This is a genomic window from Streptomyces sp. NPDC029169 (assembly GCF_055563935.1).
On sequence record NZ_JBVHXA010000015.1, the window covers coordinates 116,947 to 222,822 of the forward strand.

General features: G+C 71.3%; 96 protein-coding genes, 1 tRNA gene, 4 pseudogenes and 1 riboswitch. Of the genes and pseudogenes, 46 read left to right on the forward strand and 55 right to left on the reverse strand.

Going from position 1 to position 105,876, the window contains the following annotated elements:
- Positions 1-130: 130 nt before the first annotated feature.
- From ACZ4VI_RS25660 to ACZ4VI_RS25670, 3 genes are read right to left on the reverse strand one after another with little or no spacing between them, the layout of a single operon-like run.
- Positions 131-1,039 carry a polysaccharide deacetylase family protein gene (locus ACZ4VI_RS25660; RefSeq protein WP_468002803.1) on the reverse strand — a complete coding sequence of 303 codons (909 nt, stop codon included), beginning with the start codon at positions 1,037-1,039 and terminating at the stop codon, positions 131-133.
- Positions 1,036-2,202, reverse strand: a complete 1,167-nt coding sequence (locus ACZ4VI_RS25665) for a maleate cis-trans isomerase family protein (protein WP_468002805.1) — start codon at positions 2,200-2,202, stop codon at positions 1,036-1,038. Before ACZ4VI_RS25665 ends, ACZ4VI_RS25660 begins: the two co-directional genes overlap by 4 nt.
- Positions 2,199-3,524, reverse strand: a complete 1,326-nt coding sequence (locus ACZ4VI_RS25670) for an MFS transporter (protein WP_468002807.1) — start codon at positions 3,522-3,524, stop codon at positions 2,199-2,201. The genes ACZ4VI_RS25665 and ACZ4VI_RS25670 overlap by 4 nt, the downstream gene beginning before the upstream one ends.
- A 145-nt stretch (positions 3,525-3,669) precedes the next feature.
- On the opposite strand from ACZ4VI_RS25670, the gene ACZ4VI_RS25675 reads away from it, so the two are divergent.
- Positions 3,670-4,344, forward strand: coding sequence for a GntR family transcriptional regulator (locus tag ACZ4VI_RS25675; RefSeq protein ID WP_468002809.1), 675 nt, complete (start codon positions 3,670-3,672; stop codon positions 4,342-4,344).
- Here ACZ4VI_RS25675 and ACZ4VI_RS25680 read toward each other — a convergent pair whose 3' ends face one another.
- From ACZ4VI_RS25680 to ACZ4VI_RS25690, 3 genes are all read right to left on the reverse strand, one after another.
- Positions 4,345-5,061: a flavodoxin family protein gene (locus ACZ4VI_RS25680; protein ID WP_468002811.1), complete on the reverse strand. Its 717-nt coding sequence runs from the start codon at positions 5,059-5,061 to the stop codon at positions 4,345-4,347.
- Positions 5,062-5,182: 121 nt separating this feature from the next.
- Positions 5,183-6,094: an endonuclease/exonuclease/phosphatase family protein gene (locus ACZ4VI_RS25685; protein WP_468002812.1), complete on the reverse strand. Its 912-nt coding sequence runs from the start codon at positions 6,092-6,094 to the stop codon at positions 5,183-5,185.
- A 192-nt stretch (positions 6,095-6,286) separates the two neighbouring features.
- Positions 6,287-6,910, reverse strand: coding sequence for an ankyrin repeat domain-containing protein (locus ACZ4VI_RS25690; RefSeq protein ID WP_468002814.1), 624 nt, complete (start codon positions 6,908-6,910; stop codon positions 6,287-6,289).
- 288 nt (positions 6,911-7,198) lie between these two features.
- Between ACZ4VI_RS25690 and ACZ4VI_RS25695 the strand changes: the two genes are divergently transcribed.
- The 4 genes from ACZ4VI_RS25695 (at position 7,199) to ACZ4VI_RS25710 (ending at position 11,866) form a co-directional block, all read left to right on the forward strand.
- On the forward strand, positions 7,199-8,419 hold the full coding sequence (locus tag ACZ4VI_RS25695) for an RNA ligase (RefSeq protein ID WP_468002816.1): 1,221 nt from the start codon (positions 7,199-7,201) through the stop codon (positions 8,417-8,419).
- Positions 8,420-8,422: 3 nt separating this feature from the next.
- Entirely contained in the window at positions 8,423-9,340 is a 918-nt protein-coding gene (locus ACZ4VI_RS25700; RefSeq protein ID WP_468002818.1) for a phosphatase domain-containing protein, read from the forward strand.
- Positions 9,341-9,417: 77 nt separating this feature from the next.
- The gene (locus tag ACZ4VI_RS25705) at positions 9,418-10,530 is read left to right on the forward strand and encodes a CapA family protein (protein ID WP_468002820.1); all 1,113 of its coding nucleotides are present in this window, start codon (positions 9,418-9,420) and stop codon (positions 10,528-10,530) included.
- A gap of 58 nt (positions 10,531-10,588) precedes the next feature.
- On the forward strand, positions 10,589-11,866 hold the full coding sequence (locus tag ACZ4VI_RS25710; protein WP_468002822.1) for a phosphoribosyltransferase family protein: 1,278 nt from the start codon (positions 10,589-10,591) through the stop codon (positions 11,864-11,866).
- Positions 11,867-11,889: 23 nt separating this feature from the next.
- Here the strand turns inward: ACZ4VI_RS25710 and ACZ4VI_RS25715 are convergent, their stop codons facing one another.
- The 4 genes from ACZ4VI_RS25715 to ACZ4VI_RS25730 form a co-directional block, all read right to left on the reverse strand.
- Positions 11,890-12,753, reverse strand: a complete 864-nt coding sequence (locus tag ACZ4VI_RS25715) for a transglycosylase SLT domain-containing protein (protein WP_468002824.1) — start codon at positions 12,751-12,753, stop codon at positions 11,890-11,892.
- A gap of 2 nt (positions 12,754-12,755) precedes the next feature.
- A riboswitch (cyclic di-AMP (ydaO/yuaA leader) is annotated at positions 12,756-12,915 on the reverse strand.
- A gap of 313 nt (positions 12,916-13,228) precedes the next feature.
- Positions 13,229-15,265 carry a phosphocholine-specific phospholipase C gene (locus tag ACZ4VI_RS25720; protein WP_468002826.1) on the reverse strand — a complete coding sequence of 679 codons (2,037 nt, stop codon included), beginning with the start codon at positions 15,263-15,265 and terminating at the stop codon, positions 13,229-13,231.
- 183 nt (positions 15,266-15,448) lie between these two features.
- Complete coding sequence (locus tag ACZ4VI_RS25725; protein WP_468002828.1) at positions 15,449-17,095, reverse strand: SpoIIE family protein phosphatase; 1,647 nt, start codon at positions 17,093-17,095, stop codon at positions 15,449-15,451.
- 11 nt (positions 17,096-17,106) lie between these two features.
- Complete coding sequence (locus ACZ4VI_RS25730) at positions 17,107-17,367, reverse strand: LapA family protein (RefSeq protein WP_468002830.1); 261 nt, start codon at positions 17,365-17,367, stop codon at positions 17,107-17,109.
- Positions 17,368-17,546: 179 nt separating this feature from the next.
- On the opposite strand from ACZ4VI_RS25730, the gene ACZ4VI_RS25735 reads away from it, so the two are divergent.
- Positions 17,547-19,790: a PAS domain-containing protein gene (locus ACZ4VI_RS25735; protein ID WP_468002832.1), complete on the forward strand. Its 2,244-nt coding sequence runs from the start codon at positions 17,547-17,549 to the stop codon at positions 19,788-19,790.
- Between the two features lie 15 nt (positions 19,791-19,805).
- Here the strand turns inward: ACZ4VI_RS25735 and ACZ4VI_RS25740 are convergent, their stop codons facing one another.
- The 8 genes from ACZ4VI_RS25740 to ACZ4VI_RS25775 form a co-directional block, all read right to left on the reverse strand.
- Positions 19,806-20,537 carry a GntR family transcriptional regulator gene (locus ACZ4VI_RS25740; RefSeq protein WP_468002834.1) on the reverse strand — a complete coding sequence of 244 codons (732 nt, stop codon included), beginning with the start codon at positions 20,535-20,537 and terminating at the stop codon, positions 19,806-19,808.
- A 316-nt stretch (positions 20,538-20,853) separates the two neighbouring features.
- Positions 20,854-22,281, reverse strand: a complete 1,428-nt coding sequence (locus ACZ4VI_RS25745; RefSeq protein ID WP_468002836.1) for an FAD-dependent oxidoreductase — start codon at positions 22,279-22,281, stop codon at positions 20,854-20,856.
- 125 nt (positions 22,282-22,406) lie between these two features.
- Complete coding sequence (locus ACZ4VI_RS25750) at positions 22,407-23,534, reverse strand: PP2C family protein-serine/threonine phosphatase (protein ID WP_468002838.1); 1,128 nt, start codon at positions 23,532-23,534, stop codon at positions 22,407-22,409.
- A gap of 148 nt (positions 23,535-23,682) precedes the next feature.
- Positions 23,683-24,582, reverse strand: coding sequence for an NAD-dependent epimerase/dehydratase family protein (locus tag ACZ4VI_RS25755; RefSeq protein ID WP_468002840.1), 900 nt, complete (start codon positions 24,580-24,582; stop codon positions 23,683-23,685).
- Positions 24,579-25,754 (reverse strand): cytochrome P450, encoded by a 1,176-nt coding sequence (locus ACZ4VI_RS25760; RefSeq protein WP_468002842.1) that lies wholly within the window; start codon positions 25,752-25,754, stop codon positions 24,579-24,581. The genes ACZ4VI_RS25755 and ACZ4VI_RS25760 overlap by 4 nt, the downstream gene beginning before the upstream one ends.
- 194 nt (positions 25,755-25,948) lie before the next feature.
- On the reverse strand, positions 25,949-27,430 hold the full coding sequence (locus ACZ4VI_RS25765) for a class I adenylate-forming enzyme family protein (protein WP_468002844.1): 1,482 nt from the start codon (positions 27,428-27,430) through the stop codon (positions 25,949-25,951).
- The gene (locus ACZ4VI_RS25770) at positions 27,430-28,173 is read right to left on the reverse strand and encodes a glycosyltransferase (protein WP_468002846.1); all 744 of its coding nucleotides are present in this window, start codon (positions 28,171-28,173) and stop codon (positions 27,430-27,432) included. The genes ACZ4VI_RS25765 and ACZ4VI_RS25770 overlap by 1 nt, the downstream gene beginning before the upstream one ends.
- Complete coding sequence (locus ACZ4VI_RS25775) at positions 28,170-29,198, reverse strand: 3-oxoacyl-ACP synthase III family protein (protein WP_468002848.1); 1,029 nt, start codon at positions 29,196-29,198, stop codon at positions 28,170-28,172. The genes ACZ4VI_RS25770 and ACZ4VI_RS25775 overlap by 4 nt, the downstream gene beginning before the upstream one ends.
- A gap of 232 nt (positions 29,199-29,430) precedes the next feature.
- Between ACZ4VI_RS25775 and ACZ4VI_RS25780 the strand changes: the two genes are divergently transcribed.
- The 4 genes from ACZ4VI_RS25780 (at position 29,431) to ACZ4VI_RS25795 (ending at position 36,184) form a co-directional block, all read left to right on the forward strand.
- Positions 29,431-30,483: an enoyl-CoA hydratase/isomerase family protein gene (locus tag ACZ4VI_RS25780; RefSeq protein ID WP_468002982.1), complete on the forward strand. Its 1,053-nt coding sequence runs from the start codon at positions 29,431-29,433 to the stop codon at positions 30,481-30,483.
- Between the two features lie 333 nt (positions 30,484-30,816).
- Complete coding sequence (gene fusA, locus ACZ4VI_RS25785) at positions 30,817-32,889, forward strand: elongation factor G (RefSeq protein WP_468002850.1); 2,073 nt, start codon at positions 30,817-30,819, stop codon at positions 32,887-32,889.
- A gap of 124 nt (positions 32,890-33,013) precedes the next feature.
- Positions 33,014-33,943 carry a glutaminase gene (locus ACZ4VI_RS25790; RefSeq protein WP_468002984.1) on the forward strand — a complete coding sequence of 310 codons (930 nt, stop codon included), beginning with the start codon at positions 33,014-33,016 and terminating at the stop codon, positions 33,941-33,943.
- A gap of 159 nt (positions 33,944-34,102) precedes the next feature.
- Positions 34,103-36,184: a SpoIIE family protein phosphatase gene (locus tag ACZ4VI_RS25795; RefSeq protein ID WP_468002986.1), complete on the forward strand. Its 2,082-nt coding sequence runs from the start codon at positions 34,103-34,105 to the stop codon at positions 36,182-36,184.
- Here ACZ4VI_RS25795 and ACZ4VI_RS25800 read toward each other — a convergent pair.
- Entirely contained in the window at positions 36,169-37,278 is a 1,110-nt protein-coding gene (locus tag ACZ4VI_RS25800; RefSeq protein ID WP_468002852.1) for a baeRF2 domain-containing protein, read from the reverse strand. The two genes, ACZ4VI_RS25795 and ACZ4VI_RS25800, sit on opposite strands and share 16 nt — an antisense overlap.
- A 197-nt stretch (positions 37,279-37,475) precedes the next feature.
- Here ACZ4VI_RS25800 and ACZ4VI_RS25805 point away from each other — a divergent pair, with 197 nt between their 5' ends.
- Genes ACZ4VI_RS25805 through ACZ4VI_RS25820 form a run of 4 tightly spaced genes read left to right on the forward strand, consistent with a single transcriptional unit; the run spans position 37,476 to position 41,184 of the window.
- Positions 37,476-38,462, forward strand: a complete 987-nt coding sequence (locus tag ACZ4VI_RS25805) for a branched-chain amino acid ABC transporter permease (protein ID WP_468002854.1) — start codon at positions 37,476-37,478, stop codon at positions 38,460-38,462.
- A gap of 13 nt (positions 38,463-38,475) precedes the next feature.
- Positions 38,476-39,468, forward strand: a complete 993-nt coding sequence (locus ACZ4VI_RS25810) for a branched-chain amino acid ABC transporter permease (RefSeq protein ID WP_468002856.1) — start codon at positions 38,476-38,478, stop codon at positions 39,466-39,468.
- Positions 39,458-40,426, forward strand: a complete 969-nt coding sequence (locus tag ACZ4VI_RS25815; RefSeq protein WP_468002858.1) for an ABC transporter ATP-binding protein — start codon at positions 39,458-39,460, stop codon at positions 40,424-40,426. Before ACZ4VI_RS25810 ends, ACZ4VI_RS25815 begins: the two co-directional genes overlap by 11 nt.
- Positions 40,423-41,184, forward strand: coding sequence for an ABC transporter ATP-binding protein (locus ACZ4VI_RS25820; protein WP_468002860.1), 762 nt, complete (start codon positions 40,423-40,425; stop codon positions 41,182-41,184). Before ACZ4VI_RS25815 ends, ACZ4VI_RS25820 begins: the two co-directional genes overlap by 4 nt.
- 103 nt (positions 41,185-41,287) lie before the next feature.
- On the opposite strand, the gene ACZ4VI_RS25825 is transcribed toward ACZ4VI_RS25820, so the two are convergent.
- The 4 genes and pseudogenes from ACZ4VI_RS25825 to ACZ4VI_RS25840 all read right to left on the reverse strand — a co-directional run.
- Entirely contained in the window at positions 41,288-42,547 is a 1,260-nt protein-coding gene (locus ACZ4VI_RS25825; RefSeq protein ID WP_468002862.1) for an ABC transporter substrate-binding protein, read from the reverse strand.
- 109 nt (positions 42,548-42,656) lie between these two features.
- Positions 42,657-42,842, reverse strand: a complete 186-nt coding sequence (locus tag ACZ4VI_RS25830; protein ID WP_468002864.1) for a DUF1272 domain-containing protein — start codon at positions 42,840-42,842, stop codon at positions 42,657-42,659.
- 112 nt (positions 42,843-42,954) lie between these two features.
- Positions 42,955-43,698 (reverse strand): transporter substrate-binding domain-containing protein, encoded by a 744-nt coding sequence (locus tag ACZ4VI_RS25835; protein WP_468002866.1) that lies wholly within the window; start codon positions 43,696-43,698, stop codon positions 42,955-42,957.
- 161 nt (positions 43,699-43,859) lie between these two features.
- A pseudogene (locus ACZ4VI_RS25840) lies at positions 43,860-44,142 on the reverse strand (MarR family winged helix-turn-helix transcriptional regulator); the annotation flags it as partial.
- 74 nt (positions 44,143-44,216) lie between these two features.
- Here ACZ4VI_RS25840 and ACZ4VI_RS25845 point away from each other — a divergent pair.
- Both ACZ4VI_RS25845 and ACZ4VI_RS25850 read left to right on the forward strand, forming a co-directional pair.
- Complete coding sequence (locus ACZ4VI_RS25845) at positions 44,217-44,360, forward strand: hypothetical protein (RefSeq protein WP_468002868.1); 144 nt, start codon at positions 44,217-44,219, stop codon at positions 44,358-44,360.
- 152 nt (positions 44,361-44,512) lie between these two features.
- Positions 44,513-45,280: an NPP1 family protein gene (locus ACZ4VI_RS25850; protein WP_468002870.1), complete on the forward strand. Its 768-nt coding sequence runs from the start codon at positions 44,513-44,515 to the stop codon at positions 45,278-45,280.
- A 19-nt stretch (positions 45,281-45,299) separates the two neighbouring features.
- On the opposite strand, the gene ACZ4VI_RS25855 is transcribed toward ACZ4VI_RS25850, so the two are convergent.
- Together ACZ4VI_RS25855 and ACZ4VI_RS25860 are read right to left on the reverse strand one after the other, a co-directional pair.
- On the reverse strand, positions 45,300-45,518 hold the full coding sequence (locus ACZ4VI_RS25855; protein WP_468002872.1) for a DUF6296 family protein: 219 nt from the start codon (positions 45,516-45,518) through the stop codon (positions 45,300-45,302).
- 8 nt (positions 45,519-45,526) lie between these two features.
- Positions 45,527-46,456, reverse strand: a complete 930-nt coding sequence (locus ACZ4VI_RS25860) for an oxidoreductase (RefSeq protein ID WP_468002874.1) — start codon at positions 46,454-46,456, stop codon at positions 45,527-45,529.
- Positions 46,457-46,517: 61 nt separating this feature from the next.
- On the opposite strand from ACZ4VI_RS25860, the gene ACZ4VI_RS25865 reads away from it, so the two are divergent.
- The gene (locus ACZ4VI_RS25865; RefSeq protein WP_468002876.1) at positions 46,518-47,183 is read left to right on the forward strand and encodes a TetR family transcriptional regulator; all 666 of its coding nucleotides are present in this window, start codon (positions 46,518-46,520) and stop codon (positions 47,181-47,183) included.
- Here ACZ4VI_RS25865 and ACZ4VI_RS25870 read toward each other — a convergent pair.
- Positions 47,147-47,752, reverse strand: coding sequence for a TetR/AcrR family transcriptional regulator (locus tag ACZ4VI_RS25870; protein WP_468002878.1), 606 nt, complete (start codon positions 47,750-47,752; stop codon positions 47,147-47,149). The two genes, ACZ4VI_RS25865 and ACZ4VI_RS25870, sit on opposite strands and share 37 nt — an antisense overlap.
- A gap of 93 nt (positions 47,753-47,845) precedes the next feature.
- Positions 47,846-49,924: a galactose-binding domain-containing protein gene (locus ACZ4VI_RS25875; protein ID WP_468002880.1), complete on the reverse strand. Its 2,079-nt coding sequence runs from the start codon at positions 49,922-49,924 to the stop codon at positions 47,846-47,848.
- A 235-nt stretch (positions 49,925-50,159) separates the two neighbouring features.
- Here ACZ4VI_RS25875 and ACZ4VI_RS25880 point away from each other — a divergent pair, with 235 nt between their 5' ends.
- Complete coding sequence (locus ACZ4VI_RS25880) at positions 50,160-51,383, forward strand: cytochrome P450 family protein (protein ID WP_468002882.1); 1,224 nt, start codon at positions 50,160-50,162, stop codon at positions 51,381-51,383.
- Positions 51,384-51,470: 87 nt separating this feature from the next.
- A complete protein-coding gene (locus ACZ4VI_RS25885) occupies positions 51,471-52,526 on the forward strand; it encodes an NAD-dependent epimerase/dehydratase family protein (protein WP_468002884.1) in 1,056 nt (351 codons plus the stop codon).
- Here ACZ4VI_RS25885 and ACZ4VI_RS25890 read toward each other — a convergent pair.
- Complete coding sequence (locus ACZ4VI_RS25890) at positions 52,501-53,613, reverse strand: sensor histidine kinase (RefSeq protein ID WP_468002886.1); 1,113 nt, start codon at positions 53,611-53,613, stop codon at positions 52,501-52,503. The genes ACZ4VI_RS25885 and ACZ4VI_RS25890 overlap by 26 nt on opposite strands.
- Before the next feature lie 3 nt (positions 53,614-53,616).
- Complete coding sequence (locus tag ACZ4VI_RS25895; RefSeq protein WP_468002888.1) at positions 53,617-54,381, reverse strand: response regulator transcription factor; 765 nt, start codon at positions 54,379-54,381, stop codon at positions 53,617-53,619.
- 115 nt (positions 54,382-54,496) lie between these two features.
- On the opposite strand from ACZ4VI_RS25895, the gene ACZ4VI_RS25900 reads away from it, so the two are divergent.
- The 3 genes from ACZ4VI_RS25900 to ACZ4VI_RS25910 are packed head-to-tail and all read left to right on the forward strand — an operon-like array spanning position 54,497 to position 56,744.
- Positions 54,497-55,234 (forward strand): glycosyltransferase family 2 protein, encoded by a 738-nt coding sequence (locus ACZ4VI_RS25900; protein ID WP_468002890.1) that lies wholly within the window; start codon positions 54,497-54,499, stop codon positions 55,232-55,234.
- On the forward strand, positions 55,231-55,866 hold the full coding sequence (locus tag ACZ4VI_RS25905; RefSeq protein ID WP_468002892.1) for a TIGR04282 family arsenosugar biosynthesis glycosyltransferase: 636 nt from the start codon (positions 55,231-55,233) through the stop codon (positions 55,864-55,866). The genes ACZ4VI_RS25900 and ACZ4VI_RS25905 overlap by 4 nt, the downstream gene beginning before the upstream one ends.
- Positions 55,863-56,744: a class I SAM-dependent methyltransferase gene (locus tag ACZ4VI_RS25910; protein ID WP_468002894.1), complete on the forward strand. Its 882-nt coding sequence runs from the start codon at positions 55,863-55,865 to the stop codon at positions 56,742-56,744. The genes ACZ4VI_RS25905 and ACZ4VI_RS25910 overlap by 4 nt, the downstream gene beginning before the upstream one ends.
- Here ACZ4VI_RS25910 and ACZ4VI_RS25915 read toward each other — a convergent pair.
- A complete protein-coding gene (locus tag ACZ4VI_RS25915) occupies positions 56,723-57,118 on the reverse strand; it encodes a hypothetical protein (protein ID WP_468002896.1) in 396 nt (131 codons plus the stop codon). The genes ACZ4VI_RS25910 and ACZ4VI_RS25915 overlap by 22 nt on opposite strands.
- Positions 57,118-58,269, reverse strand: a complete 1,152-nt coding sequence (locus ACZ4VI_RS25920; protein ID WP_468002897.1) for a molybdopterin-dependent oxidoreductase — start codon at positions 58,267-58,269, stop codon at positions 57,118-57,120. The genes ACZ4VI_RS25915 and ACZ4VI_RS25920 overlap by 1 nt, the downstream gene beginning before the upstream one ends.
- A gap of 105 nt (positions 58,270-58,374) precedes the next feature.
- Here ACZ4VI_RS25920 and ACZ4VI_RS25925 point away from each other — a divergent pair, with 105 nt between their 5' ends.
- Positions 58,375-59,829, forward strand: a complete 1,455-nt coding sequence (locus ACZ4VI_RS25925) for a glycosyltransferase family 87 protein (RefSeq protein ID WP_468002899.1) — start codon at positions 58,375-58,377, stop codon at positions 59,827-59,829.
- On the opposite strand, the gene ACZ4VI_RS25930 is transcribed toward ACZ4VI_RS25925, so the two are convergent.
- Positions 59,766-60,209, reverse strand: a complete 444-nt coding sequence (locus ACZ4VI_RS25930) for an SRPBCC family protein (protein ID WP_468002901.1) — start codon at positions 60,207-60,209, stop codon at positions 59,766-59,768. The genes ACZ4VI_RS25925 and ACZ4VI_RS25930 overlap by 64 nt on opposite strands.
- Positions 60,210-60,272: 63 nt before the next feature.
- Between ACZ4VI_RS25930 and ACZ4VI_RS25935 the strand changes: the two genes are divergently transcribed.
- The 3 genes from ACZ4VI_RS25935 to ACZ4VI_RS25945 all read left to right on the forward strand — a co-directional run bounded on the left by ACZ4VI_RS25935 (position 60,273) and on the right by ACZ4VI_RS25945 (position 61,663).
- Positions 60,273-60,695, forward strand: coding sequence for an SRPBCC family protein (locus ACZ4VI_RS25935; RefSeq protein WP_468002903.1), 423 nt, complete (start codon positions 60,273-60,275; stop codon positions 60,693-60,695).
- A 115-nt stretch (positions 60,696-60,810) separates the two neighbouring features.
- A complete protein-coding gene (locus ACZ4VI_RS25940; protein ID WP_468002905.1) occupies positions 60,811-61,197 on the forward strand; it encodes an SRPBCC family protein in 387 nt (128 codons plus the stop codon).
- Between the two features lie 136 nt (positions 61,198-61,333).
- Positions 61,334-61,663 (forward strand): TfoX/Sxy family protein, encoded by a 330-nt coding sequence (locus tag ACZ4VI_RS25945; protein ID WP_468002907.1) that lies wholly within the window; start codon positions 61,334-61,336, stop codon positions 61,661-61,663.
- Between the two features lie 80 nt (positions 61,664-61,743).
- Here the strand turns inward: ACZ4VI_RS25945 and ACZ4VI_RS25950 are convergent, their stop codons facing one another.
- Both ACZ4VI_RS25950 and ACZ4VI_RS25955 read right to left on the reverse strand, forming a co-directional pair.
- Complete coding sequence (locus ACZ4VI_RS25950) at positions 61,744-62,337, reverse strand: formylglycine-generating enzyme family protein (RefSeq protein WP_468002909.1); 594 nt, start codon at positions 62,335-62,337, stop codon at positions 61,744-61,746.
- Positions 62,334-62,606 (reverse strand): hypothetical protein, encoded by a 273-nt coding sequence (locus ACZ4VI_RS25955; RefSeq protein ID WP_468002911.1) that lies wholly within the window; start codon positions 62,604-62,606, stop codon positions 62,334-62,336. The genes ACZ4VI_RS25950 and ACZ4VI_RS25955 overlap by 4 nt, the downstream gene beginning before the upstream one ends.
- A gap of 169 nt (positions 62,607-62,775) precedes the next feature.
- Here ACZ4VI_RS25955 and ACZ4VI_RS25960 point away from each other — a divergent pair, with 169 nt between their 5' ends.
- Together ACZ4VI_RS25960 and ACZ4VI_RS25965 are read left to right on the forward strand one after the other, a co-directional pair.
- Positions 62,776-63,495 carry a DUF6333 family protein gene (locus tag ACZ4VI_RS25960; RefSeq protein WP_468002913.1) on the forward strand — a complete coding sequence of 240 codons (720 nt, stop codon included), beginning with the start codon at positions 62,776-62,778 and terminating at the stop codon, positions 63,493-63,495.
- Between the two features lie 205 nt (positions 63,496-63,700).
- Complete coding sequence (locus ACZ4VI_RS25965; RefSeq protein WP_468002915.1) at positions 63,701-66,112, forward strand: hypothetical protein; 2,412 nt, start codon at positions 63,701-63,703, stop codon at positions 66,110-66,112.
- A gap of 116 nt (positions 66,113-66,228) precedes the next feature.
- Here ACZ4VI_RS25965 and ACZ4VI_RS25970 read toward each other — a convergent pair whose 3' ends face one another.
- Positions 66,229-66,654 carry a DUF6223 family protein gene (locus ACZ4VI_RS25970; protein WP_468002917.1) on the reverse strand — a complete coding sequence of 142 codons (426 nt, stop codon included), beginning with the start codon at positions 66,652-66,654 and terminating at the stop codon, positions 66,229-66,231.
- Between the two features lie 283 nt (positions 66,655-66,937).
- Between ACZ4VI_RS25970 and ACZ4VI_RS25975 the strand changes: the two genes are divergently transcribed.
- A complete protein-coding gene (locus tag ACZ4VI_RS25975) occupies positions 66,938-68,065 on the forward strand; it encodes a sensor histidine kinase (protein ID WP_468002919.1) in 1,128 nt (375 codons plus the stop codon).
- Positions 68,062-68,748: a response regulator gene (locus tag ACZ4VI_RS25980; RefSeq protein WP_468002921.1), complete on the forward strand. Its 687-nt coding sequence runs from the start codon at positions 68,062-68,064 to the stop codon at positions 68,746-68,748. Before ACZ4VI_RS25975 ends, ACZ4VI_RS25980 begins: the two co-directional genes overlap by 4 nt.
- 11 nt (positions 68,749-68,759) lie before the next feature.
- Here ACZ4VI_RS25980 and ACZ4VI_RS25985 read toward each other — a convergent pair whose 3' ends face one another.
- From ACZ4VI_RS25985 to ACZ4VI_RS25995, 3 genes are all read right to left on the reverse strand, one after another.
- Entirely contained in the window at positions 68,760-69,380 is a 621-nt protein-coding gene (locus ACZ4VI_RS25985) for a phosphatase PAP2 family protein (protein ID WP_468002923.1), read from the reverse strand.
- Positions 69,377-70,774: a diacylglycerol/lipid kinase family protein gene (locus ACZ4VI_RS25990; RefSeq protein ID WP_468002925.1), complete on the reverse strand. Its 1,398-nt coding sequence runs from the start codon at positions 70,772-70,774 to the stop codon at positions 69,377-69,379. Before ACZ4VI_RS25990 ends, ACZ4VI_RS25985 begins: the two co-directional genes overlap by 4 nt.
- Before the next feature lie 235 nt (positions 70,775-71,009).
- Complete coding sequence (locus ACZ4VI_RS25995; RefSeq protein WP_468002926.1) at positions 71,010-72,476, reverse strand: glycerophosphodiester phosphodiesterase family protein; 1,467 nt, start codon at positions 72,474-72,476, stop codon at positions 71,010-71,012.
- A 123-nt stretch (positions 72,477-72,599) separates the two neighbouring features.
- Between ACZ4VI_RS25995 and ACZ4VI_RS26000 the strand changes: the two genes are divergently transcribed.
- On the forward strand, positions 72,600-73,055 hold the full coding sequence (locus tag ACZ4VI_RS26000) for a hypothetical protein (RefSeq protein WP_468002928.1): 456 nt from the start codon (positions 72,600-72,602) through the stop codon (positions 73,053-73,055).
- 21 nt (positions 73,056-73,076) lie between these two features.
- Here the strand turns inward: ACZ4VI_RS26000 and ACZ4VI_RS26005 are convergent, their stop codons facing one another.
- A complete protein-coding gene (locus ACZ4VI_RS26005) occupies positions 73,077-74,081 on the reverse strand; it encodes an alpha/beta hydrolase (protein ID WP_468002930.1) in 1,005 nt (334 codons plus the stop codon).
- A gap of 180 nt (positions 74,082-74,261) precedes the next feature.
- Between ACZ4VI_RS26005 and ACZ4VI_RS26010 the strand changes: the two genes are divergently transcribed.
- Positions 74,262-74,921 carry a DUF5701 family protein gene (locus tag ACZ4VI_RS26010; RefSeq protein ID WP_468002932.1) on the forward strand — a complete coding sequence of 220 codons (660 nt, stop codon included), beginning with the start codon at positions 74,262-74,264 and terminating at the stop codon, positions 74,919-74,921.
- A gap of 46 nt (positions 74,922-74,967) precedes the next feature.
- Here the strand turns inward: ACZ4VI_RS26010 and ACZ4VI_RS26015 are convergent, their stop codons facing one another.
- The 3 genes from ACZ4VI_RS26015 to thpR all read right to left on the reverse strand — a co-directional run bounded on the left by ACZ4VI_RS26015 (position 74,968) and on the right by thpR (position 77,472).
- Positions 74,968-75,516: a GNAT family N-acetyltransferase gene (locus tag ACZ4VI_RS26015; RefSeq protein WP_468002934.1), complete on the reverse strand. Its 549-nt coding sequence runs from the start codon at positions 75,514-75,516 to the stop codon at positions 74,968-74,970.
- 57 nt (positions 75,517-75,573) lie between these two features.
- Complete coding sequence (locus ACZ4VI_RS26020; RefSeq protein ID WP_468002936.1) at positions 75,574-76,662, reverse strand: nitric oxide synthase oxygenase; 1,089 nt, start codon at positions 76,660-76,662, stop codon at positions 75,574-75,576.
- A gap of 228 nt (positions 76,663-76,890) precedes the next feature.
- Entirely contained in the window at positions 76,891-77,472 is a 582-nt protein-coding gene (gene thpR, locus ACZ4VI_RS26025; RefSeq protein ID WP_468002938.1) for an RNA 2',3'-cyclic phosphodiesterase, read from the reverse strand.
- A 141-nt stretch (positions 77,473-77,613) separates the two neighbouring features.
- Between thpR and ACZ4VI_RS26030 the strand changes: the two genes are divergently transcribed.
- From ACZ4VI_RS26030 to cpt, 5 genes are all read left to right on the forward strand, one after another.
- Complete coding sequence (locus ACZ4VI_RS26030) at positions 77,614-77,781, forward strand: NAD-dependent epimerase/dehydratase family protein (protein ID WP_468002939.1); 168 nt, start codon at positions 77,614-77,616, stop codon at positions 77,779-77,781.
- Positions 77,782-78,168: 387 nt separating this feature from the next.
- Entirely contained in the window at positions 78,169-78,792 is a 624-nt protein-coding gene (locus tag ACZ4VI_RS26035; protein ID WP_468002941.1) for a LysE family translocator, read from the forward strand.
- 307 nt (positions 78,793-79,099) lie between these two features.
- A tRNA-Met gene (locus ACZ4VI_RS26040) sits at positions 79,100-79,173 on the forward strand.
- Positions 79,174-79,535: 362 nt separating this feature from the next.
- Positions 79,536-79,922 carry a VOC family protein gene (locus ACZ4VI_RS26045; RefSeq protein WP_468002943.1) on the forward strand — a complete coding sequence of 129 codons (387 nt, stop codon included), beginning with the start codon at positions 79,536-79,538 and terminating at the stop codon, positions 79,920-79,922.
- A 218-nt stretch (positions 79,923-80,140) separates the two neighbouring features.
- On the forward strand, positions 80,141-80,674 hold the full coding sequence (gene cpt / locus ACZ4VI_RS26050; RefSeq protein ID WP_468002945.1) for a chloramphenicol phosphotransferase CPT: 534 nt from the start codon (positions 80,141-80,143) through the stop codon (positions 80,672-80,674).
- Positions 80,675-81,494: 820 nt separating this feature from the next.
- Here cpt and ACZ4VI_RS26055 read toward each other — a convergent pair.
- Positions 81,495-82,196, reverse strand: coding sequence for a 2-phosphosulfolactate phosphatase (locus tag ACZ4VI_RS26055; protein WP_468002947.1), 702 nt, complete (start codon positions 82,194-82,196; stop codon positions 81,495-81,497).
- 943 nt (positions 82,197-83,139) lie between these two features.
- Between ACZ4VI_RS26055 and ACZ4VI_RS26060 the strand changes: the two genes are divergently transcribed.
- Positions 83,140-83,631 (forward strand): MaoC family dehydratase, encoded by a 492-nt coding sequence (locus ACZ4VI_RS26060; protein ID WP_468002949.1) that lies wholly within the window; start codon positions 83,140-83,142, stop codon positions 83,629-83,631.
- A gap of 138 nt (positions 83,632-83,769) precedes the next feature.
- Here ACZ4VI_RS26060 and ACZ4VI_RS26065 read toward each other — a convergent pair whose 3' ends face one another.
- Together ACZ4VI_RS26065 and ACZ4VI_RS26070 are read right to left on the reverse strand one after the other, a co-directional pair.
- On the reverse strand, positions 83,770-83,964 hold the full coding sequence (locus ACZ4VI_RS26065; RefSeq protein WP_468002951.1) for a hypothetical protein: 195 nt from the start codon (positions 83,962-83,964) through the stop codon (positions 83,770-83,772).
- 646 nt (positions 83,965-84,610) lie between these two features.
- The gene (locus tag ACZ4VI_RS26070; protein WP_468002953.1) at positions 84,611-84,832 is read right to left on the reverse strand and encodes an EF-hand domain-containing protein; all 222 of its coding nucleotides are present in this window, start codon (positions 84,830-84,832) and stop codon (positions 84,611-84,613) included.
- A gap of 493 nt (positions 84,833-85,325) precedes the next feature.
- Here ACZ4VI_RS26070 and ACZ4VI_RS26075 point away from each other — a divergent pair, with 493 nt between their 5' ends.
- Positions 85,326-85,925: a hypothetical protein gene (locus ACZ4VI_RS26075; RefSeq protein ID WP_468002955.1), complete on the forward strand. Its 600-nt coding sequence runs from the start codon at positions 85,326-85,328 to the stop codon at positions 85,923-85,925.
- 764 nt (positions 85,926-86,689) lie between these two features.
- Positions 86,690-88,033, forward strand: a complete 1,344-nt coding sequence (locus ACZ4VI_RS26080) for an outer membrane protein assembly factor BamB family protein (protein ID WP_468002956.1) — start codon at positions 86,690-86,692, stop codon at positions 88,031-88,033.
- 304 nt (positions 88,034-88,337) lie between these two features.
- Here ACZ4VI_RS26080 and ACZ4VI_RS26085 read toward each other — a convergent pair whose 3' ends face one another.
- Positions 88,338-88,574, reverse strand: a complete 237-nt coding sequence (locus ACZ4VI_RS26085; protein WP_468002958.1) for a hypothetical protein — start codon at positions 88,572-88,574, stop codon at positions 88,338-88,340.
- Positions 88,575-89,472: 898 nt separating this feature from the next.
- Between ACZ4VI_RS26085 and ACZ4VI_RS26090 the strand changes: the two genes are divergently transcribed.
- Entirely contained in the window at positions 89,473-89,769 is a 297-nt protein-coding gene (locus ACZ4VI_RS26090; protein ID WP_468002960.1) for a hypothetical protein, read from the forward strand.
- A 50-nt stretch (positions 89,770-89,819) separates the two neighbouring features.
- Here the strand turns inward: ACZ4VI_RS26090 and ACZ4VI_RS26095 are convergent, their stop codons facing one another.
- A complete protein-coding gene (locus tag ACZ4VI_RS26095; RefSeq protein ID WP_468002961.1) occupies positions 89,820-90,071 on the reverse strand; it encodes a hypothetical protein in 252 nt (83 codons plus the stop codon).
- A gap of 813 nt (positions 90,072-90,884) precedes the next feature.
- On the opposite strand from ACZ4VI_RS26095, the gene ACZ4VI_RS26100 reads away from it, so the two are divergent.
- A complete protein-coding gene (locus ACZ4VI_RS26100) occupies positions 90,885-91,259 on the forward strand; it encodes a hypothetical protein (RefSeq protein WP_468002963.1) in 375 nt (124 codons plus the stop codon).
- A gap of 936 nt (positions 91,260-92,195) precedes the next feature.
- Here ACZ4VI_RS26100 and ACZ4VI_RS26105 read toward each other — a convergent pair.
- Positions 92,196-93,002: pseudogene (locus tag ACZ4VI_RS26105) on the reverse strand (IS5 family transposase).
- A 68-nt stretch (positions 93,003-93,070) separates the two neighbouring features.
- On the reverse strand, positions 93,071-93,655 hold the full coding sequence (locus ACZ4VI_RS26110) for a DinB family protein (protein ID WP_468002965.1): 585 nt from the start codon (positions 93,653-93,655) through the stop codon (positions 93,071-93,073).
- A 5-nt stretch (positions 93,656-93,660) separates the two neighbouring features.
- Between ACZ4VI_RS26110 and ACZ4VI_RS26115 the strand changes: the two genes are divergently transcribed.
- From ACZ4VI_RS26115 to ACZ4VI_RS26125, 3 genes are all read left to right on the forward strand, one after another.
- Entirely contained in the window at positions 93,661-93,789 is a 129-nt protein-coding gene (locus tag ACZ4VI_RS26115; protein ID WP_468002967.1) for a hypothetical protein, read from the forward strand.
- Positions 93,790-93,981: 192 nt separating this feature from the next.
- Positions 93,982-94,179 (forward strand): hypothetical protein, encoded by a 198-nt coding sequence (locus ACZ4VI_RS26120; RefSeq protein WP_468002969.1) that lies wholly within the window; start codon positions 93,982-93,984, stop codon positions 94,177-94,179.
- Complete coding sequence (locus ACZ4VI_RS26125; protein WP_468002971.1) at positions 94,164-95,477, forward strand: DUF4158 domain-containing protein; 1,314 nt, start codon at positions 94,164-94,166, stop codon at positions 95,475-95,477. Before ACZ4VI_RS26120 ends, ACZ4VI_RS26125 begins: the two co-directional genes overlap by 16 nt.
- Before the next feature lie 99 nt (positions 95,478-95,576).
- Here ACZ4VI_RS26125 and ACZ4VI_RS26130 read toward each other — a convergent pair whose 3' ends face one another.
- From ACZ4VI_RS26130 to ACZ4VI_RS26155, 6 genes and pseudogenes are all read right to left on the reverse strand, one after another.
- Complete coding sequence (locus ACZ4VI_RS26130; RefSeq protein WP_468002973.1) at positions 95,577-98,150, reverse strand: terpene synthase family protein; 2,574 nt, start codon at positions 98,148-98,150, stop codon at positions 95,577-95,579.
- Between the two features lie 298 nt (positions 98,151-98,448).
- Positions 98,449-99,615, reverse strand: coding sequence for a DNA gyrase subunit B (locus tag ACZ4VI_RS26135; RefSeq protein ID WP_468002974.1), 1,167 nt, complete (start codon positions 99,613-99,615; stop codon positions 98,449-98,451).
- Between the two features lie 474 nt (positions 99,616-100,089).
- A pseudogene (locus tag ACZ4VI_RS26140) lies at positions 100,090-100,955 on the reverse strand (IS5 family transposase).
- Between the two features lie 41 nt (positions 100,956-100,996).
- The gene (locus tag ACZ4VI_RS26145; RefSeq protein WP_468002976.1) at positions 100,997-101,320 is read right to left on the reverse strand and encodes a RacP protein; all 324 of its coding nucleotides are present in this window, start codon (positions 101,318-101,320) and stop codon (positions 100,997-100,999) included.
- Positions 101,227-102,200 (reverse strand): annotated as a pseudogene (locus tag ACZ4VI_RS26150) (DUF6192 family protein). The gene ACZ4VI_RS26145 and the pseudogene ACZ4VI_RS26150 overlap by 94 nt, the downstream one beginning before the upstream one ends.
- Positions 102,201-102,906: 706 nt before the next feature.
- The gene (locus ACZ4VI_RS26155; RefSeq protein WP_468002988.1) at positions 102,907-104,139 is read right to left on the reverse strand and encodes an IS701 family transposase; all 1,233 of its coding nucleotides are present in this window, start codon (positions 104,137-104,139) and stop codon (positions 102,907-102,909) included.
- A 167-nt stretch (positions 104,140-104,306) separates the two neighbouring features.
- On the opposite strand from ACZ4VI_RS26155, the gene ACZ4VI_RS26160 reads away from it, so the two are divergent.
- Complete coding sequence (locus ACZ4VI_RS26160; protein ID WP_095753169.1) at positions 104,307-104,711, forward strand: type II toxin-antitoxin system PemK/MazF family toxin; 405 nt, start codon at positions 104,307-104,309, stop codon at positions 104,709-104,711.
- Positions 104,712-105,876 lie beyond the last annotated feature (1,165 nt).

Consider the following 105,876-nt stretch of genomic DNA (forward strand, 5'->3'; position numbering starts at 1 on the left):
GCAGGTTGCCGGTGCAACTTTTTTTTTTTTGGTAGGGGGGGGGCGGCGGGGGGACCACCCCCCCCCCCCCCCCCCCCCCCCCCCCCCCCCCCCCGGGGGGGGCCCCCCCCCCCCCGCCACGCCGCAGCCGTCAGCGCATGTCCGCGGGGCGTTCGGCGCCCTCGAAGGGGAAGCGGCGCCGGAAGTCGTCGGCCGCGTCCTCCAGGGTGCAGAAGCTGACGCCCTCGTGGCCCGACACGTACTCGATGAAGCGCTCCAGCATCAGCAGCACCTGCGGGCGCCCGCTCACGTCCGGGTGCAGCGTGACCGGCACGACCGCGTAGTCCAGCTCGCGGTGCACCCAGTCGAACTGGTCGCGCCAGTCCTGCTCCAGGGCGCGGGGGCTGACGTACCCGTGGCTGTTGTGCGCGTGCTTGTTGAACATCATCGGCGGCAGGTCGTCGACGTACCAGTTGCCGCAGAACTCGACCAGGTCCACTTCGTGGCCGTGGACCAGCGGCTTCATCCAGTCCTTGGCCTCCTTCGTGTAGTCGATCTTCGTCCAGCTGTCGCCGACCCGGGCGTAGAAGGGGGTGAAGTCCCGGTAGTTCTGGCTGTGGTCGTACGAGAAGCCGTACTTGTGCAGCAGGGCCGCGGTGTGCGGCGACATCTCCCACCAGGGCGCCACATAGCCGCGCGGCCTGCGACCGGTGTACTCCTCGATGAGCTCGACCGAGCGGGCGAGGACGTCCTCCTCCTGCTGGGGGCTCATCGCGATGGGGTTCTCGTGCGAGTAGCCGTGCGCGCCGACCTCGTGACCCGCCTCCACGACCATGCGGGTCTGCTCGGGGAAGGTCTCGATCGAGTGGCCGGGGATGAACCAGCTGGTGCGTATCCCGTACCGCTCGAAGAGCTTCAGGAGCCGCGGGGTGCCGATCTCGCCGGCGAAGACACCGCGCTGGATGTCGTTGGGCGAGTCCTCGCCGCCGTAGCTGCCGAGCCAGCCGGCGACGGCGTCCACGTCGACGCCGAGCGCGATCCTGATGTCCTTGGTGGTCATGCGACGGGGGCCTTTCCGTACGTGTCGAGAAGGTGGTGCAAGCGGTCGATCGCCGTCGCCATGACGGCCTGGTCGGCGGCGCTCCAGTCCCGCTCGTTGAGGCTGTGGGCGGAGATCCAGCCGGTCATCTCCGTGTCGCGGACGACCGGCGAGAGGAGCTGGGCGTGGACTCCGTAGACGTCGATCAGCGCCTGCGGCGGGCGCGGGTCGGCGCCGAAGCGGGGCTGGACGAGCGGGACCCGGTGGCGCTCCAGCCACTCGACGGTGTTCAGCCGGCGCTGGTCCAGCGAGGCGTCGCGGCGGATCGACCGCACGCCCGTGCCCAGTGCCTCGGCCGCGGTGAGATCCACGTGCAGGCAGTGCCCGGGCAGGTCCAGCCGGAGCGTCGTCCGGTCCGCGCCGACGGCCTCCCGCAACTCGCCGAGGACCCGCTGGAAGCGGGCGCGCAAGCTCCCGGAGCGCAGCAGTTCGCCGTGTCCGCCGAGGACCGGGTGGGCCCCGGCGAGGTCGAGCGCCTTCCAGAGGGTGGCGGCGACGCTGTCGAAGACCGGGACGCCGAGGGCCTCTTCGAGCCCGGCCGCCGCCCCCGCCCCGTACACGTTCGTGCAGACCACGGCGACCGCGTGGACGGAGCCGGCGGCGGCCTCCTCGATCTGACGGGCGACCTCGGCTTCCGGGATCCGCGCGAACGCCTCGTTGTCGCTGACGCCGAACGGCTCGGCGAGCACGCACTCCAGGCCCTCGGCGGCGTACGTCGTGACGATCCGCTCGGCGACGTCCGCCGTGTAGGGGACGGCGAGACCGAGCCGGGTCACGCCGTAGGCGGCGCAGGCGTCGAGCAGGGCGAGGGTGGAGGTGGTGGCGGGGATCCCGGTCGCCTCGGTGAGCGCGGCGCAGAGCGCGCGGTCGCGCTCGACGCCGAGCCACGAGCCGGACGTGCCGTTCCACACCAGGACGTCCACCCGCGCGTCGGCGAGCTGCCGGGCGGCGGCGACCATCGGCCCCGGGTCGAACTGGGCGTCGGAGCCCCCGTCGAGGGCGATCCGGGTGACGGGCACGCGGGCGAAGTGCGCGCTGACATCCCGTACGTCCGTCAGGAGGCGGTAGGTCACCGGCTCCAGGCAGGTGTTGGAGGACGGGGTGAGCATGCCGATACGGGTCATCGGACGGAGAGCCTTCTGCTGTAGTCGAGGACGAGGGAGGAGAGCGTGAACAGCACGCCGGCGCCGACGAAGTAGAGCAGCGCCCAGGTGTACGAACCGGTGCCGCCGACGATGTAGCCGACCGCGATCGGGGTGACGATCCCGGCGATGTTGCCCGACAGGTTCATCGCGCCGCCGACGACTCCGGCGTTGGCCCGGCCGGCCAGGATGGAGGGCAGCGACCAGTAGAGCCCGGCCCAGCGCAGGAAGAACATGACGACGGAGAGCAGGGTGACGGCGGTCGCCGGGTCCGGGACGAGGACCACACCGAGGAGCCCGGCGACGACGGCCGTGCCGGCGACGCCCATCATCGAGCGCATCACCTTGTTCGCCCCGGCGCCCGCCGCCTTCCAGCGGTCGGAGACCCAGCCGCCGGTGAGCTCGCCGACGAAGCCCGCGCCGAAGATGACGAGCGTCGACCAGCCGATCGTCTTGATGTCGAAGCCCTTGGTCTCGGAGAGATAGAGCGGGCCCCAGGTGAGCAGACCGTAGAAGACGCCGTTGAAGCCCATCCAGCCCAGGCACATGGCCCAGAAGGAGCGGTGCCGCAGGTACGGGCGCAGTCCGGTGCGCTCGTCGGCCGGACCGGCCGCGTCCTCCTCGGCGTGCGCCCGCTCGATGTACGCGGCCTCCGCCTCGTTGACCCCGGGGTGCTCGCGCGGGGTGTCGCGGATGTACCAGGCGGCGTACAGACCGACGGCGACGGTGAGGATGCCGGCGATGACGAAGCTGAGCCGCCAGCTGCCCGTCCAGGCGATCAGCGCGGAGATGATGACACCGCCGAGCGCCGCGCCGAGCGGGGCTCCGCCGTCGAGCAGCACGGCCCCGCGACCGCGCTCCTTCGCGGGCAGCCACTGGGCGTTGAGCTTTCCGCCGGCCGGCATGACCGGGGCCTCGACGGCGCCGAGCAGGAGGCGGTAGCCGAGCAGCGAGCCCGCGCCGGTCGCGGCGGCGGTGACGGACTGGGCGACGCCCCAGCCGATGCACGCGCCCGAGACCATCTTCCGGGGGCCGAAGCGGTCGGCCAGCCAGCCGCTCGGGATCTGCATCAGCGCGTACGTCCAGAAGAACGCGCTCAGGACGAAGCCGGTCGTCTCCTTGGAGAGCCCGAGGTCCTCGGTGATCAGCGGCAGGGCGACGGAGACGGAGCCGCGGTCGATGTAGTTGAGGGCGACGACGCCGAGGAGCAGGACGAACATCTTCCAGCGGACCCGGCTGGGGCGTCTTCCGTGGGTGGCGGCGGCGGTTGCCTCGGCGGTCTCGCCGACCGATGGGGTACTCATGGGCAAACCCTCGATTCACGCATCGGACAGGGTGAAACACGGAGGAACCATCGCCTCCGCGTTTTGGTATACCAAAGAATGGGGGCACCTCCGGGCGTCGTCAAGCGTTTGGTATACCGTGATGACTTCGATACGGGGAGGACACATGACCGGGACCCAGGCGGCCGCCGAGACCACACCGACCGCAGGCGGCGGATGGCTCCGCGACCAGGTCTGCGAAGGGCTGCGGGACCGCATCATCACCGGTCGCCTCAAGCCCGGCGACCGGCTGGTCGAGCGCGATGTCGCCGAGGAGTTCGGCGTCTCCCGCGTACCGGTGCGTGAAGCCATCCGGATCCTGATGGGGGAGGGGTTCCTCCAGGCGCTCTCGCCGCGCCGGATCGTCGTCAAGGAGCTGTCACGGCAGGACGTCGAGAACCTCTTCGACATGCGCGAGGCCCTGGAGGTCCTCGCCGTCCGCCGCGCCGCCGAACGCCGCACGGACGCTCAACTCGACGAACTGCGCGAGCTGTTGGAGGAAGCGCGGAAGGCGACGCTGTCGGGCAGGGCGGAACGCATCTCGCGCGCCAACACGGCCTTCCACCACCACATCGTGGAACTCTCGCGCAACGACCTGCTCGCCACGACCCTGGAATCGCTGGAGGGCCGGCTGCGCTGGCTCTTCCAGCAGATCGACGACCCGGGCCCCCTGTGGGACGAACACCGGATCCTGTACGAGGCGATCGCCGCGGCCGACGCCGACGCGGCGGCGGAGTGCTCGCTCCACCACATCCGCCACTACCGGGACGTGGCGCTCCGCCTCCTCTTCGAGCAGAACTAGCTACCGGTGTTCCGGGTTCGGGAAGTCGGCGCGGCAGCCGGCGTCCCAGGCCGAGCGCTGGTTGCCGTGGGCCGGGACGCCGCCCGCCCGCTTGAGCATCGCCGCCAGGTGCATCAGGTTCCAGGCCATGAACGACGTGTTGCGGTTGGTGAAGTCGTTGTCCGGACCGCCCGAGCCCGGGTCCAGATACGAGGGCCCGGGCCCGGCCTCGCCGATCCAGCCCGCGTCCGCCTGGGGCGGGATCACATAGCCCAGGTGCTGGAGGCTGTAGAGCACGTTCATCGCGCAGTGCTTGACCCCGTCCTCGTTCCCGGTGATCAGACAGCCGCCCACCCGGCCGTAGTACGCGTACTGGCCCTCGCTGTTGAGCAGACTGGAGCACGCGTACAGCCGCTCGATCACCTGCTTCATCACCGAGCTGTTGTCACCGAGCCAGATCGGCCCGCACAGCACGAGGATGTCCGCCCCCATGACCTGCTCGTACAGCCCGGGCCAGGCGTCCGACTCCCAGCCGTGCTCGGTCATGTCCGGCCACACCCCGGTCGCGATGTCGTGGTCGACCGCCCGCAGCACCGAGGTCCCCACGCCCTGCCGCTCCATCACGGCCCTGCTGCGGTCGATGAGCCCCTCGGTGTTGCTGACCTCGGGGGAGCGCTTGAGCGTGCAGTTGACGTACAGGGCGCTCAGATCGTCGTAGCGGTACGCGGTCGCCGACATCGGCCGTCTCCTCGCGGGGCTCGGGTCACGGGCGTGCCGCGGTACGGAAGCCACGCCACGCCGCCAGCCTCTTCGGCTCCGGGCGCACGGGCCAACCGGGAGGGACCGACCGGATGACGGCTCAGAACCGTACCCGCGCGGCCACCGGCAGATGGTCGCTGCCCGTGTCCGGCAGCGTCCACGTCGCGCCCACCTCGGCCTCGCCGCCCGCCAGTACGTGGTCGATACGGGCCAGCGGCAGGCTCGCCGGCCAGCTGAAGGCGAAGTCGTCGCGGTTGCCGCGCACCTGGGACAGCACGGGGGCAAGGCCCCGGTCGTCGACGGTGCCGTTGAGGTCGCCGAGGACCAGCACCGCCGCGGACCGGTCGGCCGCGAGCGCGCGCCCGAGCCGGGCGGCGCTCTCGTCGCGCCACCCCGTCGCGTACCCCTGCGTCGCCCGCACCCGGACCGACGGCAGATGCGCCACATACGTCGCCACCGGCCCGCGCGGACTGCGGACGACGGCCCGCAGCCCCCGCTCCCAGCCGGCCTCCACCTCCGCGGGCTTGAGGTCGACGCGCCCGATGTCCGTCAGCGGGTACTTCGACCACAGCCCGACCGTCCCCACGGTCGCGTGGTACGGATGCGTCCGGCCGAGAGCGATGCCGTAGGCGGGCAGGCTCGACGCCGTCAGCTCCTGAAGCGCGACGACATCGGGGTCCGGGCCGAGAAGGATCCGCGCGACACGGGACGGGCTGGCGTTCTCGTCGCTCACGTTGTGCTGCACGACCGTCAGCTCGTACGGCCCCGAGGCGTCCGCCGACGCGAGGACCCCCCGGAACACCCCCAGCCACACGGCACCGACGACCACACAGGCGACGGCCGCGACGACCGAGCGGCGCACGGCGGCGATGATCAGGCCGACGGGCACGGCGAGCGCGAGCCACGGCAGGAAGGTCTCGACCAGACTGATCGGGTTCCCCGGCAGCCGGGGAAGCCGGGAATGGACCAGCAGCAGCAAGCCGACGACCGCCATGACGACAGCCGTGAGCACCCCCCGCCTCCTTCGTGTCCCCTCCACATGACCCCCTTCGGGGGAGGGGACGCCGTCCCGCGAGATCCAGTTCCCTACAGCACGGCCACCCCGAGCGGCCGTTCACCCGCGGCCGGCCGCCTCAGTGGCCACCCAGGCGCGCCCCCGTCACCGCGGCGGCCGGTGTCAGCACGTGTGCGATCCTCGCTTGCCTCATCGGGAGGTCTTCCGCCCGCGGCGCGCCGACGCGGCCTCGAGCAGGCCCGCGATTCCGGCGAAGCCGCGGCGCCGCGCGTGTTCCAGCGGCGTCGTCCCGTCGTGGTCCGCGAGCAGCGGATCCGCCCCGGCGGTGATCAGCAGCTCGACGATCTCCTCGTGCGCGCGGCCGCCGTCGCCGAGGATGACCGCCTCGAGCAGAGCGGTCCAGCCCAGCCGGTTGACGTGGTCGACGTCCATGCCGGTCTCGCGCAGGACGGCCCGTACGTACGCGACGTGGCCGCGCTCCGCGGCCGGGATGAGCGAGGTCCCGCCGAAGCGGTTGGTGAGCGTCAGGTCGGGACCGGCGGAGAGCAGCAGGCGCATCATCCGCACGCTGCCCGTCACCCCGGTGACCAGCCACGGCGTGTCCGCCCGTGCGTCGCGCGCATCGGGATCGGCACCGGCCTCGACCAGCAGCGCTGCTGCATCCACCTGGTCCGCCAGCGCGGCCAGCAGCAACGGCGTACGGCGCTCCTCGTCCCGGCACTCGACGTGCGCTCCCGCGCCCAGCGCGGCGGCGACCCCGGCGGTGTCCCCGTGGTGGGCGGCCGCGAGCAGCAGCCGGTCGTTCGGATCCATGGACGTTCTCCTTCTCGCGGCGGCCAGGAGCTTCCCGGTGGGTGTCGGTCCGCTCTCCTCACCATCGTGCGTGCGCCGACGCCCACCGCCGGTCGGTCCACCGGATCGCCGCCGAGCACCGTCCGGTGGACCGCCGGGTCATCCGATCGGACGACCCGGCGATGCCGTGAGAGTTCCGACCACGGGGGACCCTCCCGCCCCGCGACGCCAGGCCCGACCAGCAGGAAAACCATTGTCGGTACGGGGCCTCCGCAGGTGACAATGAGTCACCACCGACCAGGAGGAACCATGAGCCAGGCGCACCTGACTCTCCAGGAGCTGCTGCCCGCACAGGAGTTGGCCGCGGCCATCGACGCCGGGCACGTCACCCGCAAGGCACACCCCGAACTGCCGCTGTCGATCTACACGTACACGCGGGTGTGCCAGTACGAGCGGATCTGGAACCAGGTGACCACGCGCTGCCGTGGGCTCGTCGCCGACGACGCCACCGGCGCGATCGTCGCGCTGCCGCTGCCGAAGTTCTTCAACGTCGGTGAGCACGAGACCGGTCGGCCCTACGCGCCCGCGCTGCCCGACGAGCCGTTCGAGGTCTACGACAAGGTCGACGGCAGCCTCGCGGTGGTCTTCCACTACGCGGGCCGGTGGCAGGTCGCCTCCAAGGGGTCCTTCATCAGCGCGCAGGCGACCTGGGCGCAGCGCCGGCTCGACGGCCGGGACACCGGGGCGCTGACCCCGGGTGTCACGTACCTCGCCGAGATCCTGTACCCGCAGAATCGCATCGTCGTGGACTACGGAGACCGGCGCGACCTCGTGCTGCTCGCCGCGTTCGGCCCGGACGGCGCCGAGATCCCGCTCGCCGAGGCGGCCGCCGACTGGACGGAGATCGGCTCCGTCGTACGGACCTGGCCCGCCATGCCGCTCGACGAACTGCTCGCCCTCACCGAGTCGAACACCCTGCCCGGCGGACACGCCGCCACCGGCACGGACGCCGAGGGATTCGTGCTGCGCTACGCCTCCGGCGTGCGCGCCAAGGCCAAGCTGAGCGAGTACGTACGCCTCCACAAGGTGCTCACCGGGGTCACCGAGCGGGACATCTGGCGCAGCCACGGCATCCAGCGTTTCGCCGGCACGTCCGTGAAGCGCCTCGCGCAGGGCCTCGGATGCTCGGTCGCCGAGCTCGGCGGCGTCACATCGGCGGGCGGCCGGCCGCTGGACGCCCTCCTGGAGCAGGTGCCCGACGAGTTCGACGCCTGGGTGCGCGGGGTCATCGACCGCCTGGAGGACGAGGCCGCGGCCCGGGAACGCGCCATCGACGAGGCCTACAAGTCAGTCGCTCACCTCGCCGCCGACCGGGGTGCCTTCGCCCGGGCCGTCAAGGCGCTGCCGGTCGACCCCGACATCCGGTCGGCCCTGTTCCTGCGCCTCGACGGGCGTCCGACCGACCTCTTCGTCTGGCGCACCGTCAGGCCCGAGGCGTCCGATCCTTTCACGACCGATGTGGAGAACTGAGCCGTGCCCGACGTACACGTCATGACGGGGCTTCCCGCCTCGGGGAAGACCACGGCCGCCCGCCGGCTCCAGGCGGAGTCCGAGGGCCGGATGCGCCGCGTCAACCTCGACGACCTGCGCACCATGCTGGACGTCCCTGCCCCCGAGCGCGGCCGCTCGCACGCGCACGAGCGGACCGTCCTCGACATCCAGGACGCGGCGGTCCGCTCCGCCGTCGAGGGCGGCTTCGACGTGGTCGTCGACAACACGCATCTGACCCCGCACATCCCCAAGCGGCTGAAGGCGGCGGTCATCGGCCTCGACGCCCGCTTCGTGGTGCACGACTTCACCGGCGTACCGGTCGAGGAGTGCGTACGCCGCGACGCGGCGCGCGAGCGGTCCGTCGGCGAGGAGATCATCCGCATCCTCGCCGACAAGCACGCCAAGGCCACCCGGGGCGGCTGGCGCCTGACCGCCGAGTGGCTCGGCGACCGGCCGGCCGCCGCACCGTACGTCCCCGATCCGGCGCTCCCCTCGGCCGTGCTGTGCGACATCGACGGCACGCTCGCGCTGCGCGGCGACCGCGGCCCGTACGACTTCACCCGCTGCGACCTCGACGTGCTCAACGTCTCCGTGGCCCGCGCGCTGCGCGCCTTCCGCAGCGCCGAGAACGACACGATCGTGCTGCTGTCCGGGCGCAGCGAGGACCACCGCGCCCTCACCGAGGCATGGCTCGCCCGTCATGGCGTGCCGTACGACGAGCTGTGGATGCGAGCCTCGGACGACGGCCGGGGCGACGACATCGTCAAGGCCGAGCTCTTCGACGCGCACATCCGGCACCGGTACGCGGTACGCGTCTCGCTCGACGACCGCGACCGTGTCGTCGCCCTCTGGCGCCGCATGGGGCTGCCGACCTGGCAGGTCAACTACGGCAACTTCTGAGCCACCGGCACGCTGCCGACCCCACCCCGGCCTGATCGCCACCGGCCCGTCGGGCCCGCTGCGTCTACCCTGGGTGTATGGGCAGTGACCAGGTCGGACTGTTCCTCTGCGGCGACGTGATGCTCGGCCGCGGAGTCGACCAGATCCTTCCCCATCCCGGCGACCCGGCCCTGCGCGAGCGGTACATGCAGGATGCACGGTCCTATGTGGCGCTCGCCGAGTCGGTCAACGGCCCCATTCCCCACCGCGTGGACTTCGCCTACCCCTGGGGCGTCGCCCTCGACGCCCTGGACGCGGCCGCGCCCGACATCCGCGTCACCAATCTGGAGACGGCCGTCACCACGAGCGACGAGTTCGCGCCCGGCAAGGCGGTCCACTACCGGATGCACCCGGACAACCTGCCCAGCCTGACCGCCGCCCGCCCCGACGTCTGCGTCCTGGCCAACAACCACGTCCTGGACCACGGCCGCCAGGGACTCGACGACACCCTCGACGCCCTGGCGAAGCACGGACTGCGCACGGTGGGAGCGGGCAGGGACGCCGAGGAGGCGGCGCGACCGGCGGTCGTCGACCTCCCCGGCGGCGGACGGTTCGTCGCGTACGCCCTCGGCATGGCCTCCAGCGGCATCCCGCGCGACTGGGCAGCCACCGCCCGGCGCGGCGGCGTCCACTTCGCCGCCGGGCCCAGCGACCCCGCCGCCGGCCGTCTCGTCACCCGGATCCGGGACACGAGGCGCCCCGGCGACATCGTCATGGTGTCGCTGCACTGGGGCCCGAACTGGGGGTACGCGCTCTCCCGCGCCGACGTCGACTACGCGCACGCACTGATCGACGCCGGCGCCGACGTGGTGCACGGCCACTCCTCGCACCACCCCCGGCCCGTGGAGGTCTACCGGGGCAGGCTCGTGCTCCACGGCTGCGGCGACCTGATCAACGACTACGAGGGCATCACCGGCTACGAGCAGTACCGCGACGACCTGCGGCTGCTCCACCTCGTCTCGGTGAGGCCCGAGGACGGCGGACTCCAGGAGGTACGCATGATTCCTCTGCGGGCCCGGCGCATGCGGCTGGAACACGCCCCCGGCCGTGACGCGCGCTGGCTCCACGACGTACTCGGCCGGACGAGCCGGCCCTACGGCGCACGGGTCGACCTCGACGAGGACGGAACCCTCGTCGCACGCCCCGCCTGACAGGCGACGGCGCGCATCCGCCCGCGCGCACGCTCCGGACCAGGGAGACGAGCGGGACATGTACTTCACCGATCGCACGGACGCCGGACGGCAACTCGCCGCATGCCTGACCCATCTCAAGGGCCATGACGTCGTGGTCCTGGGACTTCCCCGCGGCGGCGTGCCGGTCGCCGAACAGGTCGCCGACGCGCTGGGGGCTCCGCTGGACGTCTGTCTCGTACGCAAACTGGGGGTGCCCTTCCAGCCGGAGCTGGCCATGGGAGCCATCGGCGAGGGGGACGTGCGCGTCCTCAACGACCACGTCCTGGCCGACACCCGGGTCTCCGACCGCGACCTCGCCGTCGTCGAGGCACGCGAGCGCGTCGTGCTCGGGCAGCGGGCCCAGCGCTACCGCGGCGACCGGCCCGCCGCCCGGCTCGACGGCCGGACCGCCGTGGTCGTGGACGACGGCCTGGCGACGGGCGCCACGGCGGTCGCCGCCTGCCGGGTCGTCCGGGCCCAGGGGGCCGCCCGTATCGTCCTCGCGGTGCCCGTCGCGCCGCACGACTGGCGGGAGCGGATCGGCCGGGAGGCCGACGAGGCCGTCAGCGTCCACGAGCCGGAGTTCTTCTACGCGATCGGCCAGTTCTACCAGGACTTCTCACAGACCTCGGACGAGGAGGTCGTCGCCTGCCTGGAGCGCCACCACGCCGGTCAGGGCTCGGGCGCCGAGGACCCGGAGGTGCGCATCCCGGCCGGGGAGGTGCAGGTCGCGGGCCGCCTCGTGGTGCCCGACGACGCCCCGGGTGTCGTGCTGTTCGCCCACGGCAGCGGCAGCAGCCGGCACAGCCCCCGCAACCGGGCCGTCGCCGAGAGCCTGAACCGCGCCGGTCTCGGGACGCTCCTGTTCGACCTGCTCACCGAGGACGAGGCGGCCGACCGCGCCAATGTCTTCGACACGGAGCTACTGGCCGACCGGCTGGCCCGGGCCACGCACTGGCTGGGCCGGCAGCCCGGCCTCGACGGGCTGCGCACCGGCTACTTCGGAGCCAGCACCGGCGCCGCGGCAGCGCTGTGGGCCGCGGGCGACCCGCTGTCCGAGGTGGCCGCCGTGGTCTCCCGCGGCGGCCGCCCGGACCTCGCCGGACCCCGCCTCGCCCAGGTACGCGCCCCCACACTGCTGATCGTGGGGGGCCACGACCCGCTCGTACGCGACCTGAACGAGGAGGCCCAGCGTCAACTCCGCTGCGAGAACCGGCTCGTCGTCGTTCCGGGCGCCGGCCACCTCTTCGAGGAGCCGGGCACGCTGGAACAGGTCGGCGAACTCGCCGCCGGCTGGTTCGCCGACCACTTCTAGAGCCGGTGCCTCAGGAGCGGCTGTCAGTACGGCCCGTTGACGTTGTCGATCGAGCCGTAGCGGTCCGCCGCATAGTTGCAGGCCGCGGTGATGTTGGCGACCGGGTCGAAGAGGTCCATCGAGGTGCCCGGCACGTGGTAGGCCAGGAACGTCGGCTCGATGACCTGGAGGAGACCCTTGGACGGGGTGCCCTTGACGGCGTTGGAGTCCCAGAGGTTGATGGCCTGCGGGTTGCCGGAGGACTCGCGCATGATGTTGCGGTGGATCCCCTCGTACGAACCGGGGATGCCGTACTGCGCCATGACGTCCAGCGACTCGCGGATCCAGCCGTCCAGGTCGTTGGTGTAGCTCTTGGCCGCGGGCTTGGCGGCGGGGGCTGCCTTGGCAGCCGGGGCGGCCTTGGCGGGGGCGGCGGCCCGCTGCGAGCGGTCGGCCCGGTCCGTACTCGACTTACGGGCCGAGGACTTCGGCTGCGACGCCGGCTTCTTCGGAGCACTCACGGACTTCCCGCGAAGGGTGAGTTCGAGCCCGGGGTGAATAAGTGACGGGTTGTCACCGACAGCTTCGCGATTCGCCCGGTACAGGGCCTTCCAGCCGCCTCGAACATTCTGTTCGTCCGCGATCACGGAAAGGGAGTCGCCGCGGACGACGGTATAGGTCTTGGGGGCGGAATTCTGCGCGGTGGGAATCGATTCCGCGATCTTCGCGGGCGCGCTGAAGACGGTCTTCTCGACGGGTGCCGTCTTGGGGGCCGCGCTGGGCGCCGCGTGCGCGGTGGCCGTGGCGACGAGGGGGAGGGCCAGTGCGGCGCCACCCGTGCTCGCGAGGGCGATACCGCGGGTGAGGGGACGTCGCTTGGGGCGCCGGTGCTTACCGTGAGCGGGCATGAAGGATTCCTCTCCGGCGCCTGCGGGGTGAGCTGTCGGGTTAGGGCTGGAGCTGCCCGGCCGCACGCGTGCGGCTTCACCCCTAGCCGCTCCGGGAATCCGGACCGGCGAAAAAACTGGGTCCCCCGCTCCTGCCGACGGGTAAATGGGGGGTTTATCGGACGGTGGCAGGATTCGGCGTTCCGTCCGGGTCGAGGTGACCGTAGGCGAGAAATGTCGACCGGAACAAGACTCGGCACGGGTGGGCAATGTGTACAGAATTCATCGCCGCGTTTCTCGCGGCCCCGACCGCGCCGAACTTCCTTGCGGTACAAGGGAAGGGGGGTGCCCCGAGGGCCGCAGGCAGCCCCACGTGATTCATGTCACCCGGGAAGCCAAAACGGTCATTCCAGGAAATTCAGCTGGGTCGAGAAAAGGGACACAAGGGCGTGTAAATACCCTTGTGTCCCTTTTGGCTGGAACTGTGGGAATACGTTCAGCCCGTGATGCTCGGGGCCCCCGTCTCGATGTGACCGGTGTAGCGGCGCGACCAGGTGCCGTCGATGTCGGCGAGGATCGTGAAGTCGTACCAGCCGTTGCTGTACGCGACGGCGTTGAAGAAGTCCTCGCGGGAGGAGCTCGCCGGGACCGTGTACGTCCAGGGCCCGTCCGTGCGATAGGCGTCCGAGCGGATCGTGAAGGTCACCGGCCCGGCGGAGGTGTTGGTCATCTTGAACCAGATCGCCGTCTTCCCGGTGCCGGGCTCGGTCGCGAACCGCGCCGCCACCTCGATCGCCTTGCCCGCCTTCGAGGCGTCGCCGATGAAGCGCCGCAGGAAGCGGTTGGGGCCCATCATCGAGATGTCGTACTTGCCCGAGCCGGAGCCGAGCCCGATGTTGAAGTAGTCCGTCGACGTGGCACCCGGGTCGACCGTGTACTGCCAGGCCGCCGTGTCCCGGTGCTGGTGCGGGTGGATCGTGAAGTGCGCGGCCCGCTTCGCCTGCGCGCCCTGGTTCGTCATCGAGAACCAGGCGAGGATCTTGCCCGCCGCACCGAACTCGAACCGGTCGAGGTTTCCGTTGACCTGGTACGGCACGGCGCGCGCCGGGCGGCTGCCGGACTCCTGCGCGGGCAGGGCATTGTCCTGCGGCACCGGGTTGGGCAGCGGGCCGCAGGTGGACTGCCCGATGACCCTGGCGGTGGACGGGAGGCCCGAGGGGACGCCGTACACCGGATGCGCGAAGTCGAAGACACCCGTCAGGTCGCCGGTCACCTTCCGCCGCCAGGCGCTGATGTTCGGGCAGGTGGCGGGGGTGCCGAGGGCGGCCGTCCAGGTCTCCATGAAGCGCAGCACGGACGTGTGGTCGAAGACCTCGGAGCTGACCCAGCCGCCGCGCGTCCAGGGCGACATGACGATCATCGGGACGCGGAAGCCCAGGCCGATCGGCACGCCGTCGATGTACTCGCCGGGGGTGCCGGGCGGGGCGACCGGCGGCGGCACGTGGTCGAAGAACCCGTCGTTCTCGTCGTAGTTGAGGAACAGTACCGTCGAGTCGAAGACCTCGGGGTTCGCGGCCAGTGCGCGGTAGACGAGGTCCACGAAGTGCGCGCCGTCACCGGGCGGGGCGTAGGGGTGCTCGGAGAACGCCTCGCTCGCCACCACCCAGGAGACCTGCGGAAGGGTCCCGGCGACGACGTCGGCGCGGATCGCGGCGGCGATGTCGTCCGGAGTGGAGCCGGTGACCTTCGGCACCGAACCCATCCCGCGGTCGTACAGCGGGTCGCCGGGCCGCGCGTCGGTGAACTTCTTGAAGTATGCGAGGCCGTTGTCGCCGTAGTTGTCCTGGGCGTTCTGGTAGACCTTCCAGCTCACGCCGGCCCGCTGGAGCGCCTCGGCGTACGTCTCCCAGGTCAGCCCGGACTCCTCGCCGCCGTCCTTGCTGGCGGCGTCGATCTTGCCGCTCCACAGGAAGGTGCGGTTGGGCCCTGTGGCGCTGAGCGCCGAGCAGAAGTACGCGTCGCAGACGGTGTAGTTGTCGGCGAGGGCGTAGTGGAAGGGGATGTCGCCGCGGTCGAGATAGCCGAGGGTGCGGGTGTTGCCGACGCCCGTGACCCAGTTGTCCATCCGGCCCTTGTTCCACGCCGCGTGCTGGGAGGTCCAGCTGTGCGGGAGGTCGCCGTTGCACTGGGCCAGGGTCTCGCCGTCGACGCCGCCCGCCGGTGGGGTGGCGCTCAGCTTCCACGGGTACTGCCGGCCGCCCCAGTTGGGCTGGTTGAAGGTGCCCCAGCCGCCTGGGGTGTTGCCCGCGGCCCGGTCGCCGAAGCCGCGGACGCCGCGCAGCCTGCCGAAGTAGTGGTCGAAGCTGCGGTTCTCCTGCATGAGGATCACGACGTGCTTGACGTCGGTGATGGTGCCGGTCGCGGCGGCTGCGGCGGCCGACGCCGTGCCCGTGGGCAGCGCCGCGCCGGCCGTGAGGCCTGCCCCGATCCCTGCCCCGATCCCGACGAATCCCCTGCGGCTGATGGAAGTCAATGCCCCGCCTCTCGTGTCACCCGGTGCCCTGATGGCACACGGTGGACAGAATGAGGGAGGGGGGCTTAAAGGTATACGACCGTGCGGTAAGTCTTGGGTGAACTTACGAGGGGCGGCAGTTGGTGGTATCTGATTGGTTCCCAAATGAACCAATGCGGGGCGGGCGCGTACGGTACTCCCCGGCTACGACGCCGGTCCGGCGCCGTCCCGGCGCAGCATCAGCAGTGCCGCGTCGTCCTCCGCGTGCGGGCCGCCGGTGAGCGAGTCGAGGAGGTGGTCGGCCAGCTCCTCCAGTCCGGGCGGGCCGTCGGCGAAGGCGGCGGCCAGGCGCGCGAGCCCGAGATCGAAGTCCTCGCCCGGCTTCTCGACCAGCCCGTCCGAGTAGAGCAGCAGCGTCTCGCCCGGCGCCAGACGGGTCGTCGTGTACGGATAGGGGGCGAGCCCCCACTCGGCGGGAAGGCCCAGCGGCGGGCCGCCCGCCAGCCGGACCCGCTCGACCGTGCCGTCGGCGTGGCGCAGCAGCGGCGGCGGGTGGCCCGCGTTCGCCGCGTGGACCTCTCCCGTGGCGAGCGCCACCCGCAGGTACTGGCAGGTCGCGAACCGGTCGGCGTCCAGGTCGGCGAGGAACGCCGACGCCTTCCCCAGCACGCTGCCGCACCCGTGCCCTTCCGACGCGTACGCGGTCATGGCGACACGCACCTGCCCCATCAGCGCCGCGGCCTCGGTGTCGTGCCCCTGCACGTCGCCGATCGCGAGACCGAGAGCGCCGTCGGGCAGTACCACCGCGTCGTACCAGTCACCGCCGACCCGCACCCCCTGCCGGGCCGTCCGGTACCGCACCGCGATCCGGCCCCCGGGCGTCGCCGGGATACGACGCGGCAGCATGGCGCTCTGCAGACCGGCGGCGATCTCCCGCGACCGGTCGAGCGGCAGCACCCGGTGCACCGCCCGGGCCACCGCCTTCGCCCAGGCGGCCATGAGCGTGTGGTCCGCGAGGCAGAACACGGACCGGTCGTCGTAGAACACGCCCAGGGCGCCGAGCGGCTGCCCCTCGTCGAACAGCGGCAGGAACGCGGCGGCCGAGGCGGAGAAGCCGTGCCGGAAGGGCGTCAGCCTCGGGTAGCGGTCCAGGAAGGCGTGGACGGAGGTGAAGAAGAGCGGGCTCCGCGTACGGGCGACGTCGTTCAGCGGCCACGAGTCCGCCAGCCGCGACCTGCGCGGGAACTCCGCGGCGCCGGGCGCGAGCACGGTACGGATCATCTGGAGCCGCCCCTGCTCGAGCACGCCGAGCGACATCGCCTTCGCGCCGAGCGGGCGCAGGCTCACGTCATCGCCGAGGACCGCCGCGACCTCGCGGACGCTCATGGCGCGGGACAGCGCGAGCGCACCCTCGCCCAGGGCGCGCAGCGGGTCCTGGGCCTCCTCGCCCGGCAGCCGCAACGCGGAGTGCGCCAGGTCCAGGGAGGCGTCCCGGACCACCCCCACCACCCTGATCGCCCCACCCGGCCGCTCGCGCACCACACTGCCCCGGGCGTGTGTCCAGCGGGTGCGCCCGTCGTGCAGCACGACCCGGAAATAGGCGCTGTACGCATCCCGCCGGCCGGCCAGGAGATCCGCCGAGAGCCCGGACAGCAGCGCCCAGTCCGCGTCCCGCACCCGGGGCCGCAGATCGCCGGCGAGGCCCGTGAACTCCGCCGGGAGCAGGCCGAACACCGACCGGCCCACGGAGTCCAGGGCCAGCCGGCCGGTCGCCGGATCCCACGCGAAGCAGCCCACGCCGGTCGCCGTCAGCGCCTCGCCCGGCTCCAGCCGTGGACCCCTGCCGCCCATGCGCGTGCCGGTCAGCGCCGGGCGCGCCGGCGGGCGACGAACAGGCCGAGGAGGATACCCACGAGAAGGGTGACCGTGAGGACGCTCCAGAGCGGCAGCGTGACCTCGGGAATCCACAGCCTGATCGTGACCGACTCCGTGTTCGCGGCGATGAACCAGATCGCGGCAGCCGCGAGCACGACGAATCCGATCGTACGCAGCCGCAGATCCCGGCCCTTGACGGTCACGGTCGAGGGAGGGTGCGGCGGTGATGCCTTCGCCTTACCGGCCATGGGGCCCATTATCGGACGTTCCGGGCGAGAGCGCTGGCCACGGTCGGCGGGCCCGAGGGGGCGTGGGCGGTCGGGACCCCAGGCCGCAACCCGAGGCGGCCCGGGATGCCGGGACTCCCGCGCGGAACTAGGCTGCTTCGACAACGGCAGATGTCCGCCGACGCCGAGTGCGAGGCAGGATGGCAGAACGTGAGGCAGGCGCGGGGCCGGAAGCCCGCGAAGGGCGTGGAGCCGGCGCCGATTTCGAAGGCCGTGGACCCATCGCCGTCTTCGACGAGCGCGGTGTGGTCCTGGCCTGGAGCCCGGCGGCCGAGCGGCTCCTCGGTGTGGACCGCACCCGCGTCCTGGGCCGACCCGTCACCGATCTGCTCACTCAGGTCGACGCCGAGGGGCTGTCGGAGGGCGTGACGGTCGGCCCCATAGGGAACGGGGGCCACCCCGGGCACTGGGGCCTGTGGCCCTCCGGCCCGCTCCCCGGAGGCATCCGCTCCGGAGTCCTGGAAGCCGTCTTCACCCAGTCGCCGGTCGGCCTGCACGTCCTCGACACCGAACTGCGGGTGCTCCGGATCAACTCGGCGGCCATCGGCATGCGCGGGGTCCCCGAAGAGGAGATCGTCGGCCGGCCGTTCACGGAGGTCTACGCCCGCTACGACCCCGAACGGATCGAGGGCAATCTCCGCCAGGTCCTGGCCACGGGCGTACCCGTGTTCGATGAGCGGGTCACGGGCTACCCGAGGGCGGACCCCACCCGCGAACACATCTTCTCCGTCTCCGTGTTCCGGCTGGAAGACGACACCGGCCGCCCCCTCGGAGTCGTCGCCTCCGCCGTCGACGTCACCGCCCGGGAGCGCGCCCGCGACCGCCTGGCCGTCCTGCACCGCGTCCACGAGCGGATGGGCCTCAGCCTGGACCCCATGCGGTGCGCGCGGGAGCTCGCCCGCGCCGTCGTGCCCACCCTGGCCGACGTGGCCACCGTCGCCCTCGCCGCCCCGCCGCTCCACGGCCCGGACGTGGACGTCCGCTCGGCGGGGGACACAGCCGGGGACAGGGCGCTGCGCTGCGCGGCCGTGTGGCCGGCCGACGCCGACGAGGCGCCGGAGGTGGGCTCCGTCCTGGACCCGGCCGACGGCGACCCGAGCCGGCTCGCTCCGTACGTCGAGCGGTCCGAGACGGCCGGGCCCACCCTCGTCGTACCCCTCGCCCTGCGCGGCATCCCGCTCGGCGTCGCCCGGTTCTCCCGGCCGCGCCGGCCGGACCCCTTCGAGGACGACGATCTGCGCCTCGCGGCCGACCTCGCCACCCACACCGCCATCTGCCTCGACAACGCCCGGCGCCACGAGCACGACCACGCGGTGGCGCTCGCCCTCCAGGGAAACCTCGTCCTGCCCGGCGGCACCGGCCGCAGTGCGATGGAGACCGCGCACCGCTACCTCCCCACCGGACTCGGCACGGGCGCCTGGTTCGACGTCATCCCGCTGTCCGGCAGCCGTGTCGCCCTGACGGTCGGTCATATCGCGGGCGTCGGCCCGGACGCGACTGCCGCCATGGTCCAACTCCGATCGGCCGTCCAGGCGTTGTCCGCGCTCGACCTCGACCCGCACGACCTGCTTGCGCGCCTTGACGACACCACCCGCCAGCTCGACGAGGAACGCGCGGCCGCCGGTACGGAGGGACACCTGACGGCCCAGTGCGTGTACGCCGTGCACGACCCCGTGACGGAGACCTGCTCGATCGCCCGCGCGGGCCGCCAGACCCTCCTCGTCGGCCACCCCGACGGAAGCTGGCGGACCCGGCCCCTGGAGGAGACCACCGCGCTGGGCGAGGACGGACCGCCGTTCGCCGCCGACGAGATTCAGGCGCCGCCCGACAGCATCCTCGTCCTGCTGTCCGGCCGGGCGACGCCCGACGACCCGGCCCTGGCCGGACTGCGCGCCCACCTGACCGGCCAGGCCCCGCCCCGTACGCTCAGCGACACCGACCTCGACGGCCTTCCCCTCGACCAGGCGGCCGTCCTCGTCGCCCGCACCCGAGCGCTCGACGCGGACGACATCGCCTCCTGGGGGGTCACCCCCGAACTGGCCTCCGTCTCCGACGCCCGCCGCCGGGCGGTCCGCCGAGTCGAGGAATGGGGCCTGGGGGAGACGGCCTTCGCCGTCGAACTCATCGTCAGCGAACTCGTCACGAACGCGATCCGCTACGGCACCCCGCCCATCCGGCTCCGTCTCATCCGCAACCCCGCAGACTCCACCGTGACCTGCGAGATCACCGACGCCGGAACAGCCGCCCCGCATCTGCGCCGGGCGCGGGCCGCCGACGAGGGAGGACGCGGACTCTTCATCTCCGGGGAACTGTCGGACCGCTGGGGAGTCCGCTGGTCGGAGCAGGGCAAGACGGTCTGGACCGAGACCTCGTACGCACCCTGAGCCCCTGGCCCGGGATCAGCCGCCGCCGCGCGGCCCGCCGACGGTCACGGCGGCCGACGGCCGCGCGCCGGCGTCGTCCCGCTCGCCGTCCCGCGCCCACAGCGAGCGCACATGGCTGAGATGGCGGACCATGCAGGCCTCCGCGCCCCTCGCGTCACCCGCCAGCATGAGGTCGAGCAGCTCCAGATGCTCCTCGGCGGACGGCAGCAGTTCACCCCGCTCGTCCAGCGCCGTCAGCCCGTACAACCGGGACCGCTTGCGCAGATCGCCGACCGTCTCCACCAGGCGCTCGTTGCCGGAGAGACCGAGCAGTGTCAGATGGAAACGCCGGTCCGACTCCAGATAGCCGATGAGGTCATGGGCGCGGGCCGCCGCCACGATCTCCTCGGCGATCGGGCGCAGCGCCCGCAACTCCTCGCGGTCCGCCGTCAACGCCACCCGGCCGACGGTCGGCACCTCGATCAGCAGACGGATGTCCGTGTACTGGTCGAGGTCGCGCTCGTCGACCTCGGTGACCCGGAACCCCTTGTTGCGGACCGGCTCGACCAGGCCCTCACGGGCGAGGTCGAGCATGGCCTCGCGTACCGGCGTCGCGGAGATGCCGAAGTCCTCGGCCAGGACGGGGGCCGAGTACACCTGACCGGGCTTCAGCTCGCCGGAGATCAGCGCGGCCCGCAGAGCGTGGGCCACCTGGTCCCGCAGCCGCTCCCGGTTGGTGACCAGACGGGCCTGCTTCAGATGCCCCATGTGCCGTTCTCCGACTTCCGCTTGTCGCGCCGCCCGCCTGACGGGGCGTGGCGCCGCACCAGCGTACGATTTCACATCGGAAGCCCTGCCGGGAACGGGTCGCCCGGGTCGACCGTCGATCAGATCATGCACGCTGTCGACGCCGACGCTGCCGCTCAGTCCGGAGGCTCGGGCACGGGGGGTTCCTGCGGGGGCGGGGCGGAATCCGGCGGTTCCACCTCCGGCTCGACAGGCTCCACCGGCTCGGGTGCGAGAGGCGCGGGTCCGGGGGTGGGTTCGGGGTCGCGGGGGACGGGGGCCGGTTCGATGGGCGTGGTCATGGCTCTCGCCTTCGCTCCATGTTCTCCAGGGGGCGGGTCGCCGGACCCTGCACCACACGGCCGTCGGCCGCCGCGAACCGGGAGCCGTGGCAGGGGCACTCCCAGGTGTCCTCCAGCTCGTTGAAGCCCAGCTCGCAGCCCATGTGGGTGCAGCGCGGCGGACGGGCGACGAGGTAGTGGCGGGCCACCGACGCCTGCGCCCTGACCACGTCGGGGAACTCCCGCAGCGGCAGGATGCGGCGCGGGTCGAACAGCTCGGTCCAGTCGGGGCGCGGCGCCCCGGTCACATGGGCGGCGAGCAGCCGGCCCGCCATCACCCCGTTGCTCATGCCCCAGCCGCCGAAGCCCGTGGCCACGAAGACGTGCTGCGTGTCCGGGTGCTCATGCCCGACGTACGGGAGATGGTCCGCCGACCGTACGTCCTGCGCCGCCCACCGGTACGTCGTCCGGGCCTCGCCGAAGTCCGGGAAGATCCGGCGGGCCCACCCGGTGAGGCGTTCGAGGCGCTCGCCCGTGTGATCCGTACCGGGTACGAAGGCCTCGCCGGTGACGACGAGCAGCCGGTGACCGTCGTCGTACGGGGCAGTGCGCAGCGAGCGCGTGCGGTCCTCCGGGGTGAGGTACATGCCGTGCGGCGCCCGGTCCTTCGGCACGGGGGCGGCCACCACGAGCTCGCGCCGTACCGTCAGCCGCGCAAGGAGCGAGCTGTGCACGGTCAGCGGGAAGTGCGTGGCGACGACGACGTCCTCGGCGTGGACCGTGTGGCCGGCCTCGGTGGTGAGCCGGCAGTCCGCGTGCTCGCGGAGACCGGTGACCCGGGTGTGCTCGTGGATCGTGCCGCCGCGGGCGACGAGGTCCTCGGCGAGACCGAGCAGGAACCTGCGGGGATGGAAGAGGAGCTGGTCGTCGAGGCGTACGGCCGCGGCCACCGGGAAGGGGAGCTCGGTCTCCGTCACGTACGCGACGTCAAGACCCGCCTCCAGGGCGGCGGCCGCCTCGGAGCGGATCTCACCCGCCCGTCGCGCGTCCGTGACGTACGTGTAGGCGGGCGCACGCTCCAGCTGGGCGTCGATACCCGTCTCGGCGCACAGGCGGACGACATGGTCCATGGCCTCCCGCTGGGCGCGGGCGTACCGGGCGGCGGCGAGGGTGCCATGGGTGTCGCGGAGCCGCGCATAGGTGAGACCGTGCAGCGCGGTCAGCTTGCCCGTGGTGTGTCCGGAGACCCCACCGGCGATCCGGTCGGCCTCCAGAAGCACGACCTCGCGGCCCGCGCGGACCAGCTCGTGCGCGGTGCACAGGCCCACGATGCCGCCGCCGATGACGACGACATCGGCCGTGAGGTCCTCGGCGAGGGCGGGGCGGTCGGGAGAGGGGGTGCCACGCATCCAGTACGACGTGCCGAAACTCGCGTCCGCCGGCATCGCGCGCTCCTTCGGGCGGGGGCTGCTGTCCGGCGACTGCCCGCCCGGCTCGGGACCATGCGCGGCGGCGGCTGCGGGGCCCGAGACCGAGCTTCAGGGCTACGGCTCCTTGCTGAAGGCCTCGGCTATGGCGCGAGGCGCTCGACCGCGACGAGCGCCGCGTCGTCGCCGAGATGGCCGCCCGCGTACGCGCGCAGGTCGTCCCGCAGACGGCCGAGCAGAGTCGGCGGGTCGTCCCCGACCCAGGCGGCGACCCGCTCCGTCAAGGGGTAGAAGGCGCGCGAGCGGTCGCGGGCCTCCACGACCCCGTCGGTGTAGAGCAGCAGGACGTCGCCGACGTCGAAGGGGAAGGTCTCCACCGTGACGTCGGCGGGCAGTACGTCCGCGAGACCTAGCGGAGGGCTCGACTCGGCGGTGGCGAGGGGGATCACCCGCCCCCGCCGCAGGAGCAGGGGTGGCGGGTGCCCGCAGTTCACGAGCCGCACCACCGGCTCCCGATCGGGGATGTCGAGGACCAGCGCGGTGACGAAGGCCTCGTCGGCCGCCTCGCCGGCACCGGATCCCGGCTCCGCCACGCTGTCCGGCTCCTCGGCCGATCCGACACCCGCCTCCAGATGCCCGATCAGCGCGGGCAGCTCCGTCTCCTGCCGGGCCGTGACCCGGAAGGCGCCCAGGACGAGGGACGCCTCGCTGATCGCGTCGAGCCCCTTGCCCCGGGCGTCCCCGATCAGCAGCCGCGTCCCCGTCGCCGTACGGGCCGCCGCGTACAGATCGCCCCCCATCTGCGCCTCCTCCTCGGCCGCCAGATAGACGGACGCGATGTGCAGGGGGCCCGCCCGGCGGGGGAGAGGGCGCAGGACGACGCTCTGGGCGGCCTCGGCGATCGAGCGCAGCTGCGCCACCTTGCTCTCGTGCCGCTCGCGCAGGTGCGCGAAGAAGGTGACGATGACCGAGATCAGGATCAGCGCGATGATCTGGTACGTGTGGTTGAGGTCGGTCAGGCTCGTCCGCGCGATCGCCACCACGGCCTGGGCGAGGACCGCGACCGCACCCACGAAGGCCGTCATGCGAGGCCCCGCGAACGAGGCCGTCACCGCGGGCGCGGCGACCAGGAAGGGCCCGAGATGGACCTCGGGCGGAGCCAGGATGTCCACGACCGTGACCACCGCGATCAGCGCGAACGACGCCGAGAGCAGGGCCCGCCCGCCCCGCCGGGAGAAGCGGGGTGCGAGGTCGTGCCGCCGGGCATCCATGTGAAAGGCATACATCAGGTGATGGGGCATGTCCTGTTGCGGTGTGCCGCGGCCCCCGCCGACGGGGCCCTGGACGATGAGCCGGCGCGGCGCTGGAGATGGGTGAACGGTCAGGAGCCGCCGTGCACGACGCGGCCGGTCGGCGTGCTCACGTCGGCACGTAGTCGGCGAGGGTACGGGCCGCCCGCCAGCCCTGCCGCCGCGCCTTGGACACGTCCAGGACGACACGGTGGGCCAGCTGATCCACGGCGTACCGGGTCAGCGGCGGCTCCGCTGCGGGCCAAAGACGTGCCAGGGCCTCGGCCGCGACGGCTGCGCCCCGTGCCACGGGGAGGGGGAGGTGGTGGATCCGGGCGCGTACGCCATGGGCCCGCAGGACCGTCCGGATCGCCTCGTCGCGGCGGTACGGCTCCGGGTCCGCGATGTTGTACGCGCCCGGGCCCCAGTCGGCGGCCCCCAGACACGCGTCGGCGAGGTTCTCGACGGCCGTCAGGCTCAGGACGACATCGGGGCCGGGCAGCAGCACCCGGCCTGCCCGCACGCGGGCCAGGAGGCGGGGCACCAGGTGCGGATCGCCGGGGCCGTACACCGCGCGCGGACGCAGGATCACCGCCCCGGCGGCGAGCGCGAGGGCCTCGCCCGCGGCCTTCGTACGGCCGTAGGCGTTCAGCTGCCCGCGCACCGGATGGTCCTCGGTGATCCGGTCCCGGCCGGGACCGGGGGCGTAGACGCTGGCGCTGCTCACCCAGACCACCGGGCGGCCCGCGGCCGCCTCCAGGAGCCGGGCGGTGCCGTCGACGTTCACGGCCCGCATCGTCGCCTCGGCAGGCGAACCGGGCACGGGGTCGCCGACGGCCGCCGCGCAGTGCACGACGAGGTCGGCCCCGGCGAGGTCGGGCGGCGCGGTCTCGGCGTCCCAGGGAACGTGCCGGCCGACCGGACCGGGCCGCCGCCCCACGCATAGGACGTCGGCGCCGCGCGCGGCGGCGAGGGCGGCGACATGGGAGCCGCAGAAGCCGCTCGCTCCTGTGACGGCGATCGTGATCATGCGGGGTTCTCCGGGCCGGTGAGGGGGACGGTGGTGGCGCGGACGGTCAGCCGACGCCAGCCGGGCAGCGCGGCGCGCCGGTCCACCCGTGCGGTGACGACCACCGGGCGGTACGGGGCGAGTGCGGCCAGGACGTCGTCCAGCTGCGCCAGGGCGAGCCGCGCGCCGGGGCAGGCATGCGGACCGGCCCCGAAGACGAGGCGGGCGACGGCGGGCGGGGCGGGACGGTGGGCGTCCGGCAGCTCGCGGTCCGCCCCCACGGCATGCCGCGCCACGAGCACCAGCCGGTCCCCGGCCTTCACCGGACACCCGCCGAGCACGGCATCGGCCGCCGCCACGCGCGGCAACAGCGGGGACGGCGCCGTGACCCGCAGCAGCTCGCCCACGAGCGCGGGCCGCAGCCCGTCGTCGGCGGCCTGCTCCCAGAGCCCGCCGTCGGCACACCACGCGACGGCACGCGGCAACGCGGCGACGGTGGTGTTGACGGCCGCGACGGCGATCATGGCACGCACAGGTTCGTCCGCGGGGGGCCGCTGCGTGACAGGTTCGTCCGCGGTCGCCGCGGGCGGGCGCTCGTCGCCGTAGGCGCACCCGGGACCCCCACGTGGCCGCGCGCCCGAGGCTCCTCCGGTGAGCAGAGCCTCCAGGCGAGCCGTCGCCCTTGCCGCCGCGCCGGCGGTACCCGGCGGGCGGGGGCCCGGGAGGTGGTCGCGGACGGCGGCGGCCGCCGCATCCGCCGCCGCCTCGGCGAGGGCCGAGGGATCGGCCGAGGTGTTCAGAAGTGCGCGGACGGTCGCGCCGGCGAGCTCGCGGGCCAGCGGGACGAGGTCGACGGGGTGCCCGGCCGCGAGCGGGGCGAGACGACGGGCGAGCACGGCCTGCCAGACCGGGCGCAGCCGCTCCACCCCGGCCGCGCCCAGGTCGGCGGCGAGGCCCCGCCGGGCGTCGCGGTGGTCGGCGCCCTCCTGGTCGAACAGCGTGCCCCCACCGGAGAGCTCTCGCGCCGCACCACCCGTGGTACCGGCCGCTGCGCGGTCCAACGGGATCCGGGTCAGGGCCTCCCGGTACGGCTCGGCGCCGTTCACCAGAACCGCCCGCCCAAGCCTCACCACCGGCCGCCGCCGGACGGCAGCGAGCAGAGCGAACAGCACCGGATGCGACCGCGTATACACCCGCTGATCCCTCCACCGCGCCCGCCGAAGCCCCGCCCCTGGCGCCGCGCCCGCCCCCGGCGGCGTCCGCAGCGGCCACTCGTGGTCCGGCTCGGCTCCGTCGCTCGTCACCGCGCCCATCCCGGGCTCCGCCCGTGCCGCCCCGCCCGCCCCCGGCCCCGCCCGCAGCGGCGTCCCCGAATCCCCCGCCGCCTTCATCGGACCGACTCCGTCGCGTGCGCGGCCGCCAGTCTCGCGGTCGCCTCCCGGTCCGGTTTCAGCGAGCGGCCGGAGAGGGGGATGTCGGCGAGCAGGAGGGAGTCCGGGCGGGCCGTGCCCATGCGGCGCAGCGGGGCGGCGAGCGCTGCCCGTACCCGGTCATGGTCGGCCTCGCGGCGCGGCTGGACGACGGCGACCAGGCGCTCGTCCCCGTCCCCGGCCGGAACGCCCACCAGCAGGGCCAGTTCGACCCCGGGCACGTGCAGTGCGGGCTCGTACAGACCCGGGTAGATGTTCTCCGCCCGCCTCAGCACCATGTCCTTGCAGCGCCCCGCGAGCACGATCCGGCCGTCCCCGTCGAGTCGCCCCCGGTCACCGGTGCGGACCCACGGCTCGGGCTCGTCCCCGAGGTAGCGGTCGCGGGCCCCCGGCCCCGACAGCAACAGCTCGCCGCCCGCGTCCGCCTTCGCCTCCACCCCCGGCAGCGGCGCTCCCACCAGATCGCCGTCACCGGTGAACGCCGCTTTCTCCGCCTGCTCCACTGCCGCGGCCGGGAACAGCTCGGTGAGCGCGTACACCCCCCACGCCTCGTCCGCCCCGGCGCTCCGCACGCGCGTCAGCAGCTCCGCGCTCGCCGGCGCGGAACCGGTCCACACCCGCCCGCCGAACCGGGCGTCCACCGCAAGGGCCGCCCGAAGCTGAGGTGGCGTCAGATAGGTGGCCTGTGGGGCCAGTCGATGCATCTGCCGGGCCAGTACGCGCGGCGAACGCGCCGGCAGCGCGACCGGCGCGCCGCTCGCGAGCGAGGGTACGAGGACGAAGAACGTGCCGCCGAGCACGGGACGGCCGGACTCCGGACGTACGAGATCGGTCACCGTCGCCATCCCGGCGGCCAGCGACGAACGGGTGTGGACCACCGCGCGGGGCCGCGACGTCGTGCCGGAGGTGAAGACGATCACCGCGTCCCCGTCCTCGTCCACCGCACGCGGCAGCACCGACATAAGCACACCCGTGTCCAGCGCCGGCGCGCAACCCGGCAGTCTCGGTCCGACCGTCGCCACCGGGCCGCCCAACTCACCGAGATCCGGCAGCGCGAGCCGTACCCGACGGGCGAGTGGCCGCGCCCAGCCGGCGACCGCCTGGGCCGTCGCGTCGGCCAGCACGATGTCGGGGCGGGCCAGCGCGAGGCGGGCCCGCAGCACGTCGGGGCCCGCGCCCGGGTCCAGTACGGCCGCCCGCAGCCCGAGCCGGTGCACGGCCAGCATCACGGCCAGCGCGCGCGGCCCGGGCCGTACCGCGACGCCGACCGTGCCGCCGCGCCGCAGCCCCCGCGCGTGCAGGGCGGCGGCGTACCGGTCCGCGAGGTCGGCGAGTTCACCGCAGGTGGCCTTCGTCCGGACCGCCCCGGACCGTGTCGTACCGAGGACGGCCGGGCGGCCGGGATGCGACCGCAGGGTGTGAGCGAGTGCGTCCAGCATCAGCGCGGGTCCTCTCCGTGCCGCCCCGGTCCCCGGTCCAGGTACCAGCGGGCGGTGCCGACGATTCCGTACGCGCGCAGGCGCCGGGTCGAGTTCTCCACGACCATGTCGTGGGCGTGCACGATGGCGGTGGTGCGGCGGCGCACCCGGTTCAGGAAGAGCCGGTCGGTGGGGGAGGGCCGGCGCGGCATCCCACCGACGGCCTCGTACAGCCGCGCGGTGATGGCCATGTTGTTGCCCGCGTGCATCCGGTACGGCGCGAGGTAGCCGTGCCGCCGCCGGTGCGCGGGCCGTACCCGGCCGAAGAACGCGGCGACGCGGACGAGGGTACGGAACAGGGCGCGGCCCACCGGCCCGTGCTCGTCCCGGCGGGCGTCGATCCGGCCGCACACCAGACCGGCCCCGCCCCGCAGCGCGGCCCGGGCGGCGGCCGTCCAGCCCGGGTGCGGAAGACAGTCGGCGTCCGTGCGGGCGAGCAGCGCGGCCCCGTGCCCGATCGCGTACCGGAACCCGGTGTCGACGGCGCAGCCCACGCCCTTGTCGCGCTCGTCGAGCACGTGGACGGGGAACGGCGCCCGCTCCGCGAACGCCCGGGCGATCGCGGCGGTGTCGTCCTCGGAGGCGTTGTCGACCACGACCAGCTGGAAGTCCCGGTCGGCCTGGGCGGCGAGCGCCTCCAGGGTGTCGCCGATGCGCGCGGCCTCCTGATGGGCGGGCACCACCACCCACAGCGCGTCGTTCATGCCTTCTCCCAGACCATCGTCATGATGCTGACGCCTCCTCCGAGGCCGACGAACAGCACCCGGTCGCCGGGGCGCAGGCCGTCGTGCACCCGGTCGAGCTGCACGCCCAGCGTCGCGCTCGCGATGTTGCCGAGCTCCGGGACGGTGACGACGAGCCGGTCCTCGGGGACGCCGGTGATCTCCACGAACCGCTCCAGATACGGCACGGTCACCTGATGGACCAGGACGTACCGGAAGTGGCGCCAGTCGAGGCCCGTACGGTGCCGCATCCGGTCGATGACCGAGGTGCCCACCTTCTCGAAGACCTCGCGCAGCTCACTGCCGTCGCCCCGGAAGTAGGTGTGCTCGTCGCCCCGCGGATGCCGGGAACCGCCGCCGAATATCCCGCCGACCGGCCAGTGTTCGGAGTGCGTCTCGCTGTCCACGTCGAGGATCCCGCCCCGGTCCACCGTCTCCAGGACCACGGCGGCGCCCGCGTCGCCGAAGGTGTAGCCGGCGAACTCGTCCCGGAACTGGTCCAGGTCCGCGGGGTCGTGGCGGACGGCGCGGCTCGGCGTCTCACCGGTCACGACGAGCGCCCGCCGGGCACGCCCGGCCAGGATCATGGTGCGGGCGAGGTCGATGCCGTTGACGAAGCTGTTGCAGGCGTTGGTGACGTCCAACGCGTGGGCCCGGGAGCCCAGTTCGGCCTGCACGATGTGCGCGGTGGCCGGTTCCACCATGTCGCGGGTGGCGGAGGCGAACACCAGCAGGTCGACGTCCTGCGCCTCCGCCCCGGCCCGCCCGAGCGCCTGCCGGGCCGCCCCCACCGCCAGGGTGGAGGCGTACTCGCCCGGCCCCGCCATCCGCCGGGTCACGATCCCGGTGGCCCGCTCGAACACCCCGGCGGGCAGCGCCATCCCACTCCCGGCGACGACCCGCTGCCGCAGCCGCTCCGAATCCATGACCCGCTCGGGCAGGCACGCGCCGACCCCGGTGATCCCGACACGGAGAGGGCCGTCCGCGACGGCCTGATGACTGTTCATACGACGCAGGCTACGAACGCCGGGGGGCCTGGGGCCTGAGTGCGCGTACTCAACCGCCCTGAGGAAAAGCCCCCCGTTCCCTGGCGGTACGGTGGCCGGAAGATCGTTCGGAGGGAAGTGACGGGAATATGCGGCTGAATCGTACTCAGGCCCCCGGCCCGGCGGAGCGCCGGCGATGACCGCCGGAACGCCCGCGGGAACGTCCGCGACGACCGCCGGAACGCCCGCCGGAATGTCCGCGACGACCGCGGCCGACGGCCCCCACGTCCTCGTACGCACCGAAGGGCGAGCCGGGTTCGTCACCCTGAACCGGCCCCGGGCCATCAACGCCCTCACCCACCCCATGGTGCGCCGCATCGACGAGGCCCTGACCGCCTGGGAGGACGATCCGGCCGTCGAGTCCGTCGTCATCCAGGGCGCCGGGGAGCGCGGACTGTGCGCCGGCGGCGACATCCGGGCCATCCACGACGACGCCCGCGCCGGAGGCACCTCCACCCTCGACTTCTGGCGCGACGAGTACCGCCTCAACGCCCGCATCGCCCGCTACCCCAAGCCCTACGTGGCTTTCATGGACGGGATCGTGATGGGCGGCGGCGTCGGCGTCTCCGCCCACGGCTCCGTCCGGGTCGTCACCGAACGGTCCGGGGTCGCGATGCCCGAGACCGGCATCGGCTTCGTCCCCGACGTCGGCGGTACGTTCCTATTGAGCCGGGCGCCGGGCGAGCTGGGCACCCATCTCGCCCTGACCGGTGCCCAGGCCGGTGCCGCCGACGCCCTCCTGACCGGCCTCGCCGACCATCACGTACCGTCCGACGACCTGCCCCGGCTGGCCGTGGAGCTCACCCGCGCGCCCGCGCACGAGGTGCTGCCCCGGTTCGCCCGGCCGGCTCCGCCCGGCGAACTGGCCGCCCGGCGCGAGTGGATCGACGCCTGCTACGCCGCCGACACCGTCGAGGAGATCGTCGACCGGCTCCTCGACTCCGGCATCCCCGAGGCGAAGGAGACCGCCACCACCCTCCTCACCAGGTCGCCCACCGCCCTCAAGGTCACCCTCGCGGCCCTCCGCCGCGCCCGGCGGACGGAGTCCCTGGAGGCGGTCCTCGACATGGAGTTCCGGCTCTCCCGCGCCGCGCTCTCCTCCGCCGACCTCGTCGAGGGCATCCGCGCCCAGGTCGTCGACAAGGACCGCGACCCGCACTGGACGCCGCCCACGCTCGCCGAGGTGACGGACGCCGACGTGGCGCGGTACTTCGCCGAGCCGGAGGACCCGAAACAAATCCGGTGACCCGACCGGGCTCCCCTCCCTACACTCGCTGCACGTGCCGCCGAGATCACGGCGCACGCCGACGACCAACGAGGGGAGCCCGACCGTGTGTTGCCGCACCGCTGTCGTCGTTCCCCGGTCCCGGTACGACGTGATCCTGACGTCCCGGTCTCCCCGGTGCCGGCTGCGCGGCCGCCACCGGACCCCGTGACGAACACCTGACCTCCCGCCTGCCCCGGTGCGCCGCCAGACTCGCGCCGCGCCGCCGCGAGGTCTCTCTCCGCCCGCCTCCGGGCCGCTTCGTCCCGGGAAATCGCGCCGCCCTTTCTCGTACCCACCGAAAGGCCACGGGCCGTGCGTACCCACCTTCCCCAGCACGTCAGCAACTCCCTCGACCGCGTCCGCAACCTGGGCATCCTCGCCCATGTCGACGCCGGCAAGACCACCGTCACCGAGCGGATGCTGTACCTCACCGGCGCCACCCACAAGCGCGGCGAGGTCCACGACGGCACCACCGTCACCGACTTCGACGCGCAGGAACGCGACCGTGGCATCACCATCTTCGCCGCCGCGGTCAGCTGTGTCTGGGACGACCACCGGATCAACCTCATCGACACCCCAGGACACGTCGACTTCTCCGACGAGGTGGAGCGCTCGCTGCGCGTCCTCGACGGCGCGATCGCCGTGTTCGACGCCGTCGCCGGGGTCGAACCGCAGAGCGAGACCGTCTGGCGGCAGGCCGACCGGCACGGAGTACCGAGGATCGCCTTCGTCAACAAGCTGGACCGCGCGGGCGCCGACCTGGACCTGGCCGTCGCGTCGATCCGGGACCGCCTGCACACGGTGCCGCTCGTCGTCCAGCTGCCCATCGGCCGGGAGGACGCGTTCACCGGAGTCGTGGACCTGGTCCGCATGCGCGCCCTGGTCTGGGCCGCGGGCGCCGACACGTACAGCGAGGGCCCCGTGCCCGAAGCGCTCGCGGAGGAGGCACGCCGCCGGCGACGGGCCCTGGAGGAGGCGGTGGCGGAGCTCCATCCCGCCGCGCTCGAGGAGTTCTGCGCCGAGTCCTCGCTCGGCGCGGACACGCTCACGACGGCCCTGCGCGACCTGACCGGGACCGGGGACGGCGTGGTCGTGCTGTGCGGCTCGGCCTACCGCAACCGCGGTACGGAGCCCCTGCTCGACGCCGTCGTCTCCTACCTGCCCTCGCCGCTGGACGTACCGCCGGTGCGGGGCACCCTCGACGGCGAGGTACGGGAGCGGGCCGCCGACCCGGCGGAACCGTTCGCCGCGCTCGTCTTCAAGGTCAACTCGACCGCCACCGGGCGGCTCACCTACCTCCGCGTGTACGCGGGAACGATCGGAAAGGGGGATGTCGTGCTGGACGTCGGCGCCCGGCGCACCGAGCGGATCGGCCGCATTCTGCGCGTACAGGCCGACCGGAACACGGAGGTGGACCGGGCTCGCGCCGGGGACATCGTCGCGGTCGTCGGCGTGAAGGAGGCGCGCGCCGGGGCGACCCTGAGCGCGCCCTCGGCCCCGCTGCTCCTCGAACCGCCCACGGTGGCCGACCCGGTCGTCTCCGTCGCGGTCGAGGCGCGCCGGAGCCTGGACACCGACCGGCTGGCGACGGCGCTGGCCCGGCTCGTCGAGGAGGACCCCTCGCTGACGGTCCGGACCGACTCCGAGACCGGTCAGACCGTGCTCTCGGGCATGGGCGAACTGCATCTGGAGGTGGCCGTGGAGAAGATCCGCCGGGCCCAGGGCCTTGAGGTCGTCGTCGGCAGGCCGCAGGTGGCCTACCGGGAGACGATCGTCCGCGGGGTCTCCGGGCTCGTGTACCGGCACGTCAAACAGGACGGTGGCGCGGGCCAGTTCGCCCATGTCGTCCTCGACGTCGAGCCGCTGGAGGAAGGGGAGTTCGCCTTCACCTCCACGGTCACCGGCGGCCGCGTGCCCCAGGAGTACGTCCGCGCGGTCGAGGCCGGCTGCCTGGACGCCCTCGCCGAGGGCCCCCTCGGCGGCCATCCGGTCACGGGCGTGCGGGTCACGCTGACCGACGGCGCCACCCACTCCAAGGACTCCTCGGAGATGGCGTTCCGCACAGCGGGCCGCTTCGCGCTCCGCGAGGCCCTACGCGCCTCGGTGATGACGCTCCTGGAACCGGTGGTCGAGGTCACCGTCACGGTGCCCGACAGCGCCGTGGGCGGGGTGCTCGGTGACCTGGCGGCCCGCCGCGGCCGGGTCTCCGGCTCGACGGCGCGGGCCGGGACGGCGGTCCTCACCGCGACGGTGCCGCTGGCCGAACTGTTCGGCTACGCGTCCCGCCTGCGCAGCCGCACCCAGGGCCGGGGCACGTTCACCACCCGCCCCACCGGTTACGCCCCCGTGCCTGCGGGCACGGCGGTCGCCATGGCGCCCCGGTAACGGCCCCGACGGGCCCGCCCTCACGAGGGCGGGCCCGTTCCCCTGTCGTCGTCCCTAGAGGCTACGCGGAGGGGGCACCGGCTCCGACGGGATCCCGATGCCTGTCGGGATCCCAGCCCGCGGCATGATGAGGATCATGCTGCTGTCATTCCAGCCGGTCCTCGAGCGCATCGCCGAGGAGATCGGGGACCTCGTCGCCCGGGGCCGGCCCGCCGACTACATTCCGGCGCTCGCCGCCGGCGATCCGAGCCGCTTCGGCATGGCCGTCGCCGAGCTCGACGGGACGGTCTACGGGGTGGGGGACTGGCAACAACCCTTCTCCACCCAGTCGGTCACCAAGGCCTTCACGCTGGCCCTCGCCCTCGCCCACGACGGCGAGACGCTCTGGGAGCGCGTCGGACGTGAGCCGTCCGGCAACCCCTTCAACTCCCTTGTGCAGCTGGAGTACGAGCACGGCATCCCGCGCAATCCGTTCATCAACGCCGGAGCCCTGGTCGTCACCGACCGGCTGCACAGCCTCACCGGCGACGCCTCGGGCTCCCTGCTCGACCTGCTGCGCGTCGAGAGCGGCAACCAGGACCTCGACTTCGACCGTGACGTCGCCGCCTCGGAGACCGCCCACGGCGACCGGAACGCCGCGCTGGCCCATTTCATGGCCTCGTACGAGAACATCGCCAACCCCGTCCCGACCCTCTTGCGCGAGTACTTCCGGCAGTGCTCGATCGAGGCCTCCTGCGCCGACCTCGCCCTCGCCACCGGGTTCCTGGCCCGCCACGGCATCCGCGCCGACGGTTCACGGCTGCTCACCCGCAGCCAGGCCAAGCAGGTCAACGCCGTCATGCTCACCTGCGGCACCTACGACGCGGCCGGGGACTTCGCCTACCGGGTCGGCCTGCCCGGCAAGAGTGGCGTCGGCGGCGGCATCATCGCGGTCGTCCCCGGCCGCTGCACTCTGTGCGTGTGGAGCCCCGGTCTCGACGAACGCGGCAACTCGGTCGCGGGGGTCGCGGCGCTCGACCGCTTCACCACGATCACCGGCCTCTCCGTCTTCTGACATGCGGCGACCGCCGTGACGACCGCCGACCGCCGTGACGACCACGGAGCGGCGCCCGCGGGACAGGCCCGCGGGATAATGAGGCTGCGACGCTGGAGGTGCCTGGTGACCAGCACGGTCGGGCCGGCCCGGGGCGCCGGAGCAGTGGACACCGCGCTCATGGAGACCGTCCGCCGCACCGGTGCCTCCATCGGAGCCGTCTATCTCCTCGCCCCCGACGCGCAGGTCCTGCGCCTGGACGCCCTCTGCGGGGCCCCGGCCGAGTTCGCCGCGCCGTGGGCGAAGGTGCCGCTGGCCGCCCCGGCCCCGGTGGCCGACTCCGTACGCGAGGACCGCCTGGTCTGGGTGGGCAGCCAGCACGAGATGGCCCGCACCTATCCACGGACCGCGGTGGCCCTCCCGTACCCGCTCGCACTCGCCGCCGCACCGATCACCGGCACCAGGAGCTGGGGCTGCCTGCTCCTGATGTGGCCCGCGACCCGCCCGCCCCGCCTGACGCGGCGGGAACGCGGCTATCTCTTCTCCTGCTGCAGGCGCCTGGCCCGCCTCCTGGAGGAGGCCGCCGAGTCCGGACAGCCCTACGTCCCCGCCGACCCGCCCCGCGAAGTGCCGCTCGACACCGGCCGCAGGCCCGCGACCCCCGCCCAGGCGGCCGCCGACTTCGCCGAGCGTCTGCCCGGCGGCAGCTGCGCCCTGGACCTGGAAGGACACCTCACCTTCCTGAGCTCGGGCGCGGCCGAGCTCCTCGGCCGCGACGCCTCCGCCCTGCTGGGAACCCTGCCGTGGCACTCCCTGCCCTGGCTCGACGACCCCACCTACGAGGACCGCTACCGCGCCGCCGTGATCAGCCGCGAGCCCGTCTCCTTCACGGCCTGCCGCCCGCCGGACCGGTGGCTCGACTTCCACCTCTATCCGGACGCCAACGGCATCAGCGTCCGGATCGTCCCCACCGGCGCCCGTCCGCCTGCCGCCCCCGCGCCCGGCCGCGCCCCGGGCCCCGTCGCCCCCGCCCGCGCGGGCCGGCTCTACCAGCTCATGCACCTGGCGGCCGGCCTGACCGAGGTCGTCGGGGTCCAGGACGTCGTCGATCTGGTCGCCGACCAGATCATGCCCGCCTTCGGCGCCCAGGGACTGGTCCTCTCCGCGGTCGACTCCGGCCGCCTGCGGATCACCGGACACCGCGGCTACCCCGCCGAGATCGTCGAGCGCCTCGACGGACTACCCGTCGACACCACCCTCACCCCCGCCGGGCAGGCGCTCGCCAGCGGCATTCCCTCGTTCTTCGCGGACCCCGAGGAGATGCGGCGGATCTACCCCGAGGCCCACCCGATCAGCGGCAAACAGGCCTGGGCGTTCCTGCCCCTGATCATCTCCGGCCGGCCCGTCGGCTGCTGCGTCCTCTCGTACGACCGGCCCCACACCTTCTCGTCCGAGGAACGCGCCGTCCTGACCTCGCTCGCCGGACTCATCGCGCAGGCCCTCGACCGGGCCCGCCTCTACGACACGAAACTCCAGATCGCCCACGGCCTCCAACAGGCGCTCCTGCCGCACGGCCTCCCCACCGTCACCGGGCTCGACGTCGCCGCCCGCTACCTCCCCGCCACCTTCGGCATGGACATCGGCGGCGACTTCTACGACCTGATCCGGCTCGGCGACACCGCTGCCGCGGCCGTCATCGGCGACGTCCAGGGCCACAATGTCGCCGCGGCAGCGCTGATGGGCCAGGTCCGCACCGGAGTCCACGCCCACGCGACCCTCGGCGCGCCGCCCGACCAGGTGCTCTCGGCCACCAACCGGCTGCTCACCGACCTCGACCCCGGCCTGTTCACGAGCTGCCTGTACGCCCAGGTCGACTCCGCCCGCGGCCGTGTGTGCCTCGCCAGCGCGGGCCATCCGCCGCCCCTGGCTCGCCTCCCCGACGGCCGCACGGCACCGCTCGACGTACCGCCCGGCCCGCTGCTCGGCATCGACCCGGACGCCGTCTACCCCGTCACCGAGATCCCGCTCGTCGCCGGGCAGTTGCTCCTCCTCTATACCGACGGACTCGTCGAGACGCCTGGCACCGACTTCGACGACTCGCTCGCCGAACTCGCCGCCCATCTCGCGGCCTTGGACGACCGCGACCTGAACCTGCTCATCGACACGCTCCTGGCACGGGTCCGCCCCGCGTCCCGGCGCACCGACGACATCGCCCTGCTCGTCCTGAGGAGTCCGGGCACCGCGCGTCAGGCCTCGGTGTAGCGCAGCAGGACCGCCACGCCGTCCGCCAGCGGAAGCTCCTCGTCCGGCACGACGATCAACTCGGCCTGCGTACCGGCCGCCGCGCGGAGCAGCGCGGCGCCGGCCGCCGGTTCCTCCCAGGAGAAGTGCAGGCCGAAAGCGCTCAACTCCTCGGCGGACAGGGCGAGATGCGTGGGCGCCGAACCCACCCACAGATGCCGGGTGTGCCGCACCGGACGGTCCAGGATCAGCGTCCGCGCCTGCCCGCGCTGGAGGGCGGCGACGGCCGCGTCGATCCCCTCCACGTACTCCCGGTGGCGCGCCCGCTGCCCGAGGTACGTGTCCAGTTGATGCCGGTCGTGGGCGGGTAGGCGGCCGGCGAACAAGGCGGCGAGCTCCTCCTCCAGGAGCGCCCGGCCGGGCTCCGGACGGCGCGGATGCCCGTCCTTGAGCTTCACGAACAGCTCCCGCAGCTTCCGCGGGGCGGCCCTGATGAGGCTGTTCACCGCCCACGGGTCGCCGGCGAGCACGATCGTCTCCGTACCCTCGGCCTCCACGCCGTCCACCAGCTCCGCGAGCAGCTGTTCGACCTCCTTCGGCCAGCCCACCACCGGGATCCGACGGTGGACGCGGGGTGCGGGCGCGACCCGGCTCACCGGCCACCGGCCCATCTCGTGGTCCAGCTCCACCTCGTCCTCGTCCACCGGGTGCCCGCCGCCGTGCTCCGCCGCGTGCACACGGTGGAGCACGACGGCCGCGTAGGGGAGGGCAGGCGCGTACTGGAGCACGAGCGGAAGCACGTCAGGGAGCATCCCGTACCGGGCACTGCTCAGGGCGGGCGGTTCGGGCAGCGGCTCCGCGAGGAGGAGCCCGCCGTGCGCGGCGAACAGCGCCTGGCCGTGCGGCCCGGCCACGTCACGGTCCGTAGCGGCGCCACGCGTGAGAGCACTGATCGTGTCCTCGTCGGCACCCTGGGAGAGCAGGCTCCTGCGCACGTTCCGCAGGCGCAGCTCGATCGCCCGGTCCGCATCGTCGCCGTCGCGCGAGGTGTCGAGGTAGACGGAGACGACCGGCCCCGGATGGACGTACAGCGGGTCGAGGAAGTGCAGCTTCACGGCTTCCTCCCGGAGAGGAATGACGATTCCACCCGGGCGGCTACCCGCGCCGCGTCCGCCGACACCGCGCCGCCCCCGATCACCCCCCTACCACGGACATGGATGGCCCGACCCCCCGGGCGGTGAGACACTGGACGTCACAAGGTGTTCGTGGCACGTGACACACCGGACCTGCCGTGCGTCATCAGCGATTGTTCGTGGCGGCACTCGCCCTGCTCCTCGTGACGGCGCCCGCGCTCCCCGCGGCCGCCCGTGGACTGGCACAGGACGAGGAGGTCCCGCGCGGCCCGAACTTCGGCGCCCGCGCCCTGCAGGCCCTCCTCGACGGCGTCCAGTTCGGCGTCATCATCGCCATCTGCGCCGTCGGCCTGTCCCTGATCTTCGGGACCATCCACCTGATCAACTTCGCGCACGGCGAGTTCGTGACCATCGGCGCGACCTTCGCCTTCTTCCTCAACGTCTCGCCCTCCGGCCCCGGCTGGCATCTGATCCCCGCGGCGCTCGCCGCCGTCGCCTTCGGCGCCCTCCTCGGCGCGGCCGTCGACCGCGGCCTGTGGCGCCCCTTGCGGGCCCGCGGCACCGGGCTGATCAACATGTTCATCGTCACGATCGGCCTGTCGCTGCTGCTGCGGCACCTCGTCCTCGTGCTGTACGGGACCCGCCCCGGCTCATACGCCCAGTACGACATCCAGGAGGCGATCGATCTCGGCCCCGCCGGCATCACCCCACGCGACCTGACGGTCACCCTGCTGTCGATCGCCGCCCTCCTCGGCGTCGCCGCGCTGCTCCAGAAGACCCGGATCGGCACGGCCATCAGGGCCGTCTCCGCCGACCGCGACCTGGCCGAGGCATCGGGCATCAACGTCCAGCGCGTGGTCCTCGTCGTCTGGATGCTCGGTGGCGCGCTCGCGGCCCTCGGCGGCGTCTTCTTCGGACTCGTCGAGGTCATCACGTGGGACATGGGCTTCAAGCTGCTGCTGCTCATGTTCGCCGGCGTCATCCTCGGCGGTCTCGGCTCCGCGTACGGCGCGATGGTGGGCAGCCTCGTCATCGGCATCGTCGCCCAGATGTCCACGCTGTGGTTCCCGGTCGACCTGCAGTACGCCTGGGCGCTGCTCACGCTGATCGTCGTCCTGCTCGTCCGGCCGCAGGGCATCCTCGGCCGGCGTGAACGCGTCGGATGAGGGGTGGTGAGCCATGGACTTCGAAGTCATCCTCTCCGACGCCATCCGATCCGGCATCGGCCCCATCGCCGCGATCTTCGCGCTCTCCGCCATGGGTCTGAACCTGCACTTCGGCTACACCGGGCTGCTCAACTTCGGGCAGGTCGGCTTCATGCTCGTCGGTGGCTACGGACTGGCGATCACCGTGGCGACCTGGGGCGGCTCGATGTGGCTCGGGATCCTCGTCGGACTCGCCTCCGCGATCGTCCTCGCCCTGCTGCTCGGCCTGCCGACGCTGCGGCTGCGCGCCGACTATCTCGCCATCACCACCATCGCCGCCGGGGAGACGCTCCGGCTGTTCTACCGCTCCAGTTGGGCCGAGCCCACCACCGGCGGCGTATTCGGTCTCCAGCGGTTCGCGAACGAGTTCTACGACCTGAACCCCATCCCCCGAGGCTCGTACGGCTTCTGGCTCGTCAATTTCAGCTCGCGGGACCTGTGGGTGCTGATCGTCGCCTGGGCGCTCGTCGTCATCGTCGGCCTGCTGCTCGCCATGCTGATGCGCAGTCCGTGGGGCCGTGTGATCAAGTCGATCCGCGACGACGAGACCGCGGTGCGCAGCCTCGGCAAGAACGTCTACGCGTACAAGATGACGAGCCTCGTCCTGGGTGGTGTGCTCGGTGCGGTCGCCGGCATGCTGCAGGCCATCCAGGTCCAGTCGGTGAGTGCGGACAGCTTCGATCCCGGCGTCACCTTCTTCCTCTACACGTTGCTCGTCCTGGGCGGTGCCGGGCGCATCCTCGGTCCCGTCGTCGGCTCGATCCTCTTCTGGTTCGTGCTCACCTTCCTCGACAGCGCGTTGCGCCAGGCCATCGACGCCGGCGTCATCTCCTCCGACGTCATCAGTACGTCGGAGATCGGCGCCGTCCGCTTCGCCCTCGTCGGAATCGCCCTGATCCTTCTCGTCGCGTTCAGACCGCAGGGAATCCTCGGCAGCCGGAAGGAGATGCTGCTCAGTGGCCGATGACACGCGCCCCGCGTCCGTCCCGGAACCGGAGCCGGAGCCGGAGCCGGAACTGGAGCCCGAACTGGAGCCGCAGCAGGTGCGGGAGCCCCTCCCCGTGCCCGAGCCTGTACCTGCCGCTGTACCCGGGCCCGAGCCCGTACCCGGCGTGCCCAAGCCGGACCCGCTGCTCGTCCTCGACGGTGTCACCCGCGCCTTCGGTGGTCTCGTCGCCTGCCAGGTCGATCACCTGGAGGTGCAGCGGGGGACCATCACGGCCCTGATCGGCCCCAACGGCGCCGGAAAGAGCACCCTGTTCAACGTCGTGAGCGGCTTCGACCGGGCCGACAGCGGCCGGTGGTCGTTCGACGGACAGCCGCTCAACGGCCGCTCGGCGCACCGGATCGCCGGGCTCGGCCTGGTCCGTACGTTCCAGCTCACCCGCACCCCCGCCCGGCTCACCGTCCTGGAGAACATGCTCCTCGCCACCCCCAGGCAGCGCGGCGAGCGACTCCTGCCCGCGCTGCTGCCGCCGCTCTGGCGCGGACAGGAGCGCGACGCCGTGGCCAGGGCCGACGAACTGCTCGAACGCTTTCGGCTCACCCGGCTCCGGGACGACTACGCGGGCACGCTCTCCGGCGGCCAGCGCAAGCTGCTCGAACTGGCGCGCGCCCTGATGGCCCGACCGCTGATGCTCCTGCTCGACGAGCCCATGGCGGGAGTGAACCCGGCCCTGACCCAGTCGCTTCTCGGCCACATCACGGCGCTGCGGGACGAGGGCCTGACCGTGTGCTTCGTCGAGCACGACATGGACGTCGTCATGGGCATCAGCGACTGGGTGGCCGTCATGGCGGGCGGGCGGCTGGTGGCCGAGGGCCCGCCGTCCACCGTCGGCCGCAACCCCGCCGTCGTGGACGCCTACCTCGGCAAGCGCCATGACGAACCCGAGGCGAGCGGGGGAGAGGAGGCGTCATCGCCATGAACGAGACACCAGAGGTGCCGCCGAACTCCGGATACGGCCCCGCCCTCGTGGCCGACGACATCATCGCCGGCTATGTGCCGGGCGTCGACGTGCTCCGCGGCTGCACCATCGAGGTCGGGCAGGGCGAACTGGTCGGGGTCATCGGCCCCAACGGCGCCGGCAAGTCGACCCTGGCCAAGGCCGTCTTCGGACTGTTGCGCATCCGCAAGGGCAGGGTCCGGCTGTTCGGCGACGACGTCACCAACCGGCCCGCGCACGAACTGGTCCGCCGCGGCGTCGGATACGTACCGCAGCTGGCCAACGTCTTCGCTGCTCTCACTGTGGAGGAGAACCTGCGGATGGGCCTGTACCTGCGGCCTAAGGCCTACGCCGAGCGTGCCGCCGCGGTCGAGGAGATCTTCCCGGTGCTCGCCGCCCGCCGGAAGCAGAAGGCGGGGTCCATGTCGGGCGGTGAACGGCAGATGCTCGCCATGGCCCGCGCGCTGATGATGGAGCCGCGGGTGCTGCTGCTCGACGAGCCGTCGGCCGGGCTGTCCCCGATCTACCAGGACCAGGTCTTCGACCGGGTCAAGGAGATCAACGACGCGGGTGTGGCCATCCTCATGGTCGAACAGAACGCCCGCAGGTGTCTGCAGATCTGCGCCCGCGGCTACGTGCTCGACCAGGGCCGCAACGCGTACACCGGCGCCGGTCTCGATCTGCTGAACGACCAGAAGGTGATCGATCTCTACCTCGGTACGCTCGCCCGCGTCCGCTGACCTCACCGCGGTGGACCTGTCCCACCGCGGTGGGCCTGTGTCACTCCGCTCTCACTCCCTGTGTCACTCCGCTCTCACCCAGTGTCACTCCGTCACTCCGCTCTCACTCCGCGCCCTTGCTCACCTCCGTACGCACCGTCTTCAGCTCGCCCTTGTCGTTGTACGCGTACACCTCGATCGTCGCCTGGCCCGGCTCACCGGCGTCCGTGAAGTCGAGGGGACCGCTCACACCGTCGTAGTCGATGTCCTTGCCCTCGCTGAGCAGCTTCTTGCAGGCGGGGAAGGAATTGCACTTCTCTCCGTCCTTCGTGACCGCGACGATCTCCTCGGCGAACTTCCCCGGGTCGTCCGACTTGGCCTGCTCGGCGGCGAGCGCGGTGGTCGTGACGGCGTCGAAGGTCTGCGGGGCGAACTGCAGGACCTTCAGGTTCGGCGCGAACGCCTTCAGGGCCTTCACGAACTCGGGGTTGGTCACCGAGGCCGGAGCCGTTCCCTTCATGCCCGCGAGCCGGCCGGGGTCGGCGGGCGACACCAGCTTGGGCAGCTCCTCGCTGCGCAGTCCGTCGGTGCCGAATACGCCGATGTTGTCCGGCCCGATGCCTGCCTCGACCATCCCCTGGATGATCTGCGCGCCCTCCTCGAAGGCGATCACCGCAGCCGCATCCGGGTTCGAGTTCTTGATCTTCTGGACGATCTGGTCGAAGTTCGTGGCCTTGGGGTCGTACGTCTCGGCGAGCGTCACCGTGGCACCGCCGTCCTCAAGGGCCTTCTTCGTGGAGTCGAGCAGCCCGCGCCCGTAGTCGTCCGCGCGCGCGATCAGGGCCACCCGCTTGTGCCCGTCGCCCTGGATCGCCTTCGCCAGGATCGGGGCCTGCAGCGCGTCGCTCGGCGCGGTACGGAAGTAGAAGCCGCCGTCGTCGTAGTCGGTGAAGGTGAGCGCCGTATTGGAACTCGAGAACTGGACGACACCCTCACCGGTCACCCGGTCGATGATGGCCAGCGACATCCCGGAAGCCGCCGCACCGATGATCGCGTCGACCCCCGCGTTCAGCAGGCGGTCCGCCGACTGTGCCGCCACAGCCTCCTGACCTGCCTCGTCGGAGCCGAGCACCTTCGGAATCGGCTTGCCGAGTACGCCACCGCTGTCGTTGATCACCTTGATCGCGAAGTTCGTCGACTGGATCATGGGCGGGCCGAGAAAGGCCAGCTGCCCCGTCTCGGGCAGGACGTATCCGAGTTTGAGTACCCCGTCCTCGCCGGCAGCTGCCGAAGCGCCGCCTCCACCGCTGGTCGTACCGCATGCCGCTGCCAGGAGAGCGGCCGCGCCCAGGAAGATCGCGGACCGCCGTGCCGACGTTTTCATGTCCGCCTCCCCTCAGAGGCTTGATCCGTCCTTCTCCGCGCGTGAGGGCGCGGAGAATCCTGCTGCGACCAGCGAGTAACCGTCGACGGCCCCGCTAAACGGCTCACGGTCAGGCGGCGGCCATCCTGCGCGGCCGGGGGACCAGCTCACCGCCGCAGTTCGGGCAGATGTCGTCCATGGCGTCGCCGCAGGGCACGCAGAAGGTGCACTCGTACGAACAGATGCGCGCGGGCGCGTCCGGCGGCAGCGCCGCGGTCTCGCAGCGCTCGCACGTCTCACGCATCTCCAGAGCCATCGTTCTCCTTCAGGGTGTACGGGTGTCGCGCCGGGCGGGTCTGTTCACCGACCCGGTGACCCCACTCTCCCCGGCCGGACCGCGTGCCCGAAAGCGCGTCAAGGGCCAAAGATCACCATGATCGGGACTCGTCGTGCCGAGGCGGCGCCACCAGGGTGGGGGACTGGTTCGCGCGCCGCAGCGCGTCGGCGACGAAGCCGTCGGCCTTCAGCTCCTCGACCAGGTCGCCCAGGAACCCGACCGTCTCGGGCCGCCGGGCCCGGGTCGTGCCGACGGCCTGCCGGATCTCCATGAACCGTTCCTGGATCAGCCGGACGTCGGCGTTCGCCGCGACGAACGCGGTCATCGGCTGCCTGATCCCGGCCGCGACCTCCAGACCCTGCGTACGGAAGGCGTCGACGCCCTCCTCGCCGCGGACGACGGCCGCGTGCCGCAGCGTGCGGGTGAGGTACAGGTCGTACGCGGACCCGCGCTTCACACCGATCCGTACCCCCTCGCGGTCGACGTCCGCGGGGGTGACGAGGTCCGAGTCCGTGGGCACGGCGTACACGCCCTCGATCACGACGTACGGGGCGGTGAAGGCCACCTCGGCCTCGCGCGCCGGCTCGACGGCCAGGAAGCAGAGGTCGGCGCGGCCGGTGGCCATCGCCTCGTACGACGTGCGGGCCGCGTCGAAGCAGACGAGCTCGACCGGGACACCGAGGCGCGCGCCGGTCTCCCGGGCGATGTCGACCGTGACCCCGCCGGGGGAGTCCGGTGTGCCGTGCGCCAGGACCGGATTGCCGAGGTTGATCGACGCCCGCAGGACGCCGGTCGGCGCGAGATCCCGGGCGATGTCCGCGGTCGCAGTGGTCATGGGCCGGAGTCTAGGACAGGGGCTCCGGGGCTGGTCCGCGGGCCGGGGAGCCGGACACTCGCCGCGGTCACTCGGCGGCCGGGCCCCGGTCAGTCGCGGGGCCGGGGCCGCGGCCAGGGGCGGCCCTCCAGGCGCTCGGTGTCGCTGTTGAAGCGGCGCAGCTACGCGGCGAAGTCGGCCACCTTGTCGGCCGTCCAGTTCTCGAGGACCCGCTCCCGGCCGTGGACGTTCGCGGCGCGGTCCGCGTCGAGCCGGCGCCGCCCCTCGGCGGTGATCCGGATCCGGGATCCGTTCGACGACCCCGGCCTTCAGCATCGCGGCGGTCTGCCGGTTGAGCCTGGACGCGTCCAGGCCGAAGGCCTCGCTGAGCTGCCCGATGGACAGGGGCCCGTCGATCTCGATGCGGCTGAGCAGCACACAGGCGCTCCGGTCGAGTCGCCCGTCGGTGCCGCGCGCCCGACGCCCGCCCCCGTGGCGCCGAGGACGCGTTCCGCGTCGCCCTGCTCATCGGTAGCGGCGTGGGTCTCGCCGCGGCGGTCGTCGCCTTCCTCATCCCGGCCCGGCCCGCAGCCGGCACCGACGCAGCCACCGGCACCGACGAGGCGACCGACGCCGAAGGCGCCGCCGCGGCGCCGCATGCGCCGTCCGGGGCGAAGGTCTGACCGGACCGGCGACCGCAGCCCTTCACCCGGCCGCCATCGGCCGGTCCTCCACGCGACAGCGGGGTTCGAGAGAACTGATCTGGGCATGCCAAATCCCAGCGCCGAACGCACGGCGCGCACCCCCCGCATCGCGGTCCCTCAGGAGGACGCAGGTGAAGACGAGTTCGTGGATCCGCAGGGTCTCCGTCACCCTCGGCAGCAGCATCGTGCTGGTGGTCGCCGTCTCGGGCAGCGCGTTCGCCGCGCCGCCCGGGGCGCTGCCCGCCAACGCCGACGGACTGGAGCAGACGTTCCAGCCCGCCTACGACTACGACACGGACGGCTGCTACTCCACGCCGGCCATCGGCCCCGACGGCACGGTCAACGGCGGCCTCAACCCGTCCGGCGCTCTCAACGGCCAGTGCCGGGACTCCTGGGACCTCGACAACACCAACGGCTACGCCCGCTCGAAGTGCAACAACGGCTGGTGCGCCGTCCTCTACGGCCTCTACTTCGAGAAGGACCAGGCCCTGGCCGGCAGCGGACTCGGCGGCCACCGCCACGACTGGGAACACGTCGTCGTCTGGATCCAGAACAACGAGGCCCGGTACGTCTCCACCTCCGCGCACGGCGACTTCGACACCTACGCCCGTGACCAGATCCGCTGGGACGGCACCCACCCCAAGATCGTCTACCACAAGGACGGCCTGGGCACCCACTGCTTCCGCCCCGCCAACTCGGGCGACGAGCCGCCGGAGAACCACGAGCACGTGTGGCAGTTCCCGGCCCTGGTCGGCTGGAACGGCTACCCCGCCGGGCTGCGCGACAAGCTGAGCCAGGCGAACTTCGGCAGCGCCGTCTTCGGCCTGAAGGACGGCAACTTCGGCCCCCACCTGGCGAAGGCGAAGCCCGCGGGCATCCCGTTCGACCCCTACGCCTGAGCCGGCCCTGCGAAGGCGCTCAGTCCATGGGAACGGCGCGTGCGGGCACGTCGTGGCTCTGGTGCCCGCCGCTCGCCAGCATGCGTACATTGCCCTGCTCGTCGATCTCGGCCTGCACGATGCCCGTCTCGTCGGTGTACACGGGGTGCCCGCCGGCTCCCGTGCGGTCGGTGCGGGTGACGACGATCGAGTCACCCGATCCGGGAAAGGTCAGCTCATAGCGCTCGGCATGCTGCATGGGCCTGTTTATACCGACACATCGAACCGAACGCCGGTCAGCCGCTCCGACACCTCCCACAGCCGGCGGCCGGTTCCGGCATCGGCCGCCTCGGGGGAGAGGCGTACCAGGGCGGGCCCGCCGCGCATCTCGCCCGGCCCGTCCGGGCCGAAGAACTGGCCGCCCGCCACGCCGGGGGCGGTCGCCGCGTACAGCTGAGGGAGTGCGCCGCGTTCCGGCGTCTGGGCGAACGGCTTGAGCAGATGGCCGTACAGCACACGCACCGGGGCGACCGGCGCGCTCGTCTGAAGGCGGGTGGCCGCGTAGCCGGGATGGGCGAGCAGGCTGCGCACCGGGCTGCCGGCCGCGGCCAGCCGGCGGTGCAGTTCGTACCCGAAGACGGCGTTGGCGAACTTCGACTGGTCGTAGAAGGGCATCGGCGCATAGTCCCGCTCGCCGTCGAGGTCGTCGAAGCGGAGACGGCCCTTGCGGTGGTTGAGCGAACTCACCGTGACCACACGGGGGTCGGCCCCGGCGGCCAGCAGGTCGAGCAGCAGCCCGGTCAGGGCGAAGTGGCCGAGGTGATTCGCGGCGAACTGCAGCTCGTGCCGCTGCGCGCTCAGCGTGCGGGGCGGCGCCATCACGCCGGCGTTGTTGACGAGCACGTCGAGGCGCGCGAGCTCCGCGCGCAGCCGGCGGGCGAAAGCGCGGACCGAGTCGAGATCGGCCAGGTCCAGGTGGCGTACGTCGAGCCGGGCGCCCGGATGTTCCGCGGCGATCTCCTCGACCGCCCGATGACCCTTGGCCTCGTCCCGTACCGCGAGGATCACGTGCCCGCCCCGGCGGGCGAGCGCCCGCGTCGTCGCCAGGCCGAGGCCGCTGTTGGCTCCGGTGACGACGCACAGCCGGCCGGTCTGGTCAGGGATCCGCTCCGCGGTCCACTGTCGCATCTCCGTCATGCGGCACACGTTGCCGCTGATGACACCAAGTGTCAAGGCGCGCCTGAGTGTTATGGAGGGCATGGGGTGTACGCTGGGCGTCGTGAGTCCGAGCCCTGACCTGACCCTGGCCCAGCGCAAACGGCAGCTCGTCTCGAACGAGTTGACCGAAGCCGCCCTGCAACTCCTCGCGGTGAAGGGGTTCGACGCGGTCACCGTCGACGAGATCGTGGCCGCCGCCGGCGTGTCCAAGCGGACGTTCTTCCGGTACTTCGCGTCCAAGGAGGACGTCGTCGTCCAGTTCCTGGCCGACATGGGCACCGGCATCCGCGCCGAACTCGCCGCCCGCCCCGCCGGGGAACCGCCGTCGGTGGCGCTGCGCCACGCCATGGCGGTTCCGATCGCCGCCTGCACCGACCACCCCGACCACACGGAACGGGCCCTGCGCGTGGTGCGGTTGATCCTGGGCACCCCCGCCCTGCACGCCCGCTTCCTGGAGCGGCGGCTGCGGTGGAGCGACGACCTGGCGGCGGAGCTGACGCACCGTCTGAAGCTCGATCCCGCCACCGATCTGTACCCGGGCCTCGCCGCCGGGATGGCGCTCACCGCCTTCGACGCCACCCTGCACCGATGGAGTGCCGGAGACGGCACCGACGACCCCGCCGAACTGATCGAGCGCGCCTTCGCCCTCCTCGCCCCCGCACTGGACGGTCACACCCTCTTTTCCCTGACGAGCACCGCGACCTGATCGGTGACCAGGTCGAGGAGCGCCGCCGAGGACTCCTCATCGTCGCCCACGACGAGGAGGTTCAGGGTCAGCCCGTCCGTGACCGCCGCCAGATAGCGGGCCAGGACCGGCAGGGGAACCCGGATGTCGAGGAGCATGCTCGCGTCGAGCTCCACGATGAGCTCGTGGTAGATCTCCGCGTACCGCTCGTGCTGACGGCGGGCCAGCGGCTCGAACCCCGGTGTGCGCAGCGCGTACTGGGTGAGCTCGTACGTCAGCATGTGTTCGCCCGGGTGGGCGCGGACGTGCTCCCAGTACGCCTCGAAGCCCGCCCGGATGGTCTCCCGGAACGTGGCGCGCGGCCGGAGCGCCTTCTTCACCGTCCCCACGTAGTGGTCCGTGATCGCCGAGATCACGGACTCGAGCAGGGCCTGCTTGGAGTCGAAGCAGTAGTGGAAGACGCTCAGCGACACGCCCGCCTCGGCGGCGATCGACCGGGTCGTCGTCCTCGGCACGCCGTCCCGGGTCATCGCCCGGATCGCCGCCTCGGTCAACTGCCGACGCCGTTCGGCGAGCGGCATACGGGACATGCGGTGGTTCCCTTCTCGTACGGCCAGCGGTTCTCGTACGGCACGGGGTGGGGCGACCGTCCGGCCACCCCACCCATGGATCACCGGTCTCCGTCACCCGCTGTAGACGCCCACCTCGCGGAGCGAGTACCCCCACTCGGTGCCGCGCGTCACGCCGTAGATCCTGACGTACCGCGCCGTCGTACCGGCGAACTGGACGGTGTCCAGGCCGCCGTCACCGCTCGTGGTGGACCAGGCGGTGCGCCAGGACGCGCCGTCGTCGGAGACCTCGACGCGGTACGCCTTTCCGTACGCCCGCTCCCAGTCGAGCGTGACCCGCTTGACCAGCTGCGGCTCCCCGAGGTCGATACGGAGCCACTGCCCGTCCTTCCACTCGCTCGCCCACCGGGTGCCCGGGTCGCCGTCGACGGCCCGGCCGGGCGCGAACGTCACGAACGGGTTCCACCACTCAATGGTGGACGCCGATGCCGCGGCGCCCGAGGCCAGGTTCACCCCGGCGCGGTGCTGCTCGGAGGCGCCCCAGGTGTCGAGATAGGACTCGGCGCCCCGGAACAGGTCGTCCACCACGTCCTGGCCGCCGACCAGCCGGATGTCCTCGATCCAGTCCGGCACCAGGCCGTTGTGCGCGGCGCCGTCGGTGTTGAGGTCCCAGGTCCGCTGCCCCGTGGTCTGCCGGTCGATGACGGAGCCGCCGTCCGTGCTGCGGAACGGATACCGCACCGCGTTCGGGGCGTCCGCGCCCCGCGGGCCCGGCCAGCCGCCGACCCCGTTCATGTCGGTGCCGTAGCCATAGCCCACGTCGTACTTCTCGCGCAGGGCGTCCGTCCGCTTCGCCTCCGCGCTGAAGCCCTCGGAGCCGTGCATGTACTGGGCGATGAAGCCGCCGAGCCCGTAGACCCGTTCGGTCCAGTTCAGGTCCATCCAGCTGTGCGAGGAGAGGACGCCCGGGTACGACGCCGACTCCATGATGTCCAGCGCCCGGCCCGTGGCCTTGACGCTCATGTGGTCGATCTCCAGCATCATCTTGCGCTTCATCATGCCGCGCACCGCGTACTCGCCGAGTTCGGTCAGGCCGCGGGTGTTGCACTGCGCGTCGCCCGCGTACGAGGGGACGGCCACGCCCGCCGGCAGCTGCTTCTCCGCCTGCGGCGCCGCCGCGAGCCCGATCGGGTTGTCGTGCTGCGGTCCCGTGCACTTCTCGGTCTTCCAGAACGTGCCGGTCGACAGGAACTGGCCGACGTTGATCGCGGTGCCGAGCGCGCCCTCGTCGAACCGGACCCCGCACAGCGCGTTGTCGAACTTGTGGCAGAGGAACATGCTGCGCACGCCCAGCTGGTGGAGCTCGTCCAGACCGCGGTCGATGTCGGCCCGGTCGCACTGCGCGATGTCCAGGATCTGCTTGCAGCCGAAGGGCTCGGAGGTCTCGACCCCGAGGACGACCGCCAGCTTGCCCTGCTGGATGACCTCACGGGCCTGCGCGGAGTCGGTGACGATCCGGAACCAGCCCTTGCCCGGCCCGCCGAACATCCTGTCGATGTAGTCCTGCATCTCGTACGTCTTGCGGGCCTGCAGCCGGATGGACGTCATCTCGTCGCAGCTACGGTCCTTGAAGAAGTAGACCGAGCAGATCACGCCATTGGTGACGAGGTCGTTGACGAGCACCCGCTGACCGCCGCGCCAGGCCCGCTCGACCCAGGCGTAGTAGTTCTGCTGGTGGGTGAGCGAGTCATGGGCAGGCCAGTCCTTGAACGTCGGCCAGCCGTTCGGGTCGTGCCTGCCGTCGCCGCCCTTGGTGATGAAGTCGAAGACCGCGAGCGAGCCGTCGGGGTAGTGCTCGGGGCAGTCCTTGAGCGCGTCGGCGATGCCCTGCTCCGAGAACGTCTGGCCGCAGATGAGGCGGCCGCCGAAGGCCTCGTTGGACATCAGGTGGTTGTGCGCGTCGACAAAACCGCGCACCTCGCCCTTGGCGTTGGTGCCCTTGAAGGGCTCGCCCGTGATGTTGATCGCGGAGTCGGGCTGGGGCCGGGCGACGGGGTTCCACCAGGAGTCGTCGGCCGCCGAGCCGGGCGCCGGGCCCAGCAGCATGGCCATGGTGGCGAGCAGCAGCGCGAGCACGGCCAGCGGCCCGCGCCTGCCGGACGCACGGCTGTGCGAGGGGGGTCTCATGGACATCACTCACGTCTTCGGTCGAGGGAGGTTGTCATGTTCCGCGCGAAAGGCGTGGTCGAGGATCCCGACTGCCGCGAGCGGAGTCAAGAGTCCGGGACAGATGACCTGATGGACGGGGCGCGCGGCCGCGCGCCTGCCGAAATCGGCCACCGGGTCCACATCCTGATCTTTCGTCAGAACCTCACGGCACCCACCCTGGAAGGGCTCGCCGTTCCACCCCTCCGCCGAAAGGACCGCCGTGAGCCGCCCGAACCACCCGATCGTTCTCGATCCCACCGGCGCCGACCACCACGCCGAACACCGGCTGCTGCGCGCCCACGGCCCCGCGGCTCTCGTGGACGTCCTCGGCGTGCGGGCGTGGTCGGTCACCGACCCGGTCCTGCTCAGGAGACTCCTCACCGGCCCGGACGTGTCCAAGGACGGCCGCGCCCACTGGCCGGCCTTCGAGGAGGCGGTACCAAACTGGCCGCTTGCCCTGTGGGTCGCGGTGTCGAACATGTTCACCGCCTACGGCGCCGACCACGCGAGGCTCCGCCGCCTGGTCGCCCCCGCGTTCAGCGCCCGCCGCGTCGCCACCCTGCGCCCGGTCGTCGAGACCTTGGTGACCGGGCTCCTCGACGACCTGGCGGCCTCACCGCCCGGCGAGGTCGTCGACCTGCGCGAACGGCTCGCCTACCCGCTGCCCATCGCCCTCATCGGCCACATGATGGGCGTCCCCGAGGAGCGCCGCGACGGCTTCCGTACGCTCGTGGACGGCGTCTTCGACACCACGCTCACCGCAGAGGAAGCCGCGGCCAACGCCGCACGCCTCTACGGCCTCCTCGACGACCTCATCGCCGCCAAACGGGCCGAACCCGGCGAGGACATGACCTCGCTCCTCATCGCCACGCGCGACGAGGACGGCTCCACACTCACCGAGGCCGAACTGCGGGACACACTCCTGCTGGTGATCAGCGCCGGGTACGAGACGACGGTGAACGTCATCGACCAGGCGATCACCTCCCTGCTCACCCACCCCGACCAGTTCGCCCACCTCCGCGCCGGCCGGACCGGCTGGAACGACGTGGTCGAGGAGACCCTCCGCCACGAGCCGGCCGTCAAACACCTCCCGCTCCGTTACGCGGTCACGGACATCCCGCTCGCCGACGGCCGCACCATCGCCCGCGGCGACGCGATCCTCGCCTCGTACGCGGCGGCCAACCGCCATCCCGACTGGCACGGCCCGACGGCCGACACCTTCGACGTCACCCGCACCACCAAGGACCACCTGGCCTTCGGCCACGGCGTCCACTTCTGCCTCGGCGCCCCCCTGGCCCGCCTGGAGGTGGCCACGGCCCTGGAACACCTCTTCACCCGCTTCCCCGGCCTCACCCTGGCCGTCCCGCCCACGGACCTGCGCCCCCTCCCCTCCCTGATCAGCAACGGCCACCAGTTCCTCCCGATCCGCCTGCGCCCGGCGTAGGCAGGACAGGGTGCATGTTCCTTACGAATCACGGACGTCGGCGCGCACGCCCGGGCTGATCGGCGTGCGGTCCGTACGGTGATCCGTATGCGTGTACTTGTGACCGGCGGCGCGGGGTTCATCGGGTCCCACATCGTCGACACCCTCGCGGCCCGTGGCCATCGTCCCGTCGTCCTGGACGGCCTCCTCCCGACCGCTCACCACGGACCGCCCCCGGCCCCGCCCGCCGGGGCCGAGTGGGTGCACGCGGACGTGCGGGACCGTGAGACCGTCGCGCGCGCCCTCGACGGGGTGGACGCCGTGTGCCATCAGGCCGCCATGGTCGGCCTCGGCAAGGACTTCGCCGACGCCCCCGACTACGTCGGCTGCAACGACCTCGGCACCGCCGTCCTCCTCGCCGCCATGGCCGAGGTCGGAATCGGCCGGCTCGTACTCGCCGGCTCCATGGTCGTCTACGGCGAGGGCCGCTACGACTGCCCCGCCCACGGCCCCGTGCGCCCCGGCCCCCGCGCCGAACACGACCTCGCGGAGGGCCGGTTCGAACCCCGCTGCCCCACGTGCGGCGCCGACCTCGCGCCGGGCCTCGTCGGCGAGGACGCCCCCGCCGACCCGCGCAACGTGTACGCCACCACCAAACTCGCCCAGGAACACCTCGCCGCCGCCTGGGCCCGCACCACCGGCGGAAGAGCCGTCTCCCTGCGCTACCACAACGTCTACGGCCCCCGGATGCCCCGCGACACCCCCTACGCCGGAGTCGCCTCCCTCTTCCGCTCCGCCCTCGCGCGCGGCGAGGCCCCCCGCGTCTTCGAGGACGGCGGCCAGCGCCGGGACTTCGTCCACGTACGGGACGTGGCCGCCGCCAACGCCCTCGCCCTGGAGGCCCTCGACGACCGCGCCCCCGCCACCCTCACCTCGTACAACACCGGCAGCGGCGAGCCCCACACCGTCGGCGAGATGGCGACGGCGCTCGCCGCCGCCCACGGCGGGCCGCCCCCGGTCGTGACGGGGGAGTACCGGCTCGGCGACGTACGCCACATCACCGCCGACTCCGCCCGCATCCGCGCCGACCTCGGCTGGCGCCCCGCGGTCGGCTTCGCCGAGGGCATGGCCGAGTTCGCTACGAACGGGCTGCGGGGAGCGTGACCTCGAAGCAGCACCCGCCGTCCACATTGCGCACACCGGCGCTGCCCGCGTGCGCCTCCACGATCCCCCGGACGATGGCGAGCCCCAGGCCCGCGCCGCCCGGCGGCGTCCGGGCCTCCGTGCCCCGCCAGCCCGTGTCGAAGACCCGCGGCAGCTCGTCCACCGCGATGCCGCCGCAGCCGTCCGTGACCGACAGGACCACGGAGCCGGCACGGCGCTCGGCCGCCACGGCGACCGTGCCGTCGGCCGGCGTGTGACGGATGGCGTTGACCAGCAAGTTCGCCAGGACCCGCGTCATCTCCCGGCCGTCCACCTCCACCGGCACCGGCGCGACCCGGTCGCCCACCAGACGCACCCCCTGCTCACGTGCGAGCGGCACCGCGCCGGCCAGCGCGTCGTCCACCAGATCGTGGACCGAGACACGGGCCGGGCTCAACGTCAGCGCGCCCGCGTGGATACGGGAGAGCTCGAACAGGTCGCCCACCATGGTGTTCAGCCGGTCGACCTCGGTCCTGATCTGCCGGTGATAGCGGGCGGGATCGGCGACCACACCGTCCTCCAGAGCCTCGGACATGGCCCGCAGACCGGCGAGCGGCGTCCGCAGATCGTGCGAGATCCAGGCCACCAGCTCCCGCCTGGACGCCTCCAGGGCGCGCTCGCGCTCCCGGGACTCGGCGAGCCGCTCACTGGTCGCCGACAACTCCCGGCTGAGCGCGGCCAGTTCGGCGGGCGCGGGCACGGCGGGCGCCGTGAAGACCCCGCCCTCCCCGAAATCCCGGGCGGCCACGGCGAGTTCCCGGCAGCTCGCGACGACCTGACGGCCCAGCAGGAGCGCCGTGCCGAGCGAGACGACGGCCGCCATCGCGACGACCGTGGTGACCACGGACAGGTCGTGCGGCGAGAGGAACATCGCCCAGGCCACCGCGAGCGTCCCGGAGAGCATCGCCGTCACGGCGACGGCCGCGACGACGCCGAGCGACACCGCGACCGACCGGCGCCGCAACAACCGCAGCAGCCCCGCGCCTGGCAGCCCGGCGGCCGCCGCGCCCACGAAGGCGTACAGAGCGATGAGGAGCATGTCGCGCACGGTTCACCCCTCCGTCGTGGGCGTCGTGGGCGTCGAGCGGGGGGCGGAGTCCGCCGGATGCGGGGCCGTATCGAAGCGGTACCCGGCCCCCCAGACCGTCTGGATCAGCAGAGGACGCGCCGGATCCTCCTCGATCTTCCCGCGCAGCCGCCGGACGTGGACCGTGACCGTCGACAGATCGCCGAAGTCCCACCCCCACACCTCCCGCATCAGCCGCTCGCGGTCGCACACCTCGCCCGGATGCAGCAGGAAATAGCTCAGCAGGTCGAACTCGCGCAGCGTCAGCGCCAGCGGCCGCCCGTCCTTGAGCGCGCGCCGGGCCGCCGGGTCGACCTCCAGGCCGCCCGTCCGCAGCAGCGGTCCCGGCCGCCGGACCGCGGTGTGGCGGCGGAGCACGGACTCCACCCGCAGCACCAGCTCACGCGGGCTGAAGGGCTTGGTGACGTAGTCGTCGGCCCCGATCTCAAGCCCGAGGATCCGGTCCTCCTCGTCGCTGCGCGCCGTCAGCATGATCACCGGTACCGGCCCGCGGCCCCGCAGCTGCCGGCAGACCTCGAGACCGTCCATGCCCGGCAGCATCAGATCGAGGACCACCAGGTCCGGCCACCGCACCCCTGCGGCCGCCAGCGCGGACGGCCCGTCCGCCACCCGGTCCACGGCGAATCCGGCCCGTTCCAGGTAGCCCGTGACCACTTCGGCGACGGTCGGATCGTCGTCCACGACCAGGACGTGCGGGGCCGTCCGCGTGGACTGTTCAGACTGCTGCATGGGAGTCAGCCTCGCACCGGTCGCCTCAGCGCGGCACTCGAGGGGTGGGGCAAGGGGGCGATGTCCGCGTTTCGTAAGGTCCGCAGATCCCTTTTGTCCGTTCCGGATTCGTACGGTGAAATCCGTGACCGACTCGCCTTCCGCGACCACGTACGCGGTGAACGTTGTCCTGCCCTGCCTCGACGAGGCCGATGCCCTGCCCTGGGTCCTGGAGAGGGTGCCGCCCGGCTGGCGGGCGATCGTCGTCGACAACGGATCGACCGACGGCTCCCCGGACATCGCCCGCGCCCTCGGCGCGACCGTCGTCACGGAACCGCGCCGCGGCTTCGGAGCCGCCTGCCACGCGGGGCTGCTGGCCGCGGACGCGGACATCGTCTGCTTCTGCGACTGCGACGGCTCCCTCGACCCCGGTCTGCTGGTCCCGTTCGCGGCCCAGGTCGCGGCAGGGGAGGCCGACCTCGTCCTCGGCCGCCGGCGCCCCCAGTCGCGCGACGCCTGGCCGCCGCACGCCCGGGCCGGCAACCTCGCCCTCGCCCGGATGCTGCGCCGCCGTACCGGACTCCGCCTGCACGACCTCGGCCCGATGCGCGCCGCGCGACGCGAGGCGCTGCTCTCCCTCGGCCTCACCGACCGCCGCAGCGGCTACCCCCTCCAGATGGTGGTGCGCGCCGCCGGCGCGGGCTGGCGGGTGACCGAGAGGGACGTCCCGTACCTGTCCCGTACGGGAAAGTCCAAGGTCACCGGCACCTGGCGCGGAACCTGGCAGGCCGTTCGCGACATGCGCAAGGTTCTGCGCGAGGCACCACAGGCGCCGGAGACCGCCGGCGCGGCGCCCCTGGGGGCCGAGCGATGAGCACGCTCCTCGTCATCGCCAAGGAACCCGTACCTGGCCGGGTCAAGACCCGGCTCACCCCGCCCTTCAGCCCCGAGCAGGCGGCCCACCTTGCCGAGGCCGCGCTCGCCGACACGCTTGCCACGGTGCTCGCCACCCCCGCCGACCGCCGCGTCCTCGCCCTCGACGGCGCGCCCGGCGACTGGCTTCCGCACGGCTTCGAGGTCGTGCCCCAGGCCTCGGGCGGCCTGGACGAACGCCTCGCAGCCGCCCTCGCGGGCTGTACGGGTCCCACCCTGCTGATCGGCATGGACACCCCGCAGGTGACCCCGGAACTCCTGGGCGCGGGGCTGGACTTCACCGGCTGCGACGCCCGGTTCGGACCGGCGGACGACGGCGGCTTCTGGGCGCTGGGCCTCGCCATCCCCGACCCCGCCCTGCTGCGCGGCGTCCCCATGTCCGTACCGGAGACCGGGGCCGTACAGCGCCGGCGCCTCTCCGACGGCGGCCTCCGTGTGCGTGATCTGCCGCGCCTACGGGACGTGGACACGGCCGCCGACGCCCGGGCCGTCGCCGAGGCGGCCCCCGGCACCCGCTTCGCGGCCCACCACCGGGCGCTGACCGCGACCACGTCCGGGGCCGGGATCGCATGAGCGCGCTGGAATCGGAGGGCGGTACGGCAGAACTCCTCGGTACGAGGGCGCCGGCGGAGTCCCCGGAGCCCCCACCCGCCCGGGACCCCATCCGCACCCCGGGCCACACGCGCGCCCCCAAACCCGCCCGCGCCCCGGAGTCCGTACGAGCCCAGGACCTCGCCAGTGCCGGGGAGTCCGTCCGCGCCTCGGAACTCGCGGGTGTGCCCGAGTCCGTCCGCGCCCCGGAACCCGTCCGTCCCCATGCCTGGCTCGCCGACCCCTGGATCGACGCCCTCCGTTCCGGGCGGGGGCCGCTCTTCCTGCGGCGGGACGACGGCTGGCTCCTGCCCCTGGAGATCGAGCGGTGGTGCGCGGCCGCCGACCCGGCCGACGCCACCGTGCTCGCCCGGTGCGAGGGACCGGTCCTCGACGTCGGCTGCGGCCCCGGGCGCCTCGTGCAGGCGCTGGCCGTCGCGGGGCGGCCCGTGCTCGGCATCGACGTGTGCCAGGAGGCCGTCGACCGTACGGTCTCCGGCGGCGGCACCGCCCTGTGCCGGTCCGTCTTCGACCCGCTGCCGAGCGAGGGCCGCTGGGGCACCGTCCTGCTGATGGACGGCAACATCGGCATCGGCGGCGACCCGGGGAGCCTCCTCGAACGCGCCGCCGAGCTGGTGGCGCCCGAAGGGCAGGTCCTCGTGGAGGCGGCCGGCCCCGACGTCGACGAACGGGTCGAGGTCCGCGTCGTCGACGGCCGTGGCGCACGCGGCGCGGACTTCCCCTGGGCCCGCGTCGGCGCCCCGGCCCTGCCCGCGTACGCCGACGCCACGGGGTGGCGGGTCGAACACCGCTGGCGGACCCGGGGCCGAAGCTTCCTTCAGCTCCGGCGCCGCCGCTGAGCAAGACGCCGTACGCCGAGGAGCGCGCCCGTACCGACCGACACCACCCCCATCAGGACCAGCCAGTTGCGCACGTAGTCCAGCGGGAGGGCCGTCGGGTTGGGCGGGCTGCCGGGCCGCACCATCACGGGCAGCGCGATCAGCGTGAGACACCCCGCCACGATCAGCCCGCCGCGCACCACCCCCCGGGCGGGCACGGCGGCGAGCAGCAGCCCGGCGCCCAGCACGAGCGGCGCGATCACCCCGTCGTGCAGCACGATCGCGCCCGCCAGCCAGAGCACCACCTCCCCGACCGTCCCCGTACGCGACAGCAGCCACGCGCCGAGCCCCATGAGCGCGACCCCCAGCGCCCCGCACACATACCGGACCACCATCACAGCACCTCCAGTCCGGCGACCCACTTGGTCTGCCACACGCCCGGCCGGTTCGGCGCGATGATCCGCGCCGGGAAACCGTGGTCGAGGGAGAGCACCTGCCCGTTGAGCCGCAGCGCCAGCAAGGTCATCGGATCCTCCGCGTACGTCGCCCCCATCTCCATGACCCGGTACGCGCCCCGCCGTTCCAGGGACACCACCCGTACCCGGGACCGCGGCGAGGCCCCCGCCCGCTCCAGCAGATCCCGGATCCGTACGCCGGTCCAGCGCGCCTCCACGCTCCACCCTTCCACACACGCGATCGGCAGCGACACCTCGACCTGCGACAGGTCTCGCAGTTCGGCCAGGCTCAGCGCGTACGGCCGCGGTCCGGCCACCGTCAGCCGCCAGTCGCTCGCCGTCGCCGCGCTCACCCCGGCCGCGACGGCCGTCCGGTTGATCGGCAGACCCTGCGTCCCGCGGTCCGGGTGACGCGGCGCGAGCAGGTCCAGCCGCTTCAGCGGCGTGAACGACTGGCCCACCGTCGTCAGCGTGACCGCCGCGACCCCCGCCGCGACACCCGTCAGGAGCGACCGCCGGTCCGGCTCGTCCTCGGCCGGCAGCTCCAGCGTCCCGGCCGACCGGCGCCCCCAATGGGACCGGATCTCGGGCCATTTGACGGCGACGTGCAGCAGCACAGCCCCGGCGAGCAGCCAGGCCACGGCGAAGTGCACGGGCACGAACGAGAACGGCCACGGGTACCACTCGACGGTGTTCAGCAACCCTGTGAACAGCTGGAATACACCGGCCGCGACCAGGACGGCCACGGACAGCCGCTCCAGGGCGTGCCGCACCGACCGCAGCGGCGGCCGGACGAACAGCCTCGGATAGACCGCCCACAACTTCGCCATCAGCAGCGGGATCGCCGCGATGCCGCTCGCCACGTGCAGCCCCTGGCTGAAGCGGTAGCCCCAGGTCGGCCGGCTCGGCAGGACGTCGGCGAGCCAGTCCGGCGGCCGCTGCAGATAGTGGCTGGTGACGCCGGTGACGAAGCAGACCGTGATGGCGAGCCCGAGCCAGCGGCCGATCGAGGTCGCGGTCCGCGCGTCATGGAGCCGGCCGCGGAAGGTGGGGAAGGGTGGCAGCGCGAGGGGCGGTTTCATGCCCTCCATCTCACCCCTCACCGGGCCGCGAACGGCGGATCGACCCCTTACGAAACGCGGACGGTCGGGGCGCCGGACCGCCGGCTCGCACGTTCGGCTGCGACGCTGCGGGATGTGATCAGTCCTCGCACCGCCCTGGCCGGCGGGCTCCTCGCCGCACTCACCACGGTCCTGGTGTGCACCATCCGCAAGGACGGCTACCACACCGATCCCGGCGGGCTCTCGTGGTGGTACGCCGCGTCCTGGGCGCTCTTCGCCGCCTCGGCCTTCGCCGTGCGGAAGGTGCCGCCCCGTCAGGCGGTCGTCCTCCTGCTGGCGGGATCGGCGCTGGTCGCCGCCACCGGCCTGGTCGCCCCGCCGCGTACGAGCACGGACGCGTACCGGTACGCGTGGGACGGCCGGGTGCAGGCGGCGGGCATCTCGCCGTACGACCACGCTCCCGCCGACCGTGAACTCGCCCCGCTGCGGGACGACTGGCTCTTCCCGAGCGGCGCCACCTGCCAAGGACCGGACCTCACGGGCGTCCCGTCGCCCTCCCGACCCGTCGCAACGGAGCCCCGCACAACCTCACCCGCCCCGTTGCACTGCACGCGGCTCAACCGCCCCTCCGTGCACACCATCTACCCGCCCGTCGCCGAGTCGTACTTCCTCGGCGTCCATCTGCTCGCCCCGGACGGCACACGTCTGAAGCCCCTCCAGATCGGCGGCGCACTCCTCTCCGTCGCGATCACCGCCCTCCTGCTGCTCATCCTGCGCCGCCGGGGCGATCCCCGAACCGCGGCCTACTGGGCATGGTGTCCCGCCGTCCCGGTGGAAGCGGTGAACAACGCTCATGTCGACGTGCTCGGCGTGCTGTTCGCCGTCGCCGGACTCGGCCTCGTCGCGCGCCACCGGGTGGCGGGAGGGGCACTCCTCGGCGCCGCCGTCGCGGTGAAGCTGATGCCCGCGATCGTGCTGCCCGGAGCGCTGGCCGGCGTACGACGGGTGCGGGACGCGGCGGCGGTCCTGGTGCCGGCCGCCGCCGTGACCGCACTGGCCTATCTCCCGTACGTGCTCGTCTCCGACGGCTCCGTCCTCGGCTACCTCGGCGGATACGTCGAGGAGGAGGGCTACGACGACGCCGACGCCCGCAACCGCTACGCCCTGCTGCGCCTCGTCATGCCCCCCTCCTGGGCCCTCCCCGCGACGGTCGCCGTACTGCTCGTCTGCTGCGCCCATGTCGTACGGCGCGGCGATCCCGAACGTCCATGGAGCGGCGCGCTCCTGGTCACCGGGACGGCGTTCCTGCTCCTGACACCGGGATACTCCTGGTACGCCCTGCTGCTCGTCGCGCTGGTCGCCCTGGACGGGCGCTGGGAGTGGCTGCTCGTCGCGGTGGCGGGGGCGGCCAAGTACGTGACCAGCAGGGCGTTCGCCGACCCGAACGCCGTGGGCACCGTCGTGTACGCCGTCGCCGCCTCGGCGGTCCTGGTGGGCGCGCTGCTGCGGCGCCGGAGCGGCCGGGGCTACATCCAGTCGTCGGGGCCGGGGTCCCGGCCCTCCGCGCGTACGGCGAGACGGTCGACGTAGTGGTTCCAGCCCTCGTCGTGAGCGGCGCACGCCTCGGGGGAGGGGAGACCGGAGTGCCGCAGGCGCAGCAGGGTGCCGTCGGCCGTCGGCTCCAGGGTGATCTCGACGGTGCTGGATCCGGGCGGCACGGGCAGGCCGCCCCCGGCCCAGCCCCAGGTGAAGACGAGCCGCTTGGGCGGGTCGATCTCGACGAAGCGGCCCTCGGCGACGTTCTCGCCGGTGACACGGGTGCGGTAGGCGCCGCCGGGCTCGAAGGCGAACTCGCCCGTGGCGCCCATCCAGGACAGCCACTTGTCGCGGTCGGTGAAGAAGGAGAAGACGGTCTCGGGCCGGGCGCCGATGCGCCGTTCGACCGTGACCACGCCGTCGTGCACACTCACGTGTCGTCCGTCCCTTCGGCCCGCTCGGCGGCCTCCGCCAGTGCGGCGAGGGTGTCGAGCCTGGTGGCCCACCTGCAGACCCGCATCGAGGCCGACCCCCGGACCGTCTACCGCGCCATCTCCACCCAGGAAGGCGTGGCTGGCTGGTTCACCACCGGCGCCGAGATCGGCGAGGGTGTCGGCGCGCTGCACCGACTCTCCTTCCCCGGCGCGCCCATGACCTGGGATTTCCGTATCGACCAGGCGGAGGACGGCAAGCGACTGGCCCAGACGGTCGTGGCCGGCCCGCCCCAGTGGCTGGACACGGAGATCGTCTACGCACTGGAGGAGCACCCCGAGGGCGGCACGCTCGTCCGCTTCGACCACAAGGGCTTCAAGGAGATCGACGACATGTTCCGCGAGGTCACGATGGGCTGGGCAGGCATGTTCATGCGCCTCAAGGAGTACGTCGAGGGCGGCACCCCGGTCCCGTACTTCACGGTCTGAGCCCCGAACCGACCTCCCTCCCCCCACACACGTTCCAGGGAGCACGACCCATGTCCGAAACCGCGCGATCACCGGCATCACCTTCCAGGTCGACATCGACGCCGACCGGGCCGCCGTGCTGGCCGCCCTCGACACCCATGACGGCCTGACCGGCTGGTGGACCACCGGAGTGGAGCGGAAGGACGAGACCCTCTTCTTCGACTTCCCGCAGATCCCCGAGCCCTTCCAGCTCCACCGCGACCGGGCCGACGAGGACCGCGTCCAGTGGACATCGGTCGGCGTCTTCCCGCCGCACTGGTCCGGCACGGTGATCTCCTGGGACCTCTCCGACGTTCCCGACGGGACCGGCACCCGTGTGCTGTTCCGCCACACCGGCTGGCAGCCGGGCGACCCGGGCCTGCCCCCGGCCGCGTACACCTGGGGCCGGCTGATGACTCGGCTCAAGCAGTACGCGGAGACGGGCGTCGCGCAGCCCCTGTTCACCGTCCGCGCCGGGGCGTAAGACCCGGGCGGGCGTGCATCGCGGCGCCCGAAGGCCACAAGGCCGCGTGTCGGCGCGGAAGGCTGCCGGCTCCTCGATGTGCGGCCCCTACAGTGGGCCGCATATCCCGTGCCCACGAAGCGAGGTGGCGGCCGGCATGGCCTACGACGAAGGTCTGGCGGAACGGATCCGCGCCCGCCTGGTCGGCGACCCGGCGATCAACGAGAAGAAGATGTTCGGCGGCCTCGCCTTCCTGCACGCGGGCAACATGGCGGTGGGGGTCATCGGCGACGACCTGATGGTCCGGGTCGGTCCGGACGCCACCGAAGCCGCGCTCGCACGGACCGGCGCACGCCCCTTCGACTTCACCGGCCGCCCCATGCGCGGCTGGGTCGTCGTCGCCGCCGAAGCCCTCGCCGAGGACGCGGACCTCGCCGCCTGGATCGACGAGGGGCGCGCGTTCGCCGCGGGACTACCGCCCAAGTAGCGCCTCGGCGCTTGGATATCGGATACTGGATCCAATCTCTCGAATCCGATATCCGATATCCAATGTCCTGGATCCAATATTCAGCTCCAGTGCGGGTCGTACCAGCCGCCCCCGCGCAGGACGCGGTACTCGCCGTAGACGTCGGGGTCGTAGAGGTCCCAGCACCAATCCCACGCGTTGCCGAGCATGTCGTACAGACCCCAGGAGTTGGGCTGCCTCGTGCCCACGTCGTGCGGGCGTTCGCCGGAGTTGTCGCGGTACCAGGCGATGTCATCGAGGGGCCCGTAGCGGGGTCCCGCCGTGCCGGCCCGGCAGGCGTGCTCCCATTCGGCCTCGGTGGGGAGCCGGTAGCCGTCGGCGGCCGTGTCCCAATCCACGTTCCGGCCGCTGACGTCGTGCTGGTAGGCGGGGGTGAGACCGTCGCGCTCGGAGAGGATGTTGCAGAAGCGCGTCGCGTCGAGCCATGACACGTCGTGGACGGGCAGCAGGTCACCGGGCGTCGTGCTGGGGCGCAGGCCGGTGACCTCTGCGTACAGCGCTTGGGTGACGGGGTGCGCCGCGAGGCTGTAGGGCGCGAGGTCGACCTGCCATGTGTGCTGCGTACGCCGGTCGGAGAGCGTCACACGGCCCGGCGGGACGGGGATCAGAGCCGGTCGGATGTGGTGTGCGGTCATGACAGTGGCAGTGCCTTCGTGGCGATGGTGGCGGCCTCGGCGATGAGCTTGTCGTCGTAGGCGGCGTCGGCGTGGTGACGGTGGGACAGGACGGCCAGGACGATGGGGGCTCTGCCAGGAGGCCACGCGACGGCGATGTCGTTCCGCGCCCCCACTGCGAAGTCGGCCGCGCTACCGGCGCGCCCCCAACCCGTGAGCGGTACGAGCGCTAGCGCGACCAGCGCGACCAGCGCGGCGAGAAGGTGATGCCGGGGACGGTCGAGCCGCATGCTTCACGCTTTCCGGTCGGGTGGCGAGAGGGCCGTACGTCACACTCTGCCACCCCGTGCCGGGTCGCCGGGCCACCGGGTCAGCGACTCCGCGCACTTCAGCCGTCCCCACCCCGCCGATGCCTGATCCGCCGTGGGGCAAGCGGGAGTTGAAGCTACCGTGGCCCTCATGACCAACACCGACTTCTGGACGTCGACACCCGACCGGATCGTGCAGGGCAGCGGCCAGTGCACCATCACGATTCTCGAGCCGCCGTTCACCGTCTCCGCGACCGAGCTGCCCCCGCACGATCCCGCGCGCGCCCGCCGGTTCGCCGAAGCCTTCCCGACCGTGGACGCCATCCTGGAGGAGCTGCCCTCGCAGCCCGCGGGCGAGTCGCCGTATCTGGAGACGCGGGCCGACCTGGATCTGATCAGGGTCGGCTGCTGGGGAAACGTCACCGCCATCTCCGACCCGGCGTTCGTCGACAACGGCAACGACGAGCCGCTGCTTGCCATCACGGAGGAGCTGCACAAGCGCTATCCCGAGGCCCGGATCATCGGCAGGGCGGAAGTGGACTGCGGGGAGGCCCATACCGAGGACATCATCCGTCTCCCCGGCGGGCTCATGTTCCACGCGTCCGGGTGGCCCACGATGGACCCGTGGAAGCTCACCGGTGACCCGCACGCCATCGTCGACGCCCTCCAAGTCCCCCCTGCCGTACTGGAGGAGCTGGATCTCGACCTCGACGAGGAGCCCGAGGACATCGAGTGGAAGGCCCTCGTCGCGCTCGGCCTCGGGGATGCCGACCCGTGGCTCTGGCGTCACCTGGAGACCTCGGTGTTCCGGGTCCGTCACACCGAGGCGTACACGCTGACGATGGAGGAGCTCTGGTTCATCGGCGGTTGACCGATCACGCCCCTCCACCCCCCACCGGACGATCAACTCACAAAAGATTCACGCGAGTTCACAGACCGAAACGCCCGAATCCCTGGTTGATGCCTTGCCGAGCGTGTTTATGGTGGCCTTACGCGGCGCGTACGTCACGGGGGCCCCACGCGCCGCCCGACACCCCCTCAACGCCCCCCACAACGACGAGGGAAAGACCAGCACCTTGAACCGATCCATACACATGCCGCGCAGGTGGCGGCTGATCGGCCGCTTAGCGGCGGCGCTCGGACTCACCGGGGCGATCACCCTGACCGGCCTCCCCGGCTCCGGAATCGACGCGGCGAGCGCGGCTCCCACGACCGTCAAGATCAGCGGTAAGCGCTGCGACACGAAGCACCTCGGGCGCGAGTACGCGACCACGCCCCGGAACTCCGGCTTCCCCGACGACCCGACCGGCAACTTCGCCGTCTGGCCGGGAGACCCCAAGAACTACAACTACGCCATGCCGGGCCAGGCGTACGACGGGCTCGAAGCCCCGACGGAGGCGGAGAAGGCCAAGGCCCGCTCCCAGGACCCGGATCCGAAGAAGAACTACGAGAAGTGGGCGAAGATCGCCGCCGCTTCGGGCAAGCCCTCCGACAAGGCGATGGAGATCTACGCCCGCTACCTCGCCAGCAAGGAGAGGCTCTCCTTCAAGCACTGGTTCGACAAGCGGTACATCCGCAACGAGACCAACAACCACAAGGGTTCCGCCTTCGAGCGGCGCCTGGTCAAGGACTTCCAGCTCGTCGGCCCGGACTGGCTCTGCGAGGTCAAGGTCGAGGTCTTCGACGAGAACGGCAAGAAGATCGGCGAGCGGCGCTACGACGCCTACAACCAGCGGAAGAAGGAGTTCAACGAGATCAAGTCGAACTCCAAGCTCCGTAACGACCAGTTGAAGGTCGACCGGCTGATCGCGGAGGTGAAGAAGGACCACACCTTCCGCTTCAACGGCGGGAAGACCTTCTCCGACACCGATCGCAAGAAGATCGACCAGTTCAACAAGGAACTCGAACAGTCCCGGGGCAAGCCCAACCAGGTCCGCGGATTCCAGCGGCAGTACAACCCCATCCCGCAGACCAAGCCCATCCGCGGCTACTCCTCGTACGACAAGTGGTTCGCCCCCGGCTGCGCCGGCGCGACACCGCGCGCGGCGGACGCGAGCTCCTGCGGTACGCGGGGGCCCGTCAACGACCGGATCAAGGGCTCCGGCCGCACGCTGGACGAAGCCAGGCGCTTCCAGTCCGAAGCCGGCCGCCTGGACACCCGCGGCACCCTCCCCAGGGGAGGCCCCGGCGGGATCGACTTCACGACCCTCGAACTCCGCTACGTCGGCGGCCTGGAAAAGGGCAAGGGCATGGCCTACTCCATGAAGGCCGACCTGATGCCCGACCCGGAGAACAACCCCGGCTTCGGCGGTGAGGCCAAGATGACCATGGCCTCCGACGCCCTGTTCACCTGGCTGGCGCTCACGCCGGACCGGATGTGGGTGAACCTCAATCCCGACCAGCCCGACACGATCATGGACAAGGAGTTCGCGAAGACCGACGCCGGCCGCATCCTGCTGGAGGCGGACATGGAGATGAAGCGCGACTACGGCCGCGCCATGGACCCCAAGACGGACGTCGGCGACCGCTTCTGGGACTCCCTCCCGCGCAGGAACGGCTTCCCGTGCCTGCACTCGGGCCGGTACTGGATCGAACCCGAACCGGCGAAGGTCCGCGAACAGGACGGCGGGCTCTACATCCTCGACGCCCCGCTGAACGTCAAGTCCGTCCCGCAGGAGTTCAACACCCCCGGCCCGGGCGGCAAGGGCTGTGACCTCACCGAGGCCGAGATCAGGCAGGGTCAGGCCAGCATCGACACCATGCTGACCCCGATCGTGAAGAAGCTGGTCAACGAAGCCCCCAAGTACGCCGACCTGCGCCGCGTCTACACCTCCCGGGTCGCCGCCGAGTGGATCCGCCAGCAGGACGCGAAGAAGCCGTCCGACTTCCGCCCGATCATCAACAGCAACAACGTGAAGCCGTGGCCGCTGCGCCCGCCCAACGCCGACTGGGACAAGAAGACCGTCTTCGACGAGATGGTCAAGTCGTTCAAGGAGGGCGACTTCAGGTACGAGCTGAAGTACGGCGGCCAGGTCGCCGTCTACATGATCGGTGGCGTGGACTTCACCAAGGCGCCGAAGCGGAACATCTCCCGTACCCAGTTCACCGTGGAGAACCGCACGCTGGACACCACGACCAAGACGTCCATCCAGTCGGACGACACGTCCTACCGGGACACCGACATCGCCTATCTCGGCGGCGACGCCTCGGGTGACACCTCCGGCGGCGGGGACGAGGACCCGACCCCCACCCCGACGCCGACGGACGGCCCGAAGCCGACCGACTCCCCGTCGACCCCGGGACCGGACCCGTCCACCCCGGGCAACGGCAGCACCACGCCGCCGGCCAAGGACCCGGACGGTGACCTCGCCGACACCGGCTCCGACACCCCCGTCGGCCTGATCGTCACCATCGCGGCGGCTCTCGCCGGTGTGGGCGGCGCGCTCACTTGGTGGATGCGACGCCGTCGTCAGGGGACCGCCGGTTAGCCGGACCTGACGCGACCGCGCACGCGGTGACAGGGCCCCGCCCCCACTTCTTCCGGGGGCGGGGCCCTGTGCGGCGCTGTGCGGGGTGCTCGTACGCGTGGCCGTCCGCGACACGGTCAGCCGGTGCGGCGGGAGCGGGTCAGAGCCCGCGCGCCGAGGGCGGTGGCGACAAGGCCCACCACCATGGCGACGTACGCCCCGCCCAGCCCGTTGCCGGTGCCGAGACCACCGTCGGCGGTGGTGGCGACCAGCACTCCGAGCACCATGCTGACCAGCCCCGCAACCAGGGCCACCCCGGCCCCGAGCGATCCGTTGGCAATCCCGAGGCGACCGGCGGGGCGGGCCGGCGCGAGCCAGCCGACGACCACGCCGACCAGGCCCAGCAGCGCGCCCGTACTGGCTCCGAGCCGCCCGAGGCCGAAGTCGAAGAAGCCGGCCGCGACCGGCTGGACCGAGGCGGCGTGCGCGGCCGCCGGTGCGGCAAGCGCGATGCCCCCGAGCAGGACGGCAACGGTGGCGGCGGACAGGCGACGAACAGACATCGACGTGCTCCTTCTCTGTCGAACTTCCGAACTTCCGACGCGCTTCCGAACGTCGGACTTTTCCGAACGTCGGACCTTTCCGAACATCCGACTCTTCAGAACGTCCGACGACGGAACGTCACCCGAGCATGTCCGCCGGACCCACTGCCCGTCGTCCTGCGGACGCGGACACTTCACGCTGCCGCAGGCGCGGCAGGCGCCACGGACGTACCGCGTCTGCGGTAGGCGGCGTCTCCTCCCTGAGCGGGACTTCCCCGAGGCCACATCCGGCTAGGGTGCGGCCATGAGCACAGGACGGTTCGGTGTGCCCGCAGGTGTCGTGGACTGGGCGATCGCCCTCGGCGTGGCGGCCGCGCTGCTGATCACCGGGCTGTCCGGGCAGCACCCCGCCACCACCCTCAACATGCTCGGCCTCGCGCTGCTGACGGCCGGCGGGCTCGCGCTGGCCGCGCGCCGACGCGCTCCCGTTCCCGTCCTGGTCGTCACCGGGCTGTGCGCGGTGGGATACCAGGCGGCCGGTTTCGACGTACCCGCCGTCGCGTACCTGTTCGCGGTGTACACAGCCGTACGGGCCGGACACCGTACCGTCACCGTGGCGGCGAGCGTCGTCGTCCTCGCCACGCTCCCCCTCGCGGCCCTCGCCTCGGGCCTGCACGACACGGGCGAGGCGTTCGCCCAGGCCCGGGGCGCCCTGGAGATCGCCTGGCTGATCGCCGCCGGCGCCGCCGGGGAGGCCCTGCGGCAGGCCGAGCGGCGGGCGGACGAGGCCGAACGCACCCGGGAGGAGACCGCGCGGCGCCGCGCCGACGAGGAGCGGCTGCACATCGCGAGGGAGCTGCACGATTCGCTCACCCACCAGATCTCGGTCGTCAAGGTGCAGTCCGAGGCCGCCGTCCACGTGGCCCGCAAACGCGGAGAACCGGTGCCGGAGGCCCTGCTGGCGATCCAGGAGGCCGCGCGCGAGGCGACCCGGGAACTGCGCGCGACCCTGGAGGCACTGCGCGACGACGACACGACCCCGCCGCACGGGCTCGACCACATCCCGGAACTCGTGGAACGAGCCCGCACGACCGGTCTGCAGGCGACGCTGACGATCGCGGGCCGACCACACGTCGTGCCGGCCGCGGTGGACCGGACCGCCTACCGGATCGTCCAGGAGTCGCTGACCAACGTCGCCCGGCACGCCGCCGCCTCGACCGCGTCGGTCCGCATCGAGTACCGGCCGGACGCGCTCGCCGTACAGGTCGACGACGACGGCAGGGCCGCCCCCGGCACCGCGCCGACGCCCGGCGTCGGCCTGCTCGGGATGCGCGAACGCGTCACCGCACTCGGCGGCCGGCTGCGGGCGGAACCGCGCCCCGAGCGAGGCTTCACCGTCCTGGCCGAACTCCCTGTGGACCGGTCCTCGTGATCCGCGTCCTGCTGGTCGACGACCAGCCGCTCATCCGCAGCGGATTCCGCGCACTCCTCGACCTCGAGGACGACATCGAGGTGGTGGCCGAGGCCGCCGACGGCAAGCAGGCCCTGGAGCTCGCCCGACAACACCTGCCCGCGATCGCCCTCATCGACATCCAGATGCCGGTCATGGACGGCATCGAGGCGACCCGGCGCATCGCCGCGGACCCGGCCCTCGCCGACGTGCACGTCGTCATCCTGACCAACTACGGCCTGGACGAATACGTCTTCGAGGCCCTCCGCGCCGGCGCGGCCGGATTCCTCGTCAAGGACATCGTGCCGGAGGACTTCCTGCACGCCGTACGCGTCGCGGCACGCGGCGACGCCCTGCTCGCACCCTCGATCACCCGCAAGCTGATCAACCGGTACGTCACCCAGCCGCTGAACACCGCCCCAGGCACCGCCCCAGGCAACGGCACGGGCACGGGCCTTGAAGAGCTGACGGGCCGCGAACGCGAGGCCGTCGCCCTGGTCGCCCACGGCCTGTCCAACGACGAGATCGCCGACCGCATGGTGATCACCCCCATGACCGCGAAGACCCACATCAACCGGGCCATGGCCAAGCTCCACGCCCGTGACCGCGCTCAACTCGTCGTCATCGCCTACGAATCCGGCCTGGTGGCGCCACGCGGCTCCTGACGACGACGTCCTCAATCCGATGGCGTGGGGGTGAGCGTGAGGATGGCGGTGGCGATGGTGCCGCCGAGGATCGCCCCCGCCAGGACATCGGCGGGATAGTGGACGCCGGTGTGGATGCGCGAGTAGCCGACGGCCGTGGCGAGTGCCGCGAGCGGCAGCGCCGTGGGCGGGAGGAGGACGCCGACGGTGGTGGCGAAGGCGACGGCGGAGGCGGTGTGTCCGGAGGGGAAGGAGGCGGAGGTGGGCATGCGGACGTGACGGTCGATGATGACGCGGGCCGCTTCGCGGTCGGGGCGGGGGCGGCGCAGGAGGCGCTTGCCGAGGAGGTTGGCGCAGGCCGAGGTGACGGCGATGGCACCGACGCCGAGGACGGCGGCCTGTCGCGGCCGGCCGGGGGCCAGGGCGAGTGCGGCGGCGATGCCGAGTGAGATCTTGGAATGGTCGGCCGCGGTGGACAGGCGTCGCAGTCCGGTGTCGAGGGTGGGAGTGGGGGTCGCGGCGACCGCGGCATAGACGGCGCCGTCGAGGGCCTGGAAGTCGGTGACGACGGCGGCGACGTCGTGCGCGAACCGCTCGCCGGCTCGCCGGATTCTGGCGGTGAGCCCCGGACCATGCGCCTGAGGGTCGCTCATCGCCCTCTCCTCTCTGGTTCCGGGCTCTCCGGGCGGTGCGGGCGGTCCGGGCGGTGCGGGCGGTCCGGGCGGTGCGGGCGGCGAAAGGCGAGGGTGAGGATCCGGCGCCAGTTGAGCGGAGGCGTGACGGGTAGTGCCTCGGGCCGGTCGCGCGGCACGCGCACGCGGAGGACGCGATGCCGGATCGTGCAGGTCACGGGCGTGGGCAGGGTCAGCGCTTCGCCGTCCACGGCGACGGGCATGGTGTCGTCGTCACCGGTCACGTCGACGCGGCGTGCGGTCAGGAGGTTCAGGCCGCCGGAGCTCGGGCCTCGTAGCGCCATGTCGGCGGCCTGGCCCGCGCCCTCCACGCGTATGCCGATGACTCCCAGCCGGCCCGCGTCGAGGCGGGGACGCCGGCCGCCCGTGAGCGGATCCGGCCGGGCGTAGGGGTTGTTGCTCACGAGCAGCGCCTGCTGGGACGTCAGGCGGGTGTCGTCGGCGGTGGCATCGAAGCGGGGCCCGGACTCGTTGAGCAGGTCGGGCATGGCGGCCAGTACGGTCTCCGCCTTGGCATCGCGGTACTCGGGGCGCTCCACGACGCGTGCGTACACGCCGAACGACACGGTGTTGACGAACGGCCGGCCGCTCACGTCGCCGAGATCGATGCGGATTTCCTCGCCGTCCGTGAGGGCGTCGAGGCTGCGGGACGGATCGGTGCGGTCCAGGCCGAGATCCATGGCGAAATGGTTCCGGGTGCCGGCGGGGACGACCAGGAACGGCAGGTCGTGCTCGGCGGCGACCGCGGCGACCTCGGCCTGCGTACCGTCACCGCCCGCGACGCCGAGCAGGTCCGCTCCCTCGGCCACGGCCTGGCGCGCGAGGGCCGAGGCATCGAAGCCTTCGGCCGGGTCGAGCAGGATCACCCGCGCGCCGAGCTTCTGGGCATGTTCGACCAGTGCGAAGCGGCCGACCTTACCCCCTCCCGAGGCGGGGTTCATGAGGAGGACCGGCTGACGAGGAGGCTTCCGGTGCTCCGCCCGCATGACGTGCGGGGCGTGCGGTCGCCGGAGGGCCACCCGACCACAGGCCAGTGCCAGCCCCCAGAGGCACAAGGCGATGAGCGCCGTCACCCACAAGCCGCTCCGTACGTACAGCACGAGGAGACCGACAGGCGCGCCCACCATGAGGAAGGCTCCCAGCCACCGCCGGAGCCCGCGGCGGGCCAGCATCCACCAGGTGCCCGCGGCCGAGACGATCAGCCCGGCGAGACCGCTCACGACGATCACCAGACCGCCGCCGCCGAGCGCCAGAAGCAGCACGACGACCGCCGCCACGGCGGCGACCACGGCACACCGGGCCCACAGCCGCGCCCGGGCCGCAGCGCCGGCATCACCCCTCGGGCCCACTGCCATCATCCCGCCTCACTGGCCGTCAGACCTGCCCACCGTCGTCACGCCAGCCTCCCGCACCTGCCGCCCCGTGACGCCCCGGCAGAGCCGTCCGGGTGACACCGGCTCCGCCCGTATGGCGGTTCCGCCGCCGCTCCACCAGCCCCTGCCCCCCTCGAACCGGGCCACACCCATCGACGAAGATCGTCAGGGTGCTCGCAGGACCCGGCCGCGCCCCGCGTGGCGGGGACGGGACGCGTCACCGTGGCGGCGTCACTGTGGCGGGTCGCCGTGCCGGACCGGCCACCACGTCGCTCTGCGCCCGGCTCCAGCCGGTGAGTTCGCCCGGCCGGTTGGTGATGATGCCGTCGACGCCGTACCGGTCGTACCTGCTCCACTTCTCGGCCGAGTCCACCGTCCACACCCAGGCGGCCACGCCCGCCCCGTGCAGATCGGCCACGACGCCCGGTCTGCTGTCCAGCGCGACACCACTGGGGTTGTACGACGTCAGGTGCAGCTCCTTGCTGATCGCCACCGGGTCGTCGTCCAGGGCGCTGCGCAGCAGGCCCAGCGGCAGATCCGGGGCCAACTCGTGGACCCACCGCAGGTGCCCGGGCTCAAAGCTCTGGACGAGAACACGGCCGCTCATGTTCTCCGCCCGCACCACGTCGACCATCACCGCGACGTCCTCGATGCTGTCGGCCCGCTTGATCTCCAGGAGCAGACTCCCCCCGCGGGTCCGCAGGTCTGCCAGCTGCGTGGCGAGCGTGGGCACCCGGGCGCCGGCGAACACCGGGGCGAACCAGGACCCGGCGTCGAGTCCGTCGAGCTGTGCGGCGGTCAGCGTCGCGATGTTCCCGGTGCCGTCCGTCGTACGGTCCACGGTCGCGTCGTGCATCAGGTAGGGCACGCGGTCCCGGCTCAGCCGGACGTCGGTCTCGATGAAGTCCGCTCCCGAGCGCCGCCCGACCTCCTGCGCGACCATCGTGTTCTCCGGCGCCAGGGACGAAGCCCCCCGGTGCGCGACGACCGTCAAGGGCGCCCCCTCCGCGCGAAGGAACACATTCGTGTCGAGCGCGGTGACCTTCACGTCGTCGAAGGAGACCGTCGATCCGCCGACGGCGAGCGCCAGAACGCCGTCGGGCGAGCGGTCCAGCCGGCTCGTCCGCATCACCTGCCGGCCGTCGATGAACCAGGCGGCCTGCCGGTCCCTCACCTCGATACGTACCTTCACGTCCCGCCCCGCCGCCGCGGCCGAGGCCGCCGGGGTGGGGGAGGTGTCGCTCACGCTCCACGATCCGGCCGGTGTCCGGGCCGCGAACTCGACACGGTCGGCGGTGGCACGGGCGGTGCGCAGCACGCCGGCCTGCCACGGGCCCGCCCCGGAGGCCGGCACGTCCAGGCCGAGCGCGAACCAGCGCTCCGCGTCCGTCGAGGTCTCGAATCGCGCGGTGGCCTCGAAGCGATAGTCCGTCAGATGCGGTGGCCCGAACGTGATCAGCCTCGTCCCCGCGCCGCCGGCGGCCACCAGCCGCCCGCCCTGGACGCGCCATTCCCCGCCGATCACACGCCACTGCCCGGGGAGTTCGTCCGCGGCGAAGTCCTCCCGCACGACGACCTCTGCCGTGTCCGGGCGCGTGCCGGCGGCAGCAGTGGCGCCGGTCAGACAGAGCAGGATCACGGATGAGGCGAGGACCAGGGCGGTGCGGAGTCTGTCCGGACGCATGCAGGGAGGCTAGTACGGCATACCCGCCCCCGGCGGTCATGCCCGAGACGCACGCGTGTCACGATCGTGGGGTGGAGAACGGCCGGAAGGGCGGCCGCCGATCCGTCCCGAGAGCGGAGTCCGGTGAAAGACGACGAGATACGCGCCCGCTTCGACGGCCGCAGCCGCGTCGAGCTGCGGCTCGGCCACATCACCACCACGAGGCGACGCCGGATCGACGAGATCGCCCACGCGCTCGGCTACCGTCTCCTCGCCGCCGAGAACCTCGGTCCCCACTACGGCATCAGGCTCGACTTCGGACGCGATGACGGCCCGCAGGCACGCCGCCGTACCGAACTGACCATCGCCCGGCTGCGAGCGGGCGGTCCTTTGCTGCCGGCAACGGAGCCCCCGCCGCCTCCGCCACCGGGTCCGCCGCCCCCGGCCGTGGCCCCGTCACCGCGCCGGCCCCGTCAGCCCGGCCGCCCGGCTTCGGAGCCCCCGCCTCCGCCGCCCCTCACCGCGACCCCGGACGGACCACGGATCCCACCCCCGCCGGCATACCCCCCGCCCCCGCCACCACCACCCCAGACCCCCTAACGGCCTTCGCACACGCGGGCTTCAGCCGGACGCGGCTCCGCTCCCAAGAACACCCGACTGCCTGAGGATGCGTCGAAGCCAGCGGGTACGGGCGTCGCGGGCGTCCCGGCTGAGGGCTGCCTCCGGTACGAAGGTGTCGAAGCCGTGGAAGGCTCCCGGCCATACGTGCAGTTCGGCCTGGCCGCCGGCCCGCCAGATCGCATCGGCATAGGCCACCCCCTCGTCCCGGAATGTCTCGGCCGACCCGACCTCGACATAGGCCGGGGGCAGCCCGGACAGATCCGTGGCGCGGGCGGGAGCCGCATAGGGCGGCAGGTCCGCAGCTCCGTACCGCTCACCCAGCAGCGCCTGCCACGCGGTCGCGTTGGAGATCCGGTCCCAGGTGTCGACGCCGGCCATCTGGTGGCTGGAGAAGGTGGTGTTGCGGTCGTCCAGCATCGGACACAGAAGCAACTGCCCGATCGGCGTGGGCCCGCCCCGGTCACGGGTGAGCAGGGCGAGCGCCGCGGCGAGTCCGCCGCCGGCGCTCTTCCCTCCGACGATGATGCGATCCGCGTCGATGCCCAGACCGTCGGCGTGCTCGGCCACCTGGGCGAACCCGTCGTAGCAGTCCTCCAGCGGTCCGGGGTACCGGGCCTTCGGCGCCAACCGGTACTCGACGGACACGACGGCCAGTTCCAGCGGGAGAGCCCACTCGCGAAGCACCTGCGGAAGCACGGACCATGCGTTGCCCATGATCATTCCCCCGCCGTGCATGTAGTACAGCAGCGGCAGAGGCCCGGCGACCCCGGCCGGCCGTGCGCTCACGAGCGTGACGTCCGGCCCGCCCGACGCCCCCGGCACACGCAGCTCTTCCACCTCGAAGCGGCCGTCCGCGCGTAGATCCTGGACCGTCGGCCTGGGCCGGACCGCGGCATCCCGCTCCTGCCGGGCCGCGAGATTCTCCGGGGTGAACGGCTCCCTCACCTCGTCCCCCCAAGCCGCCAGCGCCGCACCCAGCTCGGGATCGAACGGAGGCACGCTCATGACAGCACGTCCGTACACGTACACGTACGCATCGCTCGCACGAGATCCATACGACGTAGTCAATCACTTGGCCCATCGCGGCGGCCGCGAGGATGTCCCGGCCGCGCTCACGGGAACATTCCCGCAGGCCGCCCCGTTGACCTCAAGTCAACTGCTCCGCACCCCGATCAGAGGAGTACCTTGCCCGACACTTCGCCCACCACCGCCGTCCCCCCTCTCCCTTCGCTCGCCGCCCAGGCTGAACGCCTCATCGAGCTCGGGGTGCACGAACTGGCGGGGATACGCGCCGAAGAGCTGCGGACCTTCGCCGAGGACGCCGGCAGCGGAGACGGCGGCGACACCCTGCTCGCCATCCACCCGGACCGCGTCCCGGCCTCCGCGCTCGCGCCGCTGCTCCGCCGTGACGACAAGCCCGGCTTCGTCGTCGTCGACATGCCCGACGTCGACGACTTCGCCCCCTGCGCCGTCGAGCTGCCCGACGCCCCGCTCTACCTCGTCACCGGCGTCGACCGCGGCGACCACATGGCCAACTGGAGCCCGGACGAAGCACTGCCGGCCCTCACCAAGGAGGAGCGGACCCCGCTCGTTCTCACCGAAGGCATCCACTGGGTGCTCCAGCAGCCGGCCGCCCTCGAGCGCAACCGCTGCTTCATGACCATCGGCTCCCGGCTCCGCAAGGCGAACGGTGCCCTGGACGCCCGTACCCCCGCGATCTGGATCAGCAACGGCACAGGACGGGACGGCCGCGAGCGGCGCAACGCCCCGAAGGTCGGCTGGTGCTGGTGGGGCAACCGCCACACCTGGCTGGGGTTCGGCTCCGCTACGGGCCGCCGGCACTAGGGAGGGCGGCATCGGCCCCGGCCCCGTCGGGGGCCGGGGCCGCCCACTAGGGGAGGGCCGTGAACCCCTCGGCGGACATCCGGTACAGCACGCATCGGCGGAGCGGCCCCTCGGGCACGCTCGGATCCTCGAAGTCGTCGGCCGGGTCGCGGGTCATGCCGATCCGGCGCATCACTGCCTGGGACCGAAGGTTGTCGACGGTCGTCGACGCAACCACCTCCGGCAGCCCGAGGACCTCGAAGCCGAAGGCGAGGCAGGCCAGCGCGGCCTCGGTGGCGTAACCGTTGCCCCACGCCGAACGCACCAACCGCCACCCGACATCCACCCCCGCGAACGGCATGTCGTCCCCGAGCTCGTCCAGGCCGGCGCGGCCGACGAACTCACCGGTCTCCCGTACCTCCAGAGCCCACCACCCGAAACCACGCGCATCGAAGTCGGCCTGCATGTCCGCCACCACGGCATCGCTCTGCTCTCGCGTCAGCAACTCCCCGAGGTATTTGCGGACTTCGGGATCTGCGTTCATCGCCGCCCATGGCTCGAGGTCGGACTCCCGCCACCGGCGGAGCAGAAGGCGATCGGTTCGCAGCTCTCGCATGCCGACCAGCCAACCGGATCAGCATGCGCGTGTCGACCGGATATACGGCGCGGATCCTCACGTTTCGCGTGCGACGAAGGCAGGCCGGAGGGAAGCGTCCACGGGGTCGTAATACCGGTGGAAGACAGGGGTGGTGGAGCCGGACATAGGGGGAACGATCCAGCTCCAGTCGGCGGGAGTGGTCCTGCCGAGGCGGCTCTCCTGGGCGATGTGCCGGAGGAACCGCTCCGACTCCGTATGGTGGTCGGCCATCGTCACCCGCGCCTCCTGGAAGGAGTGCAGTACCGCCACGTTGAGCTCCACCAGGGCCCGGTCCCGCCACAACGTGCGCTCCGTCGACCGGTCGAGCCCCAGCCGCTCGGCCACCACCGGAAGCAGGTCGTAGCGGTCGACGTCGGCGAGGTTGCGGGCGCCGATCTCCGTACCCATGTACCAGCCGTTGAACGGCGCCGCCGGATACCGTACGCCGCCGATCTCAAGAACCATGTCGCTGATCGCCGGCACCGCGTACCAGCGCAGCCCCAGATCCGTGAACCACGGGTGATCGGGGTGGCTCAGGGCCACTTCCCGTACGGAGTCGTCCGGCAGCTCGTACCACTCAGGCTCTGTTCCCGCCCCCTCCTGAACCATCAACGGCAGTACCTGAAAAGGCCCTTCGCCTCGCTTCCACCCCAGTTCGCGGGCCTGGGCCGTCATGGATGCACTGCGCGGATCGCCGCTCCAGCGCCCGTCAGGCCTGCGGTGTCCGGCGTAACGGACGAGCTGATCGTTGACGATCCGCGGCCCCGGACGCCCCGGCCGGTCCGGGGCGAAGACGGAGATCACCGGCCGTATCCGGCCGCCGTTTCCGGCCAGCCGCAGGTGGTCGAAGCACTGGGCGGCGACCTCGTCGGCGGACGCGACATGTCTCAGGTCACGGACCACCAGGCTGCGCCAGTAGAGCCTGCCGATACAACGAGCAGCGTTGCGCCACGCGACGCGAGCGCCGAAGGACAGCTCGTCGGGGGAGTGCTCGTACGTCCCGGTGCGACCGATCTCGGCCAGCACTTCGCGCACTCGACCCTCGGCGTCCCCTGTGTGCGGCTGCTCGTGATGGAACTGGCGGATGAAACTCTCGGCCTGTTGGGGGTCCGCGAGATACGGCATCCGCTCCGATGACACCCCGGGGACGGGCGCGCCGCGTGCATCGTCGGGCGTGAACGGGCACGTGCGGCTGACGGGGGCAGACTTCCGGCGGCGACTCAGACTGAAGACCAAGGTGTTTCCCTCCCGTCCTCATGACTACCGGACGGACACACGCCGGTGTGGAGAGTAGCCACATATCGCGTGGGAACAGGGGCCGCACTGGTAAGGTGCCGGGCACCCGAACCCCGTCTAGCTGGTCGAGAAGCTCCACGCCTCGATGTCGCGGTAGCGGATCGGCCCCGGACCGCGGCCGAAGTTGCTCCCCACCAGGTGCAGGCGTTCGGCCGGCCACGGCCGGCCGACGAACCCGGAGAGTCCGGCGGCTGCCTCCACCACACCAGCGGGATCGTTACGGCGGGCCCGGGCCAGGGTCAGATGGGGTCGCAGCGGCCGATCCTCGAAGGGAACACCGCACTCCCCGACCACGGCACGAACGTCCGTGGCCAGCTGGTGCAGCCCTTCCACGTCTCCGCCGACCCCGCTCCACAGCACCCGCCCGTCGAAGTGCCCACCACCGCGCAACGCCAGTTCAAGGGCCCGGCGCGACGCCGCGAGCTCGGCGAGCGGCGCCCGTAGGAGGGGAACGGTCGCGACCGGGAGCTCACCGAGGAACGCCAGCGTGATGTGCCAGTCCTCGATCCGGTTCCACCGCATGCTCGGGTACGCGTCGTAGGCGGGGCGCAACTCCCGCGCCAACTCCTCCTTCGCGTCGTCGGGCGGAGCGAGGGCGATGAACACGCGAACGGTCGTGGCCTGGATCTGATCCTTCACAAGGACTTCGTACCGCCTCTGGCCTCCCCAGTCACATTCGATGGCCCGCTGCCGCCCAGAGCGATCGGTCTGGCGATCCGTTGGGGAGGACGTCCAGGATGAGGGTGAGGCCGAAGCCGAACTCGTCGAAGGGGCTGCGCCATGGACAGGGAACGCGTGAAGAAGGTCTGCATCGTCGGGGCCTCGGGGAAGCTCGGGCAGTACATGGTCCGGCACGCGCTGGAACGCGGCTACGAGGTGGTCGGCGTGTGCCGGGAGCGCAGCGTGCCGAAACTGGCCAGGCGGTCGCCGGGTGCGACGGGGTGCTGACGGTGCTGGCAGTACGTGTCGGGCACGGCGCAGGCGGTGCTCGACCACGCGCTCGCCCTGTTCATGGTAGATGCCGTCACCGACGTCACGCTCGTCCCCGAGGCCCGGCGATCGTCGGCTGCCACACCCCCAGCGCCCTCGCCCACACCGGTGGCCCACGCGACCATGCCTAAGGGCTGTCCCGTACGCCGGATTTCAGAGGAGCGGCCCTGGGCCCACCACATCTCGGACAGGCCGAACCCTTCGGCCCGGGCCAGGCGCCGCCGGAACGCGGCTGGATGGCGGTCACCGGACAGGTGCAGGGACGCCGAACACGTTCGCGGCAGCCAACCCCGCCGACCCGACTCGCCCTGGACAGCATCGGCGCCAGGGTCCGACGATGGGCGCATGCTGAGCACCCTTCTCGCCTTCCTCGGCGCCTGCACCCTGGTCGCGGCCTCACCAGGCCCCAGCACCATGCTGATCATCCGGCAGTCCCTGCACAGCAAGCGCGCCGGTTTCCTCACGGTTCTGGGCAACGAGACCGGGGTGTTCGTGTGGGGCGTTCTCGCCGCGTTCGGGCTCACGGCGCTGCTCGCAGCCTCCCAGCTGGCCTACGACATCATGAGGATCGTTGGGGCGATCGTCCTGATCCTGTTCGGCATACAGACTCTTCTGGCGGCCCGGAACGGGCACGCGCAGGCGGTCGAGCAGGAGGCGGCGACCGTTGTCCGGTCCGGGTGGAAGTCGTACCGCGCGGGCCTGCTCCTGAACCTGGCCAATCCCAAGGCTGCTCTGTTCGCGATGTCGTTCCTGCCCCAGTTCGTTCCGACCGGCGCGCCCAAGCTGCCGACCCTGATCGCCCTTGCCGCGATCTGGGCGGTGTACGAGGTCGGTTACTACGGCTTGTACGTGTGGTTCGTCGGCCGACTGAGGGCGGTGATCTCCAAGGCGAATGTGCGCAGGCGCCTGGAGCAGGCCTCCGGAGGTGTGCTGCTGATTCTCGGTGTCCGGATGGCCGTCGAAAGCTAGCTGGACTGCCAGTGGCCGCCCCACACCTGCCACTGCAGACGGTGACGCTGTCGACGCACGAGGTGCAGCCCCTGCGGCGCAGCCAGAGCCACGCCCCGTTCGCCCGGATCCTGCCGACGGCACCCTGCACGAGATGCTCACGGCGGCTTGGGAGCGTCTGTCGGGCGGCCGCTGACATGTCATCCCCTTCGCCCGCCATCCCATCTCGCCCGGACGATCCCGTACGTCCCCGCTCGACACCTCCCCGCAGCCCGTGGCCGACGAAAATCGTTCGCTCTCGGTGTACTTGGCGTCCTACAGTGAAGGTCGCCGGGTGGAGCAGGTCGGTAGCTCGCTGGGCTCATAACCCAGAGGTCGCGGGTTCGAATCCCGCCTCGGCCACTAAGAGACGGGCCCGTCGCACACGCTGCGGCGGGCCCGATTGCGGCGTGTCATGGGCACGAACCGGAATCGCGCACAAGGTTGGTCTGCAGTACGGGCGCAGGAGCCGCCGACTGCCCCAGGACAGTCTGCGCGGCAGGATTCGCCGGCCAAAGGGCGGCATGAGGACTCCGGATGATTGTTCCCCCGGAGGGGATTGGTCCCGTCGGCCGTGTGAATAGCCCCGCGGGTCGCTGCATCTAGGACGTGTTCTGTCCTATACGGAGGTCATGCTTCCGCTGGGACTTCGCGGACAGCTCATGCCGCTCGCGAGGAGTTCCACCCCCTTCTGTAAACGTGTTCCCGTTCAAGGAGTGATCCTCATGAAGCCTCCCGCCATCGCCCCGTGCCTGGGTGTGTCCGACACGCAGGCGAGCGTCGACTTCTACGAAAGGCTCGGTTTCACTGCCATGCCCGCCGGAAACGACCCGGAGGACGACCTGCGCGTCCTGCTCTTCGACGGCGAGTTCGCGTTCATGGTCTACCGCGATGAGCAGCTGCGCGGCTGGCTGCCCGTTCTGAAGAACACGCCGGTCGGCGCCTTCGGCATGTTCTACCTGGCCGTCGACGACTTCGACGACTACGTCGAGCGCATCCGGCCGCTGGTCACCGTCCAGAAGGACGCGATGGAGCACCACGGTGACAAGCTCTTCTACTTCACCGACCCCGACGGCTATGTCATCGGCGTCACCCAGAAGAGGGCCCGGTGACCGGCAGGAAGATCACCGAGGCCCCGGGCGGACCCGGCTCGTGACACCGGCATCCGGCTTGATCCGACCGAGCCGAACGACACAGGATCCGCCACAGTGCCCATGAATGCGTTCACGCACCTGCGGTACAGCCCCTACGGTGCGGGAAAGAGCCGGGGGAGCGAGAGGCCTGCCAAAAATCGGTTCATGCCGGGTGAGAAGCGTCCTAAGGTGGCGCGGTGACGACTCAGATGATCATCCTCAACGGCGGTTCCAGCTCGGGCAAGTCCGGGATCGTAAGGTGCCTCCAGGCCGAACTGCCCGATCCGTGGCTGGCGTTCGGCTGCGACTCGTTCGTTGACGCCATGCCCGCGAAGATGCAGGCATCGGACGAGGGGATCACCTTCGCTCCAGACGGCGCAGTGAGCGTCGGGGCCGACTTCCGGGCGCTGGAAGCAGCCTGGACGGAGGGCATCGTGGCGATGGCCCGCGCGGGCGCCAGAGTCATCATCGACGACGTGTTCCTGGGCGGAGCGGCGTCCCAACAGCGGTGGCAGAAGGCCCTCGGTGTTCTGCCCACACTGTGGGTCGGCGTCAGGTGCGAGAGCACGGTCGCCGCCGGCCGTGAAATCGCCCGAGGCGACCGGGCCCTGGGAATGGCCGCTCTGCAGGCGGACTTGGTCCACGAAGGGGTGGTCTACGACCTGGAGGTGGACACGACCCACACCGAATCCCTGCTGTGCGCACGAACCATCACCGCCCACCTCAAGTAGACCGGCCCGCTGGACTCCCAACCGCTACGCCTCGAGCGATCCCCGGCGAGACACCGCGCTGCTCGGTGAAGGACGGAGTCGTCACCGCAGAAGGCACGGTCGTACCCAGAGGGTGCGACGCCGCCACTGGAGGCCTCTCACAGTTCCTATCGACGAGCACGGGAGGCGCGGTGGCCACACCGAGGGCCGTGAACTTGTGCAGAGTGGTCCACCCGGGGCCTCCTCCGTAGGGATTCCCACCCGGCGATCCGCGTTACTCGGGCGGCCAGGGGCTCCGGCGTAGGCTCTGCTGGTCCTCATCCACGCGGCCCTGACGCTCGTCTGACTCGGCAGCTACTGGTACTGGCCAAGGCCCGCGCACGCTTCGAGAAGCGTCCTGATCGGTGCGGCGTCAAGGTCGCCACTTCCCAGCACGCGAGGATGCTTGTCGGCGTACAAGCTCATCTCCAGAGCCAGGTACGAGCTCACGTACACACTCGATCGGGTTGATCTTGAGCGTGTCGTACCCGTGTCGTGACTAGGTCCGTTCGATGTGGGAGAGCCATCGCGTGGGCTGAGTGGGGGGCGACGGGTGTCCCGTCTCGATGATCCTGCACTCGGAGCATCGGATGGATCTGCGTCGCTTCCGTGCCTTGCATGAAGCAGCCATGAGCATCTCCGCGATCGCCGGGGAGACCGGGCTTTCGCATCCAGATCCTGGCCGCCTCGCCGGCGCCGGCACCACTCAGGTCAGCCGACCGTCATCGGGACGTCCAGCTGATACCGCAAACCCACCCCGGATGCTGGCTCTCACTTGGTGAGAGTTGGACCTCACCAGCGATCAGATCGAAGCCTCGTCGGGCAGCGAAGGTACGTCGCACGGACGGAGGGCCATGAGCGAGTCTTCCAAGGTCGCCACCATGGCAAAGGGGAACCGGTCGAGCTCAAGACAGAGTGCGACGTCATCAGGATGGACTCCTTGACGCACACCCTCCGCCAGCTCCGCGGCGGCGCGCGACTCGCCAGCGCGGCGGAGGAACTCAACTGCATCCGTCCCAGCCTCCGTGGCCCTTCGCGCGATGTATTGAGCGCACGCCAAGTCTTCATCGGCCTGCCCACCCTCGCCAGTGACCACGAACGTGACCCTGTCACACTCGCGTGTCCGCAAGAGCCGAGCCGTTGCCTCCGCCACCACGAAGCTGGCACACAGCACCAGCGACGCCTCCTTGACCGCGAGGGCGCCGACCGTCCCTGCCGTGGTTTTCTGCACAACGGTCCGTCCGCCGAGGTCAAGAGACCGCAGTAGGCCCGGTGAGTTGACGGTGTCGAACCCGGGGGCGGGCGGACCGTCTTTGAGCGCCACCCAATCCGGATGGCGCGACTTGAGTGCCAGGGCTTCGTCCAGCGACTCGGCAAGAACGATCTTTTCCGCTCCCTGGGCGAAGGCCCAGGCAGCCACCGTGAAGGCACGCATGACGTCGACTACGACCGCCACGGACGGGGCTTCGACCAGCTCAGCGACACCAAGGAAACGAGCGTCCATCCGATCATGATCACGCATGCCCGCCCCGGAGCACCCGGACAGTGGTACGCATCACGTCGACGCTCTCGGAATGCAACACAAAGAGTCCGGGTCCTGGGGTGTTGGGGAGGGTTGTGGGTGTCGCTGGGTGTGGGTGTGGGTGTGGGGGTGTGGTTGTTGTTTGTGTGGGTGTTTGTGGGGTGGGTTGATGGTGGTGGTGATGAGTCAGGGCGGGGGATCTTTCCGGATTTGCGCTGCCTGCCGAGTGTCGCCGGTATGGTGTTCTGCGTGGTTTTGTCGGTGTCGTGATGGTGGTTCAGGGCTGGGGAGACGATGTTGTTGGGCAGTGGTAGGTGGGTGGCGATGGGTTGGTCCTGCGTCCACGGGTTCCCGTTCTGCGCCGCCCTTACCAGGTCCGTTCCGTGTTGTGTAGCTTTGCCTTGATTCTTTGTGTTCTTCTTGCCTGTTGTCGATGCCTGGGAGCTGGGAGAGCGCACGGCACCACACTCCGGACGGCAAAGGCCGAATTTTTTTCCGGTGGGGGTCTGTGGCATCTGTACGACTGTCGCTTCCGACGAGCGGGGACTGCTCACGCTGTCCGGCGGGTCTGCCCGGGGGGAGGTCGATACGTGAGGGCGGGCTGGCTATGCGCGCTGCCACGGCGGTGGTGCGGGCGTGCACCCCGCAGGGGTAGGGGCCCTTGTGGCGGCGGCCCGGGGAGGAACCCGCGGCGTCGCTAGGGCTGCGTCCACCCCCGGCCATGTGAAGGTGATCAGCGGCGTCTTTACGCCCACCGTCGAGGAGATCGCCCAGGCCCGCGCCGTCGTCGCGGCCGCTGACGCCGGCGGCGGCTCGGTGACCACGGTGAACGGGCAGATGCGCGGCACCCTCTTTCTTCAACGCCGCCCGTGCCCTTGTCGCCGAAGTGGACCGCGCCTCGTGAGCGCCGCGGCGCCCCACGGATATGGCCACATCAGCGAGAGCCGGATCCGCGAGAACGTCGGCCTCTCTTAGACCGAACTCGTTCCCCGGCCTGGTCATCGAGCACCGCCCCGGCCGGACCGTCACCGAACTCGGCAGCCTCCTCGGCGCCGCTCTGAGCGGCAATGTCGCCCCGATCCACACCGACGCCCACTCCAGCGGCAGGACCCGGTGGGGTCGCATCCTGGTCTGCTCCGGCGTCACCCTCAACGTCGTCGCCGGCATGACCGTCTGCAGCATCAGCGGCCTGACCACCGCCAATCTCGCCGTCGATCGCGTGTGCTTCACCGTGCCCGTCCATATCGGCGACACTCTCTACGCCGAGACGAAGATCCTCACCCGTCGGACCTCTGAAAGCAGCCCCGGCACAGGGGTCATCACCTGCCACACCACCGCGCACAACCAGGATGACACCAGTGTCCTGGCCTTCATGCGGGCCTTCCTGGTCCCCCTTGGACGCCGACACCGTCCGTGAGGCCACCGACTATCAGAAGGGCGGACCATGAGGCCACCGACTATCAGAAGGGCGGACCATGAACCAGCAGCTGACCTTCGTCCCGGCTGATGACGGCCTGTGGGAGCAGTACGACCAACGTGCCACCCGTTGCTACGATCACCTGATCGGAGACACACCCACCTGCGCGTGCACGCCGACCTCCAGGTCGCCGTCCGCGGCGGCTGCGTCGCCGCCGGCGGCCTCGGCCTCCTCGTCGAGCAGTTCTTCGGCGGCGCACCCGTCCCCAGCGCCTGCCTCGGCGACGGCTGCGTGGCCCCCGAAGAAACGCGGCGACCACCTCGCCACTGCCATGGCCACTGAGCGCCTGCGACCCCTCATCGAGCGCGGGGCGGTGATCTCCGCCATCGTCACCTCCTCCACCGGCTACGCCCGCCGCCTCGGCGGGAGGCCCCCGTCGACGTCCTCGCCCGGGCTGGCTCTGTTCACGAGTTTGAGCAGCATTTGTGCACCAGTTTGGGAGGCGCGGAAGCCGGAGGGGAATCGAACGCCAAGTTCGTTGACCGGGAGCAGGCTGGAGGGGTCAGGCAGTGGCACAACAGAGCTGATGCCCTGCCCGTGCAGCGGTGTGCCCGACGTCCTCGTGAGGTGGACCGCCGGGCACACTGAGGTGGAGCCGATCGCTATCCCTGCGCTGTGCGCTCCTTGGCGATCAGGTGGTCTGCCACGTGCTGCGTACGCGGGGCGGGTGCCCATCCTCGGGACGCCACGGCGGTGCCTCCTCAGGGGCGGGCAGGTCAGTCACAGGCTGGACGGTACGCCGTACCCCAGCGCCGGTGCCGTGGACGCGTCGAGACCCAGGAGGGCCATGAGCGCACTGCTGCAGAGACGCCACCGCACCACAGGGTCGAGGCCACTGAGGGGCCGCAGACGCTCGCCGTCCTGCGGGCCGCGCTCGCCGTAGACGCCCTCCCCGACGGCGAAGGCGGGGCGCCCTTGGTCAGCGGCGGGGCAGGCCCGTCACGTGGAAATGGATGAACTCCTCCCGGTCGACAGTGCTGTTTTGGTCGGCATCAACGTAACCGAACCGTTGGGGGTCCATCTTCGGGTCCCTCGGCGAGCTGGCCAGGTAGTAGTCGACCCACTCTTTGTAGGTGATGACGCCATCGCCGTCGGCGTCAACTGCTTTGAACCGGTCGTAGGCTCCTTGCGGAGTCAGCATGGCTTTCCCTTCCTGGTCGACGCGCTGCCGACCCGTGTCGCGATCTTCCCCGGCTTCTCGCAACCACAAGCCAGGCCCCCACCGACGTCACCCGTTTTGACGCCCTGCTGGCGGACGCGAAACATGCCCTCTACGGCCGCATCGCCCTCCCCCAGAGTTCGAACAACGGTCTCTTCTAGTGCTGCTCAAAGTCGCGAACATTTGCTGTCCGATCTCATGAATAAAGCCACCCGGGTAGTGGCCACCGACGACCTCCAAACGCTCCTTCACAGGCGAAGACTTCGATGTCGAGCACGGCCTCACCGACGAAGCCGAAGCCCTTCAACACCAGCTCGCCCGGCCGTGGAACGGTCCCGTCCACCGGCCCACGGGTGGACCTGGTGGGAGCAGGACAAGAGCGCCCTGACCACCTACCGCATCAGCTCGTCCGGCAGTGGAGCGGTCCCGTCCGCCGGCCCACGGGTGGACTCGGTGGGAGCAGGAGAAGAGCGCCGTGATCACCTACCGCTTTGCCCGGCCTGGCCGCACCACCGCCGGCATGCTCACCCTTACCACCAAGGGGCGCGAGCGTCACGGTGCGAGTGTGGTCGTCCACGGCTTCTGGGCCGCCAGTCAGTCCGCCGCTGCCATGTTCGCTTTCCTCAGCCGCTACAACACCCGTGCCCGCACGATGGAGTTCTGCCCGGCGCGCTCCCGCCGTACCCCACCTTTCTCCACGGGCTCCCCATCACCGCAATACCGTCCAAGGCCTGGCCTGGATGCTCCGCATCCTCGACATCTCCGAGGCCATCCGGCTGCGGGGCCGGCCAGGCGACCTGACCACCGCCGTGCCGATCGAGATCGAGAGAAGGAGACCGGCGGCTGGGGCGGGTGGATGTTCCAGGTGAAGGCCGGAGCGGCTGAGATCGTCCCCACCCATGTCGAGGGACGGGTGTCCTTCACCCGGCGCCGGCTCTCGGTCTGGTACGCCGGCGGCTACCGGTCCACCACATCCGCCCGCATGGCCGGGGTCCACGCCCTATCGGAGAAGGCGTTCGCGACCCTTGTTCGCAGCGTCGCCGAGTTCGGGCCCTGGTTGCCCGATCGCTTCTAGGGGCCACGACATCACCGAGAACACCGCGGTTCTCAAGGAGGCCGCCGACCGCCTCGGCGGCTCTGAGCCATGGACCGGCCGTCCGTGCCTCCCTCGAAGCGAACCGCCCCCGCCCGGTGTCCCTCTTCGCCTGTCCCTCTTCGCCCCAGCCGCGCCAGGAGGGGGCACCGTCGTGACGTCCGCGAGCGGGTCTGCTCTGCTCCAGCTCCAGCAGGGACAGGCCCGCTCCGCGCCGTATGGAGCCACAGGGGGGTCGGGTCCGCGTCGCCGGGCGGGCCACCGGCGCAGGTCAGCGGCTCGTTGCGGGGTGCTGGACGAGGCGGGTGTGGGGCCGGCGGCCCCGCGCCGTGCGAAGGACGCGGAGCCACCCGGGGGCACCCATCGGGGGCGGAACCACCACAGTGACGGTAGGGAGTGTGGTGGCCGACGGCATGGGGGAGGGGGCCGAACGGGGGCGTGGCCGCCGGTCGGTGTGGTCGCCTGGGTGATGGATGTCGAAGCTGAGCTCGACCGGCGGGCGGCTGTCAGTTGCTGGTGTGAACTGGATTAGGCTGCTTGTCTTCTCACTGTCGCCTGGTCAAGGAGCCGTGTCCTTCGTGGTGTCCCAGCAGCCCCCGATGCCTCAGCAATCCCCGACGTCGCACGGTGCCTTCGGCTCAGCTGGGCAGCATGCCCCGTACGGACCGCCGATGGGATCCGGCTATGGCCCCCCGCGGCCGGAGGGGCCCCGGCGGGGTCGAACGGCGTTGCTGGTCGGCGCTGCTGTGACTGCGCTGGCGCTGGTGGCCGGAGGGGCGGTCTGGGCGACCTCGACGTTCGCAGAGGCGACGAGTGAGGAGGCTGCCGACGGCAAGCCGTCCCCGATGTCGGCATCCGCGTCACCGGCCAAGCGCGGCACCGACGGCAAGGTCGCCTGGAAGAAGGACGCGCCGGCCGGCGACCGGGACGGCCGCACCGTGTCCGCGCCCGGCTCCTGGATAGCCAAGAACGGTGCGTTCGTCACGACCGTGTCCGACGGCGTCACCGGCCACGACCCGGCCGATGGCACCGAGCGGTGGACGATCCCCCTCTCGGGCAACGTCTGCGCCTCCTCACGCACGCAGACCGGCACCGGCTCCATCGCCATCGCCCACTCCAAGGAGAAGAAGCTCAAGAGCCGGTGCACCGAGCTGAAGGTGATCGACATCAACAAGGGTGATGTCGTGTGGAAGACCTCGATTCCGGAGGACCGGTCCACCCTGGGCTTGCGCATGTCGGTCGCCATCAGCGAGAAGACTGTCGCGATCGGGTGGCCCGAGTACGGAGAGGGGCCCCAGTCCGCGGCCGGATCGTACGGCTTCTCCGTCGCCTCCGGCGCGAAGGTGTGGGACCGGCCGGTGGCGGGCTGCGAGAGCGATGAGCACACCGGTGGCCGCGAGATCCTGACGATCAGCGCCTGCGGTGGCACGTACAAGGTCGGCCACAGGGAAGCCGGCACAGGCAAGGCGAACTGGGTCTACAGCAGCGCGGCCAAGGACGCCTGGATCGCCTCCGCCGCCCCGCTGGTCGTCGGCCTGAACCTCGACCCAGAAGCGTTCGAAGCCACCCACCTCGTCTCCGTGAACGCCAGGGGACAGGCGCAGGCGAACTGGGAGGTCAAGGACGTCTACGCGACCGGCTGCGACAGCTCCTGGCCGGCGTGCGGAGCCGTCGCAGCCACGGCAGACACCCTGTACCTGGCCACCGATGAGAACGACACCGCGGACATCCACGCGTTCGACATCCGTACGGGCCAGAAGAAGTGGGCCTACACCCCGGATACTGACCAGTGGCGCAGTCTGGCGCTCATCAGCGCCGACTCCGGCGGTGCCACCGTCTACATGACGCCGACCAGCATCCGCGGCAGCGAAGTCGTGCGCCTGGCCGGTGCCGACGGCAACCCGACCCAGCTGATGAAGACGCCTGACGTCAACGGCGTCACCGAGAAGACCCCCGACGACGACATGGTCAACCCCATGCTGGTCGAGGACCGCCTCCACTTCTCCGACGGCCGACTCCTTCTGCACCGCACCGGGTCCTTCAACCTCGACAGCGTCCCACCGATGACCCTCGTGCTGACGACTCACTGACGCACGCAGCCCGCGCCGCGCCGAACAGGGGCGGCCCCATGCCGGGGCCGCCCCTGTTCGTTGATCGCTGCAGCGATGCGGCACCGTGCTGTCGATCACGCCTGTGAACCTTGACGAGCAGACAGACCGTCCTCAGCCCGAACCGGGCCGCAGTCGCGGGGCCCGCACCGCCGCGTCGGCCGCCCCTGCCGACCCCGTCGCTCTTCGGGCTGCTTCGGGCTGCCATCCCTGTGAAAGCCCCCGCCATCACCTTCCTTGTACATGGCCGGAGGTGTAGGGCAGCCAGGAGTGTCGGGGACGGGGTTCACCCGGTCGTGGGCGCGGCGCCGTCTCTTCTTGACGTGCGTGGACGGTGGAGGCGGATCCCCGCCCCGGTCAGCCAGATGCCGTCCTGCGCGACCTGGCCGAGCACTGTACGCCACGAGGCGACAAGCGCGCCCTTCACGCCGCCGCCGTTGCTGATCTTGTCAGCGTCACACATCACGCCGGCGACGGCGAATCCCTGGATAGCCGGGGCCCACCGGGCAAGCAGCCCCATCACGTCGGGCAGGTCATGGGTGAGGACGTGATCGAATGAGTCGAGAGTGTTGACCTCGACGAGGTAGCAGGGGTGTTCGGACCGGACCCAGACTCGGAAGCGAGAGGGGAAGCAGGTCCGCGCTGTCCGTCATGCCCTCCGTGGCAGTCCACAGGCTGAAGTCGTGCTGCCTGAGTGCCTCGTCCCACTCCTCCGGCTTCGAGTACGGGTCGAAGGAGGTGGCTGTCCAGCTTCCAGCCCGCAAGAGGGAGCCGAGGGACAGGCCGATTCCTCGCACCGGCGGACCTACCCCCGACCAGGACGACCCGACCGGCTACTCCCGTATGTGGGTCGGCCCCTACCTGGTCACCCCCGGCCCGGTGCGAGAACGCGCCCACCCCCGGGGCGGGAACGCGTCGTCTGCATCCTGCGCCGCCGGCGCCCGGGCCCGCCTGACGGCACCGGAGTCGCTCACGAGGGTGCTCCAGCAAGCTCTCTCGGCGTGATCACACACCACCTGCAGCGCGACCAGGACTTATGGCCCAACACCCTCGAGCCCGCCGCCGGCGCGGCACGGCGACGGCAAGGCTTCAGCGCGGAGCTCGAGCGGCAATGCGGGTACTGACACCGGACTGCACCGTCGTCGGCGTGGACGGCCCACCGCCCAGTGATACGGATTCAGCCAAAGCTGATCTCTCCATCAGCAGGCGCACGTTGACTTCGCCGCCTTCCGCAACGGCGAGGTCCCCGGGTCTTCTTCCCCCTCAGCCTGACCCAGCATCACTCTGACGACAGACAGCTCCATGCCGGATGGCGGCAGCTACCCGAGAACTGGCCTGAACAGGCCAGCACCACGTGTCACGAGCTCGGAGCGCTCACCAGGTCCGTGCCATCATCTTCTCCGCCTTAAACGGGAGTGACAGTGGCGAAGAAGCCGAACCCGAAGATTGCCCGGGCGCTGCGCCCGCGTATGGGCATCCCGGAGCACGCTACGGAAGAGGACCTGCTCGCCTACCTCAGGGCCTCGATGGCCTTATCCACCGACCAGCCGCACGAGTTCAGTCGTGTCATGGCTTCGCTGCGGGGCTCTCCTGACCACTCCCACCTGTCGCTGCAGACCATGGCCATCACGGCCATGGCCGCCTCACTCGTGGCTCACAAGGAGGAGGCCCGCCTGCCGGCCGGCCCAGAGGCTTTAGGAGAGTTCCCCTCCGCGTGATGCGAGTGAAGGCGCCGTGCCAGCGCCTTCACCTGGCACCTGACCTCCTCCTACCCTGCGGGCCCAACGCGCTTTCGCGGCTTGCCCCTGCGCACGAGCCACTGCGCCAGGACCGCCTTGCGATGACCGCGAAGGTCTCCCAGAGCCTCGATGATCCCAGGTCGGCTCTCCGCCTCGGTGCCGCGCAGCCCGACCATCAACATCGCGATCGTGCCTACCTCTCTGATGCACGCGCGCGCCACGTACACCAGCGCGATGTGCGGTGCGTCCGCCAGCACCGCCAAGACCTCCGGGTTGCTCATGAAGCCCATCTTTTGCGGTCGGTGACTTGGTTGTACGGCCTTGGAGGGCGGCCTGAAAGCTCATCAGGGGCCCATGAACACATACGCAACACCGCAGGGTGTTTCCCCAGCTCAGAACCACACATACCGGCATCTGTGAACAGAGGATGAACATGGCGAACACGCCTCGCCCGCCCCCCAGCCAACCTTGATCCGAGGGTGCGGAAGCTGAAGGAGGAGCTCCGCGCGATCGTGCAGCGGACAGGCCAGAGTTACCGAGACCTGGGTAAGGGGGGCGGGCTGGCCATCGGCACCATCTCGAAGATCCTGGGCGGGACTTAACGGCCCGAGTGGCCGCAGCTGAGGATGCTGCTCGTGCGATGTGGCCTCGGCGACGCCTCGCAGCTCCGGCAATGGGAGCAGCAGCTGCAGGACGTCAGAGCCCACATGCGCCGAAAGGAGGAAGCCAGCTGGTCACGGCAGCCCCTGGCCGACAACGGGCATCCCCTGGCCCGGCGTTTCGCTCAAGACCTGCGGGGCTACCTGTCGACCACACGGCTGACCCCCGATGACATCGAAGCGATGACTTGACCGGGTTCAGCCGGGTGCTGGTCATGGACTCCCTGTCCGGACGCGCCCTACCGCTCAGATGGGTTCTGGTTTCCCTCCTGCGCGCCTCCGGCGGAGAAAACAGCCAGTGGCTTCAGCGCCGAGAGAAAGCCGCGGTCGAGATGAAGCGTGCCGGAGCCAAGCCGTACCTGCCGGTCGCAACAGACCCTCAGCTCCCCCGGTACTTGCGGACCAGACAGCGACTACCGCTTCGCCCGGGCTCGCATGATCGAGATGCTCCTCGACGACTGGGATCTCCTGACCTGGTCCATCTTCCAGCTGCCCGGCGACGCCTCCCCTGATATGTCCGTGCACCTCGGCTGGTACTACTTCGCCAACCTTATTGACAAGATTGCCGCGCGAACCGAACTCCGCATGACGGATAACCTCAGGGACAGCCTTGCCAGACTCGGCGCCCAGATGACGGTCAACACCGGCAACGAACGCGCCGTGGCAGACTTCCGCGCCATGTGCGGGGAGCGGGAAGATCTGCTCATTGCCCGTCTGGCCCATCGTTCGTTCACCGGTGTTCATGGCTGGCAGAAGGTGTCCGGGGACATCAGCGACCTGCGAATCACTGGCAGCGCCACCTTCCAGTAAAGTCGTGGACCGCTGCTTCCCCGGGCAGTCCTCAGATGAGGCAACTGCGTTCGTGGCACGTCTTCAGGACACCACGAACCACGTGCGCTTCCTGCTGGAGACGAGCGCTGAGGCGATGTGGTCCCCCGACGGTCGGTGGAGCGACTTGGAGCCGCCCCGCAACAACGCTGCGTCCGCTGCGCAGTCGCGCATTCCGGCCTGGCTCTCAAAGAGGCGCTGAGGCTCCGAGCGCAGACTTCCCCTTCACCACCGCTTGGCGGCCCAACCAGCGCGGCGACCCTCGCGCCGCCCGCGCTCCTCGCCCAGGAAGCGATCCCCCAACCTGATGACGCAATGCCGGCCCTCGGCGCTACCAGCCTTCGTCGCCTGGGGAGTAGCCCACGTCGCGCCGTTGTGTGTCGGGGGGGCAAGGCGTGTTCGGGTCCTGCCTGGAGACGATCCGGTTGGTCGGTTCTCCAAAGGATGATGGCGCTGACCACTGTGTCGCCGGTCCGCCAGGGCAGAAAGACCTGTTCCTTTGCCGAAGGCAGACGTCCGTGGCTGATTGTGTCCATGGTGATCCAGGAGCTGGGGATGTGGAGCCTGGTGGCGTAGTCGGATGTGGTCGGGAACCCCTGGCGGGCACTGAGTTCGCAGGCCACTGGACCACGGCGTGGAGCACGTCAGTGACGCGAGCCTGTTACTGGGCGCGTCTCTGTCGCCTGGAGCGGGACAGCTCGGGCAGCCACAGCAAGCCGGCCAGAAGAGCGGGAACGGCGAGGGCGGCGTGGGCACCCTCCCAGCAGCGAAAACGATCCCGCGATCGTACCGAACGAGGCGAGCACGGGCGAAATGATTCCAGGGCTGCCCCTGTCCGGGCAGCCGGGCAGCCGGGCAAAGGCAGTTGGTCATGCAGCCGCGAAGCAGACTTCGAGAGACCTAGAGGCCACCACATACTTAGAGGGTGTCCCACGTGGCAAGTCTCGCGAGCTCCTTGCAGCAGGTCAGGGCGGCGGCCAGGCCGAGAAAGGCGAGGAAGTGCGAGCCCTTTCGTTCGTATCGGACGGTGAAGCGGCGGTAGCCGACGAGCCAAGCGATCGACCGCTCGATCTTCCAGCGGTGCCGACCGAGGCGTTCGCCGGACTCGAAGCCGGGCCGCGCGATGCGCGCGAATGAGCCCGCGCTCGCGCAGCCAGGCCAGGTGTTCGACGGAGAAGTACGCCTTGTCCGCGCGGAGTTTGACGCGTCGGCGCCGCCGTGGTCCCCCGGCGGGACCGGACGGCAGGTATGCCGCGGATGAGCGGCTTGAAGGCGAGGCTGTCGTGCATGTTCGCGCCGGACACGGCGACGGCGAGCGCGATGCCCTGGGCATCGGACAGCACCTGCAGCTTGCTGCCCTTCTTGCCGCGATCGACCGGGTTCGGCCCGGTCAGCGACCCCCCTTTTGGCGCGAACGGAGGCCGCGTCGACGATCGCCGAGGTCCAGTCCACCTCGCCCCGGGCCCCGAGTTCGTCCAGCACCGCCCGGTGCAGCCGACTCCACAGGCCGGCCTCGGTCCATACCGTGAAGCGGCGATGCGCGGTGGCGGGCGACGTGCCGAACATCGGCGGCAGATGCCGCCAGGCACAGCCGCTGGTCAGCGCGTACACCACAGCCGTGAACACGGCCCGCTCGTCACACGGAGCGGTCCCACCACCTTGCGGACGAGCAGCCAACGACGGCAGCAACGGGGCGGCCAGCTCCCAGAGTTCATCAGGAACCAGACGCTTCGAAGATCAGCACCCACGACCGGCATCATGCCGCACCAACATCAAGTCACGTCAGACAACCTCTAAGCCTTGACTGGTGCGGCCGACCTGGCGGCCTGCTCGATCTTCCCGCAGTAGGCTGCACGGCCTTCCTCGTCGATCTGCTTCTCGAGTTCGGCACGCAACCCGGTCCGGCCATCGAGGCCCTCGCGCAGGATATCGGCGTGCCCGGCATGCCGGATGGACTCGCCGAGGACATGGACCATGATGGCGAACAGGTTCGTGTCGGCATAAGGCTCCGACCACCACGGCACGTGGCCGGGGGCGTCGAGGGGAAGCTCGCTGATCGTCGCGTCCGAATGTTCCCACGTGCGCCGGTAGAACCCGATGATCTGATCGCGGGTCTCGTCCTCGGTCGCCCACAGATCGCTGCCATTGGAGTCCTGCCACCGGGGCAGCAGTTCCGGGGAAGGGCGGTCGAAGACCTCGCCGAAGTACCTGGCCTCCACGGTGGCCACGTGTTTGACCAGGCCAAGGAGGTTGGTCCCGGTCACTGTCAAAGGCCGGCGGGCGTCGAATTCGGACAAGCCGTCGAGCTTCCAGAGCAGCGCCTTACGGTCCCGCCGCAGTCTCTCGTGCAGGTTCTCTTTCGCGAATTCATCGATCATGCGGCATGAGCCTGCCATGGGCTGCTCGTGCTCTCACGATCCCGTACGTGGTCCGCAACCACTGGCAGAGCCGAGGCCTGGCCATGGCCGCCGCCCTGACCTGCTACAAGAAGCTCGCGAAACGTGCCACGTGAGACAACCTCTTAGTACCTGTTCCTGAACCTCGACCGCGCGCCTGGTGTCAGGTGCGCTGTAGTTGGCCCTGTTCTCGTATAACTACGGCGAACGGACATGTAGCGCTGTGTGATTGCGCTGGTCGTCGTTTCTCCTGGCTGGGCGCCTCGTTGAGCTGAACGAGTGATCTCGGTCGGGGTGGAGGGGGACGGGTGCGGCAGGACTGGGAGCCGGAGGACCTGATCGAGGTCTGGACGCTGCTGGAAGACGACATGAAGCGGGTGCGGAACAAGTCCGGGGCGACCCGGCTCGGGTTCGCGCTGCTGCTGAAGTTCGAGGTGGAGGCCCGGTTCCGGAGTCGGCCAAGGACGTGCCGGCCGCCGCGGTGGAGTACGTGGCGCAGCAGGTGAAGGTGCCGGCCGGGGCGTGGGCGGAGTACGACTGGCAGAGCAAGGCGATCCAGCGGCACCGGGGCGAGATCCGGGTGGCGTACGGGTTCCGCGCGAACACCGAGGAGGACCAGGACCGGCTGGCCGCGTGGCTGGCGACTGAGCTGTGCCCGGTGGAGTTGTCGCGGGACCGGCTGGCGGCCGCGGTGGTGGCCCGGTGCCGCAACGACCGCGTCGAACCGCCGGCGCCCGGGCAGGTGCGGCGGCTGGTCGGCAAGGCGGTCAAGGACTTCGAGAAGCGGTTCTGCCGCAGCACGCTGGACCGGCTCAGCCACGCGACCCGCTCACGGCTGGAGGACCTGATCGCGGGCGATGGAACCGAGCAGGATGCCAACGGTGCGGTGACCGGGGGCGGGCGGTCGCACTTCACCGAGCTGAAGACCGACCCCGGCGCCCCGGGCCTGGAGAGCCTGCTGGCGGAGGTGAACAAGCTGGAGCGGGTGCGGCGGCTAGAGCTGCCCGCGGACCTGTTCACAGACATGTCGGAGAAGCTGGTGGACGCCTGGCGGGCGCGGGCGTCGAAGGAGTACCCGGCGAACCTGGAGCGGATGAAGCCGCCGCGCCGGCTGACGCTGCTGGCCACGCTGTGCCATGTCCGGCAGACGGAGATCACCGACTCGCTGGTGGACCTGTTCATCCAGCTCGTGCTGAAGATCAACACGAGGGCGGAGCGGAAGGTCGACAAGGAGCTGGGGGCGGAGCTGAGGAAGGTCCGCGGCAAGGAGGCGATGCTGCTGCGGGTCGCGGAGGCGGCTTTGTCGGAGCCGTCCGGCACGGTGCGGCGGGCGATCTTCCCGGTGGTCGGCGGGGAGAAGACGCTCAAGGCGCTGGCGGCCGAGGCCGCGGCGAACGAGGCGCGCTACAAGGCCCGCGTGCGTACGGTGCTGCGGTCGTCGTACTCGGCGCACTGGCGGCGGATGCTGTCGCCGCTGCTCAAGGCGCTGGAGCTGAAGTGCAACAACACCGCCTACCGGCCGGTGATGGACGCGATCGACCTGCTGGGGCGGTACCTGGAGCAGCCGCTGAAGGAGGGCGCGTTCTTCGACCCGGCCGAGAGCGTGCCGCTGGAGGGCGTGGTCCCGGAGCAGTGGCGGGCGGCGGTGGTCGACGACAAGGGCCGCGTCGAGCGCATCCCGTACCCCGAAGCCGTCGAGCAGGCATACGCCGACTTCGCCGCCCTCCAGGATGGAGGGGTTCCCGGCCCCCCGGGCCGAGTCCCAGCCCGTACGGTGACACGCCTTCGGGGTCCCGGGAGTTAGCGCTAACGGCTGTCCACCAGTACGAAGGCGTAGAAGGAACCTGTGCACTCGTCGGCCGGCCCTGTGGGCTCAGATGGGCCGGCGGCCCACCCGCAGTGATCAGATCGTTGAGGCAGGGCGGGCAGAGGACGCGGCGTTCGCTGCGAGGCGGGCCATCCCTGGCCGGGCGCGGGTGAGGGCGGTGAGTGCGTGGAGGTCGGCGACGACCGGGTAGTTGAAGGCCAGGGGGCGGGGCCCGGTCTGGTCAGCTGGAGCGGGGAAGCGGCCGGTGTCGTCCTGGCAGGAGAGCAGGTAGGCCATCCCGGCGGCGGTGACGTGCGGGGGCCCGTAGCCGGTGACGACGGGGAGGGCCTGGGCGGTGGAGAGGGCGTCGGTGTCGTGGTGGGGGCTGTGGGCCCATCCTCCGTCCGGTTGCTGGGTGGCCGTCAGTCGGGCTACGGCGCGGGTGGTCGCGGCCGCGATCCGGGTGGGGTCGGTGCCGGGGGTGTGGCGTGCGGCGTGGAGGGCGCCGACGGCGCGGAGGATGACGCTGGGCTCGCTGAGCGTCCAGCTGGGGGACCAGGTGCCGTCCGGGTGCTGGGCGTCGAGGACGAACCGGGTGGCGGCGGTGACGAGCGGGGCGTGGCGCGGGCCGAGGGGGGCGAGGGCGAGGATGGCGCCGGCGGTCATGTCGAGGTCGGGGTCGTCGCCTTCGCGCCAGGTGGGAAAGCCGCCGTCGGGGCCGGCTTTCACGGCGAGGTAGTCGGCGCCGCGGGTGAGGTGGTCACGGTAGCGGTGGGGGTCGAGGGCGTGGAGGAGCTCCATGCAGCGGGTGGTGGTGTCGACGTCGGTCTGGCGGATGCCGCTGGCGAAGGGCCAGCCGCCGTCCGCGGCCTGCCGGGCGGCGACGAAGGCGCCCATCCGGGCCGTGTAGGGGCGTAGCGCGGGCCGGTTGAGGTAGGCGAGTCCACCCACCGCGGACAGCCAGATGTCCTGGCTGTCGAGGAACGGCATCCCGCCCTCACGGTCACGGGCCAGCAGCAGGCCGGTCAGGGCGTGGGCGATCAGAGGGTGGCCGAGCCGGCAGGACTGCAGGGCGTTGAGCCCGAGCAGGTGGGTGGCGGCGCTGGCCTCCCACAAAAGCCGCCCGCCAGTGTCCTCCAGGAGATCGGCGAGCTGACCGCGTTCGCTGGTGGAGACCGTATGCGGGTAGGCGGTGGCCTGGGCGTAGATGACGCGCACGGCGAGAAAATTGACCAGGGTGAAGGTGGACAGCCCATGCCCGGGTGCGGCCCCCGGGATGTCGTCGTCCCGTAGCTTCAGGCCGCCGAGCACATGCAGGACGGCATGCAGCATGCTCCGCTTGAGCCGGCCACGGCTGCCCGTGGAGGCGGTGAGGCCGTCGGCGACGGGAGCTGCCGCGTCGGCCGCGTCAGCCGGCAGGGTGCCAGGACGCAGGGCGGCGTCGATGAGCAGGGCATCGAGAGAGCCAGCCCTCTCGCGTCGCTCCTCCAGCCACCGGGTCAGTTGCCGCTGCTCTTCCTGGTGGGTGCCGTGTGCGCGCAGCAGGGCGAGTAGCAGGGCTGTTTCGAGGACCCGGCCCTCGCACCGGTCCGGCAGCGCGCCACCGGGCGCCACGGCCAGGGCCAGCCGGCGTTCCAGCCGTACGGCGGCCTCCTCGACCGGATCCACAGCCGCCCGCCGCGGCTTCGATTCGCGCTGCACGGGCAGGGTGGCACGGTAGCGACGGCTCTCGTACTGCCAGGCCACCGCACCGTGCAAGAAAGTGCGCAGACCCTCGATGCGCGACCCGGCGTCCCGAAGGTGGGGATACGAGGCGGTCAGCCGCACGGCGGCCGTCTCGAAAACGTCCAGCCGCTCCTCGACCATCGCGCGGGCCATCGCCGCCGCCTCCCCCCGGCCGACACCCCGCTCCCGCGCCAGTACCCCGACCAGGCCGGCATCGGCGGCCCGCTCCGATCCTGCGTCGAACAAGTCATTCGTCCAGGCCACGACATCGGCACACACCTCGTGCAGAACCCCGGCCTCCGGCCACGGATGAAGGTGCCGCTCAGCCACCAGCAGCAGCGGAACCACCGTGATCGTGCGCCGGCGCAGCTGAACGTACTCCCGCACCGAGGGCACGTACCGCTCCTGACGCCACCGCGCCTCCTGACAGGTCGCTTCCGCGAAATCGGCGTACGAGGCCGCGAACCGCGTGGACCACCCCGGCGCCGTCCCCGCCATCGTGCGCTGCCACAGATCCTCCAGGGCAGCCACCACCGGCGTTCCGGCCGCCGCCTCGGAGACGTTGCCCGTCAAGACGCCGACCAGGGGATCGAGCACGCTCCGCACCTCGGACACCGAGGCGTGTCCAGAACGCCGGTCGAAGCAGTCATCAACCAGCGTAATGAACGCACCCCAGCAGGCCAGCACCTCCAGCTCCGCCGCTGAAGCCGACGGCGCCACCGCGCCGGCCATCCGCCCATGTGCCGCCCCCGCCAGACGCCGCACCTGACCGGCACCGCTCACCAGCCCCCACCGGCTCGCCCACGCCCGCGCCCCGCACTCGGCCCTCAGCCACCAGACACTGCACACCCCCGCCCCCACCGGACCAACAACCCGGCCAACCCGGGGCGCGACCGCACCGCCGCTGGTGAACGGACGCGGTTCGCTGGGCACGTAGTGGCTCATGCACTGCCCAACGGTGCTTCCGACCGCCTGGTAATGCCCCGCCAGCCCAGGCGGAGCAGCCCCCCGCTCCGCGTACCCAAGCGGAGGCCCTGAAGTCACGCTGAGCTACTTGTCCCCTCGCCGTAACTATACGAGAACAGGGCCTAGTTGGCCTTGGTGAGCGCTGTAGGCGGCCCGCAAGGGAGTTGGCGCGTCGACCGGACGGACGACGCGAATAGCTGGCCTCGGATGCACTCCGCCCCGACCACCCCTGCCAGTTCCCTTCCCGGGAAAACCGGCGGGGGCGGTTCGCGGCTGCTCAGTCCTGGCGGGCGCCCTGGATGATCCGGCCGACGATGGCCGCGGCCTGCTCTGGGTGCCTCTCCAACCATGTGCCGAGGTGTTCCCGCACGGCCTCGGCGACGCTGGCGCGCACCGCGTCGCCGCCCAGCACGCCGCGCGTGGAGCCCGAGAACTCGGGCCGGTCCAGCTTCACCGACACGACCGCCGTCAGACCGTCGCCGATCTGGTCGACGTTGAGATCGGGGGCTGCTTCCGCCAGGAGCCGCCGCTCCCGCACGTGCGCGTTGACCGCGCCCGCCACCCCGTCGCGGAATCCTGCCGTATGCGTGCCGCCATAGGGGGTGGGCTCGCTGTTGGCGTAGCTCTGGAGCCGCTCGCCGTGGGAGCCACGCCACCGCAGGGCCACCTCGACCGTCCCGGCGAGCCGCGGGTCCTCCCGCTCGAAGCCGATGACGTCACGGTGAACGGGTGCTCCCGCCTGCGCGTCGAGGAAGGCGATGAAGTCCCGAGCCCCGCCCGGGAACCGGCACCGCACCGATCGGGACCCGCCCGAGGGGCGTTCGTCGGTCAGCGAGATGTCCAGGCCCCGGTTGAGGAAGGCCAGTTCCCTGAAGCGCTCGGCCAGCACATCGAAGGAGCACTCCCTCGTCTCGAAGATGTCGGTGTCGGGCCAGAAGGCAATGGTGGTCCCGCCTCTGGTCGTCGGTCCTGCGCTGGTGGGTGGGGTGAGCGCGACGCCGCGCGCGTACTCCTGGAACCAGTGAACCCCCTCGCGCCGCACCTCGGCTGTCAGGCGGCTCGACAGGGCGTTGGTGACGCAGGGCCCGACGCCGAAGAGGCTCATGGCCACAGCGTGGCGGCCGCCTGGCTCCGCCCCAGGGCGCATTTGGGTCAGTAGGGCTTCGAGACCGGGACCGCCGGTGTCCCCGGCGGCCTCGACGGGGACCCCCCGCCCGTTGTCGGCGACACGTATGCCGCCGTCGGGCGTGAGGGTGACATCGACGGCGCTGGCACGGCCAGCCAGGACTTCGTTCACCGCCCGGCCGACGACATCGAACACCATTTGGTGCAGGCCGCGTTCGCTGGTCGAGCCGATGTACATCCCGGGCCGCTTCCGAATGGCTTCCCGCCCCTCCAGCACCTGGATGTGGCTGGCGTCGTACGGGTTGGCGGCGTCACTCATGAAGTCCCCCCAATGGTGTCTCCAACGGAGCCCCCAGCCTAGGCGGATCTAGGGAAAATACCAGGTCAGACCCTATTCCTCGAGGGCGTGGACGGGCGGGTGGGCACCTGCTCGGAGGAGGTCGGCCCAGGGGCACGCGCGCCGCTGTCGGAGGACAGCCGGAGCCCTGCGGAGACTGCGGCAGGCCCCATTTCCGGCGATCCCGAAGCCCCCGATTCCGATGCGTCACACGCCTGCCCGGACCACAGTGTCCGGTCGCTTCATGGCTGGACTCCTCTCGGAGCACGTCCATGGCCGGGCGGGCCAACTGGAGCGCTCGCAGCTGGGCAGTTCTTGGAGACTGGGATGGATCGCTTGGGAGGCCGGCGTTCATCAGTTTCGGTGATGTGCGGATGCGATGCTGACCAGGGGTGCAGCTCTGTGCGAGGGTGCGTGGGTCGGAACGCGCGGTCGCGGTCGCGGCGGTGACCGTAGTCAGTCCCGGTGGGCCTCGCGGGAGGCGGGCTGGCCGGTTCGGCGGGATGTGCGGCGGGTGATTCGCCTGGTCATCAGCGTGATCGCGGCCCAGGTGATGAGCGACTCGGAGTGCTGGATCAGCCGTTCGTAGTCGCGGGCGTGCCGGCGGGCATGCATGACCCAGGCAATCGACCGTTCGACCACCCAGCGGCGGGGCAGGACGACAAACCCCTTCGCGTCCTTGGGCCGGCCCACCGTCTTGACCGTGAGATTCAGGTACTTCTTCGCCCAGGTCACGAGCTGTCCGCCGTAGGCCGAGTCTGCCCAGACGATCGTGATCTCCGGGTGCACCAGCCGCAGCCGGAACAGCACTTCCTTGGCCGCGTCGCGGTCGGTGATGTCGGCCGGGGTGACCATCACGAACAGCGGCAGGCCCTTGGTGTCCACGACCAGGTGGCGCGGCCGTTGATCTTCTTCGCCGCGTCGTAGCCGCGTGAGTCCCTGCCGACGGTCTCGGCGGCCTTGACGGACTGCGAGTCGATGATGATGGCGACCGCCCCGGGCGATCGGCCCATGTCGCGGCGAACGCGTTTGCGGAGCTGGTCACGAATCTGCCCGATCACCCCGGCTGCCGACCAGCGGGCCATGAAGTTGCAGGCCGTCCGCCAGGGCAGGAAGTCCTTCGGTAGGGCCCGCCACTTGCAGCCGGTGTCGACGACGTACCGAATTGCGTCCACGATCTCGCGCCGCGGGTGCTTCTCCGGCCGCCCGCCTTGGACGGTCTCGCAGGCCGGGACCGGCAGGAGCGGTTCGAGCAGGGCCCACTCATCATCGTAGGTGTCCGAGGGGTAGCAGCGGCGCCCGGCCAACGTCCCCTCCTTCATGGGGGTGGGAGCCGGCCGTGAAGCGGCCGGCCCCCACCGGGTCACGCGTCGATGTAGTCGGCGATCACATCGAGCGTGGACTCGACGGAGTTGAGCTGGGTGTTCAGGTGCCGGACCCACCGGCCCTTGGGTTGCAGTGCGGCGAGCGGGGCGACGACGCCGGTGATGAACCGGCGGATCTCGGTGAGCTTCTCGCGAATGAGCGCGACCTCGTAGGCCTGAAGCCCTGCGGGATCCGAGCAGAACTTGTAGCCGTCCGCCCTCATCCAGATCAGGGGCGGCCAGCCCTGTTCAGCGATCGCGTCCCGCAGACAGGCCAGACCCGAGCGGGCCTGATGCGGCGAGAGCTCGCTCGACCTGACCAACTGGTTGAAGGCCAGGCCGGCTGGCCGTGCCTCGAAGAGGATGAAGCGGACGGTGTCGGCGTGCCTATGGGCCGCCGGGGAACGGCGCTGCGAAGCGCGCGGCATCCCACTACTCGCCTTGCAGCAGGCGGGCCAGCTCGCCGTCGACGTCGACCTTGCCGGTCCCGCATCCCCGGAACGACCCGTCCGGAGGCCGATACGAACGCGTGGCAGGCGGTGATCAGGTCCAGGAACTCCACCGAGCGGTCGATCCGCTTCACCGCCGGCGCGACCGGACTCGTGCGCTCGAAGTCCTCCCGGGCCTGGCGGCCCCGCTCGACCTGAGCGTGATTGACCTGATGACGGGCGGTGTCGTTCGACATCGCCCTAAAGGCGACGTCCGGCCGGCGCAGCAGGCCCGTGGTCACCGTCGCGGCGATGTGGTCGTCGCGGGTCAGCTCCTCCACCGCCCGGACCCGGTCTTCCTGCCGGACCTGCGCGACGACCGTGGGCCGCTTGAGTAGATCGCCAGTGACGACCGCGGCGACTTCCTCGTCCATCGCGAGGGTGTGGATCGCGCTGACCTTCTCCTGCGGGGTGATCGGCTCTCGACCTGACGGCCGACCCTCCGCGACGCGTCGTCGGGAGTCCACCTGGCCTTCCCTCCCGGCGGGGTGAGGATCGCGGTGAACCGCTCCTCCTCGTTCGAGATGCCCGCCAGGATTCGGTGGACCGTGAAGGACACGCGGGCCTGCCGGTGCTGTTTGGGCCACCGCGAAGCAACCCAACGGGCCCCGTTCACGGCTGAGTAGGACAAGCCGATGTCCTCGGCCAGGCGGAACAGCGAGTCCTTGACCGTGAACAACTCCTCGCCCCTGTCCTGCGGGCCCTGCTCTCGCATGGGCTCGATCTCCAAGGCGTAGTCCCCGATTGCGAACTGACCCCGGGGGTCTGGGCCTCACACGATCTTGCGCAGCTCCGCGACGATCTGCTCGTAACGGTGGGCGCTGACGCTGCCGACCTTGTCGGCACTCTCGATCTTCTCGGGCATGGTCCTCACCACCCTGAACGGGCCGGGGCACGGCCCCTCGGCCGTGACAAGACGCGGCCCGCTGTCGTGACCGAGAGTCGACCCCGCCCGCCGAAGATCACAACAGATGACTGGAAAAAGCCGGAATCTGACCGAAGGTCCAATTCGGATGCGTTCGTGGAGAGGTCACTGTGACCGTTTACCGAACGATTCGTTCCGCGACCGCCAGGCCCTCATAACGCACCGCCGCGAGCAGAAAACAGCGTCCGCACGCCGATCCACGCCGGCCACCCAGGCCGTCCCGCACTCGGGACACTCCACCCGACCCGCCCCGTTCAACTCCGCCATCACCCGGCGCCGCAACCGACGATCCCGCCGCCATGACCTGGCACGACATGTCGTCGAGCAGAGCGGCGTCCGGCCGCGCGGCCGGCCTCAACCGGTCACCGCAGCCTTTGCAGACCCGCACTCCGGGCCGCCCGGAACCCTCGGACACCACTACAGGCTAGAGCTCCGGACGCCTCGAAAACCGAGATATGGAACAGGCACTTAGTACTCCAGCCGTAGATCGTGATCTTCATGCCTGAGTGGCTTGTCGAAGGTAGTGGCTGGCCTGGGATCGGGCCTGGTGGCGGCGCCGCCAGTCGGACCAACCGAGCCGGTGGGCGGCATCGTGGACGGGTCGGACAACGAGTGTGATGAACAGGCGCTGGATCTCGTTGCAGGTGAGCGGAATGAGGGCATCGGGTGCGGGGCGGGTGTGCTCGTCTGCGCGTACGACGGCGAGGAAGGCGTGCGCGAGCATGGCGAGGGTGACCCAGCGGGACCAGGAGGCATAGCGGCGGACCTGGTGCTCGTCGAGTGCGGCCAGGCCCTTGCCCGACTGGAAGAACTCCTCCACCCGCCTTCTTGATCCAGCGACTCTGACCAGCACGGTCTGCGGCACGGGTGCGCGCGAGTAGCAGCGGTAGTAGGCGAGTTCGCCGGTGCTGCGGTTACGGCGGATCAGCAGCTGACGACTCCCGGGTCGGGGGTCGGCGAGGTCGATGACTGCCCAGTCGTAGAAACGGTGGCCCTTGGCCCCGGCCCCTGCGGAGAGCTTCTGCCAGGCCCGCTTGGGCACCTTCTTGGCCAGGGTGTCCGCACGGAACCTCCCCGCCCCGGTGGTGACTTCGTGCGAGCAGGCCACCGCGAGGACGTAGCCGGTGCCGCGTTCCTCCAGTGCGGTTCGCAGCCTGGGGTTGCCGCCGTAGACCTCGTCGCCGGCGACCCATGCGGCCTGGTGGCCGGCGTCCAGGAACCGGGCAACCATACGAGTGGCAAGTTCCGGCTTGGTGGCGAAGGCGGTGTCCTGGTCGAGTCCGGCATCCCGGCAGCGGTCAGGGTCGGAGGTCCATGAACGCGGGACGTACAGTTCCCGGTCCACTGCCGCGTGCCCGCGCCGGCCGGCGTAGACCAGGTAGACGGCGACCTGGGCATTTTCGATCCTGCCCGCGGTGCCGGTGTACTGGCGCTGGACGCCGACCGTGCCGGTGCCCTTCTTCACGTCCCCGGTCTCGTCGACCACCAGTCCCGCCTGGTCGTCGTGCAGGTGGTCCACCACGTAGTCACACACATCGTCGCGGACCCGGTCGGCGTCCCACTTGGCCCGCCCCAGCAGATGCTGCATGCCGTCCGGGGTCCTCTCCCCGGCCCATTCGGCGATGGTCCAGCAGTTCTTGCGCGGCAGGTCCGACAGCACTCCGAGCACCAACTTCCGGACCCGGACCCGGGGTTCGACCCGTGTGAACCGTCCCGCTATCCGGCTCATCAGGCCCTCGAACGCCTCCTGCCAGCGGGCAGGGTCTACGCTGTGACCTGCGGCCACCGCGTGATCGTTTGTCTTCACACACCGATGATCAACGGGTGGCCGCACCCGTCTCCACAGCGCGTCGGGGTCGCGCAGCGTCCGCCCGCCGTCCTGTGTCAGGAGGCCATGTGCAACGTGGCGAAGTCTGGTGGGTGGAGTTCGACGAGCGGCGGCCGGTCGTGCTGCTGTCGGGAGACGACGCGTCCGGGATCCGGGTGATGCAGGTCGTCGCTCGGGCGGGTGTCGACATCACCGGTCTGGGCGTCGAAGTGGCAGTAGGCGCCGTGGAAGGACTGCCCTTTGAAGGCGTGCTTCGGTTCGCGTTCCCGCGTCCGGGCTTTACCCCTTGCACGTGGCTGACCACCGTGTCCCGGGACGACCTGATCGAGCGGGCGGGCGCCCTGTCCTCCGCGAAACTCAGCGAGATTGAGAACGCCCTCCGTCTCGGTGAGCAGGCGAAGGAGTGGACCCCGGCGACGACCGCGAAGCTCAGCGAGATAAGGAACGCCCTCCGTCTCGGTGGACTCGGGTAGGCGGAGAAGGAAACGAACGCCCGCGCCGGCGTGGTCGGTCTCGTCCAGATGATCGACGCTGCCAGCTGCCTCCTCGGCGCCCCTCACGATCGAGATCACGAACTACGGCTGGAGTATTAGGCAGCTGAGCACGACCGACTCATCCCCGACAGGGAGAGGACAACCAATCAAATCACCGCCCAACAAACCCCAACGACATCAAGGCAGCGGCAGGCACCTCCACGACACCCTCTTCCCACAAGGGAAGGGGAATCACCATACAAACCCCCCGTTATAATTGGCATGACGCCTCGTCAACTTCTCGCCCAGAAGACCGGGCGCCCCTCAGGTCCAAACGTAAAATCGCCCGACTTAGTCGGTTTTTTGACGTGACGTCAGGGAGAGAGAATTTTTTATGGAGACGTGCCAGATAGGAATATTGAGTTCGGTGTATTTGTACTAATGACCGATTTGGTGTCTCCCCGTCAGTTTGATGAATTAACTGAGTTTATCGCGACGCCGGTTAAGCAGCTCTTGTGTTGTGGCGAGTCTGAATTATCTGACTCGCAGCGCGCACGCCCCGCCAGGCTATGCGCGAGGCCGGCCTGCCTGTCGTCGATCGGACCCTGAAGGCATGGACGGAGGGTAAGAATACGGCTCCCTCGCGGCAGAAAGGGAGCGCATAGAGCCGCCTACCTGGCCGTACGGCGGTGTGCCCGCACCTTCCTGGGCCACCTGAACCGGCAGGCCACAGCACACGGGTTAAGTTTTACCCCCAACCAGTGTGCCCGGGTTCCCGGCAGCTTCAATGCGTCGTGGAATACAGGAATCTGAATGCACGTCGGTGGGAGACCGAATCGTCGGGGCAGGGAGCCGAGAGCGACTAAGCGAGTCTAGATGACATTTGGGTCAGCGAGGCAGCCATGGATCTCGGATCCCAATGGGGCCAATACGTCTACAGCATCGGAACTCGGCACTGAACTCACAAGTGCACAAGCATAATTCCAGGCCGCGCCAGCCTGAGTAGCCAGCCGCTTTTCTGGAATTCGCGGAGCGAATTCCAGAGGCCCTATCGCGGAGCGATAGGGCCTGGCGCCACGGAGTGGCGCCCCAAATCCCGTGCGGAGCACGGGATTTGACCGCCGCGTAGCGGCGGCGCGTCGTGTCTGCGGAGCAGACCGCGCGC

Bases quoted from the DNA above. Each gene is read 5' to 3' on its own strand.
- ACZ4VI_RS25830 (WP_468002864.1), bottom strand. From the start codon at position 42,842: ATGGCTCTGGAGATGCGTGAGACGTGCGAGCGCTGCGAGACCGCGGCG.
- ACZ4VI_RS25985 (WP_468002923.1), bottom strand. From the start codon at position 69,380: ATGAGCGACCCTCAGGCGCATGGTCCGGGGCTCACCGCCAGAATCCGG.
- ACZ4VI_RS25765 (WP_468002844.1), bottom strand. From the start codon at position 27,430: ATGCTGGACGCACTCGCTCACACCCTGCGGTCGCATCCCGGCCGCCCG.
- ACZ4VI_RS25990 (WP_468002925.1), bottom strand. From the start codon at position 70,774: ATGGCAGTGGGCCCGAGGGGTGATGCCGGCGCTGCGGCCCGGGCGCGG.
- ACZ4VI_RS25885 (WP_468002884.1), top strand. From the start codon at position 51,471: ATGCGTGTACTTGTGACCGGCGGCGCGGGGTTCATCGGGTCCCACATC.
- ACZ4VI_RS25835 (WP_468002866.1), bottom strand. From the start codon at position 43,698: ATGACCACTGCGACCGCGGACATCGCCCGGGATCTCGCGCCGACCGGC.
- ACZ4VI_RS25675 (WP_468002809.1), top strand. From the start codon at position 3,670: ATGACCGGGACCCAGGCGGCCGCCGAGACCACACCGACCGCAGGCGGC.
- ACZ4VI_RS25680 (WP_468002811.1), bottom strand. From the start codon at position 5,061: ATGTCGGCGACCGCGTACCGCTACGACGATCTGAGCGCCCTGTACGTC.
- ACZ4VI_RS25825 (WP_468002862.1), bottom strand. From the start codon at position 42,547: ATGAAAACGTCGGCACGGCGGTCCGCGATCTTCCTGGGCGCGGCCGCT.
- ACZ4VI_RS25955 (WP_468002911.1), bottom strand. From the start codon at position 62,606: ATGCGGCTCGACCGTCCCCGGCATCACCTTCTCGCCGCGCTGGTCGCG.
- ACZ4VI_RS25960 (WP_468002913.1), top strand. From the start codon at position 62,776: ATGACCAACACCGACTTCTGGACGTCGACACCCGACCGGATCGTGCAG.
- ACZ4VI_RS25950 (WP_468002909.1), bottom strand. From the start codon at position 62,337: ATGACCGCACACCACATCCGACCGGCTCTGATCCCCGTCCCGCCGGGC.
- ACZ4VI_RS26070 (WP_468002953.1), bottom strand. From the start codon at position 84,832: ATGCTGACTCCGCAAGGAGCCTACGACCGGTTCAAAGCAGTTGACGCC.
- ACZ4VI_RS26100 (WP_468002963.1), top strand. From the start codon at position 90,885: ATGATCGAGATGCTCCTCGACGACTGGGATCTCCTGACCTGGTCCATC.
- ACZ4VI_RS25820 (WP_468002860.1), top strand. From the start codon at position 40,423: ATGAACGAGACACCAGAGGTGCCGCCGAACTCCGGATACGGCCCCGCC.
- ACZ4VI_RS25895 (WP_468002888.1), bottom strand. From the start codon at position 54,381: ATGCAGCAGTCTGAACAGTCCACGCGGACGGCCCCGCACGTCCTGGTC.
- ACZ4VI_RS25750 (WP_468002838.1), bottom strand. From the start codon at position 23,534: ATGGATGCCCGGCGGCACGACCTCGCACCCCGCTTCTCCCGGCGGGGC.
- ACZ4VI_RS25975 (WP_468002919.1), top strand. From the start codon at position 66,938: ATGAGCACAGGACGGTTCGGTGTGCCCGCAGGTGTCGTGGACTGGGCG.
- ACZ4VI_RS25660 (WP_468002803.1), bottom strand. From the start codon at position 1,039: ATGACCACCAAGGACATCAGGATCGCGCTCGGCGTCGACGTGGACGCC.
- ACZ4VI_RS25690 (WP_468002814.1), bottom strand. From the start codon at position 6,910: ATGGATCCGAACGACCGGCTGCTGCTCGCGGCCGCCCACCACGGGGAC.
- ACZ4VI_RS25740 (WP_468002834.1), bottom strand. From the start codon at position 20,537: ATGGGGCATCTGAAGCAGGCCCGTCTGGTCACCAACCGGGAGCGGCTG.
- ACZ4VI_RS26095 (WP_468002961.1), bottom strand. From the start codon at position 90,071: ATGAGCAACCCGGAGGTCTTGGCGGTGCTGGCGGACGCACCGCACATC.
- ACZ4VI_RS25945 (WP_468002907.1), top strand. From the start codon at position 61,334: ATGGCCTACGACGAAGGTCTGGCGGAACGGATCCGCGCCCGCCTGGTC.
- ACZ4VI_RS25905 (WP_468002892.1), top strand. From the start codon at position 55,231: ATGAGCACGCTCCTCGTCATCGCCAAGGAACCCGTACCTGGCCGGGTC.
- ACZ4VI_RS26045 (WP_468002943.1), top strand. From the start codon at position 79,536: ATGAAGCCTCCCGCCATCGCCCCGTGCCTGGGTGTGTCCGACACGCAG.
- ACZ4VI_RS25665 (WP_468002805.1), bottom strand. From the start codon at position 2,202: ATGACCCGTATCGGCATGCTCACCCCGTCCTCCAACACCTGCCTGGAG.
- ACZ4VI_RS25855 (WP_468002872.1), bottom strand. From the start codon at position 45,518: ATGCAGCATGCCGAGCGCTATGAGCTGACCTTTCCCGGATCGGGTGAC.
- ACZ4VI_RS25715 (WP_468002824.1), bottom strand. From the start codon at position 12,753: ATGCCCGCTCACGGTAAGCACCGGCGCCCCAAGCGACGTCCCCTCACC.
- ACZ4VI_RS25865 (WP_468002876.1), top strand. From the start codon at position 46,518: ATGGGGTGTACGCTGGGCGTCGTGAGTCCGAGCCCTGACCTGACCCTG.
- ACZ4VI_RS26110 (WP_468002965.1), bottom strand. From the start codon at position 93,655: ATGATCGATGAATTCGCGAAAGAGAACCTGCACGAGAGACTGCGGCGG.
- ACZ4VI_RS25795 (WP_468002986.1), top strand. From the start codon at position 34,103: ATGGAGACCGTCCGCCGCACCGGTGCCTCCATCGGAGCCGTCTATCTC.
- ACZ4VI_RS26055 (WP_468002947.1), bottom strand. From the start codon at position 82,196: ATGGACGCTCGTTTCCTTGGTGTCGCTGAGCTGGTCGAAGCCCCGTCC.
- ACZ4VI_RS25920 (WP_468002897.1), bottom strand. From the start codon at position 58,269: ATGGAGGGCATGAAACCGCCCCTCGCGCTGCCACCCTTCCCCACCTTC.
- ACZ4VI_RS25995 (WP_468002926.1), bottom strand. From the start codon at position 72,476: ATGCGTCCGGACAGACTCCGCACCGCCCTGGTCCTCGCCTCATCCGTG.
- ACZ4VI_RS26035 (WP_468002941.1), top strand. From the start codon at position 78,169: ATGCTGAGCACCCTTCTCGCCTTCCTCGGCGCCTGCACCCTGGTCGCG.
- ACZ4VI_RS25875 (WP_468002880.1), bottom strand. From the start codon at position 49,924: ATGTCCATGAGACCCCCCTCGCACAGCCGTGCGTCCGGCAGGCGCGGG.
- ACZ4VI_RS25705 (WP_468002820.1), top strand. From the start codon at position 9,418: ATGGGCAGTGACCAGGTCGGACTGTTCCTCTGCGGCGACGTGATGCTC.
- ACZ4VI_RS26130 (WP_468002973.1), bottom strand. From the start codon at position 98,150: ATGAGCCACTACGTGCCCAGCGAACCGCGTCCGTTCACCAGCGGCGGT.
- ACZ4VI_RS25810 (WP_468002856.1), top strand. From the start codon at position 38,476: ATGGACTTCGAAGTCATCCTCTCCGACGCCATCCGATCCGGCATCGGC.
- ACZ4VI_RS25735 (WP_468002832.1), top strand. From the start codon at position 17,547: ATGGCAGAACGTGAGGCAGGCGCGGGGCCGGAAGCCCGCGAAGGGCGT.
- ACZ4VI_RS25670 (WP_468002807.1), bottom strand. From the start codon at position 3,524: ATGAGTACCCCATCGGTCGGCGAGACCGCCGAGGCAACCGCCGCCGCC.
- ACZ4VI_RS25725 (WP_468002828.1), bottom strand. From the start codon at position 17,095: ATGGGCGGCAGGGGTCCACGGCTGGAGCCGGGCGAGGCGCTGACGGCG.
- ACZ4VI_RS25745 (WP_468002836.1), bottom strand. From the start codon at position 22,281: ATGCCGGCGGACGCGAGTTTCGGCACGTCGTACTGGATGCGTGGCACC.
- ACZ4VI_RS25755 (WP_468002840.1), bottom strand. From the start codon at position 24,582: ATGATCACGATCGCCGTCACAGGAGCGAGCGGCTTCTGCGGCTCCCAT.
- ACZ4VI_RS25970 (WP_468002917.1), bottom strand. From the start codon at position 66,654: ATGTCTGTTCGTCGCCTGTCCGCCGCCACCGTTGCCGTCCTGCTCGGG.
- ACZ4VI_RS26005 (WP_468002930.1), bottom strand. From the start codon at position 74,081: ATGAGCGTGCCTCCGTTCGATCCCGAGCTGGGTGCGGCGCTGGCGGCT.
- ACZ4VI_RS26015 (WP_468002934.1), bottom strand. From the start codon at position 75,516: ATGCGAGAGCTGCGAACCGATCGCCTTCTGCTCCGCCGGTGGCGGGAG.
- ACZ4VI_RS26060 (WP_468002949.1), top strand. From the start codon at position 83,140: ATGGCCACATCAGCGAGAGCCGGATCCGCGAGAACGTCGGCCTCTCTT.
- ACZ4VI_RS26020 (WP_468002936.1), bottom strand. From the start codon at position 76,662: ATGCCGTATCTCGCGGACCCCCAACAGGCCGAGAGTTTCATCCGCCAG.
- ACZ4VI_RS25710 (WP_468002822.1), top strand. From the start codon at position 10,589: ATGTACTTCACCGATCGCACGGACGCCGGACGGCAACTCGCCGCATGC.
- ACZ4VI_RS25915 (WP_468002896.1), bottom strand. From the start codon at position 57,118: ATGGTGGTCCGGTATGTGTGCGGGGCGCTGGGGGTCGCGCTCATGGGG.
- ACZ4VI_RS25730 (WP_468002830.1), bottom strand. From the start codon at position 17,367: ATGGCCGGTAAGGCGAAGGCATCACCGCCGCACCCTCCCTCGACCGTG.
- ACZ4VI_RS26030 (WP_468002939.1), top strand. From the start codon at position 77,614: ATGGACAGGGAACGCGTGAAGAAGGTCTGCATCGTCGGGGCCTCGGGG.
- ACZ4VI_RS25910 (WP_468002894.1), top strand. From the start codon at position 55,863: ATGAGCGCGCTGGAATCGGAGGGCGGTACGGCAGAACTCCTCGGTACG.
- ACZ4VI_RS26115 (WP_468002967.1), top strand. From the start codon at position 93,661: ATGAGCCTGCCATGGGCTGCTCGTGCTCTCACGATCCCGTACGTGGTC.
- ACZ4VI_RS25780 (WP_468002982.1), top strand. From the start codon at position 29,431: ATGTCCGCGACGACCGCGGCCGACGGCCCCCACGTCCTCGTACGCACC.
- ACZ4VI_RS25860 (WP_468002874.1), bottom strand. From the start codon at position 46,456: ATGACGGAGATGCGACAGTGGACCGCGGAGCGGATCCCTGACCAGACC.
- ACZ4VI_RS26065 (WP_468002951.1), bottom strand. From the start codon at position 83,964: ATGGCAGTGGCGAGGTGGTCGCCGCGTTTCTTCGGGGGCCACGCAGCC.
- ACZ4VI_RS25790 (WP_468002984.1), top strand. From the start codon at position 33,014: ATGATGAGGATCATGCTGCTGTCATTCCAGCCGGTCCTCGAGCGCATC.
- ACZ4VI_RS25775 (WP_468002848.1), bottom strand. From the start codon at position 29,198: ATGAACAGTCATCAGGCCGTCGCGGACGGCCCTCTCCGTGTCGGGATC.
- ACZ4VI_RS26155 (WP_468002988.1), bottom strand. From the start codon at position 104,139: ATGAGCCGGATAGCGGGACGGTTCACACGGGTCGAACCCCGGGTCCGG.
- ACZ4VI_RS26135 (WP_468002974.1), bottom strand. From the start codon at position 99,615: ATGAGTGACGCCGCCAACCCGTACGACGCCAGCCACATCCAGGTGCTG.
- ACZ4VI_RS25770 (WP_468002846.1), bottom strand. From the start codon at position 28,173: ATGAACGACGCGCTGTGGGTGGTGGTGCCCGCCCATCAGGAGGCCGCG.
- ACZ4VI_RS25695 (WP_468002816.1), top strand. From the start codon at position 7,199: ATGAGCCAGGCGCACCTGACTCTCCAGGAGCTGCTGCCCGCACAGGAG.
- ACZ4VI_RS25870 (WP_468002878.1), bottom strand. From the start codon at position 47,752: ATGTCCCGTATGCCGCTCGCCGAACGGCGTCGGCAGTTGACCGAGGCG.